100 protein-coding genes and 3 pseudogenes (2 of these 103 running past the window's edge) are annotated in these 115,343 nt (G+C 69.3%); 45 read left to right on the top strand and 58 right to left on the bottom strand.

Annotated features, from left to right (window positions below):
- The 4 genes from AB0D12_RS12430 to glgB form a co-directional block, all read left to right on the top strand.
- On the top strand, positions 1–157 hold the 3' portion of the coding sequence (locus AB0D12_RS12430) for an alpha-1,4-glucan--maltose-1-phosphate maltosyltransferase (protein ID WP_362680239.1). It extends 1,832 nt beyond the left edge of the window; only the last 157 of its 1,989 coding nucleotides appear in the window; the start codon falls outside the window, past its left edge; the stop codon is at positions 155–157.
- Entirely contained in the window at positions 154–1,878 is a 1,725-nt protein-coding gene (treS, locus tag AB0D12_RS12425; protein ID WP_362680236.1) for a maltose alpha-D-glucosyltransferase, read from the top strand. Before AB0D12_RS12430 ends, treS begins: the two co-directional genes overlap by 4 nt.
- 154 nt (positions 1,879–2,032) lie before the next feature.
- Complete coding sequence (locus AB0D12_RS12420) at positions 2,033–3,439, top strand: maltokinase (RefSeq protein WP_362680234.1); 1,407 nt, start codon at positions 2,033–2,035, stop codon at positions 3,437–3,439.
- A gap of 195 nt (positions 3,440–3,634) precedes the next feature.
- Positions 3,635–5,821: a 1,4-alpha-glucan branching enzyme gene (gene glgB / locus AB0D12_RS12415; RefSeq protein ID WP_362680582.1), complete on the top strand. Its 2,187-nt coding sequence runs from the start codon at positions 3,635–3,637 to the stop codon at positions 5,819–5,821.
- Between the two features lie 96 nt (positions 5,822–5,917).
- Here glgB and AB0D12_RS12410 read toward each other — a convergent pair whose 3' ends face one another.
- Complete coding sequence (locus tag AB0D12_RS12410; protein ID WP_362680231.1) at positions 5,918–7,936, bottom strand: UvrD-helicase domain-containing protein; 2,019 nt, start codon at positions 7,934–7,936, stop codon at positions 5,918–5,920.
- Between the two features lie 18 nt (positions 7,937–7,954).
- On the opposite strand from AB0D12_RS12410, the gene AB0D12_RS12405 reads away from it, so the two are divergent.
- The 4 genes from AB0D12_RS12405 (at position 7,955) to AB0D12_RS12390 (ending at position 13,944) form a co-directional block, all read left to right on the top strand.
- On the top strand, positions 7,955–8,197 hold the full coding sequence (locus AB0D12_RS12405) for a hypothetical protein (protein WP_362680228.1): 243 nt from the start codon (positions 7,955–7,957) through the stop codon (positions 8,195–8,197).
- A 414-nt stretch (positions 8,198–8,611) separates the two neighbouring features.
- Complete coding sequence (locus tag AB0D12_RS12400; protein ID WP_362680225.1) at positions 8,612–9,535, top strand: serine/threonine protein kinase; 924 nt, start codon at positions 8,612–8,614, stop codon at positions 9,533–9,535.
- Complete coding sequence (locus AB0D12_RS12395; RefSeq protein ID WP_362680223.1) at positions 9,535–11,757, top strand: protein kinase; 2,223 nt, start codon at positions 9,535–9,537, stop codon at positions 11,755–11,757. Before AB0D12_RS12400 ends, AB0D12_RS12395 begins: the two co-directional genes overlap by 1 nt.
- 93 nt (positions 11,758–11,850) lie before the next feature.
- Positions 11,851–13,944, top strand: a complete 2,094-nt coding sequence (locus tag AB0D12_RS12390) for a PQQ-binding-like beta-propeller repeat protein (protein WP_362680220.1) — start codon at positions 11,851–11,853, stop codon at positions 13,942–13,944.
- On the opposite strand, the gene trxA is transcribed toward AB0D12_RS12390, so the two are convergent.
- The 4 genes and pseudogenes from trxA to AB0D12_RS12370 all read right to left on the bottom strand — a co-directional run bounded on the left by trxA (position 13,941) and on the right by AB0D12_RS12370 (position 16,241).
- Complete coding sequence (gene trxA / locus AB0D12_RS12385; RefSeq protein ID WP_327326178.1) at positions 13,941–14,273, bottom strand: thioredoxin; 333 nt, start codon at positions 14,271–14,273, stop codon at positions 13,941–13,943. The two genes, AB0D12_RS12390 and trxA, sit on opposite strands and share 4 nt — an antisense overlap.
- Positions 14,270–14,689: a MerR family transcriptional regulator gene (locus tag AB0D12_RS12380; protein ID WP_327326177.1), complete on the bottom strand. Its 420-nt coding sequence runs from the start codon at positions 14,687–14,689 to the stop codon at positions 14,270–14,272. The genes trxA and AB0D12_RS12380 overlap by 4 nt, the downstream gene beginning before the upstream one ends.
- Before the next feature lie 56 nt (positions 14,690–14,745).
- On the bottom strand, positions 14,746–15,654 hold the full coding sequence (locus AB0D12_RS12375) for an NAD(P)-binding domain-containing protein (RefSeq protein ID WP_362680217.1): 909 nt from the start codon (positions 15,652–15,654) through the stop codon (positions 14,746–14,748).
- A gap of 147 nt (positions 15,655–15,801) precedes the next feature.
- Positions 15,802–16,241 (bottom strand): annotated as a pseudogene (locus AB0D12_RS12370) (Lrp/AsnC family transcriptional regulator).
- Between AB0D12_RS12370 and AB0D12_RS12365 the strand changes: the two are divergent.
- The 3 genes and pseudogenes from AB0D12_RS12365 to AB0D12_RS12355 form a co-directional block, all read left to right on the top strand.
- Positions 16,191–16,655: pseudogene (locus tag AB0D12_RS12365) on the top strand (aldo/keto reductase); the annotation flags it as partial. The pseudogenes AB0D12_RS12370 and AB0D12_RS12365 sit on opposite strands and share 51 nt — an antisense overlap.
- A 188-nt stretch (positions 16,656–16,843) precedes the next feature.
- Positions 16,844–18,271, top strand: coding sequence for a glycoside hydrolase family 16 protein (locus AB0D12_RS12360; RefSeq protein WP_362680579.1), 1,428 nt, complete (start codon positions 16,844–16,846; stop codon positions 18,269–18,271).
- Between the two features lie 43 nt (positions 18,272–18,314).
- Positions 18,315–19,286: a DUF1996 domain-containing protein gene (locus AB0D12_RS12355; protein WP_362680214.1), complete on the top strand. Its 972-nt coding sequence runs from the start codon at positions 18,315–18,317 to the stop codon at positions 19,284–19,286.
- Between the two features lie 162 nt (positions 19,287–19,448).
- Here the strand turns inward: AB0D12_RS12355 and AB0D12_RS12350 are convergent.
- Positions 19,449–19,665, bottom strand: a pseudogene (locus AB0D12_RS12350) (MFS transporter); the annotation flags it as partial.
- 167 nt (positions 19,666–19,832) lie between these two features.
- On the opposite strand from AB0D12_RS12350, the gene AB0D12_RS12345 reads away from it, so the two are divergent.
- The gene (locus tag AB0D12_RS12345; protein ID WP_362680211.1) at positions 19,833–20,138 is read left to right on the top strand and encodes a metalloregulator ArsR/SmtB family transcription factor; all 306 of its coding nucleotides are present in this window, start codon (positions 19,833–19,835) and stop codon (positions 20,136–20,138) included.
- A gap of 102 nt (positions 20,139–20,240) precedes the next feature.
- Here the strand turns inward: AB0D12_RS12345 and AB0D12_RS12340 are convergent, their stop codons facing one another.
- Positions 20,241–21,614 carry a cation:dicarboxylase symporter family transporter gene (locus AB0D12_RS12340; protein WP_362680208.1) on the bottom strand — a complete coding sequence of 458 codons (1,374 nt, stop codon included), beginning with the start codon at positions 21,612–21,614 and terminating at the stop codon, positions 20,241–20,243.
- Between the two features lie 123 nt (positions 21,615–21,737).
- Here AB0D12_RS12340 and AB0D12_RS12335 point away from each other — a divergent pair, with 123 nt between their 5' ends.
- The 6 genes from AB0D12_RS12335 to AB0D12_RS12310 all read left to right on the top strand — a co-directional run bounded on the left by AB0D12_RS12335 (position 21,738) and on the right by AB0D12_RS12310 (position 28,498).
- The gene (locus AB0D12_RS12335) at positions 21,738–23,522 is read left to right on the top strand and encodes an ATP-binding protein (protein WP_362680205.1); all 1,785 of its coding nucleotides are present in this window, start codon (positions 21,738–21,740) and stop codon (positions 23,520–23,522) included.
- A gap of 244 nt (positions 23,523–23,766) precedes the next feature.
- Entirely contained in the window at positions 23,767–24,468 is a 702-nt protein-coding gene (locus AB0D12_RS12330; protein ID WP_327326170.1) for a response regulator, read from the top strand.
- 189 nt (positions 24,469–24,657) lie between these two features.
- Positions 24,658–26,019: an extracellular solute-binding protein gene (locus AB0D12_RS12325; RefSeq protein ID WP_362680202.1), complete on the top strand. Its 1,362-nt coding sequence runs from the start codon at positions 24,658–24,660 to the stop codon at positions 26,017–26,019.
- Positions 26,016–26,882, top strand: a complete 867-nt coding sequence (locus AB0D12_RS12320; RefSeq protein WP_362680199.1) for a sugar ABC transporter permease — start codon at positions 26,016–26,018, stop codon at positions 26,880–26,882. The genes AB0D12_RS12325 and AB0D12_RS12320 overlap by 4 nt, the downstream gene beginning before the upstream one ends.
- Complete coding sequence (locus AB0D12_RS12315) at positions 26,882–27,706, top strand: carbohydrate ABC transporter permease (RefSeq protein ID WP_362680196.1); 825 nt, start codon at positions 26,882–26,884, stop codon at positions 27,704–27,706. Before AB0D12_RS12320 ends, AB0D12_RS12315 begins: the two co-directional genes overlap by 1 nt.
- A 114-nt stretch (positions 27,707–27,820) precedes the next feature.
- Positions 27,821–28,498, top strand: a complete 678-nt coding sequence (locus AB0D12_RS12310; protein ID WP_362680193.1) for a helix-turn-helix transcriptional regulator — start codon at positions 27,821–27,823, stop codon at positions 28,496–28,498.
- Here AB0D12_RS12310 and AB0D12_RS12305 read toward each other — a convergent pair.
- A complete protein-coding gene (locus tag AB0D12_RS12305; RefSeq protein WP_362680190.1) occupies positions 28,495–29,466 on the bottom strand; it encodes a helix-turn-helix domain-containing protein in 972 nt (323 codons plus the stop codon). The genes AB0D12_RS12310 and AB0D12_RS12305 overlap by 4 nt on opposite strands.
- A 241-nt stretch (positions 29,467–29,707) precedes the next feature.
- Positions 29,708–30,733 (bottom strand): ATP-dependent 6-phosphofructokinase, encoded by a 1,026-nt coding sequence (locus tag AB0D12_RS12300; RefSeq protein WP_327326164.1) that lies wholly within the window; start codon positions 30,731–30,733, stop codon positions 29,708–29,710.
- A gap of 278 nt (positions 30,734–31,011) precedes the next feature.
- On the opposite strand from AB0D12_RS12300, the gene pta reads away from it, so the two are divergent.
- From pta to pyk, 3 genes are all read left to right on the top strand, one after another.
- Positions 31,012–33,093, top strand: a complete 2,082-nt coding sequence (pta, locus tag AB0D12_RS12295; RefSeq protein ID WP_362680187.1) for a phosphate acetyltransferase — start codon at positions 31,012–31,014, stop codon at positions 33,091–33,093.
- Positions 33,090–34,310: an acetate kinase gene (locus AB0D12_RS12290; protein ID WP_362680185.1), complete on the top strand. Its 1,221-nt coding sequence runs from the start codon at positions 33,090–33,092 to the stop codon at positions 34,308–34,310. Before pta ends, AB0D12_RS12290 begins: the two co-directional genes overlap by 4 nt.
- A 109-nt stretch (positions 34,311–34,419) precedes the next feature.
- Positions 34,420–35,850: a pyruvate kinase gene (gene pyk / locus AB0D12_RS12285; protein WP_362680182.1), complete on the top strand. Its 1,431-nt coding sequence runs from the start codon at positions 34,420–34,422 to the stop codon at positions 35,848–35,850.
- Between the two features lie 386 nt (positions 35,851–36,236).
- On the opposite strand, the gene AB0D12_RS12280 is transcribed toward pyk, so the two are convergent.
- The 3 genes from AB0D12_RS12280 to AB0D12_RS12270 form a co-directional block, all read right to left on the bottom strand.
- Entirely contained in the window at positions 36,237–36,887 is a 651-nt protein-coding gene (locus tag AB0D12_RS12280; protein ID WP_362680179.1) for a hypothetical protein, read from the bottom strand.
- Positions 36,888–36,900: 13 nt separating this feature from the next.
- A complete protein-coding gene (locus AB0D12_RS12275) occupies positions 36,901–41,607 on the bottom strand; it encodes an RICIN domain-containing protein (protein WP_362680577.1) in 4,707 nt (1,568 codons plus the stop codon).
- Positions 41,608–42,584: 977 nt separating this feature from the next.
- Positions 42,585–42,956 (bottom strand): hypothetical protein, encoded by a 372-nt coding sequence (locus tag AB0D12_RS12270; RefSeq protein WP_362680176.1) that lies wholly within the window; start codon positions 42,954–42,956, stop codon positions 42,585–42,587.
- Between the two features lie 93 nt (positions 42,957–43,049).
- Here AB0D12_RS12270 and AB0D12_RS12265 point away from each other — a divergent pair, with 93 nt between their 5' ends.
- Positions 43,050–43,547 carry a hypothetical protein gene (locus AB0D12_RS12265; RefSeq protein WP_362680173.1) on the top strand — a complete coding sequence of 166 codons (498 nt, stop codon included), beginning with the start codon at positions 43,050–43,052 and terminating at the stop codon, positions 43,545–43,547.
- 67 nt (positions 43,548–43,614) lie between these two features.
- Here AB0D12_RS12265 and AB0D12_RS12260 read toward each other — a convergent pair whose 3' ends face one another.
- The 4 genes from AB0D12_RS12260 to AB0D12_RS12245 form a co-directional block, all read right to left on the bottom strand.
- Positions 43,615–44,790, bottom strand: coding sequence for a hypothetical protein (locus AB0D12_RS12260; protein ID WP_362680170.1), 1,176 nt, complete (start codon positions 44,788–44,790; stop codon positions 43,615–43,617).
- Between the two features lie 97 nt (positions 44,791–44,887).
- The gene (locus tag AB0D12_RS12255; protein WP_362680167.1) at positions 44,888–45,439 is read right to left on the bottom strand and encodes a DUF6114 domain-containing protein; all 552 of its coding nucleotides are present in this window, start codon (positions 45,437–45,439) and stop codon (positions 44,888–44,890) included.
- Positions 45,440–45,535: 96 nt separating this feature from the next.
- Complete coding sequence (locus AB0D12_RS12250; protein WP_362680165.1) at positions 45,536–46,192, bottom strand: DUF6230 family protein; 657 nt, start codon at positions 46,190–46,192, stop codon at positions 45,536–45,538.
- A 654-nt stretch (positions 46,193–46,846) separates the two neighbouring features.
- On the bottom strand, positions 46,847–47,824 hold the full coding sequence (locus AB0D12_RS12245; protein WP_362680162.1) for a tetratricopeptide repeat protein: 978 nt from the start codon (positions 47,822–47,824) through the stop codon (positions 46,847–46,849).
- Positions 47,825–48,064: 240 nt separating this feature from the next.
- Between AB0D12_RS12245 and AB0D12_RS12240 the strand changes: the two genes are divergently transcribed.
- Positions 48,065–48,700 carry a TetR/AcrR family transcriptional regulator gene (locus AB0D12_RS12240; protein ID WP_362680160.1) on the top strand — a complete coding sequence of 212 codons (636 nt, stop codon included), beginning with the start codon at positions 48,065–48,067 and terminating at the stop codon, positions 48,698–48,700.
- A 72-nt stretch (positions 48,701–48,772) separates the two neighbouring features.
- Here the strand turns inward: AB0D12_RS12240 and AB0D12_RS12235 are convergent, their stop codons facing one another.
- Together AB0D12_RS12235 and AB0D12_RS12230 are read right to left on the bottom strand one after the other, a co-directional pair.
- Positions 48,773–49,768, bottom strand: a complete 996-nt coding sequence (locus AB0D12_RS12235; protein ID WP_362680156.1) for a GDP-mannose 4,6-dehydratase — start codon at positions 49,766–49,768, stop codon at positions 48,773–48,775.
- Positions 49,765–50,922 carry a UDP-N-acetylglucosamine--N-acetylmuramyl-(pentapeptide) pyrophosphoryl-undecaprenol N-acetylglucosamine transferase gene (locus AB0D12_RS12230; protein WP_362680153.1) on the bottom strand — a complete coding sequence of 386 codons (1,158 nt, stop codon included), beginning with the start codon at positions 50,920–50,922 and terminating at the stop codon, positions 49,765–49,767. Before AB0D12_RS12230 ends, AB0D12_RS12235 begins: the two co-directional genes overlap by 4 nt.
- A 63-nt stretch (positions 50,923–50,985) precedes the next feature.
- Here AB0D12_RS12230 and AB0D12_RS12225 point away from each other — a divergent pair, with 63 nt between their 5' ends.
- Positions 50,986–51,663 carry a response regulator transcription factor gene (locus tag AB0D12_RS12225; protein WP_362680150.1) on the top strand — a complete coding sequence of 226 codons (678 nt, stop codon included), beginning with the start codon at positions 50,986–50,988 and terminating at the stop codon, positions 51,661–51,663.
- Entirely contained in the window at positions 51,663–53,045 is a 1,383-nt protein-coding gene (locus tag AB0D12_RS12220) for a HAMP domain-containing sensor histidine kinase (RefSeq protein ID WP_362680147.1), read from the top strand. Before AB0D12_RS12225 ends, AB0D12_RS12220 begins: the two co-directional genes overlap by 1 nt.
- Positions 53,046–53,185: 140 nt before the next feature.
- Here AB0D12_RS12220 and AB0D12_RS12215 read toward each other — a convergent pair whose 3' ends face one another.
- The 4 genes from AB0D12_RS12215 to AB0D12_RS12200 form a co-directional block, all read right to left on the bottom strand.
- A complete protein-coding gene (locus AB0D12_RS12215) occupies positions 53,186–54,886 on the bottom strand; it encodes a methylmalonyl-CoA mutase family protein (protein WP_362680144.1) in 1,701 nt (566 codons plus the stop codon).
- A gap of 74 nt (positions 54,887–54,960) precedes the next feature.
- Positions 54,961–55,287 carry a DUF3817 domain-containing protein gene (locus AB0D12_RS12210; protein WP_362680141.1) on the bottom strand — a complete coding sequence of 109 codons (327 nt, stop codon included), beginning with the start codon at positions 55,285–55,287 and terminating at the stop codon, positions 54,961–54,963.
- Positions 55,288–55,339: 52 nt separating this feature from the next.
- A complete protein-coding gene (locus tag AB0D12_RS12205) occupies positions 55,340–55,849 on the bottom strand; it encodes a MarR family transcriptional regulator (protein ID WP_362680138.1) in 510 nt (169 codons plus the stop codon).
- A gap of 9 nt (positions 55,850–55,858) precedes the next feature.
- The gene (locus AB0D12_RS12200) at positions 55,859–57,343 is read right to left on the bottom strand and encodes an MFS transporter (RefSeq protein ID WP_362680135.1); all 1,485 of its coding nucleotides are present in this window, start codon (positions 57,341–57,343) and stop codon (positions 55,859–55,861) included.
- 72 nt (positions 57,344–57,415) lie between these two features.
- Here AB0D12_RS12200 and AB0D12_RS12195 point away from each other — a divergent pair, with 72 nt between their 5' ends.
- Positions 57,416–58,408, top strand: a complete 993-nt coding sequence (locus AB0D12_RS12195) for a DUF5937 family protein (protein WP_362680132.1) — start codon at positions 57,416–57,418, stop codon at positions 58,406–58,408.
- Positions 58,409–58,445: 37 nt separating this feature from the next.
- On the opposite strand, the gene AB0D12_RS12190 is transcribed toward AB0D12_RS12195, so the two are convergent.
- Both AB0D12_RS12190 and AB0D12_RS12185 read right to left on the bottom strand, forming a co-directional pair.
- Complete coding sequence (locus tag AB0D12_RS12190; protein ID WP_327326139.1) at positions 58,446–58,739, bottom strand: MTH1187 family thiamine-binding protein; 294 nt, start codon at positions 58,737–58,739, stop codon at positions 58,446–58,448.
- Positions 58,736–59,080 (bottom strand): DUF3817 domain-containing protein, encoded by a 345-nt coding sequence (locus AB0D12_RS12185; RefSeq protein WP_362680128.1) that lies wholly within the window; start codon positions 59,078–59,080, stop codon positions 58,736–58,738. Before AB0D12_RS12185 ends, AB0D12_RS12190 begins: the two co-directional genes overlap by 4 nt.
- Positions 59,081–59,329: 249 nt before the next feature.
- Between AB0D12_RS12185 and AB0D12_RS12180 the strand changes: the two genes are divergently transcribed.
- From AB0D12_RS12180 to AB0D12_RS12165, 4 genes are all read left to right on the top strand, one after another.
- The gene (locus AB0D12_RS12180; protein WP_362680574.1) at positions 59,330–59,962 is read left to right on the top strand and encodes an AIM24 family protein; all 633 of its coding nucleotides are present in this window, start codon (positions 59,330–59,332) and stop codon (positions 59,960–59,962) included.
- Complete coding sequence (locus AB0D12_RS12175; protein WP_362680126.1) at positions 59,962–60,612, top strand: AIM24 family protein; 651 nt, start codon at positions 59,962–59,964, stop codon at positions 60,610–60,612. Before AB0D12_RS12180 ends, AB0D12_RS12175 begins: the two co-directional genes overlap by 1 nt.
- Complete coding sequence (locus AB0D12_RS12170) at positions 60,609–61,391, top strand: AIM24 family protein (RefSeq protein WP_362680123.1); 783 nt, start codon at positions 60,609–60,611, stop codon at positions 61,389–61,391. Before AB0D12_RS12175 ends, AB0D12_RS12170 begins: the two co-directional genes overlap by 4 nt.
- 127 nt (positions 61,392–61,518) lie before the next feature.
- Entirely contained in the window at positions 61,519–61,995 is a 477-nt protein-coding gene (locus AB0D12_RS12165; RefSeq protein WP_362680121.1) for a MarR family transcriptional regulator, read from the top strand.
- Positions 61,996–62,074: 79 nt separating this feature from the next.
- Here AB0D12_RS12165 and meaB read toward each other — a convergent pair whose 3' ends face one another.
- Together meaB and AB0D12_RS12155 are read right to left on the bottom strand one after the other, a co-directional pair.
- On the bottom strand, positions 62,075–63,031 hold the full coding sequence (gene meaB, locus AB0D12_RS12160) for a methylmalonyl Co-A mutase-associated GTPase MeaB (protein WP_362680118.1): 957 nt from the start codon (positions 63,029–63,031) through the stop codon (positions 62,075–62,077).
- Positions 63,032–63,063: 32 nt separating this feature from the next.
- Complete coding sequence (locus AB0D12_RS12155; protein ID WP_327326133.1) at positions 63,064–64,266, bottom strand: acetyl-CoA C-acetyltransferase; 1,203 nt, start codon at positions 64,264–64,266, stop codon at positions 63,064–63,066.
- Positions 64,267–64,402: 136 nt separating this feature from the next.
- Here AB0D12_RS12155 and mce point away from each other — a divergent pair, with 136 nt between their 5' ends.
- From mce to AB0D12_RS12120, 7 genes are all read left to right on the top strand, one after another.
- Entirely contained in the window at positions 64,403–64,831 is a 429-nt protein-coding gene (gene mce / locus AB0D12_RS12150; RefSeq protein ID WP_362680115.1) for a methylmalonyl-CoA epimerase, read from the top strand.
- 166 nt (positions 64,832–64,997) lie between these two features.
- A complete protein-coding gene (scy, locus tag AB0D12_RS12145; RefSeq protein ID WP_362680112.1) occupies positions 64,998–68,954 on the top strand; it encodes a polarized growth protein Scy in 3,957 nt (1,318 codons plus the stop codon).
- A gap of 114 nt (positions 68,955–69,068) precedes the next feature.
- Positions 69,069–70,007 carry a cellulose-binding protein gene (locus tag AB0D12_RS12140; protein ID WP_362680109.1) on the top strand — a complete coding sequence of 313 codons (939 nt, stop codon included), beginning with the start codon at positions 69,069–69,071 and terminating at the stop codon, positions 70,005–70,007.
- A gap of 102 nt (positions 70,008–70,109) precedes the next feature.
- The gene (locus AB0D12_RS12135) at positions 70,110–71,093 is read left to right on the top strand and encodes an ATP-binding cassette domain-containing protein (RefSeq protein WP_362680106.1); all 984 of its coding nucleotides are present in this window, start codon (positions 70,110–70,112) and stop codon (positions 71,091–71,093) included.
- A gap of 3 nt (positions 71,094–71,096) precedes the next feature.
- Positions 71,097–71,876, top strand: coding sequence for an ABC transporter permease (locus tag AB0D12_RS12130; RefSeq protein ID WP_362680103.1), 780 nt, complete (start codon positions 71,097–71,099; stop codon positions 71,874–71,876).
- 188 nt (positions 71,877–72,064) lie between these two features.
- Entirely contained in the window at positions 72,065–73,237 is a 1,173-nt protein-coding gene (locus tag AB0D12_RS12125) for an ABC transporter ATP-binding protein (protein WP_362680100.1), read from the top strand.
- Complete coding sequence (locus tag AB0D12_RS12120) at positions 73,234–74,061, top strand: ABC transporter permease subunit (RefSeq protein WP_362680097.1); 828 nt, start codon at positions 73,234–73,236, stop codon at positions 74,059–74,061. The genes AB0D12_RS12125 and AB0D12_RS12120 overlap by 4 nt, the downstream gene beginning before the upstream one ends.
- A gap of 5 nt (positions 74,062–74,066) precedes the next feature.
- On the opposite strand, the gene AB0D12_RS12115 is transcribed toward AB0D12_RS12120, so the two are convergent.
- Positions 74,067–74,396, bottom strand: coding sequence for an ATP/GTP-binding protein (locus AB0D12_RS12115; RefSeq protein ID WP_362680094.1), 330 nt, complete (start codon positions 74,394–74,396; stop codon positions 74,067–74,069).
- A 213-nt stretch (positions 74,397–74,609) separates the two neighbouring features.
- Here AB0D12_RS12115 and AB0D12_RS12110 point away from each other — a divergent pair, with 213 nt between their 5' ends.
- Entirely contained in the window at positions 74,610–75,641 is a 1,032-nt protein-coding gene (locus AB0D12_RS12110; protein WP_362680091.1) for an LLM class flavin-dependent oxidoreductase, read from the top strand.
- Between the two features lie 74 nt (positions 75,642–75,715).
- Here the strand turns inward: AB0D12_RS12110 and AB0D12_RS12105 are convergent, their stop codons facing one another.
- Positions 75,716–76,108, bottom strand: a complete 393-nt coding sequence (locus AB0D12_RS12105) for an SCO5389 family protein (protein WP_362680088.1) — start codon at positions 76,106–76,108, stop codon at positions 75,716–75,718.
- Between the two features lie 243 nt (positions 76,109–76,351).
- Between AB0D12_RS12105 and nucS the strand changes: the two genes are divergently transcribed.
- Positions 76,352–77,014, top strand: coding sequence for an endonuclease NucS (gene nucS, locus AB0D12_RS12100; RefSeq protein ID WP_327326122.1), 663 nt, complete (start codon positions 76,352–76,354; stop codon positions 77,012–77,014).
- Positions 77,015–77,088: 74 nt separating this feature from the next.
- Here nucS and AB0D12_RS12095 read toward each other — a convergent pair whose 3' ends face one another.
- The 4 genes from AB0D12_RS12095 to AB0D12_RS12080 all read right to left on the bottom strand — a co-directional run bounded on the left by AB0D12_RS12095 (position 77,089) and on the right by AB0D12_RS12080 (position 81,916).
- The gene (locus AB0D12_RS12095; protein WP_362680085.1) at positions 77,089–79,542 is read right to left on the bottom strand and encodes an ATP-binding protein; all 2,454 of its coding nucleotides are present in this window, start codon (positions 79,540–79,542) and stop codon (positions 77,089–77,091) included.
- 262 nt (positions 79,543–79,804) lie between these two features.
- A complete protein-coding gene (locus AB0D12_RS12090; RefSeq protein WP_327328499.1) occupies positions 79,805–80,128 on the bottom strand; it encodes an STAS domain-containing protein in 324 nt (107 codons plus the stop codon).
- A 172-nt stretch (positions 80,129–80,300) separates the two neighbouring features.
- Complete coding sequence (locus tag AB0D12_RS12085) at positions 80,301–81,149, bottom strand: 3-hydroxyacyl-CoA dehydrogenase family protein (RefSeq protein WP_327326120.1); 849 nt, start codon at positions 81,147–81,149, stop codon at positions 80,301–80,303.
- A 128-nt stretch (positions 81,150–81,277) separates the two neighbouring features.
- Positions 81,278–81,916 (bottom strand): TetR/AcrR family transcriptional regulator, encoded by a 639-nt coding sequence (locus tag AB0D12_RS12080; RefSeq protein WP_362680081.1) that lies wholly within the window; start codon positions 81,914–81,916, stop codon positions 81,278–81,280.
- A gap of 83 nt (positions 81,917–81,999) precedes the next feature.
- Between AB0D12_RS12080 and AB0D12_RS12075 the strand changes: the two genes are divergently transcribed.
- The 3 genes from AB0D12_RS12075 to AB0D12_RS12065 are packed head-to-tail and all read left to right on the top strand — an operon-like array spanning position 82,000 to position 84,146.
- Positions 82,000–82,782: an ATP-binding cassette domain-containing protein gene (locus tag AB0D12_RS12075; protein WP_362680078.1), complete on the top strand. Its 783-nt coding sequence runs from the start codon at positions 82,000–82,002 to the stop codon at positions 82,780–82,782.
- Positions 82,783–82,804: 22 nt separating this feature from the next.
- A complete protein-coding gene (locus AB0D12_RS12070) occupies positions 82,805–83,560 on the top strand; it encodes an ABC transporter permease (RefSeq protein ID WP_362680075.1) in 756 nt (251 codons plus the stop codon).
- Positions 83,561–83,573: 13 nt separating this feature from the next.
- A complete protein-coding gene (locus tag AB0D12_RS12065; RefSeq protein WP_362680072.1) occupies positions 83,574–84,146 on the top strand; it encodes a cob(I)yrinic acid a,c-diamide adenosyltransferase in 573 nt (190 codons plus the stop codon).
- A gap of 62 nt (positions 84,147–84,208) precedes the next feature.
- Here the strand turns inward: AB0D12_RS12065 and AB0D12_RS12060 are convergent, their stop codons facing one another.
- Positions 84,209–84,775, bottom strand: a complete 567-nt coding sequence (locus AB0D12_RS12060; RefSeq protein ID WP_362680069.1) for a hypothetical protein — start codon at positions 84,773–84,775, stop codon at positions 84,209–84,211.
- Positions 84,776–84,926: 151 nt separating this feature from the next.
- Here AB0D12_RS12060 and AB0D12_RS12055 point away from each other — a divergent pair, with 151 nt between their 5' ends.
- The 3 genes from AB0D12_RS12055 to AB0D12_RS12045 all read left to right on the top strand — a co-directional run bounded on the left by AB0D12_RS12055 (position 84,927) and on the right by AB0D12_RS12045 (position 88,861).
- Positions 84,927–86,123 (top strand): histidine kinase, encoded by a 1,197-nt coding sequence (locus AB0D12_RS12055; protein ID WP_362680066.1) that lies wholly within the window; start codon positions 84,927–84,929, stop codon positions 86,121–86,123.
- Positions 86,120–86,770, top strand: coding sequence for a response regulator transcription factor (locus AB0D12_RS12050; protein WP_362680064.1), 651 nt, complete (start codon positions 86,120–86,122; stop codon positions 86,768–86,770). The genes AB0D12_RS12055 and AB0D12_RS12050 overlap by 4 nt, the downstream gene beginning before the upstream one ends.
- A gap of 324 nt (positions 86,771–87,094) precedes the next feature.
- Positions 87,095–88,861, top strand: a complete 1,767-nt coding sequence (locus tag AB0D12_RS12045; RefSeq protein WP_362680571.1) for a glycoside hydrolase family 18 chitinase — start codon at positions 87,095–87,097, stop codon at positions 88,859–88,861.
- 68 nt (positions 88,862–88,929) lie between these two features.
- Here AB0D12_RS12045 and AB0D12_RS12040 read toward each other — a convergent pair whose 3' ends face one another.
- The 25 genes from AB0D12_RS12040 to nrtL all read right to left on the bottom strand — a co-directional run.
- Complete coding sequence (locus AB0D12_RS12040; RefSeq protein WP_327326115.1) at positions 88,930–89,376, bottom strand: DUF2550 domain-containing protein; 447 nt, start codon at positions 89,374–89,376, stop codon at positions 88,930–88,932.
- Positions 89,377–89,548: 172 nt separating this feature from the next.
- Positions 89,549–89,923 (bottom strand): F0F1 ATP synthase subunit epsilon, encoded by a 375-nt coding sequence (locus tag AB0D12_RS12035; RefSeq protein WP_327326114.1) that lies wholly within the window; start codon positions 89,921–89,923, stop codon positions 89,549–89,551.
- Between the two features lie 111 nt (positions 89,924–90,034).
- Positions 90,035–91,486: a F0F1 ATP synthase subunit beta gene (gene atpD, locus AB0D12_RS12030; RefSeq protein ID WP_362680060.1), complete on the bottom strand. Its 1,452-nt coding sequence runs from the start codon at positions 91,484–91,486 to the stop codon at positions 90,035–90,037.
- Positions 91,487–92,404: a F0F1 ATP synthase subunit gamma gene (locus AB0D12_RS12025; RefSeq protein ID WP_362680057.1), complete on the bottom strand. Its 918-nt coding sequence runs from the start codon at positions 92,402–92,404 to the stop codon at positions 91,487–91,489.
- Positions 92,405–92,424: 20 nt separating this feature from the next.
- Positions 92,425–94,017 (bottom strand): F0F1 ATP synthase subunit alpha, encoded by a 1,593-nt coding sequence (gene atpA / locus AB0D12_RS12020; protein WP_362680055.1) that lies wholly within the window; start codon positions 94,015–94,017, stop codon positions 92,425–92,427.
- A gap of 140 nt (positions 94,018–94,157) precedes the next feature.
- Entirely contained in the window at positions 94,158–94,973 is an 816-nt protein-coding gene (locus AB0D12_RS12015) for a F0F1 ATP synthase subunit delta (protein ID WP_362680052.1), read from the bottom strand.
- The gene (locus AB0D12_RS12010; RefSeq protein WP_362680049.1) at positions 94,970–95,524 is read right to left on the bottom strand and encodes a F0F1 ATP synthase subunit B; all 555 of its coding nucleotides are present in this window, start codon (positions 95,522–95,524) and stop codon (positions 94,970–94,972) included. The genes AB0D12_RS12015 and AB0D12_RS12010 overlap by 4 nt, the downstream gene beginning before the upstream one ends.
- Before the next feature lie 37 nt (positions 95,525–95,561).
- Entirely contained in the window at positions 95,562–95,813 is a 252-nt protein-coding gene (locus tag AB0D12_RS12005; protein WP_324976791.1) for a F0F1 ATP synthase subunit C, read from the bottom strand.
- A 68-nt stretch (positions 95,814–95,881) separates the two neighbouring features.
- Positions 95,882–96,724, bottom strand: a complete 843-nt coding sequence (gene atpB / locus AB0D12_RS12000) for a F0F1 ATP synthase subunit A (RefSeq protein WP_362680568.1) — start codon at positions 96,722–96,724, stop codon at positions 95,882–95,884.
- Between the two features lie 210 nt (positions 96,725–96,934).
- The gene (locus tag AB0D12_RS11995; protein WP_327326108.1) at positions 96,935–97,372 is read right to left on the bottom strand and encodes a hypothetical protein; all 438 of its coding nucleotides are present in this window, start codon (positions 97,370–97,372) and stop codon (positions 96,935–96,937) included.
- A gap of 264 nt (positions 97,373–97,636) precedes the next feature.
- The gene (locus AB0D12_RS11990; protein WP_362680044.1) at positions 97,637–98,989 is read right to left on the bottom strand and encodes an MraY family glycosyltransferase; all 1,353 of its coding nucleotides are present in this window, start codon (positions 98,987–98,989) and stop codon (positions 97,637–97,639) included.
- A gap of 106 nt (positions 98,990–99,095) precedes the next feature.
- Positions 99,096–100,367, bottom strand: coding sequence for a serine hydroxymethyltransferase (glyA, locus tag AB0D12_RS11985; RefSeq protein WP_362680041.1), 1,272 nt, complete (start codon positions 100,365–100,367; stop codon positions 99,096–99,098).
- Positions 100,368–100,470: 103 nt separating this feature from the next.
- Positions 100,471–101,118 carry a protein-tyrosine-phosphatase gene (locus tag AB0D12_RS11980; RefSeq protein WP_362680039.1) on the bottom strand — a complete coding sequence of 216 codons (648 nt, stop codon included), beginning with the start codon at positions 101,116–101,118 and terminating at the stop codon, positions 100,471–100,473.
- Positions 101,115–101,762, bottom strand: coding sequence for an L-threonylcarbamoyladenylate synthase (locus AB0D12_RS11975; protein WP_327326104.1), 648 nt, complete (start codon positions 101,760–101,762; stop codon positions 101,115–101,117). The genes AB0D12_RS11980 and AB0D12_RS11975 overlap by 4 nt, the downstream gene beginning before the upstream one ends.
- 56 nt (positions 101,763–101,818) lie before the next feature.
- The gene (prmC, locus tag AB0D12_RS11970; protein ID WP_362680036.1) at positions 101,819–102,700 is read right to left on the bottom strand and encodes a peptide chain release factor N(5)-glutamine methyltransferase; all 882 of its coding nucleotides are present in this window, start codon (positions 102,698–102,700) and stop codon (positions 101,819–101,821) included.
- A gap of 34 nt (positions 102,701–102,734) precedes the next feature.
- Positions 102,735–103,814: a peptide chain release factor 1 gene (gene prfA / locus AB0D12_RS11965; protein WP_327326101.1), complete on the bottom strand. Its 1,080-nt coding sequence runs from the start codon at positions 103,812–103,814 to the stop codon at positions 102,735–102,737.
- Between the two features lie 104 nt (positions 103,815–103,918).
- On the bottom strand, positions 103,919–104,143 hold the full coding sequence (rpmE, locus tag AB0D12_RS11960) for a 50S ribosomal protein L31 (protein WP_362680033.1): 225 nt from the start codon (positions 104,141–104,143) through the stop codon (positions 103,919–103,921).
- Between the two features lie 138 nt (positions 104,144–104,281).
- Positions 104,282–105,388 carry an LCP family protein gene (locus AB0D12_RS11955; RefSeq protein ID WP_362680031.1) on the bottom strand — a complete coding sequence of 369 codons (1,107 nt, stop codon included), beginning with the start codon at positions 105,386–105,388 and terminating at the stop codon, positions 104,282–104,284.
- Between the two features lie 195 nt (positions 105,389–105,583).
- Positions 105,584–107,344, bottom strand: coding sequence for a trypsin-like serine protease (locus tag AB0D12_RS11950; RefSeq protein WP_362680028.1), 1,761 nt, complete (start codon positions 107,342–107,344; stop codon positions 105,584–105,586).
- A gap of 297 nt (positions 107,345–107,641) precedes the next feature.
- Entirely contained in the window at positions 107,642–109,708 is a 2,067-nt protein-coding gene (rho, locus tag AB0D12_RS11945; protein ID WP_362680026.1) for a transcription termination factor Rho, read from the bottom strand.
- A 388-nt stretch (positions 109,709–110,096) separates the two neighbouring features.
- Positions 110,097–111,014: a homoserine kinase gene (gene thrB, locus AB0D12_RS11940; protein WP_362680023.1), complete on the bottom strand. Its 918-nt coding sequence runs from the start codon at positions 111,012–111,014 to the stop codon at positions 110,097–110,099.
- Positions 111,015–111,372: 358 nt separating this feature from the next.
- On the bottom strand, positions 111,373–112,443 hold the full coding sequence (gene thrC, locus AB0D12_RS11935) for a threonine synthase (protein WP_362680021.1): 1,071 nt from the start codon (positions 112,441–112,443) through the stop codon (positions 111,373–111,375).
- Between the two features lie 7 nt (positions 112,444–112,450).
- Positions 112,451–113,740: a homoserine dehydrogenase gene (locus tag AB0D12_RS11930; RefSeq protein WP_362680565.1), complete on the bottom strand. Its 1,290-nt coding sequence runs from the start codon at positions 113,738–113,740 to the stop codon at positions 112,451–112,453.
- A gap of 99 nt (positions 113,741–113,839) precedes the next feature.
- Positions 113,840–115,231: a diaminopimelate decarboxylase gene (gene lysA / locus AB0D12_RS11925; RefSeq protein ID WP_362680018.1), complete on the bottom strand. Its 1,392-nt coding sequence runs from the start codon at positions 115,229–115,231 to the stop codon at positions 113,840–113,842.
- A 13-nt stretch (positions 115,232–115,244) separates the two neighbouring features.
- Positions 115,245–115,343, bottom strand: the end of a protein-coding gene (gene nrtL, locus AB0D12_RS11920) for an ArgS-related anticodon-binding protein NrtL (protein WP_362680015.1). Its footprint extends 945 nt past the window's final position; the window shows 99 of its 1,044 coding nt (coding positions 946–1,044); its start codon lies beyond the right edge, outside the window; the stop codon is at positions 115,245–115,247.

Genomic DNA, 115,343 nt, shown 5'->3' with positions numbered 1-115,343 from the left:
CGACTGGCACGAGAGCGCACCGGTGCGCGACGAGCTCACCGGCGAGACCTATCACTGGGGCAGGGCCAACTATGTGCGCCTCGAGCCGGGCAGCACGCCCGCGCACATCGTCGTTCTGCGACCGTCCCCGCCGATCGGAGGGTCACCCACACCATGATCGTCAATGAGCCCGTCCACGACACGTTCGAGGACACACCCGCCAAGGATCGCGACCCCGACTGGTTCAAACGGGCCGTTTTCTACGAAGTCCTCGTGCGGTCCTTCCAGGACAGCAACGGCGACGGCATCGGCGACCTCAAGGGCATCACCGCCAAACTGGACTATCTGCAGTGGCTGGGAGTCGACTGCCTCTGGTTGCCGCCGTTCTTCAAGTCGCCGCTGCGGGACGGCGGTTACGACGTCTCCGACTACACCGCCGTGCTCCCGGACTTCGGCGACCTGGCCGACTTCGTGGAGTTCGTCGACGCCTCCCATCAGCGGGGCATGCGCGTCATCATCGACTTTGTCATGAACCACACCAGCGATCAGCACCCGTGGTTCCAGGAGTCCCGCAGCGCCCCGGAAGGGCCGTACGGCGACTACTACGTCTGGGCCGACGACGACAAGCAGTTCCAGGACGCCCGGATCATCTTCGTCGACACCGAGACGTCCAACTGGACCTTCGACCCGGTGCGCAAGCAGTACTACTTCCACCGCTTCTTCTCCCACCAGCCCGATCTCAACTATGAGAACACGGCGGTGCAGGAGGAGATCATCTCGGCCCTGCGCTTCTGGCTGGACCTGGGCATCGACGGCTTCCGGCTGGACGCCGTGCCGTACCTGTACCAGGAGGAGGGCACCAACTGCGAGAACCTCCCCGCCACCCACACCTTCCTCAAGCACGTACGCAAGGTGATCGACGCCCACTACCCGGACACCGTGCTCCTCGCCGAGGCCAACCAGTGGCCGGAGGACGTCGTCGACTACTTCGGCGACTTCCCGGTCGGCGGCGACGAGTGCCATATGGCGTTCCACTTCCCGGTGATGCCGAGGATCTTCATGGCCGTACGGCGCGAATCGCGCTATCCGGTCTCCGAAATCCTCTCCAAGACACCGGCGATCCCGAAGAACTGCCAGTGGGGCATCTTCCTGCGCAACCACGACGAGCTCACGCTCGAAATGGTCACGGACGAAGAGCGCGACTACATGTACGCGGAGTACGCCAAGGATCCGCGGATGCGCGCCAATATCGGCATCCGCCGGCGGCTGGCCCCGCTGCTGGACAATGACCGCAATCAGATCGAGCTGTTCACGGCGCTGCTGCTGTCGCTGCCGGGCTCGCCGATCCTGTACTACGGCGACGAGATCGGGATGGGCGACAACATCTGGCTCGGCGACCGGGACGCCGTACGCACCCCGATGCAGTGGACACCGGACCGGAACGCGGGATTCTCCTCCAGCGACCCGGGCCGGCTCTACCTCCCGACGATCATGGATCCGGTCTACGGCTACCAGGTCACCAATGTGGAGGCGGCGATGGCCTCGCCGTCCTCGCTGCTGCACTGGACCCGGCGGATGATCGAGATCCGTAAGCAGAACCACGCCTTCGGACTCGGCTCGTACACCGAACTGCCCTCGTCGAACCCGGCCGTGCTCGCGTTCCTGCGCGAGGCCCCGTCAGTTGACGGACATGGGGACGATCTCGTGCTCTGCGTGAACAATTTCTCGCGTTTCGCGCAGCCCACCGAGCTCGATCTGCGGACGTTCAGCGGACGGCATCCGGTGGAGCTCATCGGCGGAGTGCGATTCCCGGCCATCGGTCAGTGGCCCTACTTGCTGACTCTCGCCGGTCACGGCTTCTACTGGTTCCGGCTGCGGAAGGATTCGGCTTCGACCTGAGTCACATCTGGGGACAGGTATGTCCCGCGGGGCGGTTTCCGCCGCCCCGCACCGGGCACTCTCCCCTTCATCCCCGCGCGCCGCCGGACAGCCACTGCTGTAATCCGGGACACTCTGCGCATTCGTGGTGTACCCGGGGAAAGGACGCGATGCCATGTCGGAGGCTGCATCCACCCGGACTCCCGTCGCTCTTCTCCCGTCACTCGCCCCGCTCCTGCACGAATGGCTGCCCCGGCAGCGCTGGTTCGCCGGCAAGGGCCGACCTGTCACCGGGTTCTCGCCCGTCTCGGCGACCGAACTGCTGCCGGTGGACGGCCCAGGTGCCGGACTGCTGCATCTGCTCGTGCGCGTCCAGCAGCATGGACCTCCCGCTCCGTCCACGAACGACTGCTACCAACTCCTGCTCGGCGTACGCCAGACACTGCCGCCGTATCTCGCGCCCGCGCTGATCGGCCGTCCCGCGGAGGGCCCGCTGGCCGGGCTGACGGTCTACGAGGGCGTACATGATCCGCGTCTCGCCGAGCTGATCCTGGAGCGGCTGCGCACACCCGGCGTGCTCGGGCCGCTCCGCTTCGACCGGTTCGACCGCGGCCCGGCCATTCCCGGCGGGCTCACCGCACGGCCGCTGGACGCCGAGCAGTCCAACTCCTCGCTGGTGTACGGCGATGCGTACATCCTCAAGCTCTTCCGCCGGGTCCATCCGGGCCCAAACCCCGATCTCGAGCTGCCGCTCGCGCTCGCCCGCGCCGGGTGCGGCCGGGTGCCCGCGCCCGTCGCCTGGTACGAGTCCACCACGCCGGAGCCGTACACCCTCGGTGTTCTGCAGCCGTTCCTGCGCGGCTCCGAAGACGGCTGGCTGCTCGCGCTGGAGTCGCTGGCGGACGGGCGCTCGTTCACCGCAGAGGCCTGCGCGCTGGGCCGGGTCACCGCCGAGGTGCATTCGGCGCTGGCCGGCGCCCTGCCGACCGTGATGCTGCGCCGACAGCAGGCCGAGCATCTGGCTGCGGCGATGTCGGAGCGGCTGGACGCGGCCGCGCAGGCGGTGCCCGCCCTGCTGCCGTACGCGCCCCGGCTGCGAGCCGCCTTCGACGCGATCGCCGCGCTGGGCAGGCGCGGCCGCGCCTGGCGGGCCCAGCGCGTGCACGGCGACCTCCATCTGGGGCAGACCCTGCTCGGCGCCGGTTCCCCCGGTGTCTCCGGATCCTCCGACGGCGACGGCCACTGGTCGGTCATCGACTTCGAGGGTGAGCCCGCGCGCCCGCTCAGCGAACGGCGCAGGCCGCAGCCCCCGGTACGCGATGTGGCCGGCATGCTCCGCTCGTTCGATTACGCGGCCCGTACGCACCGCCCGTGGAACCCGGCCTGGGCGGAGCGCTGCCGTACGGCGTACTGCGAGGGCTATGCCGAGATCTCCGGCGCCGATCCGCGCACCGAGCCCGAACTGCTGCGCGCGTACGAGACGGACAAGGCCGTGTACGAGGTCGTGTACGAGGCCCGGCACCGCCCCGACTGGCTGCCGGTGCCGATGGCGGCGATCGACCGTCTGGCCGCCCTCACCTGATCCCCCCACAGCCCAAGGAGGCCGACCCCCGTGACCGCCCGACCCCCGTCCCGTAATTCGTCCGACCCCGATGTACCGAATCCAACGGCAGCGGCCGGGCCCGGCCGCAAGCAGCCCGCCGCACCACGGCCGCGCGCCGGCGGCAGTCATGGCGTACGGGCCGCGCGACCGCTCGCGGCCGGGGACAGGGAACGGCTGCTGGCCGGCACCCACCACGATCCGCACGGGCAGCTCGGCGCGCACTCGGTGCGGGGCGGCGTCGAGCTGCGCGCGCTGCGCCCGTACGCGCGGGCGGTGACCGTGCTGGCCAAGGGGCTGCGGGCCGAGCTGCACGAGGACGGCGACGGGTTCTTCTCCGGTGTGCTGCCGCTGCGTACGGTTCCGGAGTACCAGCTGCTGGTCGCGTACGACGCGGGCGAGGCCACCGAAGAGGACAAGAGCCCGGGCACGCTCGAGATCGAGGTACAGGACCCGTACCGCTTCCTGCCCTCACTCGGCGAACTCGATCTGCATCTGATCGGCGAGGGCCGGCACGAGGAGCTGTGGAAGGCGCTCGGCGCGCATCCGATGACGCACCAGGCCGTCACCGGGACCCGGTTCACCGTCTGGGCGCCCAACGCCCGCGGCGTGCGCGTCGTCGGCGACTTCAACTACTGGGACGGCACCGGCCATCCGATGCGGTCACTGGGTTCGACGGGCGTGTGGGAGCTGTTCGTCCCGGGGGTGAGCGAGGGCGCGCTCTACAAGTTCGACATCACCCGCCCGGACGGCTCGCACACCCTGCGCGCCGACCCGATGGCGCAGCACGCCGAGGTGCCGCCCGCCAATGCCTCGATCGTGACCGAGTCCCATCATGTGTGGCGGGACGAGGAGTGGATGGCGCACCGCGGCGACCGGCCGGTGCACGAGGCGCCCCTCTCCGTCTACGAGGTGCACCTGGGGTCCTGGCGGCCCGGCCTGACCTATCGCCAGCTCGCCCTCCAGCTCCCCGCGTACGTCAAGGACCTGGGTTTCACTCACGTCGAGCTGATGCCGGTCGCCGAGCACCCCTTCGGCGGTTCCTGGGGTTATCAGGTCACCGGTTTCTACGCACCGACCTCCCGGATGGGCACCCCGGACGACTTCCGCTTCCTCATCGACGCCCTGCACCGGGCGGGCATCGGGGTGCTGGTGGACTGGGTACCGGCGCACTTCCCGAAGGACGACTGGGCGCTGGCTGCGTTCGACGGCCGCACGGTGTACGAGCACGAGGACCCGGCGCGTGCCGCGCACCCGGACTGGGGCACCCTCGAGTTCGACTACGGCCGCAAGGAGGTGCGGAATTTCCTGGTCGCCAACGCGACCTACTGGTGCGAGGAGTTCCATATCGACGGGCTGCGGGTGGATGCCGTCGCCTCGATGCTCTACCTCGACTACTCCCGCGAGCAGGGCGAATGGTCGCCGAACGTCCACGGCGGCCGGGAGAACCTGGACGCGGTCGCCTTCCTCCAGGAGATGAACGCCACGGTCTACCGGCGCTGTCCCGGCGTCGTCACCATCGCCGAGGAGTCCACGGCCTGGGACGGCGTCACCCGTGCCACCCACCATGTGGGCCCCGGCGGCTTCGGCGGCCTCGGTTTCGGCCTGAAGTGGAACATGGGCTGGATGCACGACTCGCTGGAATATGTCACGCACGAACCGGTGCACCGCAAGTTCCACCACAACGAGATGACCTTCTCGATGGTGTACGCGTACAGCGAGAACTATGTCCTGCCGATCTCGCACGACGAGGTGGTGCACGGCAAACGGTCGCTGGTGAGCAAGATGCCCGGCGACTGGTGGCAGCAGCGCGCCAACCACCGCGCCTATCTGGGCTTCATGTGGGCGCATCCGGGCAAGCAACTGCTCTTCATGGGACAGGAGTTCGCGCAGGGCGCGGAGTGGTCGGAGGGCCATGGCCCGGACTGGTGGCTGCTCGACCCGTCGTACGCGGCGGAGGCGGACCACCGCGGGGTCCGGCACCTGGTCAGCGATCTCAACGCGGTGTACGGCGCGACTCCCGCGCTCTGGCAGCGCGACACCGTGCCCGAGGGCTTCGCCTGGGTGGACGGCGACGCGGCGGAGGACAATGTCTTCGCCTTCCTGCGCTACGACGCCTCGGGCGCACCGCTGCTGGCCGTCAGCCACTTCTCGCCGGTGGTCCGCCATGAGTACCGCCTCGGTGTGCCGGACCCGGGCCAGGCATGGACGGAGATCCTCAACACGGACGCGGCGCGCTACGGCGGCGGCAATGTGCTCAACGAGGATCCGCTGAAGCCGGAGTCGGTGCCGTCGCACGGCCGCCCGGCCAGCATCCAGCTGACGCTGCCGCCGCTGGCGACGGTGTGGCTGCGCCCGGCGTGAACGTATGTCCTCGATCGCCGGGCGGGCTTGTTCTTCCAGCCCGACCGGCGATCGAGGACGAACCGGCTGCCGGTCGGACCCGGTCAACCGCTGCGGTCACCGCGACAGGTCGCGGCCGCGGTCCGTACGCACCACCCCCAGGCGCTGGGTGGCGCGGGTCAGCGCCACATAGAGGTCGTTCGTGCCGTGGGCCGAGCCGGCGCGGATCAGCTCCGGCTCGACGACGATCACCGTGTCGAACTCCAGGCCCTTCGCCTGGCGGGGATCGAGCAGCACGACGGGCCGGGTGAGGTCCGGTTCACCGCCGCTCGGGACGCCGGGCAGCTCGGCCGCGAGGGCGGTGCGGAGCCCGGCCGGGGCGATCACCGCGAGCCGCCCCTCGTACGGAGATCCGGCCACCCGCTCGGCGACGGTCCGTGCGAGCTCGTCCGGGGCGACAGCCACTTCCCATGGCCGTACGCCCGTGGAACGCACCGAGCGCGGCGGCTCGAAGGCGGGGTCCTCGCTGCGCCGCACGTCCGCCGCGAGCTCCATGATCTCGGCGGGCGTGCGGTAGTTGACGCCCAGTCGGTTGTGCTGCCAGCGGTCGCCGACGTACGGCCCAAGGATCTCCTGCCACGACCCGCAGCCGGCCGCGTCACCGGTCTGGGCCGGGTCGCCGACCAGGGTCATCGAGCGCGTGGGGCAGCGGCGCATCAACAACCGCCATGCCATCGCGGACAGCTCCTGCGCCTCGTCGACGATGATGTGCCCGAACGCCCAGGTCCGGTCGGCGGCGGCGCGCGCGGCCGCGCTGCGGTGGTCGGCCTCCTCCTGGCGCTCGGCCATCCGCTCGGCGTCGATGATGTCGTGCGCGGCGAGAACCTCGGACTCCTGGTCCTCGAACTCGTACGTCTTGGAGCCCTGCGAGAGCTCCAGGACACCCTGTGCGTAGGCGATCCGGTCCTGCCGCTCGGCCTCTGCGGCGGCCCGTTCCGCGCTGTCGTCGATGCCGAGCAACTCGGCGGCCTCGTCGAGCAGCGGCACATCGGCCGGCGTCCAGGCGCCGTGCGTACGCCGGACGATCTCGGCTTCCTCGTGCAGCAGTTGGGCCTCGGGCTCGGCAAGGAAGTCGGCGACGAGCTGCTGCGGGGTGAGCGAGGGCCAGAGCTCGTCGATCGCCGAGTGCACCTCGGCGCTGGTAGCGATCTCCTTGCCGAGCTGGGCGATGTCGTCGGGGCCGAGGAGGTTCGGTCCGCCGTACGGATCGGCACCGAGCCGGTCCACGAGCTGTTCGGTCAGCGCGTCGATGATCCGGAAGGCGAAGTGCGGCCGCGCCAGATTGTGCGGCAGCCCGGTGGCGCGGGCCCGGTCGCGGGCCTCGTACGCCATCTCGCGGTGGAGCAGCAGCGTCCCGTGCTCCTGATGGTCGATCTCCAGCGCGGGCTCGGGCAGCGTCCCGCTGTCCTCGTGGTCGACCCCGGGCACCGACTCGGGGAGCGTCTGCCGGTCGCGTACGACACGGGCCAGCACATCGGCCATCTCCGCACGGCCCTTGACGGCCGCGGCCCGCTGAGTGTCGGTCCCGGTTGCCCGTACGCCGGGATAGAGCTCCGCCATGGTGGACAGCAGCACCCCGGTCTCGCCGAGCGAGGGCAGCACCTCACCGATGTAGCCGAGGAACGCCGGGTTCGGCCCGACGATCAGCACGGCGCGCCGGGCGAGCTGCTCGCGGTGCGCGTACAGGAGATAGGCGGCCCGGTGCAGCGCGACCGCGGTCTTTCCCGTGCCGGGCCCGCCCTCGACGACGAGCACGCCACGCTGCGGAGCGCGGATGATGCGGTCCTGCTCGGCCTGGATGGTCTGCACGATGTCGCTCATCCGCCCGGTACGCGCGGCCCCGAGCGCGGCGAGCAGCACGGCGTCCGCGTCGTGGTCCTCGTACCCGGTGCGGGTGGCGTCGGCGAGATCGAGGATCTCGTCGTGCAGCGCGGTGACGGTGCGCGCCTTGGTGGTGATGTGCCGGCGCCGGCGCAGGCCCATCGGCTCATGGCCGGTGGCGAGGTAAAAGGGCCGCGCGACGGGAGCACGCCAGTCGATGAGAAGAGGGGTGCGCTCCGTATCGTCCTGTCGCAATCCGATACGACCGATGTGGTGCCTGGCACCGTCCTTGAGATCGATACGCCCGAAACAGAGTCCGGAATCCACGGCATTCAGCGCGGACAGCTGTCCGGACTGTTCCGCGACGCTGATATCGCGCTCCACGCGGGCCTGAAGACCGGTCCCGGCCTGCCCGATCGCCGTCCGGACCGCGCCTTCGGCCTGCTCGCGGAACGCGTCGAGACGCCTGTAGAGCAGGGAGACGAATTGCTGCTCATTCTGCAATTCCTCGGTTGACAATTCAGCTCCTGACGCGATACGGTGTCCCCAGTGAACTTTTCCGTGCGCTTTGGTGTGCACGAACACGGAAACACCCAATATACGCAGAGAAATACCCCGGCCGTCAATTCGGTCCGGGGTATTTTTTTGCGCCGAAGGGGCGGGTGCGCGAGCGACTGGCGCTCCGGGGCGCGCGGCCGGAGCGCCCGCCGGGCGGCCTGTGCCACACGTGACACCGCCCGCTCCTGTACCTCCATGTGTCCCGGCTACCGGGACACCCTCCGTTCTGGCAATGAAGAACAGTTTGCTGAGCACCGGATCCTGCTGGACGTACCGACGTCACCATCGCGTTCGGCCCTGGACCACTCCACAGCGCTCGCGACCCCGCCGGTAGGCTCCTGTTGCTGTTGCCGTGCCCAGGGGGATTCGCAGATGGAACGAGCTCGTACACAACGGTCGGGCCCGAACGGACCGCGCCGTATCGGCCCGTACCACCTCATCACCCGGCTCGACCCCCCGGCCTGCCCCGGTTCCCCCGCCGTCCCCGAGCGGCGGTTCGTCGTGCGCAGCGCCGACGGCGACCGGACAGTGCTGCTCAGCACCCCCCTCGACGGGGTGGACCCCGGGCGCTTCCTCGTCGAGGCGGATGCCGCCCGGCAGCTGCTCGGCCCGTCGGTCCTGCCCGTCGCCGAGGTCTCCCCCGCCCCCGAGACCCCCTGGTACGCCTCGCACTATCTGCCCGTCCTGCCACTCCCCGTCGCGCTCGCCGTGCACGGCGGCCCGCTGCCCGAGCGCACAGTGCGGGCCATCGGCACGGCCCTGGCCGAGACCCTGGCGGGCGCGCATGCGCTCGGCATCACGCACGCGGGCGTCTCCCCCGCCGCGGTCCTGTTGGCCTGGAACGGCCCGCGGCTCACGTGCTTCGGCGCGGTCCGCGCCGCGGGCGCCGACGGCGAGGCACGCACCGGTCTGCCCGGCCTGGAGCCCGGCAGCCTCGCGCCGGAACAGGCAGCCGGCGGCCGCCCCCGCACGCCGGGCGACATCCACGGCCTGGGCGCGGTCCTCGCGTACGCCGCCACGGGCCACACGGTCCCGGACCGCTCCGAACTCCCGGAGTCCCTGCGCCCCTTGATCGCCCGCTGCCTGGCCCGCGACGCAGCCGCCCGCCCGACGGCGGCCGAGCTGATGCTCGAACTCCCGCCCGCCTCCTCCGCCCCCTCGGCGACGGTGCTGGACTCGTCCGCGTCACGCATGTCCTCGGGCTGGCTGCCGGGCCGCGTGGTCGCGGCCCTCGCCCACCAGTCGGCGGAGCTCCTCGCCGCCGAAGTCCGCGTCCCCCAGCCGTCCAGGACCTGATGATGCTCTCTCCCCTCACTCATGACGATCCTGCCGCGATCGGCTCGTTCGATCTGCTGGCCCGACTGGGCCACGGCGGCATGGGCACGGTGTACCTCGCCCGCTCGGCCGGCGGCCGTACCGTCGCGCTGAAGACCATGCACGCAGGCATCGCATCCGATCCCGCCGCCCGCACCCGCTTCCACCTGGAGACGGACGCCGCCCGCATCATCGGCGGCCACCACGGGGCCACCGTCGTGGACGCCGGCCCCCACGCCGAAACTCCCTGGCTCGCCACCGAGTACGTCCTCGGCCCGCCCCTCGACGACGCCGTCGACCTCTCGGGTCCGCTGCCCGAGACCTCCGTACGCGCCCTGGGCGCAGCCCTCGCGGGAGCGCTTGCACAGCTGCACGCCTCGGACGTCGTCCACCGCGACCTCAAGCCGTCCAACGTCATGATCACGGCCTTTGGGCCAAAGATCATCGACTTCGGTATCTCCCGCGCCGCGGGGGACGACCGCCTCACCCGCACCGGCACGGCCGCGGGGACGCCGGCGTTCATGTCCCCCGAGCAGGCCACCGGCCAGGAACACACCCCCGCCGGCGACGTCTTCGCCCTCGCCGGCGTGCTCACCTACGCAGCGACGGGCCACGGCCCCTTCGGCACAGGCCAGGCCGCCGACCTCATCTACCGCGTCCGCTACGCCGACGCGGACCTGATGGGCCTCCCCGAGACCCTCCTCCCGATCCTGCAGCGCTGCCTCGCCAAGGACCCGGCCGAACGCCCGACAACCCACGAGCTTGCGGCACAACTCCACGACGGCCAAGGCCAGTTCGCCGACCATCTGCCGGAGACCGTCCTCACCGACATCGGCCGCAGGGCGACCGAGGTCTGGCAGCACCAGCCGTACCGCCTCCCCGCGCCGGCGGACCACTCGGCAGCAGAAACCGTCCCGGCCGCCACCCCTGCCACCTCACGCCGCACCCTCCTCAAGGCCGGCGGCGGATCCGTCGCCGGAGCGGCACTCGCCGGGGCCGGGGTGTGGGCGTGGCTCGGTCGGGGCGATGGCTCCGAAAGCGGCAACAAGCCGGGCAGCAAGACAAAGCCGGGCGGTTCGCCGGCCAAGAAGGGGAGCTGGCTCTGGCGGCTCCCCCTGAGCGTTTCGCAAACCGCTCCCCAGCCACCCAGGCCGCTGAGCTTCGTCGCCTCCGTCGCCATCCCCGATGACAACGGCATCCGCGTCATCGACATGAACCGGGGCGGGGTCGAGATCCCGTCGCTGGGCAAGGCCCCCGCGCACCGCTGCACGGCCGAAGAGGAAAAGCTGCACAGCTGTGAGCCCGTGCGTTCGGGCGACGGACCGATCACCATCAAGACGACCGATCTGATGTCACGTGATGTGGCTACTGCCTCCGTCGAGTTCAAGGACTACAACGGCGGGCTGCCCGCAACACAGCTCTTGTGCGCCGCTGAGGGCGTCGTCTACGTCGCCGCGGGCCAGGGGAAACCTTCGGGCCGAGCCATGGGCTTCACGGCCGAACAGAAGTGGTCCCTGCTGGCCCTCGACACGCACACGGGGAAGATCGTCTGGCGGCAGCCGCTGCCCTCGCGACCGGAGACCTCCGAACGCCTCCACTTCCTCGCGGCCAGGGCAACCAACCACGACGACGATTACCACCTCGCACTGCTGCAGGAGTCGTCCGAGGGCACGGTCACACTCGCGGTACGCGACGCCCGGACCGGGAAGCTCAGGTGGGAGCAGCCGCTGGAGGTCTCCGACCCGGACGATGTGCAAGGCCTCCTGGAAGTCGATCTGTTCCATGTCTACCCGCCGTCGGGCACCTTGCGCGCGATTGCTCTCAAGGACGGCAAGGAGAAGTGGGCCTTCGGCACCGGCCGGGCCCGGGGTCGTACAGGGCCGCCGACCGTCGGAGACTCCGTATTCGCCGTGGAGGAAGGGCACGGCCTCGTGGCCGTCGACTTCGTCACGGGAGACGTGGTCTGGCGAGAAAAGGGCGGCCAGGGAAAGGAAGCCGATCTCACGATCCCGCCGGTGGCCGGCTATCGGTTCGTCTACAGCTACGACCGCAAGGCCGGCCGGATGAGGGTGGTCGACGCCGGCACGGGCAAGGTGGCCAAGACGTACGAAGCCGAGGGCGACCGCTTCTATGCCCATATGGGCATCCCCGAAAGGCTCATTGCCGTGGGCCCGGACTTCATCGCGGGCTACAACCTCGGGTAGCGCCCCGGTACTCGGAACGAGGCAGTGAGACTGCCCGCGCATCGCCTCCCCGCACCCTCCGTACGACTCAAGCAATCGAGAAGGCAGCCACTCATGAGACCCCTCGGCACCGGCGACCCCTTGCGCCTCGGCCCCTACAGGCTCCACGGAGTCCTCGGTGAAGGAGGCATGGGCAAGGTGTACGTCGGGCAGGACGCTGCGGGTACCACCGCGGCCGTGAAGGTCCTGCGGCCCGAGGTGGCCCATGACCAGAGTCTCGCCCAACGCTTTGTCCGCGAAGCCCAGATGGCGCAGGCCGTCACGAGCCGGGGTGTGGCCCGAGTCCTGGGCGCACAGACCGAGGGGGGTCGGCCCTGGATCGCCACCGAGTTCCTTGCGGGACCGACGCTCGACCAGGCCGTTGGGGCGCACGGCCCCCTCGACGAGCCGACCGTCCACGTGCTCGCCTCCGCCCTGGTGCGCACGCTGGCCGACATTCACGCCGCGGGACTCATCCACCGCGATCTCAAACCGTCCAACATCGTCCTGACGTCCTCGGGGCCGCGGATCATCGACTTCGGCATCGCCCGCCCTGAGCACGGCCTGACGTTGACAACGACGGGCCAGACTCCGGCCACCCCCGGCTACGGCGCCCCCGAGCAGGTGCTCGGGCAGCGTGTCGGACCATCCGCGGACGTGTTCTCCCTGGGTGCTGTGCTGGTGTACGCGATCACGGGGGAGCAGGCCTACGACGGCACGCACGTTGCGGCGGTGCAGTACGAAGTCGTGCACGGCGAACCCCGTCTGGACCGCGTGCCGCAGGAGCTCGTGCCGCTGATCGGACCGTGCCTCGCCAAGGACCCCGCTCACCGGCCGACGCCTGCTCAGATGGCTGTGGTCTTCGCCCCGGCACGTGGCGCGGACCGCATCTGGCGCCGCGGTCCGCTGGCGACGGATATCGAACAGCGTGAGCGCACCGTCCATCAGTTGACCACGATGGTCTCGCCGTCCGGTGCGAAGCCGATCACGCGCCGCCGCCTGCTGACCGGGCTCGCGGTGGGCGGAGCCGTTGTGGCAGCGGGGGGAGGCACGGTGGCCTGGTGGCTGGGCCGCGACGAGGATCCGTTCGCGCTGCCCCCGGCTGCCGAAACACCCGTCGCCGAGGCCGGAAGCGCTACGAGCAAGAAGCCCACTCCGCTGTGGGGCCCTGAACGGGTGCGGGCCAAGAAGTCCTCCAAGGTTCTGCCCGTTCGGGACGTCCTCCTGCTCGGCGCCGTCGGCGGGGGCATCGCCGCGCACAGCGTCGTGGACGGTGCTCAGCGCTGGAAGGCCCCCACCGTGGACGCCGGTGCGGGATACCTCTCTCTGTCCGACTCCCTCGTCGCGGCGGTGGACCGGAAGGGCGACATGGTGACCTTCGTCGCCGCCACGGGTGAGGCCCGGTGGACGGTGAAGGCAGCGGCCAAGTACCTGCTCGCCGCCGACGACTCGGCCGTCTACGTTGTCACGACCGACGGCCGTCTGCGCAGTGTCAGCCGCTCGAACGGCAAGATCCTCTGGACGGCACGGAGCGATGCGGATCTCCTGGCGAAGAATCTCCCGAACGGCGCCACCAAACGCCCCCCTGTGGGCGTCGCAGCGCGCGGTCGTGTCGTGGCCGCGACAGCAGTCGGCCAGGTCATCGCCATCGACTCGGCCAACGGACACCAGGTATGGAACATCGACGACCAGTCATCCATCGACTTCGCGCTGATCGATCCCGTGGTTCTCGGCGACACGGTCTTCATCAACGGTGGCTCCCTGACTGCCCGTAACCTCGCCGACGGCGCGGAGCTGTGGGCGAAGAGCGAACGGGTCGAGGGAAAACTGCAGCCCTCAGGCCCTCCATTGGTGCGGGGCAAGACGGTCTACTCCACGCAGGGCCCGTACATCCTGGGCTTCGACGCGGCTACTGGGACCGAGGTGTGGAGGTCCCCGAAGGCCTATTTCATGTACAGCCCCGTTGTGGTGCAGGAGAACACGGTGTGCGCCATCAACCCGCGAGGCGGCAGCGGCGACGAGCCCGAAGTGCAGACCGCGTCCCTGGACGACCGCAAGAGCACCTGGACGTATGCGATGCCGAAGGATGCCGGCAACTACGGGCTGGTGGGCGACGGCAATCGTGTGTTTGCGGTGGCGGGGGAGGAGGTGCTGGCCCTGCGGGGCTAGAGCACGTCCTCCAGTTCCTGGAGCAGCCGTCGTTTGGGCCGGGCGCCGACCATCGACTTCACCGGCTCGCCCCCGCGGAACACCATCAGCGTCGGCATCGACAGCACGCCGTACCGCACCATGACCTCCGGGTTGGTGTCCACATCGAGCTGTACGACCTTGAGCCGGTCGGCCTCCTCGGCGGCGAGAGCGCTCAGCACCGGCGCGAGCTGGCGGCACGGGCCGCACCAGTCGGCGGTGAACTCCACCAGGACCGGCAGTCCCGCCTTCAGCACCTCGTCGTCGAAGTCGTTGTCCGTCACCGCGGCGACGCCTTCTGCGTGGATCATTCGTCTTCCCCTCCGTACGTCAGTTCACAGCGTGGCTCCGGACCGCCCGGAACATCGGCCTGCGCCTCCAGCTCCGCCCGCGCAAGCTGCGCCCCGACCTGGGCGCGCACCGACTGAAGCTGGTCGATGAGCGTGTCCAGCTCACCGAGCTTGGCGCGGTAGACGGCGAGCGAGGCGGGGCAGGAGTCGCCCGCCGGGTGCCCGGCGCGCAGACAGTCGACGAAGGGTCTGGTCTCCTCCAGATCGAACCCGAAGTCCTGCAGGGTCCGGATCTGCTGGAGCAGCCGCAGATCGTCCTCGTCGTACGTGCGGTAGCCGTTCACCGCGCGCCGGGCGGGCAGGAGCCCGCGGGACTCGTAGTAGCGCAGAGTGCGGGTGGTCGTCCCGGCCCGCTCCGCCAGCTCGCCGATTCGCATGTCCTCGACGGTAATCCTTGACGTCGGCGTCAAGGCAACAGGCTGATCCCCCCGGCTCAGGACTCCGCGGTGACGGCCTCGTACGTGCTCGCCCAGTCGTCGGCGCCGTGGCCCTTCGCTATCGCCCTGTCGGCGACGGACTTGATGGACTCCAGGTGGGAGACGTCGAGACCGCGGGTCTGCGCCGCGTGCAGGATGTGCTCGACGCCCACCGCCATCATGCCGAGGTTGGCCTGTGTTCCCGGATAGCTGCCCGCGTCGATGTTGGCCGCCGTGTACTCCGCGATGGGCGGCAGAATCTGGACGATGGTGCTCAGATACGGGGCGATGTCGACCGCCTTGACCCCGTCGGCCCTGGCCAGCGCGTACGCGTGCACCAGGCCCGAGATGCTGCCGTAGAAGAAGTCGAGCAGCGACAGATCGTAGAGCGCGGCGAGCCCGGGATCCGTGCCGACGAACGCGGCCTTGCCGCCGAGGGCCTTCAAGGCGGACTCGTACCGCTCGAACGCCTCCTGCGAGCCGGAGTAGAAGAGCAGCGCGTCGGGCGAGCCGATGAGCGGGGTCGGCACCATGACCGCGCCGTCCAGATAGGCGATGGACCGCTCGGCCGCCCAGGCCGCCGCCGCCCTCGAGCGCTCCGGCGTGTCCGAGGTGACATTGACCAGCGCCCGGCCTTGAAGCGCATCGCCCAGGGGGTCGAGGATCGCCTGGGCGGCGTCGTGGTCGACCACGCAGACGACGGTCAACTCGCTTGCCCGTACGGCCTCTTCCGCGCCGGCGGCGCGGACCGCGCCGCGGGCGGTGAGCTCGTCGCCCTTGCCGGGAGAGCGGTTCCAGACGGTGGTGGGGTGGCCCGCGTCGAGGAGGGCGCCGGCGAGGGCCTGGCCCATCGCGCCGAGCCCGAGGACGGTGACAGAAGTACGGACGGTGGCAGAGGCAAGGGGGCCGTTCTTGGTGGTGGACATGTCCGTCATGCTTCTTCGGCGTCCAACTCCCCCACAAGTACCTACAAATAAGTCAGCTACGCACCGCAAGGTAAACATCGAGGTCAGTGCGGTGCCGCCAGGTCACTGCGTGGCAGGTGGGTACGGGGTATGTCACCGCGGATCACGTCACCGCGGGGGCAGCAGCGGCCTGCGTTCCACCGGCGAGGTCAGCACGACCGATGTCGTCGTACGACCGAGAGCCGACGTCTGCTCCAGTACGTCCTCGAGATGGACCGTGTCGGTCACCGCGACCTTGATGATCCAGCAGTCCTCGCCGACGACATGGTGGACCTCGATCACCTCGGGGCGGGCGAGCAGCTCCAGAGTCCTGGGGTGCTTGAGGTTGTAGCCGCCGTGCGGATTGACGCCTGGATGCCGTAGCCGAGGCGGGCCGGTGAGACATGCGCCCCGTAGCCGGTGATCGCGCCGCAGGCCTCCGGCCGGCGCACCCGTTCCGTGACCGCCGCCGGGCTCAGCCGCACCCGGCGCCCGAGTTCGCTGAGTTTGATGCGGCCCAGATCCGGCTGGCCAGGCAGATGCTGGGCGAGCGGCTGGTCTCGGTACAGAACCGGTACTCGCCCGCGGTGCGCGACAGCGAGGCGGAGCTGCGCTCTGCGCGGAGCTGGGCCTCGCCTTCCTTCCGTGGAGTCCGCTCGGCGGGATCTCACGGAGTTCGCTGGACGGGCCGTCGGGACTGAACGGCGCAACAGGAGCGGAGGGAGCGGGCCCGGAAGTGACAGGTCCGTACGCCGCCTTCCACCAGGTGGCGCGAGAGTGGCGTGAGCCCCCAACAAACCGCCCTGGCCTGGCTTTTGGCGAAGTCTCCGGCTGTGATCCCGATCCCGGGCGCGAGCCGGCCGCAGACCATCCGGAATTCCGCGGCGGCCGCCGGACTCACGTTGAGCGCGCCGGAGCTGGCGGCGCTTGACGCCTCGTCGGCCCATGGGAGCGACGGGAGCGACGCGGCCGTCCGCTCCTGACCAGCGGTTCAGTCCAAACGGGCGACGCGTTCAGGAAGTTAACGGTGTGCAGCCATTGACGGCTGGACTGTCTACATCTACAAAACTGTTTGAGAGCGCTCTCACATCCCTCGGCACCACCCTCCCGGAGGTGTTCCTTGAGCACGAGCCGCATCAAACGCACCCCCTTGCTCACCGTGATCGTCGCCATGACCGTGGCCCTCGCCGGTTTCATCGCCGTGACCGGCGCGGGGTCGGCTCGCGGTGACGTACCGCCCACGCCCGGCTGGAATCTCCAGTGGAGCGACGATTTCAACGGCGCCAACCGCACCCTGCCCTCGTCGGCCAACTGGCAGATCGACCTCGGCCACGCCTACCCGAACGGGCCCGGCAACTGGGGCACCGGCGAAATCCAGAACTACACCAACAACCCCGACAACCTCAGCCTCGACGGCACCGGCAATCTGCGCATCACCCCCCTCCGGGACGGCGGGGGCAACTGGACCTCCGGCCGTGTCGAGACCAAGCGCACCGACTTCAAGGCCCCGGCCGGGGGAACGCTGCGCATCGAGGGCCGGATCCAGATGCCGAATGTGACCGGCCAGGCCGCGCTCGGCTACTGGCCCGCCTTCTGGGCCCTCGGCGCGCCCTACCGCGGCAACTACTGGAACTGGCCGTCCATCGGCGAGTTCGACATCATGGAGAACGTCAACGGCATCAACTCCGTCTGGGGTGTGCTGCACTGCGGGGTCAACCCCGGCGGCCCCTGCAACGAGACCAGCGGCATCGCCAACAACCGCGCCTGCCCCGGCGCGAGTTGCCAATCCGCATTCCACACGTACCGCTTCGAGTGGGACCGCTCCACCTCCCCCAATGAACTGCGCTGGTACGTGGACGGCCAGCTGTTCCACAGCGTCGCCGAGAACCGCGTGGACGCCGGGACCTGGGCGAACATGACCAACCACGCGGGCTACTTCATCCTGCTCAATGTCGCGATCGGCGGCGCGTTCCCCGACGCGCTGGCCGGCAAGACCCCGACGCCCGCGACCGTCCCCGGCCGCCCCATGCTCATCGACTACATCGCCGTCTGGACCAAGGGCGGCGGCTCGACCGCCCCGCCCACGACACCGCCCACGACCGACCCGCCCACCACTCCCCCGCCCTCCGGCTCCTCCCAGCTGTATCTGCGTACGGGAGGCGGCGCGGGCGACGCGGCGGCATCGGCCTCGACGGTGAGCCTCGCCTCGGCGGGCGGCGCCGACCACGACGGCAACCCGCACAACCCGCAGGTCTTCACCTCGGCCGGGATCACCAGGAAGTACAACGGCGGCGCGACACAGTTCGACCTGTTCCTCGACGCGGGCTCCACGGTGGCCAACGGCCAGCAGATCAGGGTGAGTTACGACCGTACGGGCGACGGGAGCTGGGACCGGACGGAGACGTACAACTACTTCGCCACCGACCCCGTCGCGGGCTGGGAGCACTACACCCAGGCGAAGGGCCTCAAGTCGTCCACCGGGGCGCTCGGCGATCTGACGAACGGCAAGGTGCAGATCGAGGTCTGGAACGCCATCGGCGGCGGTGCCAGCACGGTCGGCGTCGGCAACCAGTCCGTCGTACGCATCCCCTTCGACTGAATCCAGTGAACCCAGTGAACCCAGTGAACCCAGGAGGACCACAATGTTCCGCCGACTGCTCGCGAGCCTTGCCGCCGTGATCTTCCTGATCACGGCGGGATGGATCACCGCGAGGACCGAACGGGCGGCTCCCGACACCGTTTCGGGCCACACCGCATCCCACCGTGCCATGACGGGCCACAACGGCCATGCCTACACCTTCACCGCCGCCCAGACGGCCGCGATCGTCGCACAGGCCGCGGCCCCGGTGCGCGGCAGCGAATTCCGCGCGGACTGCTTCTCCAGCCACCGCAAGGGCGACGACCCGATCGTCTTCCCGGGGCAGGTGGGCCGTTCGCACATCCATGAGTTCTACGGGAACAGGACCGCGAACGCGGCCTCGACGCTCCAGTCGCTGGCCGCCGGCACCACCAACTGCACGCCCACGGTGGACCTTTCCTCGTACTGGACCCCCACCCTCTACAAGAACGGAGTCCCGGTGGCCCCCGAGCGGGTCACCGTCTACTACCAGGGCATCACCGACCACACCCGGGCCGTGGCCCATCCGCGCGGTCTGCGCTACGTCGTCGGCAACTCCCTGGCCACCTCTCCCGATCAGAACCCGGCAGCGCGCTGGTCGTGCGTGGGGCGGCCCGAGTCCAGCCGGGAGTTCATCAACTGCCCGCCCGGCACCAAGCTGGAGAACTATCTGGACTTCCCGACCTGCTGGGACGGGAAGAACCTGGACAGTGCCAACCACCGGGACCACATGGCGTACGCGGCCGGTCAGACCTGCCCCGCTTCGCACCCCGTGGTCGTGCCGCGGCTGGAGCTGCTGATCACCTGGCCGGTCAACGGCGGCGGGCTGACGCTCGCGGGCACCAGAAACGGCGTCAATGTGACCGACCAGCCCGGCTACACCTTCCACGGCGACTTCTTCAACGCCTGGGACGACGGTGAGCTGAAGCGCCGGGTGGCCAACTGCATCGTCGCGGGGTACATCTGCGGGACGGACGGCAATCCGATCCAGCAGTGAGCCCCATTCGTGCGAATCCGGGTCCGGGACGCCCAGCAGCCTGCGAATCAGGGCGTCCCGGTCCGGTTCGTCCGGCTCACCGGCTTGTACGTGTGAGTACTCCTCCCACCTCGCCGATGCCGTGGGAACCAGGCTCCCGGCCGGGGCCCTCGACGCCGCCCCGGCCTTGGCGCGCTCGGCCCGCGGGAAGGTCGCGGCGAGCAGCGAGAGCGTGGCGGGCGTGATCATCGCGGCGCCGACACCCATGACGGCGCGGGCCGTGATGACCCCGGCCGAACTGTCGACGAGATCCGGCGACCGCGCCCGCGCCGAAGACGAGGAGTCCGAGGACGAGGGCGCCGCGGCGGCTGTATGTGTCGCCGATCGCGCCGAGCAGCAGCTGTTCGGCCTGATGGAGGCGGTGAACGACGCCGCCCTGGCTCCGGCCGAGGCGGGGCGGGCGGCGGCGGCGCTTCTCTCGGCGGGGGTCGGGGCGGAGCGGGCGCGGGAGCTCGTGGCGGGGCTGTAGGACGGGAAGCAGATTGCGGCTCGGCTAAAATCAGAAGTGTGGACCTGGTACAGGCGATCGCTCAGCCCAGACGGCGCGAGATCCTCCGGCTGATCTGGAACGACGAGCTGCCCGCAGGCGAGATCGCGGCCCGCTTCGAGGTCACTTTCGGCGCGGTGTCCCAGCATCTGAAGGTGCTGCGGGACGCGGGCCTGGTGACGCTGCGCAAGGACGGAACCAAGCGGTTCTACCGGGCCGACCGGGAAGCCCTCGGACCGCTCTTCGGCTTCCTCCAGTCCGTGTGGGGCAGCAAGTTCGACACCCTGGGCCGCCTCGCAGAAGAGGCCGGACCGAAGGAAGCGTGAGGAGTGCCCGCCCTCCGCCACGGGGGGAGGCGGAGGGCGGAGCGGATGCGCCGTCCTCAACGGCCTGACGAGCACCAGCAGTTCGGTACCGGCGGCCGCCGGTCAGACCTTCAGGCCCGCTTCGTCCTCCTCCCGCGGCTCAGGCACGCCCAACTTCGTCTCCGGCGCCGCGTCGGCGTGACCGTCGTCGAGCAGCGTCTTCTCGTCGAACGGGATCCTCCCGGCCAGCACCTCGTCGACCCGCGCCTTGTCGATCTCCTTCGTCCACGTCCCGATCAGCACCGTCGCGACCGCGTTGCCCGCGAAGTTGGTCAGTGCACGCGCCTCGCTCATGAAGCGGTCGATACCGACGATCAGGCCGACGCCGTCGACCAGCTCCGGCCGGTGCGACTGCAGACCGCCCGCCAGCGTGGCCAGCCCGGCCCCGGTGACGCCCGCCGCACCCTTCGACGCCACGAAGAGGAAGAGGAGGAGCGGGATCTGCTCCCCGATCGACATAGGCCGGCCCATCGCGTCGGCGATGAAGAGCGAGGCCATCGTCATGTAGATCATGGTGCCGTCGAGGTTGAAGGAGTAACCGGTCGGAACGGTGATGCCGACCACCGGCTTGCTCACACCCAGGTGCTCCATCTTCGCGATGAGCCGCGGGAGCGCGGACTCGGAGGAGGAGGTGGACAGGATCAGCAGGAACTCACGGCCCAGGTACTTGAAGAGCGTCAGGATGTTGAGGCCCGCGACAAGGCGCAGCAGCGTGCCGAGCACGATGACGACGAAGAGGAAACAGGTCACATAGAACCCGAGCATCAGCACGGCGAGGCTCTTGAGCGCGTCCAGACCGGCCGACCCGGTGACGGCGGCGATCGCGCCGAAGGCGCCGATCGGCGCGGCCCACATCACCATGGCAAGAATGCGGAAGACGAGCCGCTGGATGTGCTCGACACCGCGCAGCACCGGCTCGCCGACCGAGCCCATCGCCTGCAGCGCGAAGCCGACGAGCAGCGCGACGAGCAGGGTCTGCAGAACCTCGCCGGTGGTGAAGGCGGAGACGATCGTGGTCGGGATGATCCCGAGCACGAACTCGACCGGGGGCTTGGCCTCGGCCGACACCTGGCCCTGGCCCGCCTCCTTGACCGCGTCGGTCAGCGCGAGGCCGTCACCGGGCTGCAGGATGTTGCCGACGACCAGGCCGATGGCGAGGGCGACCATCGACATCACCAGGAAGTAGCCGAGCGCTATCCCGCCGACCGCGCCGACCTTGGCGGCCTTTCGCACCGAGCCGATGCCCAGCACGATCGTGCAGAAGATGATCGGCGAGATCATCATCTTGATCAGATTCACAAAGCCGGTACCCAGCGGCTTGAGCTCAACAGCGAACTCGGGGGCAGCCAGGCCCACCGTGATGCCCAGCGCGACCGCGATGATGACCGCGATATAGAGATAGTGGGTACGGTCCCGCCTGACGGCTCCAGTAGCCACGGGGTCCTCCTCATTCCGATTCGTCCATGTCCCTATGGATGCCGTGACTATCCACCAGCCTGTGACGCCGGTCACCCTTACGTTCGTTTCGTTCACACAAAATCGGCCAGGCAGACTGATTGCATGCGCATACCTCGCCCCCGCAGCCTCGCCGGGCAGCTCTTCGCGATGCAGGTCGTGCTGGTCGCCGCGATCGTGGCGGGCTGCGCCCTCTTCGCGTATGTCACCGACCGCTCCCAGGCCGAGGAGACGGCGCGGCTGCAGTCCACCGCCACCGCCACCGCCGTCGCGCGGTCGCCCTCGGCGATCGCGGCGGCGCGCTCCGCGCATCCGAGCGAGCCGCTTCAGCCGTATACGGAGCAGCTGCGCCGGGACGCGGGCGTCACCTTCGTCGTGATCATGGCCCCGGACGGAACTCGGTGGACGCATCCGGAACCGGGCGAGATCGGCAAGAAATATCTGGGGCACATCGACGAGGCTCTGAAGGGCAAGATCTACAGCGAGAAGCACTTGGGCGTGCTCGGACCCTCGGTGCGGACGGTGGCGCCCATCTACGACAACGGGAAGATCACCGGGCTCGTCAGCGCGGGCATCACCATCCAGAAGATCAGCGAGAAGGTGAGCCAGCAGGTCGCCGCGCTGCTCGGTGTCGCAGGCGCGGCGCTCACGCTGGGCGGCCTCGGCACGTATGTGATCAACGCGCGGCTGCGGCGGCATACGCATGGTATGAACGCGGCCGAGCTGAGCCGGATGCACGACTACCACGCGGCCGCGCTGCATGCCGTGCGCGAGGGGCTGTTGATGCTCGACGGTCGGCGGCGGATCGCCCTGGTCAACGACGCGGCCCGGGAGTTGCTCGGTCTTGACGACGACGCGGTCGGCCGGCCGGTGGCCGAACTCGGCCTGCCGTCCCCGCTCACGGGCGCGCTGCTGGCGGCCGAGCCGCGCGTCGACGAGGTCCATCTGACGGCCGACCGGGTCATCGTCGTGAACACCAGCCCGGTCGTCGGCGGCGAGCAGCGCGGCACGGTGGTGACCCTGCGGGACCACACCGAACTGCAGGCACTCTCGGGCGAGTTGGACTCTGAGCGCGGCTTCACACAGGCGTTGCGCTCTCAGGCGCACGAAGCGGCCAATCGCCTGCATACGGTCGTCTCGCTGATCGAGCTCGGCCGGGAGGACGAGGCGGTCGACTTCGCGACCGCGGAGCTGGAGCTGGCTCAGGTGCTGACCGACCGCGTCGTCGGCGCGGTCGGCGAACCGGTGCTGGCCGCGCTGCTGCTGGGCAAGGCGGCTCAGGCCAACGAGCGCGGCGTGGAGCTGGTCCTCGCGGAGGACAGCCGCATCGACGACGGCGTTCTGCCTCCGTCGCTTCCGGCGCGCGACCTGGTGACGATCCTGGGCAACCTGATCGACAACGCGGTCGACGCGGCGTCGGAGGCGGCGGCGGGCGGGCGGGGCGCCGGAGCCCTTGACGGGGTGGACGGCCAGGATCGGGTCACCGTCACCGCCGCGGACGGCCAGGATCGGGTCATCGTCACCGCCGCGGACGGACAGGACCACGACCCCGTCACCCCCGCGGACGGACAGGACCACGACACCGTCACCCCCGCGGACGGCCGGGCCGTACAGCCGCTCCGTGCCCGGGTCACCGTCACCGCGCGTGCCGACCGCGGCGAGCTGCTGCTGCGGGTCGCCGACACCGGCGCGGGCGTCGACCCCGCCGACGCCGAGGAGGTCTTCCGGCGCGGCTGGTCCACGCGCGGCGCGGGGCGCGGGCTGGGGCTCGCGCTCGTCCAGCAGGCGGCGCACCGCAGCCGCGGCACGGTGCTGCTGGCCGAGGGCCCGGACGGCGGCGCGGAGTTCACCGTACGGCTGCCGCTGCACACGGCGGAGGTGCGGGCATGAGCGCGGCGCCCCACCGGACGCCGCCGCCTCCTGAAGGCCGAGGCGCCCCCGCCCGACGCACAGCCGGACCGTGCACCCACGGATCCCGCACCCCCGGGCCACACGCCCGGCGACCGCGGCCCGCGCCGGGCGCGCCTGGGCTGCATACTGCAAGGCGCGTCGTCCGCCGTCCGCACCCCGACCCGCCGGGCACCCGGCGCCCCCACGCCCCCGCGCGCCCACCGCGCCCCATCGAGGTGTCCCCATGAGCAGCACCAGCGACCCCATCAGAGTTCTCGTCGTCGAGGACGACCCCGTAGCCGCCGACGCGCACGCCCTCTACGTCGGCCGCGTCGCCGGGTTCACCGTCGCCGGGGTCGCTCACTCGCGGGCCGAGGCCGTACGCGTCCTCGAGCGGACCGATGTCGGTCTTCTCCTCCTCGACCTCTACCTCCCCGACGGGCACGGGCTCCAGCTCGTCCGTTCCCTGCGCGCCGCCGGGCACTCCGCCGACGTCATCGCCGTCACCTCCGCCCGCGACCTCGCGATCGTCCGCGAAGGCGTGTCCCTCGGAGTCGTCCAGTACGTCCTGAAGCCCTTCACCTTCGCCACCCTCCGGGACAGGCTCACCCGGTACGCCGAGTTCCGTGCCACGGCCGGTGAGGCCAGCGGCCAGGACGAGGTGGACCGGGCGCTCGCCGCCCTCCGCGCGCCCCAGGGTGCCGGGAGCGCCGGTCTGCCCAAGGGGCTCAGCGCCCCGACGCTGGAGGCCGTCACCCGTACCCTGCGCAAGTCCACGACCGGGCTCACCGCCGCCGAGGCCGGCACCGCCGTCGGGATCTCGCGGATCACCGCGCGCCGCTACCTCGAGCACCTGGTCGCCGAAGGACGAGCGGTGCGCAGTCCGCAGTACGGGCAGATCGGGCGTCCCGAGCTCCAGTACCGGTGGAGGCCCTCCACCCGCTGAACGAGCCCGCGACCCAGTGAACAAGAGCGCCGAACCCGCCGGACGAGCCGGCGACCCAACTGATTGCGCCACTCAACGACCTTGCCCTGCACGGGGATTGACCTTGTGAAGGGGCCGGTCCTACGGTCACGGCAGCCCCCGTGGCCCGGGCCCCGGTCCGGAGCACCCGGCTCAGAGGAGGTCGTGCCCGTGCGCCCCACCGCCCCACTGATCCTCATCACCGCCGTCGCCGCGCTCGCCGCAGGAACACTCACCGCCTGCGGCGGCGGCTCCGGTGGCGACCCCGACACCGTCAAGGTCGCCTACAACCGGTCCACCGACAACAAGATCCGCTTCAAGGACGCCCATCTCGAGGCCGCGAAGAAGCAGTTCGAGAAGGACCACCCGGGCAAGAAGATCAAGCTCATCCCGATCCAGGCCCCGGACAACGACTACGCCACCAAGGCGCAGCAGATGATGCGCTCCCCGAAGACCGCGCCCGATCTGCTCTACGAGGACACCTTCCGTATCAACTCCGACATCAAGGCCGGGTACTTGAAGCCGCTGGACACCTATCTGCCAAAGTGGGACCAGTGGGGCCAGTTCGTCGACACGGCGAAGGCGGCGGCCAAGGCGGAGGACGGCAAGACGTACGGCATCCCGGACGGCACCGACACCCGCGGACTGTGGTTCAACAAGGCGATCTTCGCCAAGGCCGGTCTGCCCGCCGACTGGCAGCCCAAGAACTGGGCGGAGATCCTGGACGCGGCCCGCACCGTCAGGAAGAAGGTCCCGGGCGCCATCCCGCTCAATGTCTACACCGGCAAGGGCCCCGGCGAGGCGGCCGTGATGCAGGGCTTCGAGATGCTGCTGTACGGCACCGGTGAGGACCCGCTCTACGATCCCTCCGCCAAGAAGTGGGTGGCCGCGGGCAAGGGATTCCAGGACTCGCTCGACTTCGTACACACGGTGTACTCGGAGAAGCTCGGCCCGGACGTCTCCGACGCGCTCGACCCCAATGTCGGCACGCGGGTCGCCACCGAGTGGTTCCCCGAAGGCAGGCTCGCGATCTCCCTGGACGGCTCCTGGATGGGCCAGAACTGGGTGAACAAGGGGCCCAAGGAGTGGCCGGACTGGGGCAAGGAGCTGGCCCAGACCCCGATGCCCACCCAGAACGGCCAGGCGCCCGGCAAGGTGTCCATGTCCGGCGGCTGGGCCTGGTCGATCCCGCAGAAGTCGAAGAATCCCGATCTCGCCTTCGACTTCATCAAGACGCTGCAGACCAAGCAGAACGCGACCCAGTGGTGCGTGGTCGCCGCGCAGATCGCCGTACGCAAGGACGTGGCCGCGGAACCGAAGTATCTGAAGTCCATGCCGGGCATCGACTTCTTCACCGGGCTCGTCCAGTACACCCACTACCGGCCCGCGCTGCCCGTCTATCCGCAGGTGTCGACGGAGATCGGGGAGGCGATGGAGAAGGTGACGACGGGTGATGCCTCGGCAGCGGAAGCGGCGAAGGCGTACAACGACCAGCTGAAGACGATCGTCGACGGCGCGGTCGTCACCAAGTGAGCACCCGGGGAACGGGGTTGTGGCGGTGGGTGCCGATCGCCCCCGCCACCGTCCTGCTGCTGCTGTTCCTCGCGGGACCCATCGGCTACTGCGTCTGGATCGCCTTCACCAACACCCAGCTGACCGGCGCGTCGGGATCCGACTTCGTCGGCCTGGACAATTTCCGCCGGGCCTTGACGGACGACGACTTCCGTAACGCCGTCCGGCTCACGCTCGTCTTCACCTTCGTCTCGGCGGTCCTCGGCCAGAACACGCTGGGCCTGGCGCTGGCGGGACTGATGCGGGCCGCCTCCCGTCCCGTACGCACCGTCACCGGGACCCTGGTGATCACCGCCTGGGTGCTGCCGGAGATCGTCGCGGCGTTTCTGCTGTACACCTTCTTCCGCCGGGAGGGGACGCTGAACGCCGTGCTGGACTGGCTGCATCTGCCGTCCCAGAACTGGCTCTTCACACTGCCGATCCTGGCGGTGTCCTTCGCCAATGTCTGGCGCGGTACGGCCTTCTCGATGCTGATCTACTCCGCCGCGCTCGCCGAGATCCCGCGCGACATCACGGAGGCGGCGGAGGTCGACGGGGCGAGCGGGCCGCGCCGGGTCTGGCACATCACGCTGCCGATGATCCGCCGTTCCATCGGCACGAATCTGATGCTGAACACGCTCTCCACGCTCTCGGTCTTCGGTCTGATCTGGGCGATGACGCGCGGCGGCCCGGGCAACCGCAGCCAGACGCTGCCGGTGTTCATGTACGACCAGGCGTTCCTCAAGAGCCTGATCGGCTACGGCACGGCGGTGGCACTGCTGCTCCTGCTGGTGGGCTCGCTGTTCTCGATCGTCTATCTGCGCCTGATGAAGGTGGAGGTGTGATGCGCCGGACCACCCGCGCCCGGCTCGCCGCCAATGCCGCCCTGCTGCTCACCGCCGCGGCCTTCGCGCTGCCGCTGCTGTGGCTGCTGCTGGCGTCGGTGAACGCGGAGGCCGACCTGCGGGTACGGGCGCCGTCGTCGTTCACTGCGGACAATTTCGACGCGGTGCTCACCGACGAGATCACCTTCACGCCGATGCTCAACAGCCTGCTGCTGTGCGGCGGCGCGACCCTGCTGACGGTGGGGTGCGCGGCGCTCGCCGCATATCCGCTCTCCCGGCACCACTCGCGCTTCAACCGGCCGTATCTGCTGACGATCCTGTTCACGACGTGCCTGCCGATCACCGCGGTCATGGTCCCGGTGTACGGACTGTTCGTGCAGGTCAATCTGATCGACACGATGTACGGTACGGGGCTCTTCCTCGCCACCTCCCAACTGCCGTTCTCCATCTGGCTGATGAAGAACTTCATGGACGGCGTCCCGGTGGTGCTGGAGGAGGCGGCCTGGACGGACGGCGCGTCGAATCTGCAGACGCTCACCAGGGTCGTACTGCCGCTGATGGGCCCGGGGCTGACCGTGGTGACGATCTACACGTTCATCCAGCTCTGGGGGAACTTCTTCGTACCGTTCATGCTGATCCTGTCCCCGGAGCAGATGCCTGCGTCGGTCTCGATCTTCACCTTCTTCGGCAACTACGGCTCGGTGATCTACGGGCAGCTCGCGGCGTTCTCGATTCTGTACTCGGCGCCGGTGCTGGTGCTGTACGTGCTGATCGCGCGGAGGCTGGGCGGCGGCTTCGCACTGGGCGGCGCGGTCAAGGGCTGACGAATCACCCGGTACGTTACCAATGGGTACGATCAGCTCGGACGTTCCTACGACAAGTGGCGTTGGGGGAACGCACCGTAGTCGCCGCCCACACCCGCCGCCTAGCGTGTGCGCGTGCACCCCATCCCCGCTCCACGCTTCAACGCCCTCGCCGCGCGCCGACTGCGCGAGGCCCTGGGTATGGCGCCAGGCCATGTCGCGTACGGTCTCCGCGCCCAGTACGGGCTCCAGATCACACCGGACACGGTGGTCGCCTGGGAGCGCGGTGTCGCCTCGCCCGGTTCACGGGAACTCACCGCGCTCGCCGGCGTGTTGTGGTGCGCGCAGAGTGAGCTGCTCGCCGCCGCGACGACCCTGCGCGAGCATCGGATGGCGCAGGGCCTCGCCCCCGACGAGCTGGCGCTGCGGGTCGGCGTGGACGCCGCCGCGTATCTGCGGATGGAGGAGTCGGGGCGCTGGCGCGGCAATGAACGGCAGACCGCGGCGCTCGCCGAGGCGCTGGACCTGACACCGCGCGAGCTGCTGACGGCGACCGGCCAGGACGAGGAGCTGGCGGAGTTGCTGCGGGACGCGGTGAAGGCGCGCTGGCAGGCTTACGTACGCCCGGTGGTGAAGATGCTGCCGATGGACCGGGGCCATCTCGAGGACGTACTGGAGGAGCTGCACGCCGACTACCAGTCCCGTATGGTCGCGACGCTCAGCTGGGGCTCCGCCTCACAGGACACCGGGGAGCCGGGCCGGGAGTTCCTGGAGCGGATCGTCGACCACTTCTGGCAACTGACCCACGTCTAGTTGCCGTTGGCGGTTGCATCGCGGTCGAACGAGAACAGCTGCCCCTGCGCGTCCTTCGTGCAGACCTGCTGCACAATCCGCGCCCCGCGCTGCTTCGAGGCGTCCTGCACCCCGGCGCAGAGGTCGCTGTGCAGCGGCCTCAGCCGGTAGCCGCGCACCGGCTTGCCGACCGCCTCCAGCCGGAAGGCCTCGGCCGGTCCGCGTTTGCCGCACTCCTGGTCCGCGAGCGGGGCGCCGGCCTTTGTCGACTTCTCCCCCACACCGGTGCAGCCCGGACCGAAGTCGCGGTGATCCGTCTCTATCCGCCAGGCGGGCTCGACCGGCTTCAGTGCGAAGCGCGGGATGGTGTCCGACGCACACGGCACCTGGTAGAGCTGCCCACTCCGCTGCCCGGCGCGTTCGGCCAGACAGAGCCCGGAGTGGACGGCCCTGATCTTTACGGGTCCTCGCGCCGGTGCGACCACAGCCGTGTGACGCTCCACCGTTGGCTTGTCGTCCTCCGGCAGCAGAAAGGCGATGGTGACCGCCACCGCGGCCGTGCCCAGCGCGACGACGGCCGGCCACTTCGCACGGGAGCGCCAGGACCGGCGCGGCGGCTCGGGTGGTGTCGCCTCCTCCGGCCCGGGGCCGGCCTCCTGCTCGCCGACGCCGTAGTCGGGGACCTCGACGGCCTGCCGCTCACGCCGGGTGAGCTCCTTTCGGACCCGCAGCCAGCTCTCGGTCGCTCCGGGGCCGCAACCGCAGGCGCGTACGAACGCCGCCACCAGCTCCTCGCGCGGCACCGTGCTGCGGCTGAGCATATTGGCGACGGTGGAGCGCGGCAGTACGTCGCCGACCGCTTCCGCCCGGGCGGTCAACTCCCGGTAGGTCAGGCCTGACCAGTCCTTCAGCTGCTGCATCCGGGCCACGAACTCAGGGGAGCTGTGCGCCTGTTCGGGATCAGGAGCACCGTGCCCGGCTGGGGCCATCCGTCCCTCCATCTTCCACTGCACCTGCTGGGACAGGGCTGGGACATGTCCCGGACAGGGAACAGCCTTGCCATTCGCGCCGTTCAACTCAAGAGTGATCTGCGCCAACCACTGCGGAAACCGGCGGGGAAACACGAGCGGCCTTGATCGCACACGGGGGGTGCGGTCAAGGCCGTTCGGCAGCCGGAGCCAGAAACAGACGTCAGAACAGACGTCAGGGCCTACGTCCCAAAGGGCAGGGTCAGAAGACCGATTCCGCCTCACGCATCCGGCTGGCAGGCACGGTCTTCAGCCGCGTGACCGCCTCCGCCAGCGGCACCATCGTGACGTCCGTGCCGCGCAGCGCCGTCATCATGCCGAACTCACCGCGGTGCGCCGCCTCCACGGCATGCCAGCCGAAGCGCGTGGCGAGCACCCGGTCGTACGGGGTGGGCGTACCGCCGCGCTGCACATGCCCGAGGATGACCGGCTTGGCCTCCTTGCCGAGCCGGTGCTCCAGCTCCGCGGCGAGACGGTTGCCGATGCCCTTGAAGCGCTCATGACCGTACTGGTCGATCTCGCCCTTCTCGTACGCCATCGAGCCCTCGGCCGGATGCGCGCCCTCGGCGACGCAGATGACCGCGAACTTCTTGCCGCGCGAGAAGCGCTCCTCGATCATCTTCATCAGGTCCTCGACCTGGAATTGCCGCTCCGGCAGACAGATGCCGTGCGCGCCGCCCGCCATGCCGGACTCCAGCGCGATCCAGCCGGCGTGCCGGCCCATGACCTCGACGACCATGACGCGCTGGTGGGACTCGGCGGTGGTCTTCAGACGGTCGATGGCCTCGGTCGCGACCATGACGGCGGTGTCGAAGCCGAAGGTGCGGTCGGTGGAGGAGATGTCGTTGTCGATGGTCTTCGGTACGCCGACGACGGGCATCCCGGCTTCCGACAGCAGCCGGGACGCGGTGAGCGTGCCCTCGCCGCCGATCGGGATGAGTACGTCGATGCCGTACTGCCGCGCCAACTCCGGGGCGTTCTCGGCGGCTTCACTCAGTCGGCCGCGCTCCAGGCGCGTGGAGCCCAGGATCGTACCGCCGCGGGCGAGAATGCCACTGACCGCGTTGAGGTCGAGCGGACGGTAGTGGCCGTCGAGGAGACCCCTGAACCCGTCCTCGAAACCGATGACTTCATCGCCGTGCCCGGTCAGAGCGCGATGCACGACCGACCGGATCACTGCGTTCAGGCCGGGACAGTCGCCGCCTGCGGTGAGAACTCCGATGCGCATCGTGCTGTGTCTCCTGCTCGTCAGTGATACATGTGAGCCCAGGTTCGATTCTTCCACGGACTTGCGGGGACCCGCGCTCTCAGCTACTCCGCCGGATGGCACTTGGACCGTGCTCGGGGACCTTTGGACCAGCCCCGCCCGGCGGGCGCTCTACCTACCCACAGAGGTATTGTCAAGAGGGCAATGCCGCCCCCGAGCGGTTTTTTTGCACGCCCGGGGTCGCGGATTCAGCTGTATCCACAGGATGTGTACGCCACAGCATGGACGGGAGAGCACGCGTGACGCGCAGCGTGTACGTGACCGGGATCGACCGCGGGGACGGCCGCCAGGTCGTCGAGCTGGGAGTCATGGAACTCCTGACCCGCCAGGTGGACCGGGTGGGTGTCTTCCGGCCGCTGGTGCACGATGGACCCGACCGGCTCTTCGACCTGCTGCGAGTGCGCTACCGGCTGTCTCAGGACGAGGCGACGGTGTACGGCATGGACTACCACGAGGCCGCGGCACTGCAGGCCGAGAAGGGTACCGACGAGCTGGTTTCCCGGCTCGTCGAGCGCTTTCTCCAGGTGGCGCGGGAGTACGAGGTCGTGCTCGTCCTCGGCACGGACTTCTCCGCCACCCAGCTCCCCGACGAGCTGGCGCTCAACGCGCGCCTGGCCAATGAGTTCGGTTCCTCGGTGATCCCTGTGGTGGGCGGCAAGGGCCAGACCGCGGAGTCGGTGCGGGCCGAGACCCGTAACGCCCATCGCGCGTACGAGGTGCTGGGCTGCGACATCCTCGCCATGGCTGTCAACCGGGTCGCCCCCGAGGAGCGCGAAATCATAGCCGAGCGGCTTGCGGCCCGCCTCCCGGTGCCCTGCTACGTACTCCCCGACGAGCCGGCGCTCGCGGCCCCCACGGTCGCCCAGATCACCCATGCGCTGGCCGGCACGGTGCTGCTCGGCGACGACGCGGGACTGGCCAGGGACGCGCTGGACTTCGTCTTCGGCGGTGCGATGCTGCCGAACCTGCTGAACGCCCTGACCCCCGGCTGCATGGTGGTCACCCCCGGCGACCGCGCCGACATCGTGGTGGGCGCGCTCGCCGCGCACTCCGCGGGCACCCCGCCCATCGCGGGCGTCCTGCTGACGCTGAACGAGCGGCCGAGCAAGGAGATCCTCACGCTGGCCGCCCGGCTCGCGCCCGGCACCCCGGTGATCTCGGTCTCCGGGAACAGCTTCCCCACCGCGGCCGAACTCTTCTCGCTGGAAGGCAAGTTGAACGCCGCCACGCCGCGCAAGGCGGAGACCGCGCTCGGCCTCTTCGAGCGCCATGTCGACACCGCCGACCTGGTGGCCCGGATCTCGGTGGCCCGCAGCGGCCGGGTCACGCCGATGATGTTCGAGCACGATCTCCTCGAGCAGGCCCGCGCCCACCGCCGCCGTGTCGTGCTGCCCGAGGGCACGGTGGAGCGGGTGCTGCGCGCCGCCGACGTACTGCTGCGCCGTGACGTCTGCGATCTGACCCTCCTCGGCGACACCGAGGTCATCCGCAAGAAGGCCGCGGACCTCGGCGTCGACCTCGCGTCCGCCCAGCTGATCGACCCGCAGACCTCCGAGCTGCGCCAGGGCTTCGCCGAGCGGTACGCGCAGCTGCGCGCCCACAGGGGCGTGACGGTGGAGCTGGCGTACGACGTGGTGGCGGATGTGAACTACTTCGGCACGCTGATGGTCCAGGAGGGCCTGGCCGACGGCATGGTGTCGGGCTCGGTGCACTCCACGGCCGCGACGATCCGCCCGGCCTTCGAGATCATCAAGACGAAGCCGGACGCATCGATCGTCTCCTCGGTCTTCTTCATGTGCCTGGCCGACAAGGTGCTGGTGTACGGCGACTGCGCGGTCAATCCGGACCCGAACGCCGAGCAGCTCGCGGACATCGCGGTCCAGTCGGCGGCGACCGCGGCCCGCTTCGGCGTGGACCCGCGGATCGCGATGCTCTCGTACTCCACGGGTACCTCGGGCTCGGGCGCGGACGTCGACAAGGTGCGCGAGGCGACCAAGCTGGTGCGGGAGTCCTGTCCGGATCTGCGGGTCGAGGGCCCGATCCAGTACGACGCGGCCGTGGCGCCGTCCGTCGCGGCGACGAAGCTGCCGGACTCGGAGGTGGCGGGCCGGGCGACGGTGCTGATCTTCCCTGACCTCAACACCGGCAACAACACCTACAAGGCCGTGCAGCGCTCGGCCGGCGCCGTGGCCGTCGGGCCGGTGCTGCAGGGTCTGCGCAAGCCGGTGAACGACCTCTCGCGCGGCGCGCTCGTCAGCGACATCGTGAACACGGTCGCCATCACCGCGATCCAGTCCCAGGGGCAGGAGATCCCCGCATGACCGCCACCCGCGTTCTCGTCCTCAACTCCGGCTCCTCGTCGCTCAAGTACCAGCTCCTCGACATGCGCGACGGCGAGCGGCTGGCTGTCGGCCTGGTCGAGCGGATCGGCGAGGTGACGTCCCGTCTGGTGCACACGCCGCTGACCGGCGGCGGTGCCGGGAAGCGGGAGCGCACCGGCCCGGTCGCCGACCACAGCGCGGCGTTGAAGGCGGTCGCCGAGGAACTGGCGCTCGACGGGCTCGGCCTGGACTCTCCCGAACTGGCGGCGGTCGGCCACCGGGTGGTGCACGGCGGTCTGAAGTTCACCGAACCGACCCTGATCACGGACGAGGTGCTCGCCGAGGTGGAGCGCCTGATCCCGGTGGCTCCGCTGCACAATCCGGCAAACGTCACCGGTATCCGTACCGCTCAGGCGCTGCGCCCGGACCTTCCGCAGGTCGCGGTCTTCGACACGGCCTTCCACTCGACGATGCCGGAGTCGGCGGCGCGGTACGCGATCGACGTCGAGACGGCGGACGCCCACCGGATCCGCCGCTACGGCTTCCACGGCACCTCGCACGCGTATGTCTCCCGCAGGACGGCGGCCCTGCTCGGCAAGGACCCGTCCGAGGTGAACGTCATCGTCCTGCACCTCGGCAATGGAGCCTCCGCCTCGGCGGTCGCGGGCGGCCGGTGCGTGGACACCTCGATGGGGCTGACGCCGCTGGAGGGTCTGGTGATGGGTACGCGCTCCGGTGACATCGACCCCGCGGTCACCTTCCACCTCAAGCGGGTCGCCGGAATGTCGGCGGACGAGATCGACGAACTGCTCAACAAGAAGAGCGGCCTGGTGGGTCTGTGCGGCGACAACGACATGCGGGAGATCCGCCGCCGGATCGACGAGGGCGACGAGCGTGCGCAGCTCGCCTTCGACATCTACATCCACCGGCTGAAGAAGTACATCGGCGCGTACTACGCGATCCTCGGCCGGGTGGACGCGATCGCGTTCACGGCCGGAGTCGGTGAGAACGCGGCGCCGGTGCGCGAGGCCGCCGTCGCGGGTCTGGAGGAGCTGGGTCTGACGCTGGACCCCGAGCTCAATGCCGTACGTTCCGAAGAGGCGCGGATCGTCTCGACGGCGCACGCCCGGGTTGTGGTGGCCGTGGTCCCGACGGACGAGGAATTGGAGATCGCCCAGCAGACGTTCGCTCTGGTCGCTCCTGAGGGCGTCGTATGAGGGCGTATGAGGGCGTATGAGGGGCCCACGTCTGAGCGACAGACCGCCCATTTGTACTTTCCACCAGACGGAATATTCCGCAGAGAAACAAACCGATAGGATCCGCCTTATGCGCCGTTCCAAAATCGTCTGCACACTGGGCCCAGCCGTCGACTCCTACGAGCAGCTGAAAGCGCTCATCGAGGCCGGCATGAACGTGGCCCGTCTCAACATGAGCCATGGGACCCACGCTGAGCACGAGGAGCGGTACCACCGCGTGCGCAAGGCGTCCGAGGACACCGGCCGCGCGGTCGGCGTCCTCGTCGACCTGCAGGGTCCCAAGATCCGTCTGGAAACGTTCGCCGAGGGCCCGGTCGAACTGGTCCGAGGCGACGAATTCACCATCACCACCGAGGATGTCCCCGGCGACAAGTCGATCTGCGGCACCACGTACAAGGGTCTGCCCGGGGATGTCTCCAAGGGCGACCAGATCCTGATCAACGACGGCAACGTCGAGCTGCGCGTCATCGAGGTCACGGGCACACAGGTCAAGTCGATCGTCGTCGAGGGCGGAGTGATCTCCGACCACAAGGGCATCAACCTGCCCGGCGCGGCGGTCAATGTCCCGGCCCTCTCCGAGAAGGACATCGAGGACCTCCGGTTCGCCCTCCGACTGGGCTGCGACCTGGTCGCGCTCTCCTTCGTACGGGACGCGAGCGACGTCAAGGACGTCCACAAGGTGATGGACGAGGAGGGCCGCCGGGTCCCCGTCATCGCCAAGGTGGAGAAGCCGCAGGCCGTCGCCAACATGCAGGACGTCGTCATGGCGTTCGACAGCGTGATGGTGGCGCGCGGCGACCTGGCCGTCGAGTACCCGCTCGAGAAGGTCCCGATGGTCCAGAAGCGCCTCATCGAGCTGTGCCGCCGCAACGCCAAGCCGGTGATCGTGGCGACCCAGATGATGGAGTCGATGATCACCAACTCCCGCCCGACGCGCGCCGAGGCGTCCGACGTGGCCAACGCCATTCTCGACGGCGCGGACGCGGTCATGCTGTCGGCCGAGTCCTCGGTCGGCGCGTACCCGATCGAGACGGTCAAAACGATGTCGAAGATCGTCGTCGCCGCGGAGGAGGAGCTGCTCTCCAAGGGCCTCCAGCCGCTGGTCCCGGGCAAGAAGCCGCGTACGCAGGGCGGTTCGGTGGCCCGCGCGGCGTGCGAGATCGCGGACTTCCTGGACGCCAAGTCCCTGGTGGCCTTCACCCAGTCCGGCGACACGGCCCGCCGGCTCTCCCGCTACCGTGCCAAGCAGCCGATCCTGGCCTTCACGACGGACGAGTCCACCCGTAACCAGCTGGCTCTGAGCTGGGGCGTGGAGTCCTTCCTCGCACCGTTCGTGGAGACGACGGACGCGATGGTCGACCTGGTCGACGCGGCGCTGCTGAAGCTGCAGCGCTACAACGAGGGCGACACCATGATCATCACGGCGGGTTCGCCTCCGGGCGTCCCGGGCACGACGAACATGGTGCGGGTGCACCACTTGGGCGGCGGGACGCCCGCCTGACGCGGCCCGTACGGACGACGAGGGCGGTGCCCCGGTTCAGAGGAACCGGGGCACCGCCCTCGTCCGCCAACCACAGGATCTCGACGTCTCGGCTGGACAGCGGTGAGTCGAGGAGGACGACACAGTCCTGCAGGAGCTGTGGGCGAACGCCCCGTCGAACCGGTCGGCAACGCTCGTGACCACGTCCAGGCCGGCGGTCTCACTGTTGACCAAGGGGTAGCTAATCCACTTGATCAGCCCGCTGAGCCCGATGTCGACACCGAGGTGCCGGTGTGGCTGCGCCATGATTCGTTCTCCTGCTTCGGAAGAGCGGTGTGAATGACGAAGACCCGAGGGCGGTACCCGTGGAAGACCGGGATACCGCCCTCGGTGGTAGTGCTCAGCAGTCAGTCCGCACGCGGCATGAACTGGAGAGTGCCGTCATCGACAACGAACTCGTTGTACCCGAATCTCTCGCCCAGCTCGCGGTACCGGAGGTGCTGCGACTCGCTGATCGGAACCACGTACGCCTTAAGGACCCGCAGGAAGAGCCGGAACCCGAGGTCGGGGTCGACCTCGGTGACGAGCCGTTCCAGCGCCGGGACCACTTCCGGCACCCCGTAGTAGGGGTGGTCGGCGGTGGTGTGCTCCAGTTCCGTTGCGATGGTTCGCACCTCGGCGAGGACCGCGTCCCTAAGTTCCGGATCGCAGACGGGCGCAGGAGCGAGGGCATCGGATCGCGGTTCGTCCCGGCGGATGCGTTCCTCGCAGACGTCCACGATCTGGCGGAGCCAGTCGCGTCCGTCGATCCATCGCTCTTCCGGGACGAACCGCACGCGCACGGCCGCACACCACAGGATGTCGATCTCCCTGGTGGGAAGCGGCGACTCCAGTAGCGAGACGGCGTCCTCCAGGAGGGTGGGTGCGTAAGCACCCTCGCCCCAGTCGGCGGCCAGCACGACGATCTCCAGCGGGGTGTGTTCGCCGACCCAGGGGCTGCCGAACCACTTGGTGAGGCCGCTGAAGCCGAAATCGATCCAGATGTCCTTGCGATCCATTACCAGGTCACTCTCACTCCGGGTGCGACGTGTAGACCGTGTACCCGGGCTTGTGCTTGGACCTCTTCAGGGTGATGGAGACCCAGTTCCCGGCCGGACGCGCATGCGCGACGCCGGTGGTCGGGTAGAGGGTTCCCAGGGAGCCCGGGGTGTCCAGCTGGACCCTGAACGACTTGAGGTGCAGCGCGCTCTCCGAGTCCTTGGGAGTGTTCTTCATCCATGTATCCAGCTCGGACCGGTGGGTAGTGATCCACTTCGCGAAGCCCGCGTCCACGGAGGCCTGGGCCGTTGCGAGGTCCGTCCAGACCCCTGTCACTCCCGGATGGTTGGGGTTCCTCGCCAGGTCGTCGATCGCCTTCTGAACGGCGTCCTGCGGCCTGATGGTCACATGGTCCCTGATCGTGTGAGCGCCCCGGTCTCCCTCGTGCAGCGTGAGGTTCAGGCAGTTGTGGACGAGTACATCGTCGGGCCGCTGGCCCGTCGTGCGCACGAAGAACGTGTGCAGGTCGTCGACCGTGAGGTCGTAGACCGTGCGCCGAGCCAGGCCCGAGCGGTCGCGGAGGGCCGTCAGCGCGCGGACGGAGCCGTCCGGGGTGCGCAGGCGGTCACCGACGCGCAGGTCGGAGACCAGCGTCCACCCGCGGTCCACCACGTAGAACTTGTGGCCCGCGGTGCTGGTCAGCGTGCCGCCGCCGGCGACGGTGAGGTCCACCAAGCGCTCGGTGTCGTGCTGGAAGGTGTCGGTGACCTGCCGGGCCCGCAGCTCGCCGGAAACCGGATCCGTGGCCTTGACGAGGTCACCCACGCCCACCTGGCTGATGGGCCGGTGCGAACCGTCCGCCATCAGCACCGGGGTCGCGGCGGGGAAGCTGTTGCGCGCACAGGCCGTGAACGCGTCCTCGTAGACGTTCACCGAACGTTCGAGCATGGCGAGGGTCGCGGGGTCCAGGTCCAGGACCTTGAGGGCCTTGAAGGCGTCGCGGACGCCGACTCCAGTCTTCATCGCGGCGTCCAGAGCCCGGATTCCCTCGAAGACCTTGCCGAACGCCTTGCCGGGGATGAAGTTGCTCGCCGCCCAGGCGCAGCCGCTGGCGCTGCCGTGCCAGCAGTCGACGAAGTCCTGGACCAAAACCGCCTTGATGAGCTTGTAGGTGAGGGTCTGCTGGATGAGTTCCAGCTTGGAGAAGTACCGGGTGACGTCCTTCTTCAGACCCGGGATGCGCTTGCTCTCGATGAGCAGCGTGTCCTCGGACGGGCAGCTGGCGCCGTCCGGCACGTCGGGGTTGGTGCAGAGGAAGAAGTCGACCATCGCGCTGAAGGTGACCGTGAACGTGGTGGTGCAGCCCTCGAAGCCGACCGTGATCACGCAGGGTTCATGCTGCTTGGCGTCGGTGATCTCGATGCTGTCCTCGTCGACGACGTACCACGTGCCGCCGACTCCGGTTCCCGCACCGGTCGAGACCTGCTTGTTCGCGGCGTTGCGTGCCGCTTCCTCTGCTGCCTTCTGTGCCTCCTTGGCGTACTTCAGCGCGTCCTTGGCCGCCTGTTCGGCCTCGGTGGCGGCGGCGTCGGCACGTGTCGCGGCTGCCCGTGCGTCCTTGGCCGACTGCTCGGCCGCGGCTGCGGCGTCGCGGGCGGCCTGGGCGTCGAGGGCGGCCTGGTCGGCGGAGTCGCGGGCTTGTTTGGCGTAGCCTTCGGCGCGGCCTGCGGCCTTGTCGGCGGCGTCGGCGTCTTCGGTGGCCTTGCGGTCGTATTCGATGGTGCGGGCCAGTGACGCCGAGGCCTTTGAGGCAGCTGCGGCGGCGTCGGCCGCGTAGCCGAGAGCCTCCTTGGAGTAGCCGCGGGCGGCGGCCGCGTGTCCGGCGGCGTTGGCCGCGTACTGGTAGGCGATCTTCGCGTCGCCCGTTGCCTGGTCGGCGAGGTTCTTGGCCGCTGCGGCCTCGGCCTGCGCGTTCTTGGCGTGGGCGTCGGCGACGGCCTTCTGCTGGTCGGCGATGGACTTGGACGCCTGCCCGGTCAGCACGACCAGGCTCGCGGCCGAGTCGGTGGTGACATACGGGGAGCCGAGCTGGATCGCGTCGTTCGCCGGCTTGGCGACCTGAGCGGCGGCGTTGCCCGCGTCCACGGCCGCCTGGGCGGTGACGTGGGCGAAGCCCGCGGCCTTCGCCGAGGCGACGAGAGCCTTGCCGGCCTCCTTATTGGCCTCGTCCGCGTGGGTCATGGCGGTCTTGGCCAGCTTCTCCGCTTCCTCCGCCAGCTTGACGGCGGCCTTGGCCTCTTCGGAGGCGTGCTCGGACGCCTTGATGGCGTCGGCAGCGGCGCTGGTCGCGGTCTTCACCGCGGCGTCGGCCTTCAGCTTGGCGGCCTGTGCGGCATCCGCATTCGCACGGGACCGCTTGGCGGCCGCCTCGGCGCGGGTGGCCGCGGCATCCGCCTCGGCCGCCGCCTCGGTCGCGGCATCCGCCTCGCCCCGGGCCCGACCCGCGGCTGCCTCGGCATCGTCCGCGTACTTGTCCGCCGCGTCCGCTGCCGCCCTGGACTCCTGGGCACTGCTGTCGGACTCATGGGCCTCGGCGAACGCCTCCTTGGCATCGGCCTTGGCGCGGGCCGCGTCCGCCTTCTGCGCCGCGTCCCACGCATCGTCGTTCAGATCACGGGCGTTGTCGCGCGCCTTGACCGCGTCGTTCTTCCGCGCGACCGCGGTCCCCTCGGCGGCCTCCGCCTTCTCCTTGGCGTCCTTCGCGTTCGTCGCCTCGGCTTGGGCGTTCTGCTTGTGCTGGGCTGCCTCGGCCTGCTTGGCGGCGGCGGTCTCCTTCTCCGCCTTCGCCGTGGCCTCTTCGGCCTCGGCGGCGAGCCGCTTGGCGTGCGCGTCGGCGGCGGCTGCCTTGGCGTCGCCTTCCGCCTTCAGGGCCTCGGCGAGCTTGGCCTCCGCGGTCTCCTTGTCCTTCTTGGCGTTGTCGCGGTGCACCTTGGCCGCGTCGGCTGCGGCCTTCGCCTGCAACTCGGCGGTGTGCGCAGCTTCCTTGCGGAACTCCGCCTTGACCTGCGCGGCCTGGGCCAGAGCGCGCTGCGCGATCGTCTCGCTGTCGCCCGCGGCGGCCCTCGTTGCGGCCTCGGCGGTCTCACCGGCCTTCACCATCGCCGTCAGCGCGGCCACCGTACCCTTGGTGACCTGCGCCTTCTGCTGGCCGACCAGAAGGCCACGGCCCCGCGGCGCACCAGCGGCATCCGCAATGCCATACGCCGCCTGCTCAGCGGCGTCCGAGGAAGCACCAGACTTCTTGGCACTCTCCAACTGGGCCTTGAGCGCGGCCAGTTGCTTCTTCGCCGCCGCCTGAGTGTCGGTGATCCCCTTCTTCGCCTTGTCGAACTGGGCCTTGTCCGGGTAGGACAGGCTGTCCGTGCCCTTGTGACCGGACGGCTTGATGAGGACCTTCTGCGCGTTACCGGCATTGCAGTCCCACAGTCGCCCGTCAACGCTCTTGGCCAAGGTGCTCAGGTCCAGGCACTTGCCCGTGGTGTTGCTCTTCAGGGTCGTGGCGGCACGGACGTCGCCCTTCCACGACTGCCCCGGGGTGTTGTAACAGTCCGAGATCTGGATCTTCGTACCGTTCGCCGACTTGTTCCCGGCCACATCCAGGCACTTGTACGAGCCGACATTGCGCAGGTGGAGATTGTCCTCCGTGCCCTCGACCATCCACTGCTGCGCCGCGCCGCCGTTGCAGGTATAGACCTGGACCGGCGTGCCGGCGGTCTTGCCGCCACCCGCGACATCCAGGCACATGCCCTTCGCGCCCGGCACCTCGATCGTCGCGTAGCTGTCACCGATCCAGCCGGCCCCGCCCGGGGACCAGTAGTCCTGCCAGCGGGCCAGGTGGTCGGCAACCCAGGAGTGACCCAGCATGTCGCCCAGCGACTTCGCGCCCGTGGCGAGGGACGTGGTGGCATCCTTGTTGGCGTTCAGGATCTGGTTGCGCTGCACCTGCTGGGAGGCGATCTCCTGCTGCCACTCCGCGGCGGCGGTATCGGCAATCCCACCCAGCGCCTTGTTCGGGTCGATCGGGTCGCGCCATGCACACGAGGCGAACCGGGTCTTCATGTCCTCGACCGCGATGCGGTGCTCCGCCGTGCCCGGCTGCGGGGCCGTGCGGGGGAAGCCGCCGGACGCCAGGAAGATACGGGCGTTGTCCGCGCCCATCGGCTCCAGGGACGAACCCGACAGGTAGTCGTACGCGCCGTGCTCGGCGAACTGACGGTTCCACTCCGGCTGCCCCGGATCGGGGTCCTTGCCGTACAGCGGCGCGCCGAGATCCTTCACGGCCTTCACCGTCGGCGCGTCTGCCCTGGGTGTGGGGTCCTCATAGAAGTCGCTGTCGCTCTTCCAGAACCGGTCGGCGGTCCACTGGGTCAGGCCGGTCTGGCCGTAGAAGTCCTCCTTCTTGTCACCCGGCGACCCCGGAGGCCAGTGGAAATCCCCGTCATTGAAGCCCACTGGGGCTTCCAGCCCGTCGAGCGGCTTCTTCCACGTGTCCCGCAGCGCGTGGAGGGCGTCCAGTTCCTTGGACGCCGCGTCCTTGTCCTTCTTGTACGCCTGGGCGAGCGGCGTGTCCTCCCAGTGCTGCCGGTTGGCCAGCTCGTGGAGTTTGTCCTGCGGCTGGTTGAGGCCGCCCTGCGCGGTGGTGGCCATGGTCGGCCCGCCCAGGCGCAGCACATCGGCCATCAGGCACTGGTCCTGCCGCAACTGTTCGACGGCGGTGTCCTCGAACCAGTCCTCGGAGTCGCCTGCCGGGGCCGTGCGCTGTCCGGCGAGCTGGTTGAGTGCGCCGGGCTGGACAGCCAGTCCACCGAGGACGGCCAGAGCCGCGACGGACGTGACGACAGAGGTGAAAGTTGCGGATCTTCGTGATCTGGGTCTGAACAACCCTGGTCTGGGGCGCAAAAGAGGCATCCTTCGTAGCGAACGAGGGCAGGCGGGGGTGACCGTCCCAAGAGGCGGTGGTGATGCGCGCGGGTCAGCCCGCTGTCCCGGCGCGGAGACAGGGGCAGCGGACGGCGCCGGCCGAGACGGCATTCGCAATGAGCCGGAATCGCGGCATGACGGTCATCCCTCCCCCGTGGCGGCACAGTCCCCCCGGCCGCCGACTGATGTGCGCGCGTCATGGCGGAGCGGTCAAGGTCCACATACGCGCGCGGCGATCACCATACGCGCAGGTAACCCGCCGGAAAAGGGGTGACTTCAGCGTCCCGGGTCCACGACGCGAAGGCATTTGCAGGTGTCCGCCCCATGCGGTGTGCGCAAATCTCGTGCTCATGACAGGGGATACCTGTGTGGCTGCCGTGAAGGAAGGGTGAAAGCGACGATCCTTCTCGGTCAAAAGTTGGCCGATAACCACTCTCTTCGACCGAGGGATGTGTGGTGCAGCCGCACGCCGGGGTCGCCGGTGCACTGGACCTCGGACCGGGAACGGTGTCAGGCAGCGAAGATCCCCGACCATCGGGACTTCGCGGCCAAGGGCCAGCCGGCGAAGGCCATGGTGACCCGGCGCCTTGCGGCCGGCCTGCCTGGCATGGGTGGGCGCGGACGAGGCGTACGGCCAGGAGTGGACGTTCCGCCGACTGCTCCCAACGAGAATCTCAAGCCCGGAATGCCAGCCGGGGGGCCGGTCCGTCACCCCGCGCCGCCGCCTTCCTTCCCGCTCATGCGCCTGAACCGCACACGTGCCCAGAACTGCGGGAGATCGCGCTGTGCAGGGTGGCGCCGTCCTGGTCCGTCGCGCTGGGATCCGGGACGTGGAAAGTGAACCGGACGCCGACCGGGCCCAGTTCCACGAGCGCGGCGAACTGACCCCTCACAGCCGGGAATTCATCCAGCTCCCAGCGGACCCCCGCCGAGGCGAAGGCCTCCTTCACACCCGCGAACGTGATGGTCCGGCACGACGGCTGGGGAAAGCAGTCCGCCTCGACCGGTGGCCCGAGGGTGCCGGACACATCATCAAGCAGGGCTCCCGGTTTGAGAACGCCCACTCCGCCCGTCCTCGCGAAATCCGTCAGCACACCCCTGATGTTCATGCTCTGATGATCTCAAGGAGCATCCTTCACCGATGCAGTGAATGGGCGACATGACTGCGGTCCACACTCCAGTCCAAGGAAGATACAAGGCAAATGACGGATGCTGAACCGACCGCTCCCCTGCTGGAGTTGCTCCGGCAGCTGGAAGCGGTCCTCGGCAGAACGGCAGTGGACGACTTCACGGACGATCATGTCCGTTGGGACCTCTACCAGGCTGCGACGCGGGCCGGGGAAGCGCTGCCGATCCTGTTCCACGCCGTCTTCCAGGAACGGGACGGGGCCCTTGCCTCTCCGGTCGTCGTCGAAGTGCTCGAGCAGCTCGCCCCGCAGGAGCGAGCTGCCTGGGTGCAGGCGCTCGACCCGGCGGTACGCGATTTCCCGGCCCGCAGGGTGCAGGAACTCAAGGTGCTTGGGGCAGTCGACTCCGGCGACTTCACCACCGCCGAGATACGACGCGCGATCGACACCTGGTCCGACTGGCTCCAGCGCCGCGTCATCGCTGCTTCAGATGACAGGGAGGTTCTGCGGCTGTTCTCCGAACTGGGCAGAACCAAGCGCATCAGGAATACGGCGCTCAGCTCGCTGAAGTGACAACGACTGTGGGCCGCGCCCCGAAAGAGGTGCGGCCCACAGCCTTTGTGCGGCTCCCGGACGGGTCTTAGTTGTTGCCACCGGTGAAGTAGTTGTGCAGGCCCGGCACCGTCAGCGTCCCGCCGAACTGGCCCGCCTGCGTCACCTTCACGTTGGTGAAGAAGGCGAAGGGAACATTCAGCGGCGGAGGCGTCTGCGGGCTGAACGTGATCGGGATGAGGCCGAAGAGGTTGCCCTTCAGCTCCTCCGTGTACATCGTCACCGTGCCGTTGGTGATCGTCGACGTGGAGCCCTTGTCCGCCTCGACGTGCGCGGTCGTGCCGTTCGGGCCGACCACCAGCTGGTGGAGGTCCTTGATGTCGACGCCCGAAGCCGTGAACTTCAGTACCTTCTTGACCTTGCCGCTGCCCGTCTTCACCTCGACGATGCCCTTGTAGTCCAGGCCTTTCAGGGTGAGCAGCGAGCTCTGCAGGATCCACGGGTCGTCCGGGAGGAGCGGGATACCCGGCTCCAGGTCCGCGGCGGCCAGCGCCTTCGGGTCGGCGGTCGGACACGGGAAGCGCGGCTTGGCGCCGTCCGGGATGTCCTCGTCCTTCTTGGGGTCGAGGCCCTTGACCGCGTCGTCCAGCTCCTGGGTCGTCGCCCCCGCCTTGTCCGCCGCGTCCTTGATGGCGTCCTTGGCCTTGTCCGCCGTCTCCCCCACCTTCTCGGCGGGGTTCGTGGACGGCTTCGCGGACGGGTCGGTGGTCGGCTTCGTCGAAGGCGTCGGCTCGGCCGCGGGCTTGGTCGTCGCGGGCGCGCTCGGCGTCGCGGTGGCCGTGGGCTCCTTGTCGGGGCCGTCGAGCAGGTCCTTGATCGCGTCGCCGACACCCAGCGGGTCGAGCGGGTTCGTCGTCTTCGTCGCGCTCGGCGTCGGGGTAGGAGTCGGAGTCGGAACTGTCTTCGGGTCCGCAGACTTGGACGCGGACGGCGTCGCGCCGGGCGTCGGCTCATCGGCGGGCTTGTCGCTCGCCGACTCGCTGGCGCTCGGGTCCGGCTTCTCCGACGGCGACTCGGACGGCTTCGCCGAGTCCGACGGCTTGGGCGACTCCGACGCCGCAGGCTCGTCCGAGCGGGTCACGCACGGTCCCGGGGCGAAGGGGATGTCCTTGTCCTCGGCGAGTGCCAGCTTGGGGGTGAGACCCATGCCCAGGAAGACGGCGGTTGGCATCGCTGCCAGGGCTATCGCCTTGCCTGCCGGCATCTGGAGCTTGTTCAGCAGGGGCTTGCGGGGGGCCGCGTGCCGCGGCCCCTTTCTGGCCTGCGTCCCATCGCCTCCCACCGTGGTCAGCGGTGTGACATCACCCGGCACTGTTCCTCCCGCCGTTGGCTTCGATGGTTGTCTCGTGCGCGTGCGTGCCATAGCCGTCCCACTGCTCCCCTACCGGCGCCTCTGCGGGACCGGGCTCGGGCGCCGTCTCCTTGGCCGGAGCCGATTCCGCGGCGGTCTTTCCCGGGGCCCAGGAGAGCGAGAGCGCACCACCGATGAGGGAGAGCAGGAAGCCGACGAAGAAGCCACCCATGTTGGCGATCGGGATGGAGACCAGTGCCAGCAGAATCGTTGCGACACCTGCGAAGACCCGGACGATGTGGTGAAACCACATCGTGAGGCCCAGCGTGATCAGCAGTACGCCGATGATCAGTGCGCCGGCGCCCGCGGTGGTCTGCATCGCGAGCGTCATGTGCCCGAGCTTGAAGCTCGCGTACGGCAAGTAGGCGATAGGGATTCCGCCGAGCACGGTGAACAGACCCGCCCAGAAAGGCCGCTGCCCCCGCCAGGTACGGAAACCCCGCCGAATGGCGCGGATGTAGTGTTCGTCCCGCCCCGGTGACACTGCAGACTCGGCGCTCATGGAAAACAGCTCCCTGGTACTGGCGTTGCTGTGTGAAGAGAGTGGCGGGCGGGCGAAGCTGCCAGAGTTCACCCGCCCGCCCGGACGGGACTACCGTCAGTAGCACTCGACCTTGTCGCCGGAGCCCTTGAGCAGACGCATGCTCAAACCGCTCAGCTCGAAGGTGCCGGCAGTGGTCGCCCACGCCTTTTGCTTGACGCCGGTCAGCGTGGCCACGTCGGCCTGCTGAGCGAAGCCGTTCGGCAGGATGGAAGTGTCCTTGACAGCCGGGCCCTTGCCGACGCCCGGCTTGTCCGTGTCCTTGGCCGCTACGCCGATGTCGATGTTCTCGAACTTGGCGTCCGCGTCCAGCTCGGACACGTCCAGGTAGAGCTTGTCCGCCTGGACATCCGTACCCTTGTCGCCCGCCGTCAGCCTCAGCGTGACCTTGCCGACGAACGGCACGTCGGTGACGACCGACTGGCACATGTTGGTGATCGAGGCGTTCTTGAAGCTCGAGATCGCGACAGGGTGGGCGGTCTTCCCGTCACCCTTCAGGTCCGCGTATCCCATGTCGACGCCGCCGTACTGGGCGAACCCATGGCCGACGAGCTTACCGGCGGTGACCTTGAACTCCTGGCCGGACACAGCGAACGACGCGGCGAGCGCGCCCTGTGCCAGGCTGACGCCTATCGCGGCCGTTGCGGCCACGCTGGGCACCATGACGAGCGCGAACCGCTTCCATCTGGTTCCGCCCCGAGTCATTGACTCCATGACTTTCCTCCTTCTCGGACGTACATCTCCGGTCCGGACTCTCGTGTCCGTCCTGGGATGGGAGAAGTGCTACGTCCTCGGGAAGGAGAGCGCCTGTACTTTCAGGCGCGAGCTGCGTCCGAAACACCGGCGATCACCCCCGAGCGACAACCACTGGTCGCGCCTGACTGATCACGCACAACCTGCCGGACAGGCCCTGCCATTCGGCAGGAACCCCCCTGTCCGCGACCGGCGCCACTGCCGCCGGCCCACCCGGTGGGGACCCAAGATCCCGCGGCACGGCTGGAGGCCGGGCTGGTGGGGTAATGGACCGAGCGTGGCCGATCGTGGTCCATTCCCGGCCGCGACACAAGGGGGTTCGTTACTCACTAGTAACGGCCTGATAACCACGCAACGACCGCTTGATATCGCCCAGCAACGCAGGGTGCCGTCAAGGGGTCAGCCAGAAGGGTGGATTGCCGCTAATAAGCGGACAGAACAAGCGGGTTCATTTACTGCGAGTAACAACGCGTCCGTTTACCAAGTTTTGGTAAAGCGCGACCGCGTTCTGTCACCTTGTCGCCAAAGCGGCGGCGGCGCCTGATCGGCGCCGCCGCCGTAAAACCCTCAGACCTGGTGGAACGGAACGTTCCGTACAGGACCTTTAAACATGTCTCAGAACAGCACCCGCGCCAGCGCCGAACGCGCCGCGGTCACCCGCGGATCGTCCGGGCCGACAACCTCGAAGAGCTCGAGCAGCCGCACCCGCGCCGCGTCCCGGTCCTCGCCCGCCGTGCGGCGCACCGTCTCGACGAGCCGGCCGAACGCGTCCTCGACATGACCGCCGACCAGGTCGAGGTCGGCCGCGGCGATCTGCGCCTGCACATCGGTCGGGTTCTCGGCCGCTTCCTGGCGGATCTTCTGCGGGTCCATGTCCTTCACGCGGGCGAGGAGTTCGGCCTGGGCGAGGCCCAGCTTCGCTTCCGTATTGCCCGGATCGTCGGAGAGGACGTTTTTGTACGCCTGGACCGCACCGCCGAAGTCGCCCGCGTCCAGCGCCTGTACGGCGGCTTCCAGCAGAGCGTCGTACGGACCCTCGGGCACCGCGGCGGGGGCCGCCTCCGCCTCCGGGCCGGATGCGTCCTGGTCGACGGCGATACCGGTCAGCCCGAAGCGCTCCTCGGCCACCTGGATCAGCTGGTCGAGGGTGGCGCGGATCTGGGCCTCGGGCGCCGCGCCCTGGAAGAGCGGCAGCGCCTGGCCGGCCACCACCGCGAAGACCGCCGGGATGCCCTGGATCCCGAACTGCTGCATCAGCATCTGATTGGCGTCGACGTCGATCTTGGCGAGGACGAACCGGCCGCTGTACTCCTGCGCCAGTCGCTCCAGCACCGGGCTGAGTTGCTTGCACGGCTCGCACCACTCGGCCCAGAAGTCGATGACGACCGGGACCTCGGTGGAGCGCTGGAGGACGTCGCTCTCGAAGCCCGCCTCATCGACGTCGATCACCAGGCTGGAAGGGGCTACGGCACCGCCGCCGCCCTGGCGGGCGGTCTCGGCGCGCGCCTGTTCCGCCTTCGCCTTGGCCTCACCGGCCGCCTTCACCGCGGCGAGGTCGACGACGCCGCTCATGGACATGTTCCTAGGCTGCATGAGTACATCCTCCCCCTTCCGCCCGCGCATGTGAAAAATACGGCCAAGAGACCGCTGTACTGGCCAAAATGTTCGACACCGGGTCCCCACCCGGTGTCAGTGGTTGTCGCTGAGCCGGTCAAGGCTTTCGCTACGAGTCGTAGCGTAACTGCACCGACTCTCCCGCGTCTGCCCGCATGTGAGAAACCTCCGGTGAACTGCCTCACAGCAGATCGCCTACCCGCCGGTATGGTCGCCGTCATGTGCAGCCACACCCGCCCCAAAGCCGTACGTACGGGTCGTACGGGACGCCCCCGCAGCGCCGAGGCCGACGCCGCGATCCTCGACGCGACCCGGGCGGCGCTCGTCGAGCTGGGCTGGTCGAAGCTGACGATGGGGGACGTGGCCACCCGCGCGGGGGTCGCCAAGACCACCCTCTATCGCCGCTGGGCGAACAAGAACGAGCTCGTCGTCGACGCCGTCGCCGTCCTCTTCGACGAGCTCGAACTACCCGACCGCGGCAGCCTGACGGCCGATGTACAGGGCGTGGTGCTGCAGTTCGCGGCGCTGCTGAACCGGCCCGAGACCAAGACCGCGCTGATGGCCGTGGTCGCCGAGTCGACGAGCGACGACGCCCTGCGCGTACGGATCCGCTCGGCGATCGTCGACCGCCAGAAGCGCCTGGTCGTGGAGGGCCGGGAGCGCGCTCAGGCCCGTGGCGAGCTGCCGTACGAGGAGGACTCGGAGGAGGCAGCCCGCAACACGGACCTGATCTTCGATGTGGTGGCGGGCGCGGTGGTGCACCGGGCGCTGGTGAGCGCGGAGCCGGTGGACGAGGAGTGGGCGCGTCGCTTCACCCTGATGCTGGTGTCGGGGATCGGGTCCCTGCAGAGCTGAGCAGACCAGAGCTGAGCTGAGCTGAGCAGACCTCGCGCAGGGCGGGCCTCGCGCAGAGCCGAAGCGGCCGATTCAGACCTGGTAGCGGTCCGTCGCGAACAGGTGCAGGTTCTCCGCGATCCACTCCGACGTGTGCTTCAGGCCCTCCTCCAGCGAGACCTCGGGCTGCCAGCCCGCCCACTCCCCCGCCCGCGTGTTGTCGGACAGCAGCCGCTCCACCTCACTGCCGGTCGGCCGCAGCCGCGCCGGGTCGACGACCACCTGCGCCGACCGCCCCGACGCGGCGATCAGGGCCTGCGCCAGTTCCCCGATCGTGATCTCACAGCCCGTCCCGAGGTTGACCACCTCGCCCACCGCACGATCGCACTCCGCCATCGCCAGAAAGCCGCGCGCCGTGTCCGTGACATAGGTGAAGTCGCGGGTCGGGGTGAGCGAGCCGAGCTTGATCTCCCGTGCCCCGGCGTGGAGTTGGGCCAGGATCGCCGGGATCACGGCACGCGCGGACTGCCTCGGCCCGTAGGTGTTGAAGGGGCGTACGACCGTCACCGGCAGCTCGAAGGCGTGCCAGTGCGAGAGCGCCATCATGTCCGCGCCGATCTTCGATGCGGAGTACGGGGATTGCGGCTGCAGCGGGTGGTCCTCGCCGATGGGGGCGGTGAGGGCGGTTCCGTACACCTCACTCGTCGAGGTGTGGACAAGACGGCGTACGGAATGGCGGCGGCAGGCCTCCGCGATGTTCTCCGTGCCGACGACATTCGTCTGGACGTACGCGCCGGGTGAGTCGTAGCTGTACGGAATGCCGATCAGCGCGGCGAGATGGAAGACCGTGTCGCAGCCGGCGACTGCGTCCATGACCCGGCCCGCGTCGCGCACATCGCCCGCGATCATCTCGACCCGGGGGTCGCCGATGTGATGGGCGAGGAATCCCTTCTCGGCGTACGGCTTGTAGTGGACGAAGGCGCGGACCTTCGCCCCGCGCTCGACGAGCAGGTCGACGAGCGTCGAGCCGATGAAGCCCTCGGCGCCGGTGACCAGGACAGTTCGGTTCTGCCAGTTCATGCTGCTCATGCTGCGTACTCCTTTGTGTGCGAGGCGAGTTGAAGGACCCGGGCCGCCAGCAGGTCGGCGGCTTGGGCGTGCGGGCCCGGGTCGGCGGCGCCGCTCATCGCGGCGAGCCGGGCCGGGTCGGCGAGCAGTGGCTCGACGAGAGCGGCGAGCCGGTCGGCGGTGGTCTCCGCGTCGGGGAGCAGGAGACCGGCGCCCGCGTCGGAGAGGACCCGGGCGTTGTGGGTCTGGTGATCGCCGGGGGCGTGCGGGTACGGGACGAGTACGGCGGGCACTCCGACCGTGGCCAGTTCCGCGACGGTCGCGGAACCGGCTCGGCAGACGACCAGGTCGGCGGCCGCGTACGCGAGGTCCATCCGGTCCAGGTAGGGGACGGCGCGCGCCACCGGTGAGTCGCCGAGCCGGCGGCGGGTCTCGTCCAGCGCCGCGGGCCCGGTCTTGATCAGCAGCTGTACGCCGGGCCGCTCCCGCCAGCGGTCCGCGAGCCCGACAGCGGCCTCGGTGAGCCGGGCCGCGCCCAGGCTGCCGCCGTTGACCAGGACGAGCCTGGCGTCCTGGGGTACCGAGAGGACTCTGCGGGCCTCTGCGCGCACCCCGGGCCGGTCCAGACGGGCGATCGGCGCGGCGATCGGCATTCCGGTGGTGAGGGCATTCTCGCCGCCCGCGAGATGGGCGCGGCTGCGGTCGAAGGCGACGGCCATGTGCGGCGTGAGGCGGGCGGCGAACTGGTTGGCCCGGCCCGGTACGGCGTTGGACTCGTGGATCACGCTCGGCAGCCCGGCCATCCGCGCGCCGAGGATGACGGGCGCGCTCGGGTAGCCGCCCATGCCCACGGCGATCTGCGCCCGCTGCTCGCGCAGGATCGCCCGGCACTGGGCACCGGACCGCAGCAGGGCCGCGGGCAGCAGATAGCGCCTGGCGCCGAGGGCGGGGTCGAAGGGGATCATGTCGACGGTGTGGAGGCGGTGGCCGGCGGCCGGGATCAGTTCGGTCTCCAGGCCGCGCGTCGTACCGACGAAGGAGATCACCGCGTCGGGGACGGCCCGGCGCAGTGCGTCGGCGAGCGCGAGCCCGGGGTAGATATGGCCGCCGGTGCCGCCCGCACCGATCACGACGGAGAGTGGTGTGCGGGGTGGTGTGCCCAGTGATGTGCGCATGACGGCCACGCTCGCGAAACCCCTTAAGAGGGTTCTAAGACCATGGTTTGGCAGTCTTTGCCCATGACGAAGATCCTGGTTGTCGACGACGAGCCGGAAGTGCGCGCCGCGGTCGAGGACGGGCTGACCGTCGAGGGCTACGAGGTGCGCGGCGCGGGCGACGGTCTCGCGGCACTCTCCGCCGTGGCGTCGTGGCAGCCGGACGCGATCGTGCTCGATGTGATGATGCCGGTGCTCGACGGGCTCGCCTTCTGCCGTCGGCTGCGGGCGATGGAGGACCGTACGCCGGTACTCGTACTGACCGCGCTGGACTCGGTCAGCGAGCGTGTCGACGGCCTGGACGCGGGTGCCGACGACTATCTGGTGAAGCCTTTCGCGCTGGACGAACTGACCGCACGCGTACGGGCGTTGCTGCGGCGCGCCGCTCCTCTGCCCGAGGAGTCCGGCGCGCTCTCCTTCGCCGATCTGACCGTGGATCCCGACACCCGCACGGGCAGCCGGGGCGGCCGGTCACTGGAGTTCAGCCGTACCGAGTTCACCCTGCTCGAACTGCTGCTGCGCCATCCCGGGCAGGTGCTGCCCCGCGAGCTGATCCTGGAGCTGGTGTGGGGACAGGACTTCGGTCCCGACTCCAACTCCCTTGCCGTGTACGTCGGTTATCTGCGCCGCAAGCTGGAGGCGGGCGGTGAGCCGCGTCTGGTCCACACGGTCCACGGCGTCGGCTACCGGCTGGATGTGTGATGAGCGCGCGGCGCAGGCTGGGCGCTCGCTGGCGCAGGCACCGGCCGCTGCGTACGCGGCTGGCGCTCGCCGCGTCCGCGGCCGTCGCGCTGGTCGCGGTGGGCATCTGCACGGCCGCGTTCTTCGTGATCCGTTACGAGCTGTACCACCAGCTCGATCTGAGTCTGACGCAGTCGGCGACGCTGGTCACCCAGCAGAACCGCGACGAGGGCCCCGGGACGGTGGCGGGCGAGTGCCGATTTCTGTCGGCACCGGCCTGCGCGCAGATCGTCCCCGCGGCTCCGGCGAAGGACCCCGCGAAGCCCTATTTCCTCCCGGTCAGCCCGCCCGTGCGGGAGGTCGCCGCCGGGGAACGCGACCCGTACTTCACCAACGTCACCCTCTTCGGGCATCCGATGCGGATGCTGACGACCAACTTCGGCCGGGGCGAGGCCCTTCAGGTCGCGCTCCGCGCGGACACGGTCGAGAGGGGCGTACGCCAGGCGGCCTGGCTGCTCGCGGGCGCGGGCGCCGCGGGCGTGCTGCTCGCGGGCCTGCTGGGATACTGGGTGTCACGTACCGGCCTTGCTCCCGTGGCCCGGCTCACCGCCACCGCCGAGCGCATCGCGGCGACCCGCGATCCGCGTCACCGCATCGAACTCCCTGCGGGTCCCCCGGACCGGGAGGACGAGGTGACCCGGCTGGCCGGCTCGTTCAACACGATGCTCGGCGAGCTGGAGCAGTCGGTCACCGCGCAGCGCCGGCTGGTCGCCGACGCCTCGCATGAGCTCCGTACGCCGCTGACGGCGCTGCGCACCAACGCGGAACTGCTCGCCCGCGCCGACCGCCTCACCGAGGCGCAGCGCACCCGCGCGTCCACTGCCCTCACTCGCCAGCTGCGCGAAGTCACCGGCATGGTCAACGACTTGATCGAACTCGCCAGGGACGAGGAGCCTCAGCCGCTCCTCGAAACGGTCCGCGTCGCCGCCCTCACCGAGCACGCGGTCGAGATGGCCCACGCCCACTGGCCGCGGATCGTCTTCACGCTGTACGTCGACGACGCGGCGGCGGGTTTTGCGCTGCCCGGCGTGCCCTCGCGGCTGTCGCGCCTGCTGACGAATCTGCTGGACAACGCGGCCAAGTTCAGCCCGCCGGGCGACCCCGTCGAAGTCGCCTTCAGCTCAAGGGAGTTGACGGTGCGGGATCACGGCCCGGGGATCGCGCCCGACGACCTTCCGTACGTCTTCGACCGCTTCTACCGCGCGGAGACCGCCCGCGCGCTGCCCGGCTCGGGACTGGGCCTGGCGATGGCTCGCCAGATCGCCCGTGCGCACGGCGCGGAGCTGACGGCGGAGGCGGCGCAGGGGGGCGGGGCGCGGTTCCGGCTGACCTTCCCTGGGTAACTGGGGCTCCGCCCCGGGCCCCAGGCCCCGCGCCTCAATCGCCGGCGAGGCTGCATTGCAGCCCCTCCGGCGATTGAGGACACCCCCGGCCGCCCTCCAGGGGTCTGGGGGCTTGCCCCAGTTACGGGAACCCCACCGGGTCAGAAGCCCGGCGGCTCCGTGTACGTGCCCCACTCGTCCCGCAGCGCGTCGCAGATCTCGCCCAGCGTCGCCTCCGCACGCACGGCGTCCAGCATCGGCGCGATCATGTTCGAGCCGTCCCGCGCGGCGGTCAGCATCGCGTCCAGCGAGGACCGTACGCGGGCGTCGTCGCGGCCGGCCCTACGGTCCGCCAGGACCCGTACCTGATCGCGCTCGACCTCATGGCTGACCCGCAGGATCTCCAAGTCGCCGGTGACCGAGCCGTGGTGGACGTTGACGCCCACGACCCGCTTGTCGCCCTTCTCCAGGGACTGCTGGTAGCGGAAGGCGGACTCGGCGATCTCGCCGGTGAACCAGCCGTCCTCGATACCGCGCAGAATGCCGGAGGTGATCGGGCCGATGGGGTGCTTGCCGTCCGCGTGTGCGCGCCGACCGCGTTCCTTGATCTGGTCGAAGATCTTCTCGGCGTCGGCCTCGATACGGTCGGTGAGCTGCTCGACGTACCAGGAGCCGCCGAGCGGGTCGGCGACATTGGCGACGCCGGTCTCCTCCATCAGCACCTGCTGGGTACGCAGCGCGATCTCCGCGGCCTGCGCGCTCGGCAGGGCGAGGGTCTCGTCCAGGGCGTTGGTGTGCAGGGAGTTGGTGCCGCCGAGGACCGCGGAGAGCGCCTCGACCGCGGTGCGTACGACGTTGTTGTACGGCTGCTGCGCGGTGAGCGAGACACCCGCGGTCTGGGTGTGGAAGCGGAGCCACTGCGCCTTGTCGGTCTGTGCGCCGTACTCCTCCTTCATCCAGCGCGCCCAGATCCTACGAGCTGCCCGGAACTTGGCGATCTCCTCGAAGAAGTCGAGGTGCGCGTCGAAGAAGAAGGAGAGGCCGGGCGCGAAGGTGTCCACGTCCAGGCCGCGGCTCAGGCCCAGCTCGACATAGCCGAAGCCGTCGGCGAGCGTGTACGCGAGCTCCTGCGCGGCCGTCGCTCCGGCCTCGCGGATGTGGTAACCGGAGACCGACAGCGGCTTGTACGCGGGAATGCCCTGCGCGCAGTGCTCCATCAGGTCGCCGATCAGGCGCAGATGCGGCTCGGGCTGGAAGAGCCACTCCTTCTGCGCGATGTACTCCTTGAAGATGTCGGTCTGCAGCGTGCCGTTGAGCACGGCCGGGTCGATGCCCTGGCGCTCGGCGGCGACGAGATACATGCAGAAGACCGGGACCGCCGGCCCGCTGATGGTCATCGAGGTCGTCACATCACCGAGCGGGATGTCCTGGAAGAGGACCTCCATGTCGGCGGCGGAGTCGATGGCGACGCCACAGTGGCCGACCTCGCCGAGCGAGCGCGGGTCGTCGGAGTCGCGGCCCATGAGCGTCGGCATGTCGAAGGCGACGGAGAGCCCGCCGCCGCCGTTGGCCAGGATCATTTTGTAGCGCTCGTTGGTCTGCTCGGCATTGCCGAAGCCGGCGAACTGGCGGATGGTCCAGGTGCGGCCGCGGTAGCCGGTCGGGTAGAGCCCGCGGGTGAAGGGGTACTCCCCGGGCCAGCCGATCCGCTCGAAGCCGTCGTAGGTGTCCCCGGGCCGGGGCCCGTAGACGGGCTCGACCGGGTCACCGGAGAGCGTGGTGAAGTCCGCGTCCCGCTTGCGGGCCTTGTCGTAACGGGCCTGCCAGCGTCGGCGGCCTTCCTCGATGGCGTCTGCGTCCATACTCTGAATTTACTAGGACGTCCTAGTAAATGTCGATGGCAGACGGCCACGAGCCTTGCTCGCGGCCGTGTCTGTTACGCCTTGGCGGTCGCCGCGCTGCCGTCCACGGTCAGCGGCCGGATCTCGCGGGTGATCTTCGGCTCGACGAAGAAGGAGGCCACGGGGATGCAGCCGGCGGCCAGCACCCAGAGCAGCTTGCCGAACGGCCACTTCGCCTTGGAGCCGAGATCGAAGGCGAAGATCACGTAGATGATGAACAGCACACCGTGGATCTGCGAGATCAGCATGGTGTCGCCGACCTCGAACCCGTACTTCGCGATGATCGCCGCGGTGAAGACCAGCAGCCATACGGCGGTGACGTACGCCATCACCCGGTAACGGGACAGCACGCTTTGTTTCATGGCTACGAGCGTAACCGGGCGCAAAGGCCGATCTTCGCCCGGGTCGTGTGGATTACTTCTCGTCGAAATCCCGCGCCGCCACCCGCAAGGGCCTGAGCATCGCGAAGATCTCCCCGCACTCCTCCGCGTCGTACGCGCCGAGCCCGAAGTCCATCTCCATCAGCTCGCGAGTGGCCGCCTCCACGACCTCCCGGCCCTTCTCGGTGATGGAGGCGAGCGTGCCGCGCCCGTCGTTCGGATTGGGCCGCTTGTCGACGAGACCGGACCTCACCAGCCGGTCCACCGTGTTCGTCACCGAGGTCGGGTGGACCATCAGCCGCTCGCCGATCTTGGACATCGGCAGTTCACCGGCCTTGGAGAAGGTGAGCAGCACCAGCGCCTCGTACCGCGCGAAGGTCAGTCCGTACGGCTTGACGACGGCGTCGACCTCGGCGAGCAGGATCTGGTGCGCGCGCATGATCGAGGTGATCGCGGCCATCGAGGGCACGGGACCCCATCGCTGCTGCCAGAGCTCGTCGGCTCGGGCGATGGGATCGAAGGGGAGACTGAGCGGCTTGGGCACGCACCGACCCTACCGACTGGCCATATGGCGGTCAGCCCCGTCTCGCACTTCGGTCTTTCCGGCCTCGGCGACCAGCAGCAGACAGCTGAGGGTTCCGACGGCCCCGGCCCCGGCGACCACCGTACTCACGGAGAAGAACTCCGCCGCGAACCCGGCCAGCGCCATGCCGACGCCCTGGATCGTCATCAGCCCGGCGGTGAGCAGGGTCATGGCCCGGCCGCGCAGTTCCTCGGGGACAGCCTCGATGAACCATCGGTCGACTCCCAGGGTGTACGCGGAGCCGGCGCCGGCGGCCACGAGCACGAGCAGCGCCCAGCCGAGACCGGGTGTGAGGACGTAGGCGAGGAATGGCAGCAGGGTGACGGCGGCGAGCGGCAGGGCGATACGGGCGCGGGTGGCGGGGCCGAGCACGGAGCCGGCGTACAGCTCACCGGCGATCGTGCCGACCGGCAGCGCGCACATGAGCAGCCCGAGACCGGCCGGGCCGATGCCGATCTCGTCCGCGTACGGGGTGGCGAGAACCTCCGGCGCGACGCTGAACATGGGCGGCACCCAGAAGAGCAGCATCAGCACACGGAGCCGGCGGTCGGCGAAGATCTGCCGCGCGCCGGAGAGCGAGGACCGCAGCAGGGCGCCGCTGTCGCCGCCTCTGGCCGGGCGCCTCTTCGTACCGAAGCGGAGGAGCAGCGCCGAGCCCACGAACGTGCACACGGTGACGGTGAGGGCGCCGCGCGGGGACACCACTGCCAGCAGCAGCCCGCCGAGCCCGAACCCGGTGAGCACGGCGCTCTGCGACACGATGCGCAGCAATGAGCGGCCCAGAACGAAGAGGTCGCCGTCGCCGAGGATGTCGGCGAGGGTCGCCGTGCGGGTGCCGTTGAAGACGGGTGAGATCGCGGCGATGAAGCAGCGCAGTACGAGCAGCGCGGCGACGGGCGTCACGGGCAGCACCATGGCGGCGGCGCACGCGGCACAGAGGAGATCGCACACCACGAGCACCCGCCGGGCCGGGTACTTGTCGGCGACCCCGGCGAGCAGGGTCCCGCCGACGAGGTAGGGCAGAAACCCGAGCGCGAAGGTGAGGGAGCTGAGCAGGGGCGACGCGGTGAGCCGGTAGACGAGGACGGTGAGCGCGATCTCGCTGACGACGACGCCGAGGAGCGACATGAGGTGTGCGACGAATACGGCGCGGAACTCGCGCACCTGGAACACGGCCCGATAGCCGGAGCCGGCGTCGGCGCTCGGGTGCCGCGAACTCCCGTCGCGGGCGGGGTGCTCGGCCTTCGCGGGACTGGTGCGGGGCGCGACCGTTTCCGGCAGGGCAAAGCCCTCGCCATCCGGCGCGGCAGCGCCACCCGGTCCGGGTACCCCCGCCTCGGGCGGGGCGGAGACGACTGCTCCGGGCACGCCGCCGTCCGGCCCGGCGGCGCCGGGGCGGGGGCCGCCCTCGGGGGGCGGCAGCGGCGGGTCCTCCGTGAGGTTCTCTTTCGGCATGGCCGACAGCCTGCCTATGCCCTCCCGGCCGGCTCTAGACTTTCGGCAGCAGCCGAATCTTCCGGGGTGATCATGCCGTCCTACATGCACTTCGGCGAAGCCGATCTGCTGCGGATCCGGTTCGCCGTCTCCCCCCTCTGGGAGACTCAGAGCGCCGTACGCATCCTCAAGCGCCCCGACCGGCACGGCTATCACCTGCCCTGGCTGCGCCGGATACGCCAGGCCGCCGACAGGCTCGATCTCACCGCCCTGTGGCTACTGATGCCGCAGCGCGGGCACAGCCCGGACTTTCTCGGGCCGCCGCCCATCGGGCCCGCCGCCTCCTTCGAGGAGGAGATCGCCGCCGTACGCCGCGCGGATCCCGAGGCCGCGCGGCACGACATGGCGTGGGCGCTTTCCTGCACCCCGGGGGCATCGGACTCACCGCAGGGACGGGCCCTCGTCGCCGATCCCGAGCGGGCCGTCCAGGACCTCGCCGACGCCATGGAGTGCGCCTGGCACGCACTCGTCGAGCCGGACTGGCCGCGGCTGCGAGCTCTTCTCGAGGCCGATGTGGCGTTCCATTCGCGGCGGTTGGCGGAGACCGGCCTCGAGGGGCTGTTCGCCGATCTCCACCCCAGGCTGCGCTGGGCCGACAGCACTCTGACCCTGGCCACGCCCGGTGACCATGTACGCGACCTCGGCGGCCAGGGCCTCATGCTGCTGCCCAGCGTCTTCTGCTGGCCCGACGTAGTGACCGGATTCGAACCGCCCTGGCAGCCGACCGTCGCCTACCCCGCACGCGGTATCGGCGCCCTGTGGGCACAGCCCGCGGGCTCTGCGCCCGAGGCGCTGGCCCGCCTGCTCGGCGCCAAGCGCGCCGCCGTGTTCCTCGCGCTCGACGAACCCGCCGGGACGACCGCGCTCGCGCATCTCCTGGGCCTCGCGCCGTCCTCCGTATCCGCGCATCTGTCGGTGCTGCGCGACGCGGGGCTGCTGACCGCCCACCGCTACGGCCACCAGGTGCTGTACGAGCGAACGCCGTTGGGCATCGCGCTCGCGGTGTCGCACCCCGGGGCGCGATGAAGGCGTCCGGGCGAGCGGTTCCGGGATCTGAGTGGTTTCAGACGGAGAGGTGCCGTTCGACGGTCTCGACTTTGGAGTGGAGACCGTCGGTCACGCCGGGTCGGATATCGGCCTTGAGGACGACGGAGACGCGCGGCGCGCGGGCCTCGACCGCGGCGACGGCACGCTTGACGACGTCCATCACCTCGTCCCAGTCACCCTCGATCGAGGTGAACATCGCGTCGGTGCGGTTGGGCAGGCCGGATTCGCGGACGACCCGGACGGCGTCGGCGACATACTCACCGACATCCTCGCCCACGCCCAATGGGGTGACGGAGAAGGCGACGATCATGCCTCCACCGCGCTCTTGCGGCGGGCGCGGGAGGCGATGACCTCGTCCTCGGCGGCGCGCTTGAGCTTGCGCTCGGCGAAGAAGCCGCCGAAGGGGAGCACGGAGAGCACGAAGTAGAAGGCCGCGGTCTTCGCGTGCCACTTGGTGCGGTTCCAGGCGTCCAGCCAGAAGATCACGTACAGGATGAAGAGCACGCCGTGGATCGCGCCCATCACCGGAACCGCGTTGAACTCCGTTGTGCGCTTGAGCACCGAGCAGACCAGCAGCAGGAGGAAGGAGACGGCCTCCGGCGCGGAGACCAGACGGAGGCGGTGGAGGGACGAGGCGGTCTTGATGTCCACGGAGGCACCTTCTGGGAGGGGGGTCGTTGGTCTTGTGAACGCGCTCACAAGCGCTCCCCCATTGTGGCAGCCATCTCCGCCAACCCGGGGTCCGGGGTGCCTCCCTGGGGGCGGTGTCCCCGGCACAACACAGCGTCGGGGTCCGGGGTGCCCCCGGGAAAACACGGCATCCGGGTCCATATCAGGGTCCGGATCCTCCCAAAGGACCTGTTCGCGCAGCGCACCGGCGGCTAACGTCGCTCCGTGGCAATGTTCCGACTCCAAGGCAGCAAGGTGCTCGCCGTCGATATGACCGGCGACGCCGTCAAAGCGAAGAACGGCTCGATGGTCGCCTACGACGGCCAGATGGCGTTCAAAAAGATGTCCGGCGGCGGTGAGGGCATCCGTGGGATGGTCACCCGCCGCCTGACCGGCGAGCAGATGACCATGATGGAGGTGAAGGGGCAGGGCACCTGCTACTTCGCCGACCGGGCGTCCGAGATCAACCTGGTGAACCTGCACGGCGACAAGCTCTATGTCGAGGCGAGCAATCTGCTCTGCACCGACGCCGGGCTGCGCACCGGGACGGCCTTCACCGGACTGCGCGGCGGGGCGAGCGGCAACGGCCTGTTCACCACGACCGTCGAGGGCACCGGCCAGGCGGCGATCATGTCGGACGGCTCGGCCGTGGTGCTGCGGGTGACACCCCAGTACCCGCTCTCCGTGGACCCCGGCGCCTACATCGCGCACCAGGGCAATCTGCGGCAGGACTTCCAGTCCGGCGTGACCTTCCGGACCGTCCTGGGCGAAGGCGGCGGCGAGGCCTTCCAGATCCGCTTCGAGGGCGACGGACTCGTCTACGTACAGCCCAGCGAGCGCAACACCATCGGGGGCGACGTCTGATGCCGTTCCGCGAGATCAACTCCAAGATGGTCGAGGCGACGATCGCCCCCGGCCAGAAGATGTTCAGTCAGCGCGGCGCGATGCTTGCGTACAAGGGCGAGGTTTCGTTCACGCCCAACATCCAGGGCGGCCAGGGCGGCCTGGCCTCGATGCTCGGGCGGCGGGTGGCCAATGAGGCGACGCCGCTGATGACGGTCGAGGGCAGCGGCACGGTGATGTTCGGCCACGGCGGCCATCACATCCAGGTGATCCAGCTGACCGGCGACACCCTGTACGTCGAGGCGGACCGGCTGCTCGCCTTCGACGGGACGCTGCAGCAGGGCACGATGTTCATGGGCTCGCAGGGCGGGGTCATGGGGATGGTGCGCGGCCAGGTGACGGGCCAGGGCCTGTTCACCACGACACTCAAGGGCCACGGCGCGGTCGCGGTGATGGCACACGGCGGGGTGATCGAGCTGCCGATCGCTCCGGGGCGGGCGGTCCATGTGGACCCGCAGGCGTATGTCGCGCACCACGGCGACGTACGCAACAAGCTCTCCACCGCGCTGGGCTGGCGCGACATGGTGGGGCGCGGCTCGGGCGAGGCCTTCCAGCTGGAGCTCAGCGGCAGCGGTGCGGTGTACGTCCAGGCGTCGGAGGAGAAACTGTGAGCACGCCCGTGATCTTCGACCCGATGACGCTGCCGAGCGACGACAACGTCAATGCGTACACCTTCTGCGTGGAGCTCAAATCCAGCCAGTGGTTCCTGCAGAAGGGGAAGATGATCGCCTACTACGGGCGCATCGACTTCAACGGCATCGGCCACGGCCGGCTCGACCGGCTGCTGCGGACCTCCTTCCACTCGCCGCTGCACGCGAGCGACTGGGTGGTGGCGGAGGGCAGCGGCAAGATGCTGCTCGCCGACCGCTCCTTCGACGTCAACTCCTACGATCTGGACGACGGCAATCTCACGATCCGCTCCGGCAATCTGCTGGCGTATCAGCCGACGCTGGCGCTGAAGCAGTCGATCGTGCCGGGCTTTCTGACGCTGATCGGTACGGGGAAGTTCGTGGCCGCGTCCAACGGTCCCGTGGTCTTCATGGAGCCGCCGATCAGGGTGGACCCGCAGGCGCTGGTGGGCTGGGCCGACTGTCCGTCGCCCTGCCACCACTACGACCACGGCTATATGACGGGCGTGATGGGCGGGATGCGGGCACTGACCGGGATCGGCGGGGCCTCGGGCGAGGAGCACCAGTTCGAGTTCGTCGGAGCCGGCACGGTGCTTCTGCAGTCGACGGAGGCGCTGATGGCCGAACAGGCGACCGGTGCGGTGCCGCCGGAGGCGGGGGTTCCGGGGGGCCACGGCGCGGCCGGAGCCCCAGGCCAACACGGGGCGGCACCGCGTCTTCCCGGCCAGCTGGGGGACCTCCAGCGTCGCTTCGGCCTGTGAACGGTAGTCTGCGGAGTGTGACGTCGAACGCCTGCACCCTTGTTCGCGACTCTTGTCGCGCGCCGGGTGCCGTGCGTCACACTCCCCGTTTTCGTCCGTCTTTCAACTTCTTAGGTAGAATCCATATATGGAGACCGAGACGGCCACCCGCTGGCTTACCGACGACGAGCAGTACGCCTGGCGCACCTATCTGGACGTCAACCGACTGCTGACGTACCAGATGGAGAAGGACCTCCAGCCGTTCGGCCTGACCAACAACGACTACGAGATCCTGGTCAACCTCTCCGAGTCGGCGGACCGGCGGATGAGGATGAGCGACCTCGCCGCGGCCACACTCCAGTCCAAGAGCCGCCTCTCGCACCAGATCACCCGCATGGAGAACGCGGGGCTGGTCCGCCGGGAGAACTGCGAGTCGGACCGGCGCGGACTGTACGCGGTCCTGACCGACCAGGGCACGGAAACGATGCAGAAGGTCGCGCCGCACCATGTCGCGTCCGTACGCAAGCACTTCATCGACATGCTCTCGCCGGAGGCGCTCGCGGATCTACGCGAGTCACTCTCCCCGGTCGCCGAGAATCTGCGCGGCCGGCGCGGCAAGCCGTAGGTCCTTCGGACCCCCGGGCCTGTCCTGTGCGGCGGGTGGCACGCCCGAACAGCCCACGCCCACCGCCGCTCGATGGCCGTCAGCCCTCCGTGATGCCCGCCACCAGTTCGTCCGCCGCGCGGTACGGGTCCAGCTCGCCCGCCACGATCCGTTCCGCCAGCGCGCCGAGGCGGCGGTCGCCGTGCAGGTCTTGGATCCGTTCCCGCAGCGCCGTCACCGCGATGGTCTCCACTTCGCCGGCCGCACGGCGGGCGCGGCGTTCGGCGAGAACGCCGTGCTCCTCCATCCACGCGCGGTGCTTCTCCAGCGCCTCGACGACCTCGTCGATGCCCTCGCCCCGCGCGGCGACCGTCTTCACGATGGGTGGCCGCCAGTCGCCGGGGCCGCGCGACTCGCCCAGTCCGAGCATGTGGTTCAGCTCGCGGGCCGTCGCGTCCGCGCCGTCCCGGTCCGCCTTGTTGACGACGTACACATCGCCGATCTCGAGGATGCCCGCCTTCGCCGCCTGGATACCGTCGCCCATACCGGGCGCCAGCAGCACCACCGACGTGTCCGCCTGCGAGGCGATCTCCACCTCGGACTGCCCCACGCCCACGGTCTCGACCAGGATCACGTCGCAGCCGGCCGCGTCCAGCACCCGGATCGCCTGCGGGGCGGCCCAGGCCAGACCGCCGAGGTGCCCGCGCGTGGCCATCGAGCGGATGTAGACACCCGGGTCGGATGCGTGTTCCGACATCCGGACCCGGTCGCCGAGCAGTGCCCCGCCCGAGAAGGGCGAGGACGGGTCGACGGCGAGGACGCCGACCCGCTTCCCGGCCCGCCGGTACGCGGACACCAGCGCCGACGTGGACGTCGACTTGCCGACACCCGGCGAACCGGTCAGACCCACGACGTATGCCCCGCCCGCCAACGGAGCGAGCGCCGCCATCACCTCGCGCAGCTGCGGTGACGCCCCCTCCACCAGCGAGATCAGCCGGGCGACAGCCCTCGGCCGGCCTTCCCGTGCCTGGGCCACCAGCTCGGGGACGTCCACCATTGCCGCTCCGTTCGATCGGTTACGTACGAGGGTTACTTGCCCGGGACGCGCACGATCAGCGCGTCACCCTGCCCGCCACCTCCGCACAGCGCGGCCGCACCGACACCGCCGCCACGGCGCTTGAGCTCCAGCGCCAGGTGCAGGACCACCCGCGCGCCGGACATGCCGATCGGGTGGCCAAGGGCGATCGCGCCGCCGTTGACGTTCACCTTTTCCGGGGACACCCCAAGGTCCTTCATTGACTGCACGGCAACCGCCGCGAAGGCCTCGTTGATCTCGATGAGGTCGAGGTCCTCGACGCCGAGGCCCTCCTTGGTCAGCGCGTGCTGGATGGCGTTGGACGGCTGCGACTGGAGGGAGTTGTCGGGGCCGGCCACGTTCCCGTGCGCGCCGATCTCCGCGATCCACTCCAGGCCCAGCTCCTCGGCCTTGGCCTTGCTCATCACCACGACCGCCGCGGCGCCGTCGGAGATCTGCGAGGACGTACCCGCGGTGATCGTGCCGTCCTTGGCGAACGCGGGGCGCAGCTTGCCGAGCGACTCCACCGTCGTCTCGGCGCGGATGCCCTCGTCCTTGGCGAAGACCACCGGCTCGCCCTTGCGCTGCGGGATCTCGACGGGCGTGATCTCCGCCTCGAAGATGCCGTTCTTCTGCGCGGCCGCGGCCCGCTGGTGCGACAGCGCCGCGATCTCGTCCTGCGGCTGGCGGGCGATGCCGAGCCGGGTGTTGTGCTTCTCCGTCGACTCGCCCATCGCGACGTTCTCGAAGGAGTCGGTCAGACCGTCGTACGCCATCGAGTCGAGCATCTCGATCGCGCCGTACTTGTAGCCCTCGCGCGACTTCGGCAGCAGGTGCGGCGCGTTGGTCATGGACTCCTGGCCGCCGGCGACGATCACGTCGAACTCACCGGCGCGGATCAGCTGGTCGGCCAGCGCGATGGCGTCGAGCCCGGAGAGACAGACCTTGTTGACGGTGAGCGCGGGGACGCTCATCGGGATGCCACCCTTGACCGCGGCCTGGCGGGCCGGGATCTGACCCGCGCCGGCCTGCAGCACCTGGCCCATGATCACGTACTGCACCTGATCACCGCCGATGCCGGCCCGGTCCAGCGCCGCCTTGATGGCGAAGCCGCCGAGATCGGCGCCGGAAAAGGACTTGAGCGAGCCGAGCAGCCGACCCATGGGCGTACGGGCGCCCGCGACAATCACTGAAGTGGTACCGGAGGTTCCAGACATGAGGCACGGCCCCTTGGATGAGGAGTGAACGAGGGTTTACTTCAATGTACTGAGCGGTACGGTCCCCGGTCACCGGGCAGCCGGTGTGATCGCGCGCACGTTGCGTAACCACCGTCCGGGGCGCTGCACTGGACCCATGCTGACGCGAATCGACCACATCGGGATCGCCTGTTTCGACCTCGACAAGACCGTGGAGTTCTACAAGGCCACGTACGGCTTCGAGGTCTTCCACTCCGAAGTCAACGAGGAGCAGGGCGTACGGGAAGCCATGCTCAAGATCAATGAGACGTCCGACGGCGGCGCCTCGTACCTCCAGCTCCTGGAGCCGACCCGCGAGGACTCGGCCGTCGGAAAGTGGCTGGCCAAGAATGGTGAAGGCGTCCACCACATCGCCTTCGGCACCGCCGATGTGGACGCGGACGCGCAGTCCATCCGGGACAAGGGCGTACGCGTTCTCTACGACGAGCCACGTATCGGCTCCATGGGCTCCCGTATTACTTTTCTCCACCCCAAGGACTGTCACGGCGTTCTCACCGAACTCGTCACCGCTGCAACGGAGCACTGACCTCCGGATTCCCGGCCCGGTAGAGTGGGCGGTTCCGGGCCGGGGCCGGGTCGGGGCCGCGCCGCGTCCCCTCCGCTGATCTGTCACCATTCCCCGGGGGGCCGTTCGCCGGCGAACGGTGCTCGTACGGAGACAGTTGCGACCAGGGGACGGATGGGACCGCGCAGTGCGGGGCTACGAACGCCAGGAGAGCCACCGAGCTGACGACGACCACCTCTCGCGGTTCGAAGCCGAGATGGACCGGCTGAAGACCGAGCGGGAGAAGGCCGTCCAGCACGCCGAGGACCTCGGCTACCAGGTCGAGGTATTGCGCGCCAAGCTCCATGAGGCGCGCCGCAACCTCGCGTCTCGTCCTGCCTACGACAGCGCCGACATCGGCTATCAGGCCGAGCAATTGCTCCGTAATGCCCAGATTCAGGCCGACCAGCTGCGCTCGGACGCCGAGCGCGAATTGCGGGACGCCCGCGCGCAGACGCAGCGCATCCTCCAGGAGCACGCCGAGCACCAGGCACGTCTTCAGGCCGAACTGCACTCCGAGGCGAACCAGCGCCGCCAGCGCCTGGACCAGGAGCTGGCCGAGCGCCGGCAGACCGTCGAGGCGCACGTCAACGAGAACGTCGCCTGGGCCGAGCAGCTGCGCGCCCGCACCGAGGCGCAGGCCCGCCGACTTCTCGACGAGTCCCGCGCCGAGGCCGAGAAGTCCCTGGCCGCGGCCCGTGCCGAGGCCACCCGGGTCGCCGAGGAGGCTCGCCAGCGGCTCGCTTCCGAGGCGGAGAACGCCCGCGCCGAGGCCGAGACGACCCTGCTGCGCGCCCGCAAGGACGCCGAACGCCTGCTGAACGCCGCATCGAACCAGGCGCAGGAGGCCACCTCCCACGCCGAGCAGCTGCGCTCCTCCACGTCCGCCGAGTCCGACCAGGCCCGCCAGCAGTCCGCCGAACTGAGCCGCGCCGCCGAGCAGCGGATCCAGGAGGCGGAGGAGAAGCTGCGCGAGGCCCGCGCGGAGTCCGAGAAGGTCCTGGCCGAGGCCAAGGAGTCGGCGGCCAAGCAGCTGGCGTCCGCCGAGTCCATCAACGAGCAGCGCACCCGTACCGCCAAGGCCGAGATCGCGCGGCTGGTCGGCGAGGCCACCAAGGAGTCGGAGGCGCTCAAGGCGGAGGCCGAGCAGGCGCTCGCGGACGGCCGCGCCGAGGCGGAGAAGCTGGTCGCCGAGGCGGGCGAGAAGGCTCATACGGTCGCGGCCGAGGACTCTGCCGCGCAGCTCGCCAGGGCTGCCCGTAGCGCCGAGGAGGTGCTGACCAAGGCCTCCGAGGACGCCCGGCAGACCACCCGCAAGGCGGGCGAGGAGGCCGAGCGGATCCGACGCGAGGCCGAGGCGGAGGCGGACCGGCTGCGCGGCGAGGCCGCCGAGCAGGCCGACCAGCTCAAGGGTGCGGCCAAGGACGACACCAAGGAGTACCGCGCCAAGACCGTCGAACTGCAGGAGGAGGCGCGCAGGCTGCGCGGCGAGGCCGAGCAGCTGCGGTCCGAGGCGGTCGCCGAGGGAGAGCGGATCCGCGGCGAGGCCCGCCGCGAGGCCGTGCAGCAGATCGAGGAAGCGGCGAGCACCGCCGAGGAGCTGCTGACCAAGGCGCGGACCGACGCCGACGAAATGCGCACCGCGGCGACCACCGACAGCCAGCGTGTCCGTACGGAAGCGATCGAGCGCGCCACCACGCTGCGCAAGCAGGCCGAGGAGACCCTGGAGCGCACCCGCGCCGAGGCCGAGCGGCTGCGCGCCGAGGCCGAGGAACAGTCCGAGGGCGTCAAGTCCGCGGCCGAGCAGGCGGCCGCCGATCTGCGCGAGGAGACCGAGCGCGCCATCGCGGCCCGGCAGGCCGAGGCCGCGGACGAGCTGACCCGGCTGCACACCGAGGCCGAGTCGCGTCTCGCCGCCGCCGAGCAGGGCCTGAGCGACTCCCGCGGCGAGGGCGAGCGGATCCGCCGCGAGGCCGCGGAGGAGACCGAGCGGCTGCGTGCCGAGGCCGCCGAGCGGATCCGTACGCTCCAGGCGCAGGCGGAGCAGGAGGCCGAGCGGCTGCGCGACGACGCAGCCGCCGACGCATCGGTCACCCGCGCCGAGGCCGAGAACGTCGCGGTACGGCTGCGCACCGATGCCGCCACCGAGGCGGAGCGGCTCAAGACCGAGGCGCAGGAGAGCGCCGACCGGCTGCGGGCGGAGGCCGCCGCCGCCGCCGAGCGGGTGGGCGTCGAGGCAGCCGAGGCGCTCGCTGCCGCCCAGGAGGAGGCCAACCGCCGCCGCCGGGAGGCCGAGGAGATCCTCGACTCGGCGCGCAGCGAGGCGAACCAGGAGCGCGACCGGGCCCGCGAGCAGAGCGAGGAACTGCTGGCCTCGGCCCGCAAGCGGGTCGAGGAGGCGCAGACCGAGGCGCATCGGCTGGTCGAGGAGGCCGACCGGCGCGCCACCGAGATGGTGTCCGCCGCCGAGCAGACCGCCCAGCAGGTTCGGGACTCCGTCAACGGCCTCCATGATCAGGCCGAGCAGGAGATCGCCGGGCTGCGCTCGGCCGCCGAGCACGCCGCGGACCGCACCAGGACCGAGGCGCAGGACGAGGCGGACCGGGTCCGCGCCGACGCGTACGCCGAGCGCGAGCGGGCCGCCGAGGACGCGGCGAGGCTGCGGGCCAGGGCCCAGGAGGAGACCGACGCCGCCAACGCGCTCGCGGAGCGGACCGTCGGGGAAGCGATCACCGAGTCCGACCGGCTGCGCGCCGACACCGCCGAGTACGCGCAGCGGGTGCGTACCGAGACGTCGGAGGCTCTCGCCTCCGCCGAGCAGGACGCCTCGCGCGCCCGCGGCGAGGCCCGCGCGGACGCCAACCGCATCCGCTCCGACGCCGCCGCCCAGGCCGACCGGCTCATCAGCGAGGCGACGAGCGAAGGCGAGCTGCTGCGCACCGAGGCGGCGGAGACGCTGTCCGGCGCCGAGGCGGCCGCGGCCCGGCTGCGCGCCGATGCCGAGCAGATCAAGGTGCAGGCCGAGGCCGAGGCGGAGCGGCTGCACGCCGGGATCCGTGCCGACGGCGAGCAGATCCTGGACGAGGCGCGTCAGGCCGCCGACAAGCGTCGCGGTGACGCGGCCGCCCAGGCCGACGAGCTGATCTCCGAGGCGAGCGGTGAGGCGGAGCGGCTGCGCGCCGAGGCCGCCGAGACGGTGGGCTCCGCCCAGCAGGCCGCCGAGCGCATCAAGTCCGAGGCCCGGAAGATCAAGGCGGACGCCGAGGCGGCGGTCGAGCTGATGCGTACGGAGGCCAGGGCGGAGGCGGACCGGACGGTGGACGAGGCGCGCGAAGCCGCGGCCAAGCGCCGTGCCGACGCCGCAGAGCAGGCCGACCAGCTCATCAACAAGGCGCAGGAGGAGGCGCTGCGCGCGGCCACCGAGGCCGAGGCGCAGGCCGACACGATGGTGGGCGCGGCCCGCAAGGAGGCCGAGCGGGTGATCGCCGAGGCGACCGTCGAGGGCAACTCCCGGGTGGAGAAGGCCCGTACGGACGCCGACGAGCTGCTGGTCGGCGCGCGCCGGGACGCCACCGCCATAAGGGAACGGGGCGAGGACCTGCGGGCCCGGGTCGAGGCCGAGATCGAGGAGCTGCACGAGCGCGCCCGCCGGGAGACCGCGGAGCAGCTGAAGTCGGCCGGCGAGCGCGTCGACAAGCTGGTGAAGGCCGCGACCGAGCAGCAGGCCGAGGCCGAGGCGAAGGCCAAGGAGCTGGTGTCCGAGGCCAATTCGGAGGCGAGCAAGGTCCGGATCGCCGCGGTGCGGAAGGCGGAGGGGCTCCTCAAGGAGGCCGAGCAGAAGAAGGCCGAGGTGTTCCGGGAGGCCGAGCGGCTCAAGGCGGAGTCCGAGGCCGAGGCAGAACAGACAGTTACGGAGGGCAAGCGGGAGCTCGATGTGCTGGTGCGCCGCCGCGAGGACATTCAGGCGGAGATTTCCCGAGTCCAGGATGTACTCGAAGCATTGGAGTCGTTCGAAGCGCCATCCGGGGGCAACAAGGAGAATGGCGTCAAAGCGGGCGCGACAGCAGGGGTTACACGTTCGAGTGGCAAGTCATCCGAGGCCTAGCCACTCAAAAGGCTGGACATTCTCCAGATCAAACGGGCATCCGCTCGATGACACGCCGCTTCGGCCCCTAGGATTCCCCCTATCACCTCACCGGTCTCATTCGACAGGAACCCCATGAGCGACACATCCTCCCCCTTCGGCTTCGAGCTCGTGCGGCGTGGTTACGACCGCGGTCAGGTGGACGACCGCATTACCAAACTCGTCGCCGACCGTGACAGTGCTCTGGCCCGAATCACCTCTCTGGAAAAGCGCATCGAGGAGCTCCACCTCGAGACGCAGAACGCCCAGGCCCAGGTCAGCGACGCAGAGCCGTCGTACGCCGGTCTCGGTGCGCGCGTCGAGAAGATCCTCCGTCTCGCCGAGGAGGAGGCGAAGGACCTGCGCGAGGAGGCCCGTCGCGCGGCCGAGCAGCACCGTGAGCTCGCCGAGTCCGCCGCCCAGCAGGTGCGCAACGACGCCGAGTCGTTCGCCACGGAGCGCAAGGCGAAGGCCGAGGACGAGGGCGTCCGTATCGTCGAGAAGGCGAAGAGCGACGCCTCTACGCTGCGTAGCGAAGCGCAGAAGGACGCGCAGTCCAAGCGCGAGGAGGCGGACGCTCTCTTCGAGGAGACCCGCGCCAAGGCCGCCCAGGCCGCCGCGGACTTCGAGACGAACCTCGCCAAGCGCCGCGAGCAGTCGGAGCGCGACCTGGCCTCGCGTCAGGCGAAGGCGGAGAAGCGCCTGGCGGAGATCGAGCACCGCGCCGAGCAGCTGCGCCTGGAGGCCGAGAAGCTGCGTACGGACGCGGAGCGCCGGGCCCGTCAGACGGTGGAGACCGCGCAGCGCCAGGCCGAGGACATCGTGGCCGACGCGAACGCCAAGGCCGACCGGATCCGCAGCGAATCGGAGCGCGAGCTGGCGGCGCTCACCAACCGCCGCGACTCGATCAACGCGCAGCTGACCAACGTCCGCGAGATGCTGGCCACGCTGACCGGTGCGGCCGTGGCCGCCGCCGGCACCCCCGCCGACGACGAGCCGATCTCCCGCGGCGTCCCGGCCCAGCAGTCCCGCTGAGTACACACTGGTTCATCGGCTACGTCGCGTAGGCCGGAAGGACCCGTCAAGCCCCCTGCCACTCCGGTGGCGGGGGGCTTTGCGCGCCTTTAGCGTGGCCGCATGATTGAGCTCGAGGGCCTCACCAAGCGCTTCGGCAGCACCACCGCGGTCGACCATCTGTCGTTCCGGGTGAGACCAGGTGTGGTGACAGGCTTCCTCGGCCCGAACGGCGCGGGCAAGTCCACGACGATGCGGATGATGCTCGATCTCGACAACCCGACCAGTGGCTCGGTGCGGATCGACGGCAAGCACTACCGCGACCTCGAGGAGCCGCTGAAGTACATCGGCGCGCTGCTGGACGCCAAGGCGATGCACGGCGGGCGGAGCGCGTACAACAACCTTCTCTGTCTCGCCCAGTCGAACCGTATCCCCACCTCGCGGGTCGCCGAGGTACTGGACACCGTCGGACTGACCCCGGTGGCGAAGAAGAAGTCCAAGGGCTTCTCGCTCGGTATGAGCCAACGGCTGGGAATCGCCTCTGCGCTGCTCGGCGATCCGGAGATCCTGATGTTCGACGAACCTGTCAATGGTCTGGACCCCGAAGGAATTCACTGGATCCGCAATCTGATGAAGACTCTTGCCCGGGAAGGGCGGACGATCTTCGTCTCCTCGCATCTGATGAGCGAAATGGCCCTGACCGCCGACCACTTGATCGTGATTGGGCAGGGGCGACTTCTGGCCGACACATCGATGGCAGATTTCATTCACAAGAACTCCCGCAGTTACGTGCGGCTGCGTTCGCCGCAGCAGGAGAGGCTGCGCGATGTGCTGCACGAGTCGGGGTTCATTCCGGTCGAGTCGGGCAATGGCGTGCTGGAAGTCGACGGCGCGACCACCGCGCAGCTCGGTGAGCTGGCCGCCGGGCATCAGCTCGTTCTGCATGAACTGAGCTCCCACCGCGCCTCGCTGGAGGAGGCCTTCATGCAGATGACGGCGGGCTCGGTCGAGTACCACGCGCACTCGACGGACGAGGGAGCGCCGCCGCCGGTCCGGCAGCCGGGTCTCCAGTGGGGCCAGAGCTACCAGAGCAGCAAGGGAGCCTGACCCATGGCCTCGGTACCCGCCGTTCTGCAGTCCGAGTGGACCAAGATCCGTACGGTCTCCTCGACCACCTGGACGCTGGTGAGCGCGCTCGTCGTCACTGTCGCGATGGGCGCCGCGCTCAGCGCGCTGCTGAAGTCGACGTTCGACGACCTGCCGCGGGAGGAGCAACTCACCTTCGACCCGACCTTCATCAGCTTCTCCGGGATGATCCTGGGCCAGCTCGCGATGGTGGTCTTCGGGGTTCTGGTGGTCGGTACGGAGTACAGCTCCGGCATGATCCGTACCTCGCTCGCTGCCGTACCGCAGCGCGCCACCTTCATGTTCAGCAAGATCACGGTGGCCACGGTGCTGGCGCTGGTGGTCGGCCTGACGACCAGCTTTCTCGCCTTCTTCCTGGGCCAGGCGCTGCTGGGCGACCTCCGTACGGACATCGGCGCGGACCATGTGCTGCGCGCGGTCGTCGGCGGCGGGCTCTACATGGGGTTGATCGCGCTCTTCTCGATGGGCGTGGCGACGATGCTGCGCAGCTCGATGCTCTCGCTCGGCATCCTGATGCCGTTCTTCTTCCTGGTCTCGCGGATCCTCGCGTCCGTGCCGAAGGCGAAGACGGTCGCCCGCTACTTCCCCGACCAGGCCGGCTCCAAGATCATGCAGGTGGTGCCGGACGCCATGGGCAGCGACACGGCTCCGTACGGGCCGTGGGGCGGGCTGGGGATCATGGTCCTCTGGGTGGTCGCGGCGCTGCTGGGCGGTTATCTGGTGCTCAAGAAGCGGGACGCGTAGGCAGCGGGGCGCCTCGTCCCGGCCCCGCTGGACGCCTCGCCCCGGCCGCGCGGGCGGATCGAAGCCCGACACCATAGCGTTACGGCTTGGCCGGAACCGTCAAGACACGGATATCCTCCTAACTCTTACGGGGGCGTGCGGCCGGATGGCCTGGGCCCCGACGACCCGAAAGTCGATGGGGCTGGAGAATGATCGAGGCAGTCGGCCTGACCAAGCGCTATGGCGCCAAGACGGCCGTGTACAACCTTTCCTTCCAGGTGCGGCCCGGCGCCGTCACCGGGTTCCTCGGCCCCAACGGCGCCGGCAAGTCGACCACGATGCGGATGATCCTCGGACTCGACCAGCCGACCGAAGGCCATGTGACCATCGGCGGCCGCACCTTCCGACAGCTGCCGAACGCGCCCCGCCAGGTCGGTGCGCTCCTCGACGCCAAGGCGGTACACGGCGGCCGCAGCGCGCGCAACCACCTGCTCTCGCTGGCGCAGCTCTCCGGCATCCCGGCCCGCCGGGTGGACGAAGTGCTCGGTGTCGTCGGTCTCCAGGAAGTCGCGAAGAAGCGCTCCAAGGGCTTCTCGCTCGGTATGGGCCAGCGGCTCGGCATCGCGGCCGCGCTGCTCGGCGACCCGCAGGTGCTGCTCTTCGACGAGCCGGTCAACGGCCTGGACCCGGAGGGCATCCTCTGGGTCCGCAATCTGATGAAGCAGCTGGCCTCCGAGGGCCGTACCGTCTTCGTCTCCTCGCACCTGATGAGCGAAATGGCGCTCACCGCCGACCAGTTGATCGTGATCGGCCGCGGTCAGCTGCTCGCGGACATGAGCGTCAAGGACTTCATCTCGCACAACTCCGCGGACTTCGCGCGGGTGCGGACGCCACAGACCGATCCGCAGCAGCGCGAGAAACTGTCCGCGGCGCTGACCGAGGCCGGCGGGCAGGTCATGTCGGAGCCGGACGGCGCGCTGCGGGTCACCGGGCTGCCGCTGCCGCAGATCAGCGATCTGGCGCACAACGCGGACGTGCGCCTGTGGGAGCTGTCGCCGCACCAGGCCTCGCTGGAGGAGGCGTACATGCGGATGACGCAGGGCGCTGTCGACTACCGCTCGACGGCGGACCAGAAGTCGGGGCTGATGCAGCAGCAGCCGATGGGCTACTTCCCGCCGCCGCAGCAGATTCCCGAGGTGCCGCAGCAGGGCTGGTACGCCCCGCCGCCGCCCCAGCCCGGCCAGAACCCCTACGCCGGAGCCCCCGGAGCCCCCGGAGCCCCTGCCGCGCCCGCCGCTCCTTCAACTCCTGCAGCTCCGCCCGTCGTGCCCCCGGCCGCTGCCGCGCCCGCCGACCTGACCAAGCCCGAGGACCCCCGATGACCACCCCGTACCAGCAGCAGGGCGCACCCGCCGCCGCGTACTCCTCGCCGATTCCGGTGCGCAGCGCCAACCTCGGCGACGCGCTCGCCTCCGAGTGGACCAAGATCCGGTCCGTACGTTCCACGATGTGGACGCTCGGCGTCATGATCGTGCTGATGGTCGGCATCGGCGCGCTCTCGGCGGTGGCCGTCTCCGCCTCGGACGCCGATCTGGGCGATCAGTCGATCCTCTCGCTCGGCTTCTTCGGCGTACTGCTCGGCAGCATCTGTGTGATCACGCTGGGCGTGCTGACCATCGCGTCCGAGTACGGCACAGGCATGATCAGGACCACGCTCACCGCGTGCCCGAGCCGGGCCCGGGTGCTGACCGCCAAGGCGATCGTCTTCTTCCTGCTCGTCTTCGCGCTCACCACGGTGATCACCGCGCTCGTCGGCGCACTGCAGATCGCGATCGTGGGCCAGGGCTCGTCCACCGGCGGGGAGTGGTTCCGCGCCACGGTGGGCGTCGGCCTCTATGTCGCGACGCTCGGTCTGCTGTCGCTCGCCGTCGGCACCCTGATCCGCCACTCCGCGGGCGCGATCACCATCATGATCGGTGTGGTGCTGCTGCCACTGGTGCTGGCCATGTTCATGTTCTCGGATTCACTGCGGGATCTGCAGCAGGCTCTCTTCGAGTACTCCATCCCGAATCAGATCGGCGTGCTCTACGACACCGCCGTGACCGAGTCGGGCCCGGCCGGCTGGGACCCGCTGTGGATCGCTCTCGGCGTGACGGCGGTCGCGCTGGCCGGCGCATACGCCTCGCTCCGCACACGCGACGTGTAACGGCCTCAGTACTTCGGCGCGTTACGGGACCGCTGCACCCGCGTGGTGCGGCGGTCCTTCGCGTTCCAGCACGCCTTGTGCCAGTGCCGCCGGTCGTCGACGCCGCCATGCGCGGGCCAGGCGACCACATGCGGCACCCCGGACGGGATCTCCTGGTCGCAGCCGGGGCAGCGGTACCGCTTGCCCGCGGCACTTGCGCCGGCCACATGGCGCACCGACCACTCCTCGCCCTGCCAGGACTCGCTCCGCCCGAGGCCGCCGTACCTCTCGCCCGGCTCGCTGGTTTGCTCGGTCGGCTTCTCGCCGCCTCGGGGGCGGTTGCGGCGCGGGGACACGTGACACCTCATGGGGCAAGTCCGGACAGTTCCTCTTCCAGCCTACGGTCCACAGTCCGGGGTACATGCCCTGTACGGCGTGAGACCGTGGCACCCACAGGGGCCAGTTACCGGAAAATCGCAACAACTTCACGATGGGCCGTGCCTATGGCACGTGTCAGACGTTGTTGCCAGTAGGGGAGTGACGCGTCGGCCGCAAGGAGGCAGAAGGCGATGCGCGTGGGAACGTTTGTACTGGCGGCCCAATTCCCGGGCCAGGGGCAGGGGGAGGCACTGCACCGGGCCGTGCGGTCCGCCGAGGTCGCGGAGGAGTCCGGCCTGGACTCCGTCTGGTTGGCCGAACACCATTTCGTGTCGTACGGCGTGTGCCCCTCGGCCGTGACACTCGCCGCGCTACTGCTCGGCCGCACCCGGCGCATCCGGGTCGGCACTGCGGTGAGCGTGCTGCCGAGCGCCCATCCGGTGGCGCTGGGCGAGCAGGCGGCACTGCTGCACCTCACCACCGGAGGGAGGTTCTCCCTCGGGGTGGGAAGAGGCGGGCCCTGGGTCGATCTGGAGGTCTTCGGCTCGGGCCTGGACGCGTACGAGAAGGGCTTTCCCGAATCCCTGGACCTGCTGCTGCGCTGGCTGCGCGAACCCCGGGTCGCCACCAACGGAGAACGATTCACCTTCCGTGAAGTCCCGGTCGTACCCAGGCCGGACGAGCTGATCGGCGGCCCGCCCGAGGGCCCCGAAGTGATCGTCGCCTGTACGTCCCCGAAGAGCGTGCAGCTCGCCGCCGAACGCGGGCTGCCGATGCTGCTCGGGATGCACTGCGACGACGAGGAGAAGGCGGAGATGGTCGCCCTCTGGCGTACGCACGCGCTCGCCGCGGGCCGCTCTCCCGAGGAGGTCGCGGACGCCGGACACGTGTCGGCCGGAGTGGCCCAGATCGCGGACCGCCGGGCCGAGGCCACGGAGACTCTGGTGAAGGCGATGCCCGGCTGGCTCAAACAGGGGCTGGACGCCCATGTGACCGTCGACGGTCGGCGCCGCGCGATGCGGGACCCCGTGGGATACACGGAACTGCTGTGCGGGCTGCACCCGGTGGGTCCGCCACGACTCGCGGCGGACCGGATCGCGGCCACCGCCGAACGTACCGGCATCACGCGCTTCGCGCTGCTGGCCGAGGGCTCGGGCGATCTGGCGGCCACGGAGGAAAATGTGCGGCGTCTTGGCACAGAGGTCCTGTCCCTGCTGGGCTGAGTCAGCCGTACGGGAGGTGCTGCCGCTCCGACACCAGTAGCACCTCCCGCAATGTGGAGCGGCAGCAAAAGACATCAGCAGTCGCGGAGTCCGGGCGACTGGTTGAGCAACTGGGCCCGGACGGAGGTGAAGCGGGCGAGCCGCTCGTCAACCGAGGAGTCCAGCGGGAACACCGCTACGCGGTGGCAGTTCTGGAATGCCAGGCGCACTCCGAAGTGCCGTTGCAGAGCCCCGCGAATAGCGTCACTCGCGAGTGCGCGCAGCAGCTGACCACGTGCCTGCTCGTCCGGCGGGGGCGTCTGGTTGTCGGCGAAGTCGCCGCCGTCCACCTTCAGCTGAGCCACCAGAGAACTGATCATCTCCCATGCGTAGGGCAGGGAGGTCCGGACGCAGTCGACGAAGACAGCTTCGTCGACCTCGCCTCGCTCGGCCTGTTCCAACAGCGCCGGTGAGACGTCGAGCGACATGGGTTCTCCTCTCGCGGCCCCGATGAACGGGGCCTTACGGGCAGGGAAGGAGGACAACGGTCGACGGCGTCGCACGAACGACGTACGACGACGCAGAGTGCACGACCGACAACCTCCTGCTTCCACGGTAAGTGCGCTGACCGGAGGGCACCAGGAGATTGGGAACACAACCGGCCAAATAACGAAGGGGGCTTCCGGGGGCGAATCGCGCGCAACTGCTTCCGTCGAGTAGCGTTGCCGACCATGCGTCTTGTCATCGCCCGCTGCTCCGTGGACTACGCGGGCCGGCTCACCGCCCACCTGCCCTCCGCCCCCCGTCTGATCCTGGTCAAGGCAGACGGCAGCGTCTCCATCCATGCGGATGACAGGGCGTACAAACCACTGAACTGGATGTCCCCTCCCTGCACTCTGAAGGAGGGCGACGACAGTGTGTGGACCGTCGTGAACAAAGCGGGCGAGAAACTGATCATTACGATGGAGGAAATCCTCCATGACTCGTCGCACGAGCTCGGTGTGGACCCCGGCCTCATCAAGGACGGCGTGGAAGCCCACTTGCAGGAGCTGCTCGCCGACCGCATCGAGACACTGGGCAAGGGCTACAGCCTGATCCGGCGCGAATACCCCACGGCCATCGGCCCGGTGGACATCCTGTGCCGGGACTCGGACGGTGCGACGGTGGCGGTGGAGATCAAGCGGCGGGGTGAGATCGACGGCGTGGAACAGCTCACGCGCTATCTGGAGCTGCTGAACCGGGACCCGCATCTGGCGCCGGTGAAGGGCGTGTTCGCGGCGCAGGAGATCAAGCCGCAGGCGCGGGTGCTGGCGACGGACCGCGGCATCGGGTGTGTGGTGCTCGACTACAACGCGCTGCGCGGGATCGACGACGACAAGCTCAGGTTGTTCTGACCGTCACGAGAAGAGTGCGTGAGTACGGCCCCGGGCGGCAATGCCGTCCGGGGCCGTACTGCATCAACTGAAGGTCAGATCACCGGAGAGCCGGTGCTGGAGCCGGACGGTTGGGACGACGCGGACGACCCGGGGGCGCTGCTGTTCGTGACGGGGGCGCTGGCAGAGTCCGGTGTCGACGGGGTGGGCGTCGGCGTGGAGGACGGAGTAGTGGACGGCGTGCTCGAAGGCGGGGAGGTGGACGGAGTGGGGTGGCTCGACGATGAAGGGGTCGGCTTCGTCGTCGGCTTCGTCGGGGGCTTGCCCGACGTCGACGGCCTGCCCTCCGGCGTCGCCGAACTCGACGACGGCTTCCCGCCCGGTGTGGACTGCGCACCCGGCGAAGAGGTCGCGCCCGGCGTCACCTTGTCCGGGTTTTTCGGGTCGCCGCCCCCGCCGCCGGGGCTCTTGGTGGAGCCGTCGGCCGGCTCGTCCGCGTCCAGGCCGTTCTGCGAGTCGTCCTCGTTCGCGGACTGGCCGTTCCTGACCTTGTTGCCCGGCGCGTCGTTGTTGTCGGAGGTCGCGCCGAGCGTCACCACCGTGCCGAGCACGGCGGCGAGCAGCGCGCCCGCCCCCGCGGCAACGAGGTTGCGCCGGGCACCGCCGAGGAGCGAACGGCCGCGGCCCGGCCATGTGCCGCCCGCGGGCGTCTCGCGCCGCGACACAGTCGCCGCAGGCTCGTCCGCGGACTTCCGCAGACCCACAGAACCCGGTCCCGAGACCTGTCCCAGCCCCGAGAGCGGCACGGCTGCCGGTACGCCTCCGGGCGGCGACGCCGACTCCTCGTAGCGCGCGGCCGGCACCTCCTCGCCCGCCGGGGTGCGTCCGCCGGGCACCGGGCCGCCCGCGCGGTCCGCCACGAGCGCCAGCGCCCTGCGACCCGCGACGGTGCCGCGCTTGTCGGCGAGCGCCCCGCGCATGCCGATCGAGGCCTCCAGCTCGGCGCGCGCCCGCTCCAGGCTGCCGTTGCAGAGCGCCAGAACGCCCAGTTCATGGTGGAAGTACGCCTCTTCGGCCACTTCGCCCGCCAGCCGGGCCGCTTCCGAGCCGACCCGCAGGGCCCGCTCCCAGGCGTTCCAGTGCTGCCCGGCCGCGAAGGCGGGCGCGGCGCTGCGGGCCAGCAGTACGGCCGTGCTGGGGTGTCCGGACTCCTGGCCGGACACGAGCGCGGTCAGCGCCGCGAGCACGGCGTCCGCCTCGGCCACGGCCCGCTCGGGCGTCACCGAGGGATGCCCGGCCCACCAGGCGTAGTGCTGGGCGGCGGTGTGGGCGTGAGCCGCCGCGTCACTCGCGTAACCCTTCTCCGTAAGCTGCGCGATCACGCCGGCCGCCAGCCGGTAGCGCGCGCCCACCGGGGTGAGCAGCCCGCAGCTCATCAACTCGCCGATGGCAGCGTCCGCGTGTGTGTCCCCGACCAGTGCCGGCAGATGCGCCTGGTGCGGGACCTCGCCGCCGAGCGCGACGGCGAACCGCAGGGTCTGGCGGGCGGACTTGCTCAGCCGGGAGGCGAGCAGCGCGGCGGGCGCGGCACCCTCCGCCAGGCTCGGCAGCGGTACGTCGCCCCCCTCGACGCGGTCGGCGGGCGTGTACGGGTCGAAGTCCTCCGGGTCGGCACGCAGGGCGTCGCACTGCCGCAGCAGCGCGCCCGCCTGTACGAAGCGCAGCGGCAGGCCCTCGGACTCGAACCAGAGGTCGCCCGCCCAGTTCGCCTCGTCCTCGGTGAGCGGCCGTTCCACGGCGCGCTGCAGCAGCTCCAGCGAGGCGCTGCGGCCGAGACCGCCGAGGAAGACCTCTTCGAGGTGTGAGTCCGCGGCGGGCGCGGCGACGTCGGGTGTGGCGGCGACCAGGAAGGCGCATTCGGGTGCGGCGTCCAGCAGCTCGCCGAGCGCGGCGCCACCGAACTCCAGGTCGTCGAGGAGGACGATCGCACCGATGTCACGGACGAGCTCGAGCAGCCCGGCCTTGTCGGGCCGGTGCCGAGGAGCCTTGTGGACGACGGCATAGAGCTCGTACAGCAGCTCGGTGGGGGTGCGGTTGTGGCCGCTGAGGCGTACGACGCCGTCGGGCGCGAGATTCGCGCACTCCTCCGCGACGGTGTCGAGCAGTGCGCTGCGTCCGGAGCCCGCGGGGCCGGTGAGCCGCACCGAGCGGCCACGGCCCAGCAGCCGTACCAGCCGCCGGCGCTCCTCGTCGCGCTCCAGCAGCGGGAGCCGCGGGGCGGGAGGTCCTGCCGGTACGGGCGGCTGCGCCGCGCGCTGCAGCTCGGTGCGCTCGGCGGCGGTGTGCCGGGCCGGCGACGCGGGCCGCTCACCCGGCGGGCAGGGCTCGATCTCGCTGCCGTCGACGGGATTGACGGTGAGCAGAAAGTCGCCCGAGACGAGTTGGACGGTGCGGGCGAGCGTCGGCGCGGACTGTCCGAAGTCCGGCGTGGTGGCGTCGCGCGGCGTGCGGGCCTGGCCCGCGCCCTCGCCGAAAGTGTCGTTGTCCATGGTCCAAGCCCCCCAGATGCGCTTCGCTTAGCTTCGTCCCCGCCAAGATCATTTGATTTCCTGGAGGCGGAGCCGCGTGCGGATGTGTCCCTCCCGGCTTTCTGCACGCCCCGCTGTAGCTTCGGTCCGGTGCCCACCGCATGGGTACGTCGAAACGGCAGGCGACCGAACCTTAGACCTTCGCTCAGTATCTATGCACCAGGGGGGTGCCGACCCGCCCGTGACGTCACAGTCTCGTGAGGATTGCGAGCGTCACAACGGTTCACACCCGAGGAAGCGTTTCGGCCGCGATGCCGCCTTCGATGGCAAGGATGCGATGCAGCCGGGTTGCCACCAGTAGTCGCTGCATCTGCGGGGGGACTCCGCGCAGCACCAGTCGGCGGCCGCACCGGCCGGCCCGGCGGTGTGCGCCCATGATGACCCCGAGCCCGGTGGCGTCCCAGGAGTCGAGATCGGTCAGGTCGAGCACCAGGTCGCCGGCTCCGCTGTCGACGGCCGAGTGCAGGACCGTACGGGCGTCCGCCGCGCTGCGGACGTCGAGGCGGCCCCCGACGACCAGCTCGGCGTGGTCGCCCCTGATGTGCATATGCGCTCCCCGAGAGTGCGTCAGTGCCCTGTGTCTGTCTGTGCTGACTGTCTGCTTCTGTCTTGTTCCGTCTTGCAACAACTGACTGCCGCACGGGCAGAGCGGTTGCTGCTTGTGAGCGAACCGATACCGAATTCACCCCGACGGGTGATACCAAAACGGTCGATGAGGGTCAGTGCTTGTAGAAGCCCTGCCCGCTCTTGCGGCCGATGTCACCGGCATCCACCATCCGGCGCATCAGCTCCGGCGGCGCGAACTTCTCGTCCTGGGACTCGGTGTAGATGTTGCTCGTGGCGTGCAGCAGGATGTCCACGCCGGTGAGGTCGGCGGTGGCGAGCGGCCCCATGGCGTGGCCGAAGCCCAACTTGCAGGCGATGTCGATGTCCTCGGCGGACGCTACGCCCGATTCGTACAGCTTCGCGGCCTCGACGATGAGCGCCGAGATCAGGCGCGTGGTGACGAAGCCTGCGACGTCGCGGTTGACGACGATGCAGGTCTTGCCGACCGACTCGGCGAACTCCCGCGTGGTGGCGAGCGTTTCGTCGCTGGTCTTGTAGCCGCGCACCAGTTCGCACAGCTGCATCATCGGGACGGGCGAGAAGAAGTGTGCGCCGACGACCCGCTCCGGACGCTCCGTCACTGCCGCGATCTTCGTGATCGGGATGGCGGAGGTGTTGGAGGCGAGGACGGCGTCGTCCCGTACGAGCTTGTCGAGCGTACGGAAGATCTCGTGCTTGATCTCGAGCTTCTCGAAGACCGCCTCGACGACGATGTCCGCGTCGGCGACGGCGTCCAGGTCGGTGGTGGTCGTGATGCGCGCCAACGCCGCGTCGGCGTCGGCCGCTTCCAGCTTGCCCTTGGAGACGAACTTGTCGTACGAGGCCTTGATGCCGTCCCTGCCGCGGGTCAGTGCCGCGTCGGTGACATCACGCAGCACGACCTCCCAGCCCGCCTGGGCCGAGACCTGCGCGATACCGGACCCCATGAGTCCGGCCCCGATGACGGCGAGCTTCCTGGCCACTGCGGCACTCCTTAACACCCGTTTACATGTGGACTCTCTGCGGGAGGTTAGCGCCCGTGAGGGGCCGTGTGGCGGTGAAGAGATACGCGTCACGTCTCGAATGACGGACATCACACTGGTACGGCCGATCAGGCTTCCCGGACCGCGTACTTGAGCACCGTCTCCCCCAGCACGTCCTCCATGTCGTCGAGGAGGTCCAGGGACTCGCGGGAGACCTCGTCGGGTTGGCGGCCGGCCACCATCTCCCGGCCGATCACCCCGAGCAGGGTGGTCTGCACCCAGCAGAGCTGACCCGCGATCAGCGTCGGCAGCTGATCGGCGGGGTTCGCGCCGGTCTCCTCGCGGAGGGTCTGCTCCAGGCGCTCGAGGGCCTCCTGGTTCGTGCGCCACAGCCGGGACCGGAGACTGTGGGCCTCCCAGATGACCTGGATGAACTGGCTGTAGCCCGGGAAGAGCCCGACGTTCGGCGAGAGGGCCCGTACCTCCTCGCGCAGCTCTCGCAGTACGGCCTCGGCAGCCGACTCGCCTTTGTCACGGGCCCGCACATACCGCGAGAGCCGCTCCACAACGCCCTTGCTGCGGTCGAGGAACAGGTCCTCCTTGGCAGGGAAATAGTTGTAGACGGTGTTGACGGAGACGTTCGCAGCCTCGGCGATTTCGGCGATCGTGACCGCGTCGAAGCCGCGCTCCAGGAACAGACCGGTGGCCATGTCCGAGATGAGCTGCCTGGTCTGCCGCTTCTTCCGCTCCCTGAGTCCCTCTGCCATGGCCCCATCCTAGGCGGTTCGCTGGACCCGTTGAAAACTTGGGGCGATTGCAAAATTTAAGAGACTCTGTTTTTCTGGCTGTCATGGCAATCATCAGTACGGCCGGGCTCGCCCGGACCTTCCAGACCAGGAGCGGCCCGGTGGAGGCCGTGCGGGGCATCGACCTGACCGTCCAGCCGGGCGAGATCCTCGGCTTCCTCGGCCCGAACGGAGCGGGCAAGACCACCACCCTGCGGATGCTCACCACCCTGCTGCCGCCCACGGGCGGTGCGGCCACCGTCGCCGGCTTCGACCTGGTCGGCGACCCCGCGGGCGTACGCCGCAAGATCGGCTATGTCGCCCAGTCAGGTGGCGTCGATCTGCACATCTCCGTGCGCGAAGAGCTGGTCACCCAAGGCCGGCTCTACCGGCTGTCCAAGGCCGAAGCCGTCGCCCGGGCCGACGAGCTCGCTCGCGACCTGGACCTCACCGACCTGCTCGACCGCAAATGCGCCGCACTCTCCGGCGGGCAGCGGCGTCGGCTCGACATCGCCATGGGGCTCACCCACCGGCCGGCGGTGCTCTTCCTCGACGAGCCGACCACCGGCCTCGACCCCGGCAGCCGGGCCGATCTGTGGGACCTGGTGCGCCGGCTGCGCGACGAGCACGGCACCACCGTCTTCCTCACCACTCACTACCTCGACGAGGCGGACGAACTGTCCGACCGGCTGGTCATCGTCGACAAGGGCGTGGTGGTGGCCGAAGGGACGCCGGGCGCCCTCAAGCTGCGGTACGGCGGCGCGATCGACGCCACATTGCAGGACACCTTCCTCGCCATCACAGGGCGCGGCATCGCGCCCAAGGACACCGCCCCCGTCGCCGTATAGGACTTCCCGATAGGACGCCCCGATGTCTGCACTCCTCTCCGACACCGCGCTGGTCTTCGGGCGGTACGCACGCCAGACCCTGCGCTCCAAGTTCCAGATGCTCTTCGGCGCGCTGATGCCGCTGCTGTATCTGCTCTTCTTCGGGCCACTGCTCACCGATCTTCCGCTCGCTTCGCAGGGCGACTCCTGGCAGGTTCTCGTCCCTGGCCTGCTGCTCCAACTCAGCCTCTTCGGCGCGTCGTTCAGCGGTTTCGCGATCATCATCGAGAAGCAGTCCGGCGTGGTGGAGCGGATGCGGGTCACACCCGTCAGCCGACTCGCCCTGCTCCTCGGACGGGTGCTGCGCGACGCCGCCCTGCTGGTCTTCCAGTCGCTGCTGCTGGTGCTGGTCGCCGTGCTGATGGGTCTGCGGGCGCCGCTCGGCGGCATCCTCATCGGCTTCGTCCTCGTGGCCGTACTGGCCGTCGCGCTGGCCTCGCTCTCGTACGCACTGGCGCTGAAGGTCTCCACGCCGCAGGAGTTCGGTCCGGTCATCAACGCCGTGAGCATGCCCTCGATGCTGCTCTCCGGGCTGATGCTGCCGATGGCGCTCGCGCCCGGCTGGCTGAACGTGCTGTCGCACTTCATGCCGTTCCGCTATCTGGTGGACGCGGTGCGGGCCGGCTATGTGGGCGACTACGCGAGTACGGCGTTGCTGTACGGCGTACTCATGGCGGTCGCCTTCGTGCTCGGGTCCGTGACGGTAGGCACACGTGTCTTCCGCAGGGCCGGTGCGTAACTAGGCTGGTCGCATGGTCAACCTCACGCGCATCTACACCCGCACCGGCGACCAGGGCACGACGGCCCTCGGCGATATGAGCCGGACGGTCAAGACCGATCTACGGATCGCGGCGTACGCCGACGCCAACGAGGCCAATGCCGCCCTGGGCACGGCCATCGCGCTGGGACAGCTGGACGCGGAGGTCGTACAGGTCCTCGTCCGCGTCCAGAACGACCTCTTCGACGTGGGCGCGGATCTGTGCACCCCCGTGGTCGAGGAGCCGGAGTATCCGCCATTGCGGGTCGAGCAGTTCTACATCGACAAGCTTGAGGCGGACTGCGACCGCTTCAACGAGGAGCTGGAGAAGCTGCGCAGCTTCATCCTGCCGGGCGGTACGCCGGGGGCGGCGCTGCTGCACCAGGCCTGCACGGTCGTACGGCGCGCGGAGCGCTCGACCTGGGCGGCGCTGGAGGTGCACGGCGACATCATGAACCCGCTGACGGCCACGTATCTCAACCGCCTCTCCGACCTCCTGTTCATCCTGGCAAGGACCGCGAACAAGGAGGTCGGGGACGTGCTCTGGGTGCCCGGCGGCGAGCGGTAGGCCACTGGCCCGGGGCTCCGCCCCGGGCCCCGCGCCTCACACGCCCGCCAGGCTTGAGTTGCCTAGCGCTCGACGCGGACCCGTTCGCGCTCCGCCACCGGGGCCTTCTTCGGGAAGAGCGTGTAACTCCCGGCGATGATCACGTTGATGCCGATGACGAAGAGCATCTTCTGCTGCCACATGCGCAGCGAACCGACGTCACCGTCGCCGCCGACGTACCAGACCGCGCCCTGCAGCAGGCCCATGGCGACCACCGCGGCGACGGTCCAGCGGATGGCCGTCCTCCACTCGTGGATCATGCGAGCGGTGCCGTACTTCGGCGGCTTCACGGGCGGCGGGCCGCCGGCGAAGCGGTGCGCGACCCGGGCGTCGACCCATTTGATCGTGTGGTGGCCCAGACCCACGGTGAAGCCGATGTAGACCGCGGCGAGTCCGTGCTTCCAGTCCGGTGCGGCGCCGTTCTTGAGGTCGATCGCCGTCACGACCAGCAGGACGACCTCCAGCAGCGGCTCGCAGAGCAGCACGGCAGCGCCCAGACGCGGCATTTTCGCCAGGTAACGCAGCGCCAGTCCGGCGGCCAGCAGCACCCAGAAGCCGACCTCGCAGATCACGATCAGCGTGACGATCACAGCACTCTCCCTTCCTTCTGGCTCCACACTTCCGTCCGTACGGCGGTGATTCGTCGTCGGCAGTGACGAAGTGGCACTGCATCCTTCGATGTAGTCGGCCTTCACCCGCGACGTGGAGGCCCGCGCGCCGCCCGCCGTGTTTGATGGGTCTGTGACCGCTCTCCCCCGCCCGCACCGCGACGATGTGCTCATCGCCGTGGCCGGCTTCCTCGGCGGCCTGCTGCTCTGGTCGCTGGGCCTGGACAGCCGAAGGGGGCACGGTTTCGACCCGCGCGCGCTCGCGCTGCTGCCGCTTGCGGTGATGAGCGGGGCGGGGCTGCTGCGCCGGACGATGCCGAACACCGCGCTGACGATCGGCTGTCTGGCGATGCTGGCCGACCCGTTCACCACCGGGAACGTCGCCACGATCGCGCTGTTCACAGACCTGGTGTACGCGGCGGTCCTCTACGGCACTCCGGCCGCCGCTCGCCGTATCCCCGCCGTGTCCATGGTGGCCACCGCCGCCGTCACCGTCACCGCACTTGTCGTCTTCCAGGATGCGCAGGCCGTGCTGCTCGGTCTGCTCTTCGCGGTGGTCACGGTGGCCCCCGCCTGGACCGGCGTGAGCGTACGCACCCACCGTGACGCCGCCGAGGCGGCCCGGCTGCGCGCCGAGCAGACCGCACTGCTCGCCGAGATCGACCGCACCCAGGCGGTGACCGCCGAGCGCGCCCGGATGGCCCGCGAGCTGCACGACATGGTCGCCAATCACCTCTCGGCGATCGCCATCCACTCCACGGCCGCGCTCTCCATCGACGATCCGAAGACCTCCCGCGACGCTCTCGGCGTCATCCGCGAGAACAGCGTCGACGGCCTCGCCGAGATGCGTCGACTGATCGGGCTGCTGCGGGACAGCGGCGGCGACACGGAGCCGTCCGCCGTGCCGAGGCTGGCCGGCGTGGATGCACTGCTGGAGCAGGCACGCACGAACGGCGCCTCCAGCGGCATGGAGTTCACACTCACCGACAGCCGCACGGAGAACCTCCCGCTGCCCGCGCCGGTCGAGCTCGCGGCGTACCGCATCATCCAGGAGTCGCTGACCAATGCGCTCAAGCACGCCTCTCCCGGAGGGATCACGGTCGTGCTCGGCCGGGACGGGCAGATGCTGACGGTAGGCGTCACCAGCCCGTACGGGGACGGGCCCGGACCGCGCGCCCCCGGTTCGGGGGCCGGTCTGGTCGGTATGCGCGAGCGCGTGGCGCTGCTGGCGGGGACCTTCGACTCCGGGCCGGTCACCACCGCGGACGGAGCCAGGATCTGGCAGGTACGGGCGGAGCTGCCCCTCGATGAAGGGAACGGGAAGGCATGACGATCCGGGTACTGGTCGCGGAGGACCAGAGCGCCGTACGCGCCGGTCTGGTCCTCATCCTGCGCAGCGCGCCGGACATCGAGGTGGTCGGTGAGGCGGCGGACGGCGAGGAAGCGGTACGGCTCGCCCGCGAACTGCGCCCGGATCTCGTACTGATGGATGTCCAGATGCCGCGGCTTGACGGGGTGTCGGCGACCCGGCTGGTCGTCGCCGAGCAGCTGGCCGACGTCCTCGTGCTGACCACGTTCGATCTGGACGAGTATGTCTTCGGGGCGCTTCGAGCGGGGGCCGCGGGCTTTCTGCTGAAGAACACCGAGGCCAACGACCTTCTCGAGGCGGTGCGCACAGTGGCGCGCGGCGAGGGGCTCATAGCGCCGGCCGTCACCCGCCGGCTGATCGCGGAGTTCGCGACGCCTCAGCCCGTACGATCCGCGGACGCGCCCGACCCCGCGATCCTCGACCCACTCACCAGACGCGAGCGCGAGGTGCTTTCGTGCATCGGTGAGGGGATGTCGAACGCCGAGATCGCGGGCCGGCTCGACATGGCGGAGGCCACGGTGAAGACCCATGTGAGCCGACTGCTGGGCAAGCTGACGCTGCGCAGCCGGGTCCAAGCGGCCGTACTGGCACAGGAGTTGGGCATCTGACCGGCGGCCGACCCGCCGCCCGACCCAACTCCGACCCACCGTCCGATCGGCACCTCACCCGCAACCCGGCCCCCATCTGATCCCACCCCTTCCCCACCCCACCACGGCTTTGGTCTGGACCTATTGACGATTGGTCCAGACCTTCCTACTCTCACCGCACACGCTGCGGAGAGCCGTCGCAGGGTGCGCAGTTCACGGACCACCCCGAATGTCCGTCCGCAACTCGAGGAGCACCCCTTGAGCACCCAAGCCCCCCTGCATCGAAGAAAGTTCAGATCCAGAGCCGTCGCGGGTCTGACTGCGCTACTGCTCCCCCTCGCCGCCATGGTCGGCCTCGCCTCCCCCGCAGAGGCCGCCGCATCGGCCACCGCGAGCTACGTCAAGGTCTCCGACTGGGGATCCGGCTTCGAGGGCAAGTGGACGGTGAAGAACACCGGCACCACCTCCCTCGGCTCCTGGACCGTCGAGTGGGACTTCCCCTCCGGCACCTCCGTCACCTCCGCCTGGGACGCCGACGTCACCAGCTCCGGCACTCACTGGACCGCCAAGAACAAGAGCTGGAACGGCACTCTCGCCCCCGGCGCCTCCGTCTCCTTCGGCTTCAACGGCGCGGGCCCCGGCGCCCCCTCCGGCTGCAAGCTCAACGGCGCCTCCTGTGACGGCGGCAGCGTCCCCGGCGACAACCCGCCCTCCACCCCCGGCACCCCGAGCGCGTCCAACATCACCGACACCGCGGTGACGCTGAGCTGGACCGCCGCCACCGACGACAAGGGCATCAAGAACTACGACGTGCTGCGTGACGGCGCCAAGGTGGCGACGGTGACCGGCACGACGTACACCAACACCGGGCTCACGGCCGGCACCGACTACTCGTACACCGTCCAGGCGCGTGACACCGCCGACCAGACAGGACCGGTCAGTGGCGCCCGCGCGGTCCGCACCACCGGCGGTGGCGGAGACCCGGGCCCCGGCCCCGGCTCCACGGTCAAGCTCGGCTACTTCACCGAGTGGGGCGTCTACGGACGCAACTACCACGTGAAGAACCTGGTGACCTCCGGCTCCGCCGCCAAGATCACGCACATCAACTACGCCTTCGGGAACGTCACCGGCGGCCGCTGCGCGATCGGTGACTCCTACGCCGACTACGACAAGGCGTACACCGCCGACCAGGCCGTCGACGGCGTCGCCGACACCTGGGACCAGCCGCTGCGCGGCAACTTCAACCAGTTGCGCAAGCTCAAGGCGAAGTACCCGAACATCAAGGTGCTCTGGTCGTTCGGCGGCTGGACCTGGTCCGGCGGCTTCGGCCAGGCCGCGGCCAACCCCGCGGCCTTCGCGCAGTCCTGCTACGACCTGGTCGAGGACCCACGCTGGGCCGATGTCTTCGACGGTATCGACCTGGACTGGGAGTACCCGAACGCCTGCGGTCTGTCCTGCGACACCAGCGGCGCGGCCGCCTTCAAGAACGTGATGCAGGCGATGCGCGCCAAGTTCGGTACGAACAACCTGGTCACCGCGGCCGTCACCGCGGACGCCTCGTCCGGCGGCAAGATCGACGCGGCCGACTACGGCGGCGCTGCCCAGTACGTCAACTGGTACAACGTGATGACGTACGACTTCTTCGGCGCCTGGGCCGCACAGGGCCCGACCGCCCCGCACTCCCCGCTCACCTCGTACCCGGGCATCCCGCAGGCGGGCTTCAACTCCGCCGAGGCGATCGCCAAGTTCAAGGCGAAGGGCGTGCCGTCGGCCAAGCTGCTGCTGGGCATCGGCTTCTACGGGCGCGGCTGGACCGGAGTGACCCAGAGCGCGCCGGGCGGCACCGCGACAGGACCCGCCCCCGGCACCTACGAACAGGGCATCGAGGACTACAAGGTCCTCAAGAACAGCTGCCCGTCCACCGGAACGATCGCCGGCACGGCGTACGCGAAGTGCGGCAGCAACTGGTGGAGCTACGACACCCCGGCCACCGTCGGCTCGAAGATGAGCTGGGTGAAGGGCCAGGGCCTGGGAGGCGCGTTCTTCTGGGAGTTCAGCGGTGACACCACGAACGGAGAGCTGGTCGGCGCGATCAACAGCGGTCTGAACTAGCTGCTCGAACCAGCACTGCGTACACAGCGAAGCCCGGGAGACCTGCTCTCCCGGGCTTTGTCACACTCTCAGGCCACGTTGACGCGCTGGCCGGGCGGAGCCGCCTCCAGCCAGGCGAGGAATCCGGTGAGCGCGTCCTCACTCATCGCCAGCTCCAGGCGTGTCCCGCGGTGGTGACAGCCGAGCACGACCGCGTCGGACAGCAGCGCCAGCTCCTCCTCGCCCTCGGGCTTACGGCGCGCGACGACCTCGATGGCCGAGCGCTCAAGGAAGCGGCGCGGGCGTGGGGCGTACGAGAAGACCCGGAACCACATGATCCGGTCACCGCTGTAGCGGGCGACGCCGTACACCCATCCCTTGCCGGAGCCATCGGTCTCCTCCGGGACGTTCCAGCGGAGGCTGCAGTCGAAGGTACCGCCGGAGCGCTGGATCAGCCTCCGGCGCAGTCCGAAGACGAAAAGCCCGATCACCACCAGTGCGACGACCAGGCCGCCCACAAGAAGAGCGAGGAACATCTCCACCGACCTCCTCGCATCGTCCAGTAACGGGAATACCGCTCGTACCTTCACCTGCATCTGCCTCAGCCGCGGCACGCCCTGGAGAGTTCCAGGCCGGGCCGCGGCTGACGCGAGTGTGTCTGTCCGGGGAACGACCCCCAGACCCCCGAAGGGACTGTCGGCGGGATGCCTAGTGCACCGCCACCGCGCGCAGACGGACATCGGCGCGCCGCTCTGCGGCATCGTCCTCGTCCGACTTGGCACGCTCCAGCGCACGCTCGGCGCGCTGTGCGTCGATCTCGTCCGCCAGCTCGACGATCTCCGCCAGCAGAGAGAGCTTGTTGTCCGCGAAGGAGATGAATCCGCCGTGGACAGCAGCGATGACGGTCCCGCCTTCGCTCGTACGAATGGTCACCGGGCCCGATTCCAGCACACCGAGCAGCGGCTGGTGACCGGGCATGACGCCGATGTCGCCGGACGTGGTGCGCGCGACGACCAGGGTGGCCTCGCCGGACCAGACCTGTCGGTCCGCGGCGACCAGCTCGACATGCAGCTCAGCAGCCAAGGGTGGCTCCTCGGGTCACCACCCGGCGGTTCTGCCGGGTGTTGGGTCAAATTCTAGTGGGCGTTGCGAGAGGGGCGGGACACGCCCGCCCCTCTCACGGAGTCACGGGCCTCAGGAGACGCCGAGCTCCTTGGCGTTGGCCTTGAGGTCCTCAATGCCACCGCACATGAAGAACGCCTGCTCGGGGAAGTGGTCGTACTCACCGTCGCAGATCGCGTTGAACGCGGCGATCGACTCCTCGAGCGGCACGTCCGAACCGTCCACGCCGGTGAACTGCTTGGCGACGTGGGTGTTCTGCGACAGGAAGCGCTCGACGCGACGGGCACGGTGGACAACGAGCTTGTCCTCCTCGCCCAGCTCGTCGATACCGAGAATCGCGATGATGTCCTGGAGGTCCTTGTACTTCTGGAGGATCCCCTTGACACGCATGGCGGCCTCGTAGTGGTCCGCCGCGATGTAGCGCGGGTCCAGGATGCGGGACGTCGAGTCCAGCGGGTCGACCGCCGGGTAGATGCCCTTCTCCGAGATCGGACGCGACAGAACGGTCGTCGCGTCCAGGTGGGCGAAGGTGGTCGCCGGCGCCGGGTCGGTCAGGTCGTCCGCGGGGACGTAGATCGCCTGCATCGAGGTGATCGAGTGACCGCGGGTCGACGTGATGCGCTCCTGCAGCAGACCCATCTCGTCAGCCAGGTTCGGCTGGTAACCCACCGCGGACGGCATACGGCCGAGCAGCGTGGAGACCTCGGAGCCGGCCTGGGTGTAACGGAAGATGTTGTCGATGAAGAAGAGCACGTCCTGCTTCTGCACATCGCGGAAGTACTCCGCCATGGTCAGACCGGCAAGCGCGACACGGAGACGGGTGCCCGGGGGCTCGTCCATCTGACCGAAGACAAGCGCCGTCTTGTCGATGACGCCGGATTCGGTCATTTCCTCGATGAGGTCGTTGCCCTCACGGGTACGCTCACCGACGCCCGCGAACACCGACACACCGTCGTGGTTGTTGGCGACGCGGTAGATCATTTCCTGGATCAGAACGGTCTTGCCGACACCGGCACCACCGAACAGACCGATCTTTCCACCCTTGACGTACGGGGTGAGAAGGTCGATGACCTTGACGCCGGTCTCGAACATCTCGGTCTTGGACTCGAGCTGGTCGAAGGAGGGCGCCTTGCGGTGGATGGGCCACCGCTCGGTGATCTCGACCGTTGACGGGTCCACGTTCAGGATTTCACCAAGGGTGTTGAACACCTTGCCCTTGGTGATCTCGCCGACCGGCACCATGATGCCGTTGCCGGTGTCCGTCACCGTGGCCTGGCGGACCAGACCGTCGGTGGGCTGCATCGAGATCGCGCGGACCACGCCGTCACCCAGGTGCTGGGCGACCTCGAGGGTCAGCTTCTTGAGCTTGCCGTCCTCGGCCGGGTCGGCGACCTGAACGGTCAGCGCGTTGTAGATCTCCGGCATCGCGTCGACGGGGAACTCCACGTCGACGACCGGGCCGATGACCCGGGCGACGCGGCCCGTGGCGGCGGCCGTCACTTCGTTCTCGGTAGTCGTCGTCACTTACTTGTCACTCCCCGCGGTCGCGTCGGCCAGGGCGCTGGCGCCACCGACGATCTCGCTGATTTCCTGGGTGATTTCGGCCTGGCGGGCCGCGTTGGCAAGCCGGGAGAGGGTCTTGATGAGCTCCCCGGCGTTGTCGGTCGCCGACTTCATCGCGCGGCGGGTGGCAGCGTGCTTGGAAGCAGCGGCCTGAAGCAGCGCGTTGTAGATCCGGCTCTCGACGTAGCGCGGCAGCAGGGCGTCGAGGACGTCCTCCGCCGACGGCTCGAAGTCGAACAGCGGAAGGATTTCGCCCTTGGTACCGGACTCCTCGGCCGCCTTCTCGAGGCTGAGGGGCAGCAGCCGGTTCTGCACCGGCGTCTGCGTCAGCATCGAGATGAACTCGGTGAAGACGATGTGGAGCTCGTCCACGCCGCCCTCGGCCGTGTCCTGCTGGACGGCCGCGATCAGCGGAGCCGCGACCTTCTTGGCGTCCGCGTACGTCGGGTTGTCCGTGAAGCCGCTCCACGAGTCCGCGATCTTGCGCTCGCGGAAGCCGTAGTAGGCGACACCCTTGCGGCCGACGATGTACGTGTCGACCTCCTTGCCCTCACCACGGAGCCGCTCGGTGAGCTGCTCCGCCGCCTTGATGGCGTTGGAGGAGTAGCCGCCGGCCAGACCGCGGTCGCTCGTGATGAGCAGCACCGCGGCGCGGGTCGGGGCTTCCGCCTCGGTGGTCAGAGGGTGCTTGGTGTTCGACCCGGTGGCCACCGCAGTGACCGCGCGGGTGAGCTCGGTCGCGTACGGCGTGGAGGCCGCCACCTGGCGCTGCGCCTTGACGATGCGCGAGGCGGCGATCATCTCCATCGCCTTGGTGATCTTCTTGGTCGCGGTGACGGATTTGATGCGACGCTTGTAGACCCGGAGCTGGGCTCCCATGAGTCAGGTCCCTTCCGTCGTCACTTGGCCGTGCTGACCGGCGCGTCTTCGCCCAGAAGCTTGCCGTCCGAGGTCTCGAACTGCTGCTTGAAGGCGGTGATGGCGTCGGCGATCGACTGCAGCGTGTCGTCGGACATCTTGGCGCCCTCGGCGATGCTGGTGAGGAGCTCCTTGCGCTCGCGGCGCAGGAACTCGAGCAGCTCGCTCTCGAAGCGGCGGATGTCGGCGACCGGGACGTCGTCCATCTTGCCGGTGGTGCCGGCCCAGACGGAGACGACCTGCTCCTCGATGGGCATGGGCTGGTACTGGCTCTGCTTCAGCAGCTCGACCATGCGCTTACCGCGCTCCAGCGAGGCCTTGGAAGCCGCGTCCAGGTCGGAGCCGAAGGAGGCGAACGCCTCGAGCTCACGGTACTGGGCGAGGTCCACGCGAAGCCGGCCGGAGACCTGCCGCATGGCCTTGTGCTGGGCGGAGCCACCGACACGGGAGACCGAGATACCGACGTTCAGGGCCGGACGCTGGCCGGCGTTGAACAGGTCGGACTCAAGGAAGCACTGGCCGTCGGTGATGGAGATGACGTTGGTCGGGATGAACGCCGACACGTCGTTCGCCTTGGTCTCGACGATCGGCAGACCCGTCATCGAACCGGCGCCCATGTCGTCGGAGAGCTTGGCGCAGCGCTCCAGCAGACGCGAGTGCAGGTAGAAGACGTCGCCCGGGTAGGCCTCGCGGCCCGGCGGACGGCGCAGCAGCAGCGACACGGCGCGGTAGGCGTCAGCCTGCTTCGACAGGTCGTCGAAGATGATCAGGACGTGCTTGCCCTGGTACATCCAGTGCTGGCCGATGGCCGAACCGGTGTACGGGGCAAGGTACTTGAAGCCGGCCGGGTCGGACGCCGGAGCCGCGACGATCGTCGTGTACTCGAGGGCGCCGGCCTCCTCCAGCGCACCGCGCACGGACGCGATGGTGGAGCCCTTCTGGCCGATGGCGACGTAGATGCAGCGCACCTGCTTCTTCACGTCACCGGAGCGCCAGTTGTCGCGCTGGTTGATGATCGTGTCGACGGCCAGAGCGGTCTTGCCGGTCTGACGGTCACCAATGATCAGCTGACGCTGGCCGCGGCCGATCGGCACCATGGCGTCGACGGCCTTGTAGCCGGTCTGCATCGGCTCGTGCACCGACTTACGGACCATGACGCCCGGAGCCTGCAGCTCGAGGGCGCGGCGACTGTCGGTCGCGATCTCGCCGAGGCCGTCGATCGGGGTGCCGAGCGGGTCGACAACGCGGCCGAGGTAGCCCTCGCCGACGCCGACGGAGAGCACCTCACCGGTGCGCTGCACCGGCTGGCCCTCCTCGATACCGCTGAACTCACCGAGGACGATCGCACCGATCTCGCGCTCCTCGAGGTTGAGGGCGAGACCGAGGGTGCCGTCCTCGAACTTCAGCAGCTCGTTCGCCATGGCCGAGGGAAGGCCCTCGACCTTCGCGATGCCGTCACCGGCAACGCTGACCGTACCGACCTCCTCGCGCGAGGCCGCGTCCGGCTGGTACGACTGGACAAAGTTCTCCAGCGCGTCCCGGATCTCCTCCGGCCGGATCGTGAGCTCCGCCATCTGGGTTCCCTGCTCTCCTTGTTGGGCCCGAAGTTTCTTAGGGGGTCTGGGGGCCGACCCCCAGGAATCTTCTGCAATCTCTGCACGGCCCAACCGGGCCGCTCGTACTGCTTCGTACTGCTTGTTCAGTTGGTGGCTGATCAGCCGGCGATGCGGCGGGCCGCCTCGTCGAGACGTGCCGCGATGGTGTCGTTGATCAGCTCGTCGCCGACGCGCACCTGCACTCCGCCGATGACCTCGGGGTCCACGTCGAGATTGAGGTGCATCTCGCGGCCGTAGATCCGAGCCAGACCGGCGCCGAGGCGCTGCTTCTGCTCATCGGTCAGCGGCACCGCCGAGGTGACGACCGCGACCATCCGCTCCCGGCGCGCCGCGGCGAGCCTGGACAGGGACTCGAGTCCAGCTTCCAGGCTACGTCCTCGGGGCTGGGTCACAAGACGGATGACCAGCCGCTCGGTGACCGGATTGGCCTTGCCGTCGAGCAGGCTGCGCAGCAGCTCACCCTTGGCGGACGCCGGCGCCGACTTGTCGGTCAGCGCGGAGCGCAGCCCGACGTTGGAGGCGACGATCCGGCCGAACCGGAACAGCTCGTCCTCGACGTCGTCGAGCGCACCGGCCCGCTGCGCCGCGGTGAGGTCGGCGGTGGCCGCCAGCTCCTCGACCGAGTCGACCAGATCGCGCGACTGCGACCAGCGGGAACGGACCATGCCTGCGAGCAGGTCGATGGTTTCGCTGCCCACCTGACCGCCCAGCAGCCGCCCGACCAGCTCGGCCTTGGCCTCGCCGGGCTGCGCCGGGTCGGTCAGGACCCGACGCAACGACACCTCACGGTCGAGCAGCGCGGTGACGGCGGCCAGCTCCTCGGCGAGCTTCGCCACGTCGACCGACGTGTTGTCGGTCAGCGCGTCGAGAGACTCGCGTGCGGCAGCCAGTGCCTCGCGGCTCGCTCCGTTCATCGCGTGGCCTCGGCCTTCGAAGCGCTGTCCTCGAGTGCGTCGAGGAAGCGGTCGACGGTGCCGCTCTGCCGGGTGTAGTCCTCGAGGGACTCACCGACGATCTTGCCGGCCAGTTCGGTGGCGAGCTTGCCCACGTCCCGGCGCAGCGCAGCGGCCGCGGCCTTGCGGTCGGCCTCGATCTGGGCGTGACCGGCAGCGATGATCTCCTCACGCTGCCGCTGGCCTTCCGCCCTCATCTCCTGCAGGATCACGGCGCCCTGCTCCTGCGCCTCCTGGCGCATACGAGCGGCTTCGTGGCGAGCCTCGGCGAGCTGAGCCTTGTACTGCTCAAGCACGCTCTCGGCCTCGGTCTGGGCCGCATCGGCCTTCTCCATACCGCCTTCGATGGCCTCGCGGCGCTCGTCCAGAACCTTGTTGATGGTCGGAAGGAGCTTCTTGGCGAGGAAACCGAAAACGATGGCAAAGGCGATGAAGCCAATGACGAGCTCAGGGATCGGCGGGATGAGCGGGTTTTCCGCTTCCTCCGCCGCGAGCTGAACCAGAGGGTTCACGTCAGTGCCTTCCGTCGAATGGGCTGTTCGCGACCGGTCAGGAGGTCGGGTAGACGAACGGCATGACCAGACCGATCAGGGCGAGCGCCTCACAGAAGGCGAAGCCGAGGATCTGGTTCTGGCGGATCAGGCCGGCGGCCTCGGGCTGACGGGCGAGAGCCTGGGTACCGTTACCGAAGATGATGCCGACGCCGACACCGGGGCCGATGGCCGCAAGGCCGTAACCGATAGAGCCGAGGTTGCCCTTGATTTCGACGCTGGTGGCGGCGAGGGTCTGGAGAGCAGACATGCCGGTTCTTCCTTCTCTTTCTTGGTCCGGTGGGGGTTGGCCACCGGGTGCTTCAGGAGGTTGGGTGCTCAGTGGCCCTTGGCGAGAGCGCCCTGGATGTAGCTGCAGGTCAGCAGGACGAACACATAGGCCTGGACAGCCTGGATGAAGAGCTCGAAGGCGGTCATCACGATGACCATCACGAACGAGACACCTGCGTAGGCGATGCCGATGCCGTTGAGCAAGTACCAGCTGGCGATCGTGAAGAGCAGCAGCAGGGTGTGGCCCGCGAACATGTTGGCAAAGAGCCGGACGGCGTGCGTGAACGGCCTGACGAGCAGGTTCGAGAAGAGCTCGATGGTCATCGAGAGCGGCAGGACCGGGCCGAGGCTCTTGTCGTAGCCCGAGAAGTTCTTGAAAGCTCCGACGAAACCGTGCTTCTTGAAGGTCAGGCTGACCCACAGGACGTACACGATCGCGGCGAGCGCAACCGGGTACGAAATGATCGCCGTCACGGGGAACTGGGCGACCGGAATGATGGACCAGAGGTTCATCATCCAGACGAAGAAGAACAGGGAGACCACCAGCGGGACGTACTTCTCGCCGTCGCGCTTGCCGATCGTCTCGTAGACGACGCCTCGGCGTACGAAGTCGTAGCCGGCCTCGGCCACCATCTGAAGCTTGCCGGGAACAACCTTCGGCTTACGGAAGGCCGCCCAGAAGAAGCCGACGATGATGATCGAGCCGAGCAGCGCCAACAGCATCGTCTTGTTGAAGTACAAGTTGCTGTCCCCGTCGCCCCAGAGGGGCTGGAACAGGAACGAGTGCAGGCCGGGAGCCGGGAAACCACAACCGCTGTTCTGGAAGATGTGGCAATCGGTCTCGAAGGCGAGCACCGTCGTCGGGTCAGCACTCACCGCGGGCTCCTTCAGCGTGGCGCATAGGTACGGCAACCTCGTTGTGTCGGCGCGGCGCACAGCCGCTGATCGGCACTGGACTGGTGTTACGGATGTGGGGGCGGCCGGCAGGCAGGGAGCCTCGCGATTGAGCAGGCGTCAGCTCAGATGCCCGCGCCCGCAATGCCGCAGTTGGCACCGGACGATAGCAGGATCGCGAACGCGTGCTTATACCGGCCCTACCCCTCACGAGGAAGACCCCTTGTTCTCGGGCTTCTTGCCCTCGGAGGAGTCCGGTTCGACATAAAGCATTTTGGCCTTCATGTGCGCACGGGTCTGCGCGGCGATCCACACGAGGGTCGCTGCGACCAGCGTGATGGCGAAGGCCTTCGGGTTGAACAACGTGGTGTTCTTGAATGCGGCGACAAAGATGAACAGCAGCAGAATCTGTGCTGCATAGAGCATGAGCCCCATGGCCTGGAACAGATGCGGAAGCGACTTGGCCGTCCGCTCCAGGACCACCAGCCCGATCCCCATGAACAGGATCACAACCAGCGTCGCAACGACAGCGCCTACAGCTCCCTTACCGCCGGCGACCACCGCGCTGATCGCGACGGCAACAGCGCCGGCGACAGCGGTGGGTACGGCGGCTCGAAGGAGAGTCCGGACGTCGTTGGACGGCATGGCGGCAGCTCCGCTTGCTGGTGGGGGCAGTGGTGTCGTCATGGACGAGCGTAGGCCCGGTCCGAGTTGGGTCCTCGGGGCCAAAGAACCGTCGCACTACGGTCTTTCGGCTCTGTCTCCGGGTCTCGTGAACGGTATCACAAACTATTTGATGAGGTCTTTACCTGAGGGGTGTGCTGACTGTCACACATGAGAGTGAGTGCGCGCGTGTGTGCACAATAACTGGTCGCTATGTCTGGTAATGGGCGAACATACAGCGACTCGTCACCCGCGCGTTCCGGCCTTCCGCCGGTCCGGGAAACGCGAACGGGGGCCGATAGCAGTCGCTCCGTTGACGCCCGCCGGAACCGGGGTCCGCTCCTCGGGCTCCTCGTGCGACGCCTGCGACACCTGTGACGCCTCCGCCGCCTCCGACTCGTACGCGGGGACCGCAGACCCGGGAACGGTCTTGCGGCGCCGGTAACGCGGCGGAACGAAAGCCTCCGCCCAACGCGGGGCGCGCGGAGTGAAGCGCGGCAGCAGCAGAAGCACGAGGCCTACCGCGCTCAGCGCCACAATGAGCAGCACGCTCCACATCGACGCCGAGTGCACCGAGTACGCGACGACACCGAAGGCGATCAGTGCCGACCAGAAGTACATGATCAGGACTGCTCGGCTGTGCGAATGTCCGATCTCCAGGAGCCGGTGGTGCAGATGGCCACGGTCCGCCGCGAACGGCGACTGTCCGTTCCAGGTACGGCGGACGATCGCGAGCACCAGGTCGGCGACCGGGATCGCGATGATCGTCAGCGGCAGCAGCAGAGGGATGAAGACCGGCAGCGCCGCGTGGGTGGCCTGGCGGGTGCTTCCCTCGAAGATCTTCAGGGCGTCCGGGTCCACCTGTCCTGTCACCGAGATCGCGGCCGCCGCGAGCACCAGGCCGATCAGCATCGATCCCGAGTCGCCCATGAAGATGCGCGCCGGGTGCATGTTGTGCGGCAGGAAGCCGAGGCACATGCCCATCAGGATCGCGGTGAACAGGCTGGCGGGCGCCGCCGCCTCGATGCCGTAGCTGAACCAGATCCGGTACGAGTAGAGAAAGAAGGCCGCGGCGGCGATGCAGACCATGCCGGCGGCGAGGCCGTCCAGGCCGTCCACGAAGTTCACCGCGTTGATGGTGATGACGACGAGGGCGACGGTCAGCAGGGTGCCCTGCCACTGGGTCAGCGAGACGGTGCCGACACCGGGGACGGGAATCCACAGGATCGTCAGACCCTGGATCACCATCACGCCCGCGGCGATCATCTGGCCGCCCAGCTTGATCAGGGCATCGATCTCGAACTTGTCGTCGAGGACACCGATGATCCAGATCAGGGCAGCGCCGGAGAGCAGTGCCCGCGGTTCATTGGACAGCTCGAAGACGCTGTTGAGGTTCTGCAGATGGTCCGCGACCAGCAGACCGGCGCACAGGCCGAAGAACATGGCGATACCGCCGAGTCGCGGTGTCGGCTCTCGGTGTACGTCGCGGGCACGGATCTCCGGCATCGCACCGGTCGCGATGGCGAACTTCCGCACCGGCCCGGTCAGCAGATACGTCACCGCAGCCGTAACACAGAGCGTCAGCAGGTAATCACGCACGGGCTGCCCCACAGGAATCGCTGGCCATCTCAGCCCCACACCCTAGCTCTGGTAGCCACATGCTTGAGGACATACGGGCGCGGGCGATGGTTGCACGACTCACCGGCTACCCGCGATAGGGCGGAAATCTACCGGTCAGGTCACGCACCTCCGTACGGACCTTCCGCGCCTCCTCGCCGTCTTCACGCAGCGCCGCCGTGAAGAGTGCCGCGATCCGCGCCATCTCGCTCTCGCCCATGCCCTGGGTGGTGACGGCAGCGGTGCCCAGCCGGATGCCGCGCCCGTCCCCGTACGGCAGTGCGCAGGTGTCGAGAACCATGCCCGCCGCGGCGAGACGGCCGCGGGCCGCCTTGCCCGCCACGCCCAGCGGAGCTGGATCCGCGCTGATCAGATGCGTGTCGGTGCCGCCGGTCAGCACGGACAGGCCCTCCGCCGCGAGCCCGTCGGCCAGTACCCGCGCATTGGCGACCACCTGATGGGCGTACGCCGCGAAGGCCGGCGTCGCCGCCTCACCGAAAGCGACAGCCTTGGCGGCGATCGTGTGCATCTGGGCGCCGCCCTGGGTGAAGGGGAACACCGCCCGGTCGATGCGTTCGGCCAGCTCGGAACCGCAGAGGATCATCCCGCCGCGTGGCCCGCGCAGCACCTTGTGGGTGGTGGCGCACACCACATCGGCGTACGGGACAGGGCTGGGGGCCGCGCCGCCGGCGATCAGGCCCATGGGGTGGGCGGCATCGGCGATCAGATAGGCGTCCGCCTCGTCCGCGATCTCGCGGAAGGCTTCGTAGTCGGGATGGCGGGGGTACGAGATCGAACCGCAGACGATGGCCTTGGGCCGGTGCTGCCGGGCCAGGGCGCGGACCTGGTCGTAGTCGATCAGTCCGGTCTCGGCGTCGACGCCGTAGCCGACGAAGTCGAACCAGCGCCCGGAGAAGTTCGCGGGTGAACCGTGGGTGAGATGGCCGCCGTACGACAGTCCCATGGCGAGCACGGTGTCACCGGGCTTGAGCAGCGCCGCGTACGCCGCGAGGACCGCGGAGGAGCCGGAGTGCGGCTGCACATTGGCGTGTTCGGCGCCGAAGAGAGCGGTGGCGCGCTCGACGGCGATCCGCTCGGCGGCGTCGGCCAGCTCGCAGCCCCCGTGGTGGCGGGCGCCGGGGTAGCCCTCGGCGTACTTGTTGGCGAGCGGGGAGCCGAGGGCGGCGAGGACCGCGGGTGAGGTGAAGTTCTCGGCGGCGATGAGCTGAAGGCTGTCGCTCTGCCGCCCCAGCTCCCCCAGGATCACTTCGGCGATCTGCGGGTCCTGTCGGCGCAGGGCGTCGAAATCCGCGCCGGGGGTGGTAACGCGGACGGCATCTGGTGCAGCGGTGACCGGCATCTGTGGCTCCAGCTGAACGGATCGTCCTCGCGAGGTGAATCCCAGTGGAAACCAATGTAGGCCGGTGCGAGGCGCGATGCGCGCCGATCGTCTCCGCGAGCCCTCACTGCCGCGCGGAGACGCCCGTCAGAGCCGTCACCACAGGGTCCAGCGCCTGGTTGATCTCGTCGCCGATCGAGCGGAAGAACGTGATCGGCGCACCGTACGGGTCGTACACCTCATCGGCGTCCGGGCTCGGTGCCAGCAGCCAGCCGCGCAGCGCCGCCGCCGCCCTGACCAGGGCACGAGCGCGCTCGACGACGCCTTCGCGCGGGTCCGGCAACGTTGCCGGGTCAATCGCCCGTACAAGCCGGGTGAACTCCTTGAGCGTGAAGGTGCGCAGACCCGCCGAGTGACCCATCGAGATCACCTGCGCGCGGTGGTCGCGCGTCGCGGTGAGGACGAGGTCGGCGCGGATCACATGCTCGTCGAGGAGTTCACGGCCGACGAAACCGGTCGCGTCCGCGCCGAAGTCGGCCAGGACGATCTCGGCGTTGGCCTCCATCGGGGCGCCTTCGTGGCCCCAGGTGCCGGCGCTCTCCACGATCAGGCCGCCCGTCAGCGGATCGCCGAGGCGGTCGCTCAGGGCATGGCGGGTCAGCCGCTCGGTGATCGGCGAGCGGCAGACGTTGCCGGTGCTGACGTGGAGGATGCGGAAAGTGGAGATGTTGCTGACGGATTCCGCTATGCCACGCCCCTCAGGGGCGGTCAATTGGCCACCTCGAGGTCGGGTACGACCTTGCGCAGCTCGTCCGCCGAGAGTGCTCCCGCGCGCAGCAGGACCGGGACCTTGCCGGTGACGTCGACGATCGAGGACGGGACGATGCCCGGCGTCGGGCCACCGTCCAGATAGACCGAGACCGAGTCGCCCAGCATCTCCTGCGCGGCGTCACAGTCCTCCGGCGCGGGATGTCCGGTGAGGTTGGCGCTGGAGACGGCCATCGGGCCGACCTCGGTGAGCAGCTCGATCGCGACCGGGTGCAGCGGCATCCGGATCGCTACGGTGCCCCGGGTGTCGCCCAGGTCCCACTGCAGCGAGGGCTGGTGCTTGGCGACGAGCGTCAGCGCGCCCGGCCAGAACGCGTCGACCAGCTCCCAGGCCTGCTCGGAGAAGTCGGTGACCAGGCCGTGCAGGGTGTTCGGGGACCCGATGAGGACAGGGGTGGGCATATTGCGGCCGCGCCCCTTGGCCTCCAGCAGGTCGGCGACTGCCTCGGAGCCGAAGGCATCCGCACCGATCCCGTACACGGTGTCGGTGGGCAGCACGACCAGCTCGCCGCGGCGGACGGCCGACGCGGCTTCACGCAGACCAGTCGTACGGTCGGTCGCGTCGTTGCAGTCGTATCGCCGTGCCATTTAACGGCCCTCCTCGAACAGGGTCTGGAGATGATGCTGCGGGTCAGGATTGCCGGTCACGGCATGGCCTTGCGTGCGGTCGCGAAGCGCGGTCGCCTGTTCAGGTCGGGGTGGTCGGCCGCGTCCGCCCAGCCGGCCTCCTCGTTGAAGATCCACGGCACCTGGCCGCCCTGGGTGTCGGCGTGCTCGATGACCACCAGGCCGCCGGGCCGCAGCAGCCGGTGAGCGGTGCGCTCGATACCGCGGATGGTGTCCAGTCCGTCCTCGCCGGAGAAGAGCGCCATGTCCGGGTCGTGGTCACGGGCCTCGGGCGCGACATACTCCCACTCGGTGAGCGGGATGTACGGCGGATTGGAGATGACCAGGTCGACCTGGCCGTCGAGTTCCGGCAGGGCGGTCAGCGCGTCGCCCTGGTGGACGGTGACGCGCGAGCCCTCGGCGTTCTTACGGGTCCATCGCAGCGCGTCCTCGGAGAGCTCCACTCCGTGCACACGCGAGCGCGGCACCTCCTGCGCCATGGCGAGCGCGATGGCCCCGGAGCCCGTACACAGATCGACGATGAGCGGCTCGACGACATCCATGGCCCGTACGGCGTCTATGGCCCAGCCGACGACCGACTCGGTCTCCGGGCGCGGTACGAAGACGCCGGGGCCGACCTGCAGCTCCAGGAAGCGGAAGAAGGAACGTCCGGTGATGTGCTGGAGCGGCTCACGGGCCTCGCGGCGGGCGATCGCCTCCCAGTAGCGGGCGTCGAAGTCCGCGTCCTTGACGTTGTGCAGCTCTCCCCGCTTCACGCCGTGCACGAACGCGGCGAGCTCCTCGGCGTCGAAGCGCGGCGAGGGCACGCCGGCGTCGGCCAGCCGCTGGGTGGCCTGGGCCACCTCGGCAAGCAGCACAGATCGGGGGGACGGGGGTCGTCCCCCGGGAGTTAGCTGCACGCTGGTCCTCCGGGGCTGGGGCGGTGTGCTGGGCTTACTGGGCGGCGGCGAGTTTGGCGGCGGAGTCGGCGTCGACACAGGCCTGGATCATGGTGTCCAGATCCCCGTCGAGCACCTGGTCCAAGTTGTACGCCTTGAAGCCGACGCGGTGGTCGGAGATCCGGTTTTCCGGGAAGTTGTACGTACGGATCTTCTCGGAGCGGTCGACGGTACGGACCTGGCTGCGGCGGGCGTCCGAGGCCTCCTTCTCCGCCTCCTCCTGTGCCGCGGCAAGCAGCCTGGAACGCAGGATACGCATCGCCTGCTCCTTGTTCTGGAGCTGACTCTTCTCGTTCTGGCAGGAGGCGACGATGCCGGTGGGCAGGTGCGTGATGCGCACCGCGGAGTCGGTGGTGTTGACGGACTGGCCGCCGGGGCCCGACGAGCGGTAGACGTCGATCCGCAGGTCGTTGGCGTGGATCTCGACGTCGATCTCCTCCGCCTCGGGCGTCACCAGGACGCCTGCCGCGGAGGTGTGGATACGGCCCTGGGACTCGGTGGCCGGCACCCGCTGCACGCGGTGCACTCCGCCCTCGTACTTCAGCCGCGCCCAGACGCCCTGTCCCGGCTCGGTCGCGCCCTGGCCGCCCTTGGTCTTCACCGCGACCTGGACGTCCTTGTAGCCGCCCAGCTCGGATTCGGTGGCGTCGATGATCTCGGTCTTCCAGCCGACGCGCTCCGCGTAGCGCAGATACATCCGCAGCAGGTCACCGGCGAACAGGGCGGACTCGTCGCCGCCCGCGCCGGCCTTGACCTCGAGGATGACGTCCTTGTCGTCGCTGGGGTCGCGCGGTACGAGCAGCAGCCGCAACTTCTCGGTGAGCTCCTCGCGCTGCTTCTCCAGCACCTTGACCTCGGCGGCGAAGTCCGGGTCGTCGGCGCCCAGTTCACGCGCGGTCTGGATGTCGTCCCCGGTCTGCTTCCAGGAGCGGTACGTGCCGATGATCGGGGTCAGCTCGGCGTAACGCTTGTTGAGCTTGCGCGCGTTCGCCTGGTCCGCGTGGACCGAAGGGTCGGCGAGCTTCTTCTCGAGATCGGCGTGCTCGCCGATCAATTCCTCGACCGCCTCGAACATCGGGTGCTCCTGGTTTTGTACACGAAGGGGGCTGCTCAGAACGGACAAAGCGCCGGCCTCGGCCACCCCGAGCAGGGGCGGCCAAGGGCCGGCGCAGTGGCTCGCTACTTCTTGGCGGAGCCGGCAGCCTTGCCGAAGCGGGCCTCGAAGCGGGCCACACGGCCACCGGTGTCGAGGATCTTCTGCTTGCCCGTGTAGAACGGGTGGCACTCGGAGCAGACCTCGGCCCGGACGGTGCCGGACCCGATGGTGCTACGGGTGGTGAACGACGCGCCACAGGTACAGCTGACCTGGGTCTCGACGTACTCGGGGTGGATGTCGCGCTTCAAGGTGTCTCCTAGTTTCGGGAGGGCACCGGGTCGTACGCGCGGATTGCTCGTACGTGAACCGGGGCCGACGTACCAGTCTGCCAGGACTGGCCGTATCTCCCAAAACCGGGGTCGGGCCGGAGGTATTCCCTGCCGCGGTCAGTGGCTCTGCACAAGGGAACCGGCAGCGCCCTTGTCGCCGGCGGAGTCCTTGACCGCGGCGGCGGGGATCGGCTTGTCCTGCTTGAGCGCCGCCCAGACCTGACGGGAGGCCGCCTTGAGCGGGATCACGCGGTTGGGGTCGGCCGGGTCGTACTCCACCGGCATCGTGATCATGTGCACGTCCTCGGCGCCGAGACCGCTGAGCCCCTTGGCGAAGCTCATCAGCTCCTGCACCGAGTCGAGCTCGGAATCGGGCGTGATCGCCTTGGTGGCGGTGTCGGCGACGTCGAAGAGCTTCTTGGGGTTGGTGAAGACGCCGACGTCCTTGACCTGGTTGATGAACGCCTTCATGAACGCCTGCTGGAGCTGTATTCGGCCGAGGTCACTGCCGTCGCCGACGCTCTTGCGGGTCCGTACGAGACCGAGCGACTTCTCACCGTTGAGGGTGTGCGTGCCGGGCTTCAGGTGCAGATGGCTCTTGGAGTCGTTGATCGGCTTGGTGGTGGTGATCTCCACGCCGCCCAGCTTGTCGATGAGTTTCTTGAAGCCCGTGAAGTCGACCTCGATGTAGTGGTCCATGCGGATGCCGGACATCTTCTCGAGGGTCTTCACCGCGCAGGCCGGGCCGCCGACCTCGTACGCGGTATTGAACATGGCGCGCTTCTCGCCGGAGACGGAGCTGCCCTTCGCGTCGGCGCAGCGCGGTCGGTCGACGAGGGTGTCGCGCGGGATGGAGACAACGCTGGCCTTCTTGTGGCCCTCGTAGACGTGCACCATCATCGCGGTGTCGGAACGGGCGGCACCTTCGTCGACGCCGTACTCGGAGTTGGCGCCGGAGCGGGAGTCGGAGCCCAGGACCAGAATGTCCATGGAGCCGTTGTCGACGTTCTCGGGGCGGTCGGTGCCGAGCGCGGCGTTGATGTCGACGCCCTTGATGTTGCCGTTCAGCTTGAAGTAGACGTATCCGAGGCCGGATCCACCGACCAGCACCAGACCTGCTGCGGACCACGCGGCAATGGTCATCGCCCGGCGGCCCCTGCTGGGCTGCCTGCGGCGCTTGCCGCGGCTGCGTATTCGGCTTCCGGTGCTGCTCTGCTCGCCCATGCTCTCCTCGGCTCTCGCTGTTCCCGCTACCCCCTGCCGTGGTGAACAGGCACGGTTTGTCGGTACTTGTCGGACACATCGGTCAGACGGTGAAGAAGCAAGAAGGGTTGCACAGGGAGCTAAGAGCTCCGTAAGAAAGCGCTGTGCCCACCGTGCGAGGCACGGTGGGCACAACTCGGCGTGTGCGCTGGGGCTTTAGCCGAAGAGGTTGTACGCCTGCCAGCCGGTGCCGAAGGCCACCCGTGTGGCGAAGATCCCACCGGTGGACTTCCCGTTGCCCGGGTAGAGCCAGAGCTTGCCGGTGGTGTCACGGGCGAAGAGGTCGGCGTTTCCGTCGCTGTTCACGTCGCCGGTGGTGACGAGCGCGTTGAAGGAGGTGCCGAAGGTGGCGACGAGGCGGCGGGCCGCGAACGCGCTGCCGGCCTTGCCGGTGCCCGTGTACAGGTAGGTGGAGCCGCCGGCGCCGCGGGCCAAAATGTCGGCCCGTCCGTCGCCGGTGAAGTCACCGTGACCGCGGACCATGCTGTACTGCCCCCAGCCGGAGCCGATCAGGATCGGCGCGGCGAAGGCGCCGGTGCCCTTGCCCGGGTAGAGGTATGCGTTGCCCGCGGAGTTGACGGTCATCATGTCCGGCAGATCGTCGCCGGTCAGGTCGCCGGGGACCAGGATCTGCTTGTGCGTGCCCCAGGCCTTGGCGATGAGCTTCGGGTCCAGTTTGGGGTCGTAGGCCCAGTAGACGTCACCGTTCGGCGCGCGGAAAATGAGGTCCTGGTAGTCGTCGCGGTTCAGGTCGGCCTGAACCATCAGGGTCACACCACCGAAGGCGCCGTGGTTGAACTGGCGGGTGAGGCTGGTGATCTTCGAGGTCCAGCCGAACAGCGTGCTGTCCGACGCACGGCGGGCCAGCAGGTCCGCGGCGTGGTCGTTGCTCCAGTTGCTGTCGTTGACCCGGGCCCGGATCGGGGCCGAGTACGTGCTCACCTTGGCGTAGACGCCGTACTTGCCCGGGGCCGAGCAGTTCGCGTCACCCCAGGAGACGAGGCCGACGAGCTTGCCGCCGGCCACCAGCGGGCCGCCGGAGTCACCGTTGCAGGTCGTCTCGGTGGTGCTGTCGTCACCGGTCGGCGCGGCTCCGGCGCAGACCATGTGGCCGACGACGTAGTCCGAGCCGTACGCGGTCTGGCAGGCGGCGTTGGAGTTGATGTCCGCGTCGGCGACCTTGAGGGTCTGCGAGGAGCTGTTGGGCTCGGTGGAGCTGGTGCGGCCCCAGCCGTACACCTTGGCGTCCGTGCCCGGCGTGTACAGAGCGGTGTCCGTGTTCTGCATGATCGGCAGCGGCGTCACGGAGACCGGCGCGTCCAGGGTGAGCACGGCTACGTCGTTGTCGACGGTGACCGCGCTGTACTGCGGGTGGTTCCACTGACGGTAGGCCCCGCGGACCTGCCCGCCGTGGAAGTCGAAGATCGCGTCGCCGTTCGCGTCCTTCTGGCCGGTGTCCGTGGGCAGCTGGTCGGTGCCGGTGATGACCGACCCGGTCGCGTACCACTTGATGCCCTTGACGCAGTGCGCGGCGGTGGCGACCTTCGTCGGGGCGACGACGACGCCACCGCAGAAGTAGCCGGTGCCCGCGTCGTCCTGGAAGTAGAGCTGAGCCATCCACGGCGCCGCCGAGATGGTCGTCTCCTTGCCGCCGATGATGCGGGCGCTCGGCGCCGACCTCGTGTCGGGCGACGACGAGGCGGAGGGCTCCTTGGCGAGGCTGCGCTTGCTTGCCTTGCCTGCGTTTATCGCGCTGATCGCGCGGCTGCGCAGTTCCGACTGCGACAGCGGGTCGGCCTGTTGCCGGGCGCTGATCTGCGGGCCGCCGGCCTCGGCGGCCTGCGAGCCGGACATGGCCAGTCCCGTGCCGACCAGAGCGGCGACTGCGGCAACGGCCGCCGGTACCACGACTCTCATACGGCGCTTGTGCCGACCACCACGGGTGCGAATCTGCACTCGGTAACCCCTCGGGTTGAACCGGCGGGGCGCACTCGCCCTACCGGAAGACAAACGGGTAGCGGTGGGGCATACGAGTAACAGGGCAGTCCGGATCCGAGGCCCCCCGGCCTCTCTCGGTACTGCGGCGGACCCCCACCAACCAGGGCATGTTACGCCCGTCAAATGGGCGTTGACCAGCGGCTGGTGAGGCGTACGGGAAAACGAGACCGCCCCGTCACTTTCGTGCCGGGGCGGTCTCGTTCACTGCGAAGAACGTCAGTCGTTGCCGTTCCCGGCGGACGGAGTCGTCTTCTGGATCTGCAGCAGGAACTCGGCGTTCGACTTCGTCTGCTTCATCTTGTCCAGCAGCAGCTCGATCGCCTGCTGCTGGTCGAGCGCGTGCAGCACCCGGCGCAGCTTCCAGGTGATGGCGAGCTCGTCGCTGCCGAGCAGGATCTCTTCCTTACGGGTGCTGGACGCGTCCACGTCCACCGCCGGGAAGATGCGCTTGTCCGAGAGCTTCCGGTCGAGCTTGAGCTCCATGTTGCCGGTGCCCTTGAACTCCTCGAAGATCACCTCGTCCATGCGCGAGCCGGTGTCGACCAGCGCGGTGGCCAGGATGGTCAGCGAGCCGCCGTCCTCGATGTTCCGCGCGGCACCGAAGAAGCGCTTCGGCGGGTAGAGCGCGGTCGAGTCGACACCACCGGAGAGGATGCGGCCGGAGGCGGGCGCCGCGAGGTTGTACGCACGGCCCAGGCGGGTGATCGAGTCCAGCAGGACGACCACGTCGTGACCCAGCTCGACGAGACGCTTGGCGCGCTCGATGGCCAGCTCGGCGACCGTCGTGTGGTCCTCGGCCGGGCGGTCGAAGGTCGAGGAGATGACCTCGCCCTTCACCGACCGCTGCATGTCGGTGACCTCTTCCGGACGCTCGTCGACAAGGACGACCATCAGGTGGCACTCGGGGCTGTTGACGGTGATCGCATTGGCGATCGCCTGCAGGATCATGGTCTTGCCGGTCTTCGGCGGGGCCACGATCAGGCCTCGCTGGCCCTTGCCGATCGGCGACACGAGGTCGATGATCCGGGTCGTCAGGATGCCCGGGTCGGTCTCGAGGCGCAGTCGGTCCTGCGGGTACAGCGGGGTCAGCTTGTTGAACTCCGGGCGGCCGCGGCCGGATTCGGCCGCCATGCCGTTCGCCGAGTCCAGGCGTACGAGCGCGTTGAACTTCTCGCGGCGCTCGCCGTCCTTCGGCTGACGGACCGCTCCGGTGACGTGGTCACCCTTGCGCAGGCCGTTCTTGCGGACCTGGGCGAGGGAGACGTACACGTCGTTCGGGCCCGGCAGGTAGCCGGAGGTCCGGATGAACGCGTAGTTGTCGAGGATGTCCAGGATGCCCGCGACGGGGATCAGAACGTCGTCCTCGGAGACCTGCGGCTCGTTGCCGAAGGTGTCCTCGCGGCCACGACGGCCACGACGGTCGCGGTAACGGCCACGGCGTCCGCGGCGGCCGCCCTCGTCGTCGAAGTCGTCCTGCGGGCCCTGCTGACCACCCTGCTGACCACCCTGCTGGCCGCCCTGGCGCTGCTGGCGCTGGCCGCCCTGCTGGTCGTCGCCCTTGCCACCGCGACGGTCGCGCTGACGGTCACGGCGGTCACCGCGGTCGCCGCCGCGCTCACCACGCTCACCGCGCTGGCCCCGGTCCTGGCGGTCGCGCCGGCCCTCGGCAGTGTCGGCGGCGGCCTCGGCCTTGGCGTCCGGCTGGGCGTCCGTCTTGACGTCCGTCTTGACGTCGACGCCCGTCTCGGTCCTGACCTCGGTCCTGACGTCGGCCTTGGGCTCGCTCGTGGTGTCCGGGCTGCCCGCCTGGGCGGTGGCCCGACGACGGCGGCGCTCACCGGCGGCCGGCTGGTCGTCGCTGGCCGGCTGACCGGGAATGTCGATCTGCTGCTGGGCGACGGCCTTCTCGGCCTTCTCGGCCTTGTCCGCCTTCGCCGCAGCGGCCGTGGACTCGTCGCCCGTGCGCGCCTTGGAGGTGGCGCGCCGCTTCGGCTTGGTCTCGGCCGCGCCGGTGCCCGCCTCGGCGCTCTTCGGCGCGGACGAGCCGCCGCCCGCCTGCGCCTCCTTGATGACCTCGATCAGCTGGCTCTTGCGCATACGCGCGGTGCCCCTGATCCCGAGGCCGGACGCGACCTGCTGCAGCTCGGCCAGGACCATGCCCTCGAGGCCGGTGCCGGAGCGGCGGCGCCGTGAGGTGGTGCCAGAGGCAGCACCTGCGGCGGGCGCGGCGGTGTCGACGTTGTTGTCGGCAGTCACGCCCATCAGATCGGTGGTGTCGCTCACGAAGGGTCCTTCCCTGGAGCGGACGTCGGCCTTCTGGCTCGGCGACCGGTTGTGCTGTCCGACGTCGGTCCTGGTTTGCGAACCGTGTCGGAGCGATGGTCCCGCCGGCAATTAACGGCGGAGAGATATACGTGCAAAAGCCCGGCCCGAGGTTCCCCCTGCTCGGCCCACTCCTGGAAAAGCGAGGGGTGTCGTGCCGTTTCCGGAGCGTGCTCGAAACTGCTCAGGCAGGCTGCTCAGGCAGGGTCGGGGAGGCTCCCGGAAGAATGTTGGTCCCGAATGGGGACACTAAGCACCGCGCCACAAAAACGTCGGCTGCAGACTTGAGGTTAACACTACCGGCTCCAACAAACATTCCCCCTCTCCATCACCGGCAATCTTGGTGTCGCTACTGGGCGAGCGGCAGAACACTCGCTCCCGCGGCGTCGAAGGTGAGCCGGTTGGCCGCCCACCCCTCGCCCGCCAGCCGTGCGACCTTGTCGGCCACACCGTCCTCGGTCAGCGCGAGCACGGTGGGGCCGGCGCCGGAGATGACTGCTGGGACGCCGTCGGCGCGCAGTCGGTTGACAAGTTCCGCGCTCTGCGGCATCGCCGGGGCGCGGTACTCCTGGTGGAGCCGGTCCTCCGTGGCGGGCAGCAGCAGCTCGGGACGCCTGGTCAGCGCCTCGACGAGCAGGGCGGCGCGGCCCGCGTTGGCGGCGGCGTCCACATGGGGGACGGAGCGCGGAAGCAGTCCGCGCGCGGTCTCGGTGAGCACCGGCTTGCCCGGGACGAAAACCACCGGAACGACGGAATCGGCAGGATCCATCCTGATGGCGCGCGCCGCTCCCCCGTCGGTCCAGGCGAGCGTGAAGCCGCCGAGCAGACACGCGGCGACATTGTCGGGATGCCCCTCGATCTCGGTGGCGAGCTCGAGCAGCGCCGCGTCGTCGAGTCTGGCGTCGCCGCCTATGGTCACCGCCCGGGCGGCGACGATGCCGGCGCAGATGGCTGCCGACGACGAGCCCAGACCGCGCCCGTGCGGGATGCGGTTGGCGCAGACGACCTCGAGCCCGCGCGGCTGCCCGCCGAGCAGGTCGAAGGCCGTACGCAGGGAACGTACGAGCAGATGGCTCTCATCGCGGGGAAGCGTCGTGGCGCCCTCACCCGCGATGTCGATGTGCAGACCGGAGTCCGCGACCCGGACGACCACGTCGTCGTACAGCCCAAGGGACAGCCCGAGGGCGTCGAAGCCCGGGCCGAGATTGGCGCTGGTGGCGGGGACGCGCACTCGGACGGCGGCGGCGCGGAACGCTGGACCGGCCATCGCTCGATGACACTCCTTGGTTCTGACTGCGAGATTTTTTCGAGAGGTACGAACACCCGTGGGCCGTAACGGCAACAACACCGCGGCATATGCGGCGGGGCGGGATCAGGTACAGCCTATCGAAGGAAGGTTGAGTGGCGACATAGGGCGCACGGGAGGCGCACGATGCGTGTCGCAAGCCTCGTGTGCCCCTACGTATGCCGTTGCCCGGCTTGCCATGCTTTCCCGGGTGCGCCCCGGGAAGGCGGGCGGGGCTCTGCGCCAGAGCTTTATGCCAGACCTTTACCCAGAGCTCCGCTCGAGAACTCTCCGCGGGGGCTTCCCGCGGAGAGCCTCACCCGAGGCCTCACCCGAGGGCTTACGCAAGACCGAGCTGCTCCGCGGCCGCGGCCGCGTCGACCGGCACGGTGACCGGCTGGGGCGCTCCGGCGACCGCCCAGTCCGGGTCCTTGAGTCCGTTTCCGGTGACCGTGCAGACGATCTTCTGGCCCGGGTCGACCTTGCCCTGCTCGGCGGCCTTGAGCAGACCGGCTACCGAGGCAGCCGATGCGGGCTCCACGAAGACGCCCTCCTGCGAGGCCAACAGCCGGTAGGCGCGCAGGATCTCACGGTCCGTCACCTCGTCGATGAAACCGCCCGACTCATCCCGCGCGGCGAGCGCGTGCTGCCAGGAGGCCGGGTTGCCGATCCGGATCGCGGTGGCGATGGTCGACGGGTCCTTGACGATCTCCCCGCGCACGATCGGCGCCGAGCCGGAGGCCTGGAAGCCCCACATTCGGGGAGTGTGCGTGGACATCTGGTCCGCGGCGTACTCCTTGTACCCCTTCCAGTACGCCGTGATGTTGCCGGCGTTGCCGACCGGCAGCACATGGATGTCCGGGGCGTCGCCGAGCGCGTCGACGATCTCGAACGAAGCGGTCTTCTGACCCTCGATGCGGAACGGATTGACCGAATTGACCAGCGCCACAGGGTAGTTCTCGGACAGGCGGCGGGCCAGGTTCAGGCAGTCGTCGAAGTTCCCGTCGACCTGCAGGATCCGCGAGCCGTACACCAGCGCCTGCCCCATCTTGCCGAGGGCGATCTTGCCCTGGGGCACCAGGACGGCGCAGACCATTCCGGCCCGTACGGCATAGGCCGCGGCCGAGGCGGAGGTGTTGCCGGTGGAGGCGCAGATGACCGCCTGCGCGCCCTCCTCCTTGGCCTTGGTGATGGCCATGGTCATTCCGCGGTCCTTGAAGGACCCGGTGGGATTGGCGCCCTCGACCTTGAGGTGCACCTCGCAGCCCGTGCGCTCGGAGAGGACCTGAGCGGGGACGAGCGGCGTACCGCCCTCACGGAGTGTGACGACCGGCGTCGTGTCCGTGACCGGAAGACGGTCCCGGTACTCCTCGATGATGCCGCGCCACTGGTGGGTGCCCTTGCTGGTCATGGGTCCTTTACTCCCCTTCAACACGCATGATGCTGGCGACACCGCGCACGGTGTCGAGCTTGCGCAGCGCCTCGACGGTCCCTGAGAGGGCGGCGTCGGGCGCGCGGTGGGTGACGACGACGAGGTCGGCCTCGCCGTCCTTGCCCTGCTGACGGACCGTATCGATGGATACGCCGTGCTCGGCGAAGACCGTCGCCACCTGGGCGAGTACGCCAGGCTTGTCGGCCACGTCGAGGCTGATGTGGTACCGCGTCACCACGTCGCCCATGGGGCTCACGGGCAGCTGGGTGTACGCGGACTCGCCCGGTCCGGTGGACTCGGCGAGCTTGTTGCGGCAGACGGCCACGAGGTCGCCGAGTACGGCGGAGGCGGTCGGCGAGCCGCCGGCGCCCGGACCGTAGAACATCAGCTGCCCGGCCGCCTCGGCCTCGACGAATACGGCGTTGTACGCCTCGCGGACGGAGGCGAGCGGGTGGCTGAGCGGAATCATCGCCGGGTGGACGCGGGCGGTGACGGACCGGCCGTCGGCCGCGCGCTCACAGATGGCGAGGAGTTTGACGGTGCAGCCCATGCGCTTGGCGGAGGCGATGTCGGCGGCGGTGACCTCGGTCAGGCCCTCGCGGTAGACGTCGTCGAGGCGTACGCGGGTGTGGAAGGCGATCCCGGCGAGGATGGCGGCCTTGGCGGCGGCGTCGAAGCCCTCGACGTCGGCGGTCGGGTCGGCCTCGGCGTATCCGAGGGCGGTGGCCTCGTCGAGCGCCTCGGAGTAGCCGGCGCCCGAGCCGTCCATCTTGTCGAGGATGAAGTTGGTCGTGCCGTTGACGATGCCGAGCACACGGTTGACCTTGTCGCCCGCGAGGGACTCGCGCAGCGGCCTGATCAGCGGAATCGCACCCGCGACCGCGGCCTCGAAGTAGAGATCCCTACCGTGCTCCTCGGCGGCGGCGTAGAGGGTCGCGCCGTCCTCGGCCAGCAGCGCCTTGTTGGCGGAGACGACGGACGCTCCGTGCTCGAACGCGGCGGTGATGAGGGAGCGGGCGGGCTCGATGCCGCCGATGACCTCGATGACGACGTCGATGTCGCCGCGTTTGACCAGGGCAGTCGCATCGGTGGTGATCAGCGCGGGGTCGATGCCCTCGCGCACCTTGGAGGGCCGGCGGACCGCCACGCCCGCCAGTTCCACCGGAGCGCCGATACGAGCCGCGAGGTCGTCGGCGTGCGTCGTCATGATGCGCGCCACCTCTGAGCCGACCACTCCACAGCCCAGCAGCGCCACCTTCAGCGGACGCGTACGCATCATCCGACCTCGTTTCGTGTACATCTACGGTGTGGACCAGTCTCACTCACCGGACGGGAGTTTCTATCCCCCGTCCGGCATGCGAGACATCTATCTCAACTAACCGACATCGAGACGCAGGAGATCTTCCTCCGTCTCACGCCGGACGATCACGCGCGCCTCGCCGTCCTTGACGGCGACGACGGGCGGGCGCAGTGCGTGGTTGTAGTTGCTGGCCATCGAGCGGCAGTACGCGCCGGTGGCGGGCACGGCGATCAGATCGCCGGGCGCGAGGTCGGCCGGGAGGAAGGCATCCTTGACGACAATGTCGCCGCTCTCGCAGTGCTTGCCCACGACGCGGGTGAGCATCGGCTCCGCGTCGGAGGTCCTCGACACGAGCGCGACGCTGTACTCGGCGTCGTAGAGGGCCGTACGGATGTTGTCCGACATGCCGCCGTCGACGGAGACGTACGTACGCAGTCCCTCGAGCGGCTTGATGGTGCCGACCTCGTAGAGGGTGAAGGCGGTGGGCCCGACGATGGCGCGGCCCGGCTCGACGGAGATCCGGGGCGTCCGCAGGTTCGCGGCCTCACACTCACGGGTGACGATCTCGCTGAGGGCCTTGGCGATGTCGTGCGGCTCGCGCGGGTCGTCGTCGGAGGTGTACGCGATGCCGAGACCGCCGCCGAGGTCGATCTCGGGCAGCTCGATACCGTGCTCGTCCCGTACTTCGGCGAGCAGCTGCACGACGCGGCGCGCGGACACCTCGAAACCGGCCATGTCGAAGATCTGCGAGCCGATGTGCGAGTGAATACCGATCAGCTCGAGTCCGTCGAGCCTGAGGGCGCGCCGTACGGCCTCGGCGGCCTGCCCACCGGCGAGTGCGATCCCGAACTTCTGGTCCTCGTGGGCGGTGGCGATGAACTCGTGCGTGTGCGCCTCGACGCCGACGGTGACACGGATCTGGACGCGCTGGCGCTTGCCCTGCCGCTGGGCGATGTGCGCTACGCGCACAATCTCCTGGAAGGAGTCGAGAACGATGCGCCCGACGCCGACGCGTACGGCTCGTTCGATCTCTTCCTCGGACTTGTTGTTGCCGTGGAAGGCGATGCGCTCGGCGGGCATCCCGGCGTCGAGGGCGGTGGTGAGCTCGCCCCCGGAGCAGACGTCGAGATTGAGGCCTTCCTCCTTGAGCCACCTGACCACTGCCCGGGACAGGAACGCCTTGCCCGCGTAGAACACATCCGCGTCCTTGCCGAAGGCGTCGGCCCAGGCACGGCAGCGGGCCCGGAAGTCGTCCTCGTCGAGGAAGTAGGCGGGGGTGCCGAACTCCTCGGCCAGCCGCGTCACTTCGATCCCGCCGACGGAGACGGCGCCATCCTCGTTCCGGGTGACCGTCCTGGCCCAGACCTTCTCGTCGAGAACGTTGAGGTCGGTCGGCGGGGCGGTGTAGTGGCCCTCGGGGAGGACGTCTGCGTGGCGGGGCCCGGCGGGGTGTGCGGAACGGCTCATTTTCGTTGCTCTCTCACAAGTATTCGGGTGCGCTGATGCCGAGCAGGGACAGGCCACCGGCGAGCACCGTCCCGGCGGCTTCGGCGAGCGCGAGCCGGGAACGGTGGGCGGC

This window comes from Streptomyces sp. NPDC048479 (genome assembly GCF_040651435.1).
GTDB lineage: Bacteria > Actinomycetota > Actinomycetes > Streptomycetales > Streptomycetaceae > Streptomyces.
This window is presented reverse-complemented; position numbering and strand designations above follow the sequence as displayed.

Bases quoted from the DNA above. Each gene is read 5' to 3' on its own strand.
- treS (WP_362680236.1), top strand. From the start codon at position 154: ATGATCGTCAATGAGCCCGTCCACGACACGTTCGAGGACACACCCGCC.
- AB0D12_RS12420 (WP_362680234.1), top strand. From the start codon at position 2,033: ATGTCGGAGGCTGCATCCACCCGGACTCCCGTCGCTCTTCTCCCGTCA.
- AB0D12_RS12400 (WP_362680225.1), top strand. From the start codon at position 8,612: ATGGAACGAGCTCGTACACAACGGTCGGGCCCGAACGGACCGCGCCGT.
- AB0D12_RS12395 (WP_362680223.1), top strand. From the start codon at position 9,535: ATGATGCTCTCTCCCCTCACTCATGACGATCCTGCCGCGATCGGCTCG.
- AB0D12_RS12390 (WP_362680220.1), top strand. From the start codon at position 11,851: ATGAGACCCCTCGGCACCGGCGACCCCTTGCGCCTCGGCCCCTACAGG.
- trxA (WP_327326178.1), bottom strand. From the start codon at position 14,273: ATGATCCACGCAGAAGGCGTCGCCGCGGTGACGGACAACGACTTCGAC.
- AB0D12_RS12380 (WP_327326177.1), bottom strand. From the start codon at position 14,689: ATGCGAATCGGCGAGCTGGCGGAGCGGGCCGGGACGACCACCCGCACT.
- AB0D12_RS12375 (WP_362680217.1), bottom strand. From the start codon at position 15,654: ATGTCCACCACCAAGAACGGCCCCCTTGCCTCTGCCACCGTCCGTACT.
- AB0D12_RS12360 (WP_362680579.1), top strand. From the start codon at position 16,844: ATGACCGTGGCCCTCGCCGGTTTCATCGCCGTGACCGGCGCGGGGTCG.
- AB0D12_RS12355 (WP_362680214.1), top strand. From the start codon at position 18,315: ATGTTCCGCCGACTGCTCGCGAGCCTTGCCGCCGTGATCTTCCTGATC.
- AB0D12_RS12335 (WP_362680205.1), top strand. From the start codon at position 21,738: ATGCGCATACCTCGCCCCCGCAGCCTCGCCGGGCAGCTCTTCGCGATG.
- AB0D12_RS12330 (WP_327326170.1), top strand. From the start codon at position 23,767: ATGAGCAGCACCAGCGACCCCATCAGAGTTCTCGTCGTCGAGGACGAC.
- AB0D12_RS12315 (WP_362680196.1), top strand. From the start codon at position 26,882: ATGCGCCGGACCACCCGCGCCCGGCTCGCCGCCAATGCCGCCCTGCTG.
- AB0D12_RS12305 (WP_362680190.1), bottom strand. From the start codon at position 29,466: ATGGCCCCAGCCGGGCACGGTGCTCCTGATCCCGAACAGGCGCACAGC.
- AB0D12_RS12300 (WP_327326164.1), bottom strand. From the start codon at position 30,733: ATGCGCATCGGAGTTCTCACCGCAGGCGGCGACTGTCCCGGCCTGAAC.
- AB0D12_RS12290 (WP_362680185.1), top strand. From the start codon at position 33,090: ATGACCGCCACCCGCGTTCTCGTCCTCAACTCCGGCTCCTCGTCGCTC.
- pyk (WP_362680182.1), top strand. From the start codon at position 34,420: ATGCGCCGTTCCAAAATCGTCTGCACACTGGGCCCAGCCGTCGACTCC.
- AB0D12_RS12280 (WP_362680179.1), bottom strand. From the start codon at position 36,887: ATGGATCGCAAGGACATCTGGATCGATTTCGGCTTCAGCGGCCTCACC.
- AB0D12_RS12275 (WP_362680577.1), bottom strand. From the start codon at position 41,607: ATGGCCGATGTGCTGCGCCTGGGCGGGCCGACCATGGCCACCACCGCG.
- AB0D12_RS12270 (WP_362680176.1), bottom strand. From the start codon at position 42,956: ATGAACATCAGGGGTGTGCTGACGGATTTCGCGAGGACGGGCGGAGTG.
- AB0D12_RS12265 (WP_362680173.1), top strand. From the start codon at position 43,050: ATGACGGATGCTGAACCGACCGCTCCCCTGCTGGAGTTGCTCCGGCAG.
- AB0D12_RS12260 (WP_362680170.1), bottom strand. From the start codon at position 44,790: ATGCCGGCAGGCAAGGCGATAGCCCTGGCAGCGATGCCAACCGCCGTC.
- AB0D12_RS12255 (WP_362680167.1), bottom strand. From the start codon at position 45,439: ATGAGCGCCGAGTCTGCAGTGTCACCGGGGCGGGACGAACACTACATC.
- AB0D12_RS12250 (WP_362680165.1), bottom strand. From the start codon at position 46,192: ATGGAGTCAATGACTCGGGGCGGAACCAGATGGAAGCGGTTCGCGCTC.
- AB0D12_RS12245 (WP_362680162.1), bottom strand. From the start codon at position 47,824: ATGCAGCCTAGGAACATGTCCATGAGCGGCGTCGTCGACCTCGCCGCG.
- AB0D12_RS12240 (WP_362680160.1), top strand. From the start codon at position 48,065: ATGTGCAGCCACACCCGCCCCAAAGCCGTACGTACGGGTCGTACGGGA.
- AB0D12_RS12235 (WP_362680156.1), bottom strand. From the start codon at position 49,768: ATGAGCAGCATGAACTGGCAGAACCGAACTGTCCTGGTCACCGGCGCC.
- AB0D12_RS12230 (WP_362680153.1), bottom strand. From the start codon at position 50,922: ATGCGCACATCACTGGGCACACCACCCCGCACACCACTCTCCGTCGTG.
- AB0D12_RS12225 (WP_362680150.1), top strand. From the start codon at position 50,986: ATGACGAAGATCCTGGTTGTCGACGACGAGCCGGAAGTGCGCGCCGCG.
- AB0D12_RS12220 (WP_362680147.1), top strand. From the start codon at position 51,663: ATGAGCGCGCGGCGCAGGCTGGGCGCTCGCTGGCGCAGGCACCGGCCG.
- AB0D12_RS12215 (WP_362680144.1), bottom strand. From the start codon at position 54,886: ATGGACGCAGACGCCATCGAGGAAGGCCGCCGACGCTGGCAGGCCCGT.
- AB0D12_RS12210 (WP_362680141.1), bottom strand. From the start codon at position 55,287: ATGAAACAAAGCGTGCTGTCCCGTTACCGGGTGATGGCGTACGTCACC.
- AB0D12_RS12200 (WP_362680135.1), bottom strand. From the start codon at position 57,343: ATGCCGAAAGAGAACCTCACGGAGGACCCGCCGCTGCCGCCCCCCGAG.
- AB0D12_RS12195 (WP_362680132.1), top strand. From the start codon at position 57,416: ATGCCGTCCTACATGCACTTCGGCGAAGCCGATCTGCTGCGGATCCGG.
- AB0D12_RS12190 (WP_327326139.1), bottom strand. From the start codon at position 58,739: ATGATCGTCGCCTTCTCCGTCACCCCATTGGGCGTGGGCGAGGATGTC.
- AB0D12_RS12180 (WP_362680574.1), top strand. From the start codon at position 59,330: ATGTTCCGACTCCAAGGCAGCAAGGTGCTCGCCGTCGATATGACCGGC.
- AB0D12_RS12175 (WP_362680126.1), top strand. From the start codon at position 59,962: ATGCCGTTCCGCGAGATCAACTCCAAGATGGTCGAGGCGACGATCGCC.
- AB0D12_RS12165 (WP_362680121.1), top strand. From the start codon at position 61,519: ATGGAGACCGAGACGGCCACCCGCTGGCTTACCGACGACGAGCAGTAC.
- meaB (WP_362680118.1), bottom strand. From the start codon at position 63,031: ATGGTGGACGTCCCCGAGCTGGTGGCCCAGGCACGGGAAGGCCGGCCG.
- AB0D12_RS12155 (WP_327326133.1), bottom strand. From the start codon at position 64,266: ATGTCTGGAACCTCCGGTACCACTTCAGTGATTGTCGCGGGCGCCCGT.
- mce (WP_362680115.1), top strand. From the start codon at position 64,403: ATGCTGACGCGAATCGACCACATCGGGATCGCCTGTTTCGACCTCGAC.
- AB0D12_RS12140 (WP_362680109.1), top strand. From the start codon at position 69,069: ATGAGCGACACATCCTCCCCCTTCGGCTTCGAGCTCGTGCGGCGTGGT.
- AB0D12_RS12135 (WP_362680106.1), top strand. From the start codon at position 70,110: ATGATTGAGCTCGAGGGCCTCACCAAGCGCTTCGGCAGCACCACCGCG.
- AB0D12_RS12130 (WP_362680103.1), top strand. From the start codon at position 71,097: ATGGCCTCGGTACCCGCCGTTCTGCAGTCCGAGTGGACCAAGATCCGT.
- AB0D12_RS12125 (WP_362680100.1), top strand. From the start codon at position 72,065: ATGATCGAGGCAGTCGGCCTGACCAAGCGCTATGGCGCCAAGACGGCC.
- AB0D12_RS12120 (WP_362680097.1), top strand. From the start codon at position 73,234: ATGACCACCCCGTACCAGCAGCAGGGCGCACCCGCCGCCGCGTACTCC.
- AB0D12_RS12110 (WP_362680091.1), top strand. From the start codon at position 74,610: ATGCGCGTGGGAACGTTTGTACTGGCGGCCCAATTCCCGGGCCAGGGG.
- AB0D12_RS12105 (WP_362680088.1), bottom strand. From the start codon at position 76,108: ATGTCGCTCGACGTCTCACCGGCGCTGTTGGAACAGGCCGAGCGAGGC.
- nucS (WP_327326122.1), top strand. From the start codon at position 76,352: ATGCGTCTTGTCATCGCCCGCTGCTCCGTGGACTACGCGGGCCGGCTC.
- AB0D12_RS12095 (WP_362680085.1), bottom strand. From the start codon at position 79,542: ATGGACAACGACACTTTCGGCGAGGGCGCGGGCCAGGCCCGCACGCCG.
- AB0D12_RS12090 (WP_327328499.1), bottom strand. From the start codon at position 80,128: ATGCACATCAGGGGCGACCACGCCGAGCTGGTCGTCGGGGGCCGCCTC.
- AB0D12_RS12080 (WP_362680081.1), bottom strand. From the start codon at position 81,916: ATGGCAGAGGGACTCAGGGAGCGGAAGAAGCGGCAGACCAGGCAGCTC.
- AB0D12_RS12075 (WP_362680078.1), top strand. From the start codon at position 82,000: ATGGCAATCATCAGTACGGCCGGGCTCGCCCGGACCTTCCAGACCAGG.
- AB0D12_RS12070 (WP_362680075.1), top strand. From the start codon at position 82,805: ATGTCTGCACTCCTCTCCGACACCGCGCTGGTCTTCGGGCGGTACGCA.
- AB0D12_RS12065 (WP_362680072.1), top strand. From the start codon at position 83,574: ATGGTCAACCTCACGCGCATCTACACCCGCACCGGCGACCAGGGCACG.
- AB0D12_RS12050 (WP_362680064.1), top strand. From the start codon at position 86,120: ATGACGATCCGGGTACTGGTCGCGGAGGACCAGAGCGCCGTACGCGCC.
- AB0D12_RS12045 (WP_362680571.1), top strand. From the start codon at position 87,095: ATGGTCGGCCTCGCCTCCCCCGCAGAGGCCGCCGCATCGGCCACCGCG.
- AB0D12_RS12040 (WP_327326115.1), bottom strand. From the start codon at position 89,376: ATGTTCCTCGCTCTTCTTGTGGGCGGCCTGGTCGTCGCACTGGTGGTG.
- AB0D12_RS12025 (WP_362680057.1), bottom strand. From the start codon at position 92,404: ATGGGAGCCCAGCTCCGGGTCTACAAGCGTCGCATCAAATCCGTCACC.
- atpA (WP_362680055.1), bottom strand. From the start codon at position 94,017: ATGGCGGAGCTCACGATCCGGCCGGAGGAGATCCGGGACGCGCTGGAG.
- AB0D12_RS12015 (WP_362680052.1), bottom strand. From the start codon at position 94,973: ATGAACGGAGCGAGCCGCGAGGCACTGGCTGCCGCACGCGAGTCTCTC.
- AB0D12_RS12005 (WP_324976791.1), bottom strand. From the start codon at position 95,813: ATGTCTGCTCTCCAGACCCTCGCCGCCACCAGCGTCGAAATCAAGGGC.
- AB0D12_RS11995 (WP_327326108.1), bottom strand. From the start codon at position 97,372: ATGCCGTCCAACGACGTCCGGACTCTCCTTCGAGCCGCCGTACCCACC.
- glyA (WP_362680041.1), bottom strand. From the start codon at position 100,367: ATGCCGGTCACCGCTGCACCAGATGCCGTCCGCGTTACCACCCCCGGC.
- AB0D12_RS11975 (WP_327326104.1), bottom strand. From the start codon at position 101,762: ATGGCACGGCGATACGACTGCAACGACGCGACCGACCGTACGACTGGT.
- prfA (WP_327326101.1), bottom strand. From the start codon at position 103,814: ATGTTCGAGGCGGTCGAGGAATTGATCGGCGAGCACGCCGATCTCGAG.
- AB0D12_RS11955 (WP_362680031.1), bottom strand. From the start codon at position 105,388: ATGGGCGAGCAGAGCAGCACCGGAAGCCGAATACGCAGCCGCGGCAAG.
- AB0D12_RS11950 (WP_362680028.1), bottom strand. From the start codon at position 107,344: ATGAGAGTCGTGGTACCGGCGGCCGTTGCCGCAGTCGCCGCTCTGGTC.
- thrB (WP_362680023.1), bottom strand. From the start codon at position 111,014: ATGGCCGGTCCAGCGTTCCGCGCCGCCGCCGTCCGAGTGCGCGTCCCC.
- thrC (WP_362680021.1), bottom strand. From the start codon at position 112,443: ATGACCAGCAAGGGCACCCACCAGTGGCGCGGCATCATCGAGGAGTAC.
- AB0D12_RS11930 (WP_362680565.1), bottom strand. From the start codon at position 113,740: ATGCGTACGCGTCCGCTGAAGGTGGCGCTGCTGGGCTGTGGAGTGGTC.
- lysA (WP_362680018.1), bottom strand. From the start codon at position 115,231: ATGAGCCGTTCCGCACACCCCGCCGGGCCCCGCCACGCAGACGTCCTC.